Source organism: Streptomyces sp. NPDC054932, assembly GCF_053610205.1.
This window is the reverse complement of the sequence record NZ_JBSGXU010000004.1, coordinates 1-113751: the sequence shown is the minus strand read 5'-3', so window position 1 is coordinate 113751 and position 113751 is coordinate 1. Positions and strand designations below refer to the sequence as shown.

Annotated in this window: 84 protein-coding genes; 42 read left to right on the top strand and 42 right to left on the bottom strand. The window is 72.7% G+C overall.

Features of this window, described 5'->3' with window-relative positions; translation table 11 throughout:
* Window positions 1-96: 96 nt before the first annotated feature.
* From ACWGE1_RS02300 to ACWGE1_RS02275, 6 genes are all read right to left on the bottom strand, one after another.
* Window positions 97-435, bottom strand: coding sequence for a hypothetical protein (locus tag ACWGE1_RS02300; RefSeq protein WP_453418670.1), 339 nt, complete (start codon window positions 433-435; stop codon window positions 97-99).
* 176 nt (window positions 436-611) lie between these two features.
* Complete coding sequence (locus tag ACWGE1_RS02295; protein ID WP_453418669.1) at window positions 612-2492, bottom strand: serine/threonine-protein kinase; 1881 nt, start codon at window positions 2490-2492, stop codon at window positions 612-614.
* A gap of 157 nt (window positions 2493-2649) precedes the next feature.
* On the bottom strand, window positions 2650-3027 hold the full coding sequence (locus tag ACWGE1_RS02290) for an FKBP-type peptidyl-prolyl cis-trans isomerase (RefSeq protein ID WP_453418668.1): 378 nt from the start codon (window positions 3025-3027) through the stop codon (window positions 2650-2652).
* 127 nt (window positions 3028-3154) lie between these two features.
* Window positions 3155-5014, bottom strand: a complete 1860-nt coding sequence (locus ACWGE1_RS02285; RefSeq protein ID WP_453418667.1) for a peroxidase family protein — start codon at window positions 5012-5014, stop codon at window positions 3155-3157.
* Between the two features lie 27 nt (window positions 5015-5041).
* A complete protein-coding gene (locus ACWGE1_RS02280) occupies window positions 5042-6979 on the bottom strand; it encodes a GMC family oxidoreductase (RefSeq protein WP_453418666.1) in 1938 nt (645 codons plus the stop codon).
* Window positions 6976-7374: a hypothetical protein gene (locus ACWGE1_RS02275; RefSeq protein WP_453418665.1), complete on the bottom strand. Its 399-nt coding sequence runs from the start codon at window positions 7372-7374 to the stop codon at window positions 6976-6978. The genes ACWGE1_RS02280 and ACWGE1_RS02275 overlap by 4 nt, the downstream gene beginning before the upstream one ends.
* A gap of 428 nt (window positions 7375-7802) precedes the next feature.
* Between ACWGE1_RS02275 and ACWGE1_RS02270 the strand changes: the two genes are divergently transcribed.
* Entirely contained in the window at window positions 7803-9188 is a 1386-nt protein-coding gene (locus ACWGE1_RS02270; protein WP_453418664.1) for a DUF5685 family protein, read from the top strand.
* A 447-nt stretch (window positions 9189-9635) separates the two neighbouring features.
* Entirely contained in the window at window positions 9636-11138 is a 1503-nt protein-coding gene (locus ACWGE1_RS02265; RefSeq protein ID WP_453418663.1) for a DHA2 family efflux MFS transporter permease subunit, read from the top strand.
* Window positions 11139-11267: 129 nt separating this feature from the next.
* On the opposite strand, the gene ACWGE1_RS02260 is transcribed toward ACWGE1_RS02265, so the two are convergent.
* The gene (locus ACWGE1_RS02260; RefSeq protein WP_453418662.1) at window positions 11268-12212 is read right to left on the bottom strand and encodes a glycoside hydrolase family 16 protein; all 945 of its coding nucleotides are present in this window, start codon (window positions 12210-12212) and stop codon (window positions 11268-11270) included.
* Between the two features lie 285 nt (window positions 12213-12497).
* Window positions 12498-13073 carry a hypothetical protein gene (locus ACWGE1_RS02255; RefSeq protein WP_453418661.1) on the bottom strand — a complete coding sequence of 192 codons (576 nt, stop codon included), beginning with the start codon at window positions 13071-13073 and terminating at the stop codon, window positions 12498-12500.
* A gap of 62 nt (window positions 13074-13135) precedes the next feature.
* Here ACWGE1_RS02255 and ACWGE1_RS02250 point away from each other — a divergent pair, with 62 nt between their 5' ends.
* Window positions 13136-15223: a bifunctional polysaccharide deacetylase/glycosyltransferase family 2 protein gene (locus ACWGE1_RS02250; RefSeq protein ID WP_453418675.1), complete on the top strand. Its 2088-nt coding sequence runs from the start codon at window positions 13136-13138 to the stop codon at window positions 15221-15223.
* A gap of 2 nt (window positions 15224-15225) precedes the next feature.
* Window positions 15226-16488, top strand: coding sequence for an acyltransferase family protein (locus ACWGE1_RS02245; RefSeq protein WP_453418660.1), 1263 nt, complete (start codon window positions 15226-15228; stop codon window positions 16486-16488).
* A gap of 279 nt (window positions 16489-16767) precedes the next feature.
* Here the strand turns inward: ACWGE1_RS02245 and ACWGE1_RS02240 are convergent, their stop codons facing one another.
* Together ACWGE1_RS02240 and ACWGE1_RS02235 are read right to left on the bottom strand one after the other, a co-directional pair.
* A complete protein-coding gene (locus ACWGE1_RS02240) occupies window positions 16768-17886 on the bottom strand; it encodes a fatty acid desaturase family protein (protein ID WP_453418659.1) in 1119 nt (372 codons plus the stop codon).
* 7 nt (window positions 17887-17893) lie between these two features.
* Window positions 17894-18949 (bottom strand): ferredoxin reductase, encoded by a 1056-nt coding sequence (locus ACWGE1_RS02235; RefSeq protein ID WP_453418658.1) that lies wholly within the window; start codon window positions 18947-18949, stop codon window positions 17894-17896.
* 86 nt (window positions 18950-19035) lie between these two features.
* Here ACWGE1_RS02235 and ACWGE1_RS02230 point away from each other — a divergent pair, with 86 nt between their 5' ends.
* Complete coding sequence (locus ACWGE1_RS02230; protein ID WP_453418657.1) at window positions 19036-20175, top strand: helix-turn-helix domain-containing protein; 1140 nt, start codon at window positions 19036-19038, stop codon at window positions 20173-20175.
* A gap of 129 nt (window positions 20176-20304) precedes the next feature.
* Here ACWGE1_RS02230 and exaC read toward each other — a convergent pair whose 3' ends face one another.
* From exaC to ACWGE1_RS02210, 4 genes are all read right to left on the bottom strand, one after another.
* Window positions 20305-21828 carry an acetaldehyde dehydrogenase ExaC gene (exaC, locus tag ACWGE1_RS02225; protein ID WP_453418656.1) on the bottom strand — a complete coding sequence of 508 codons (1524 nt, stop codon included), beginning with the start codon at window positions 21826-21828 and terminating at the stop codon, window positions 20305-20307.
* Between the two features lie 54 nt (window positions 21829-21882).
* A complete protein-coding gene (locus ACWGE1_RS02220) occupies window positions 21883-23187 on the bottom strand; it encodes a GAF domain-containing protein (protein WP_453418655.1) in 1305 nt (434 codons plus the stop codon).
* 119 nt (window positions 23188-23306) lie between these two features.
* A complete protein-coding gene (locus ACWGE1_RS02215; protein WP_453418654.1) occupies window positions 23307-24572 on the bottom strand; it encodes an SWIM zinc finger family protein in 1266 nt (421 codons plus the stop codon).
* Window positions 24569-27619, bottom strand: coding sequence for a DEAD/DEAH box helicase (locus tag ACWGE1_RS02210; protein ID WP_453418653.1), 3051 nt, complete (start codon window positions 27617-27619; stop codon window positions 24569-24571). Before ACWGE1_RS02210 ends, ACWGE1_RS02215 begins: the two co-directional genes overlap by 4 nt.
* A gap of 180 nt (window positions 27620-27799) precedes the next feature.
* On the opposite strand from ACWGE1_RS02210, the gene ACWGE1_RS02205 reads away from it, so the two are divergent.
* Window positions 27800-27982, top strand: a complete 183-nt coding sequence (locus tag ACWGE1_RS02205; protein ID WP_453418652.1) for a hypothetical protein — start codon at window positions 27800-27802, stop codon at window positions 27980-27982.
* A gap of 139 nt (window positions 27983-28121) precedes the next feature.
* On the opposite strand, the gene ACWGE1_RS02200 is transcribed toward ACWGE1_RS02205, so the two are convergent.
* Both ACWGE1_RS02200 and ACWGE1_RS02195 read right to left on the bottom strand, forming a co-directional pair.
* On the bottom strand, window positions 28122-29120 hold the full coding sequence (locus ACWGE1_RS02200; RefSeq protein WP_453418651.1) for a polyprenyl synthetase family protein: 999 nt from the start codon (window positions 29118-29120) through the stop codon (window positions 28122-28124).
* Window positions 29121-29367: 247 nt separating this feature from the next.
* Complete coding sequence (locus tag ACWGE1_RS02195) at window positions 29368-30147, bottom strand: hypothetical protein (RefSeq protein WP_453418650.1); 780 nt, start codon at window positions 30145-30147, stop codon at window positions 29368-29370.
* A gap of 135 nt (window positions 30148-30282) precedes the next feature.
* Here ACWGE1_RS02195 and ACWGE1_RS02190 point away from each other — a divergent pair, with 135 nt between their 5' ends.
* Window positions 30283-31197: an oxygenase MpaB family protein gene (locus ACWGE1_RS02190; protein ID WP_453418649.1), complete on the top strand. Its 915-nt coding sequence runs from the start codon at window positions 30283-30285 to the stop codon at window positions 31195-31197.
* 51 nt (window positions 31198-31248) lie between these two features.
* Here ACWGE1_RS02190 and ACWGE1_RS02185 read toward each other — a convergent pair whose 3' ends face one another.
* Window positions 31249-31848: a class I SAM-dependent methyltransferase gene (locus tag ACWGE1_RS02185; RefSeq protein ID WP_453418648.1), complete on the bottom strand. Its 600-nt coding sequence runs from the start codon at window positions 31846-31848 to the stop codon at window positions 31249-31251.
* Window positions 31849-32025: 177 nt separating this feature from the next.
* On the opposite strand from ACWGE1_RS02185, the gene ACWGE1_RS02180 reads away from it, so the two are divergent.
* The 5 genes from ACWGE1_RS02180 (at window position 32026) to ACWGE1_RS02160 (ending at window position 37069) form a co-directional block, all read left to right on the top strand.
* A complete protein-coding gene (locus ACWGE1_RS02180) occupies window positions 32026-32805 on the top strand; it encodes an MHYT domain-containing protein (protein ID WP_453418674.1) in 780 nt (259 codons plus the stop codon).
* Window positions 32806-32929: 124 nt separating this feature from the next.
* Window positions 32930-35578 (top strand): sensor histidine kinase, encoded by a 2649-nt coding sequence (locus ACWGE1_RS02175; protein ID WP_453418647.1) that lies wholly within the window; start codon window positions 32930-32932, stop codon window positions 35576-35578.
* The gene (locus ACWGE1_RS02170; RefSeq protein WP_453418646.1) at window positions 35578-36021 is read left to right on the top strand and encodes a roadblock/LC7 domain-containing protein; all 444 of its coding nucleotides are present in this window, start codon (window positions 35578-35580) and stop codon (window positions 36019-36021) included. Before ACWGE1_RS02175 ends, ACWGE1_RS02170 begins: the two co-directional genes overlap by 1 nt.
* Window positions 36022-36038: 17 nt before the next feature.
* Window positions 36039-36419 (top strand): DUF742 domain-containing protein, encoded by a 381-nt coding sequence (locus tag ACWGE1_RS02165; RefSeq protein WP_453418645.1) that lies wholly within the window; start codon window positions 36039-36041, stop codon window positions 36417-36419.
* Window positions 36419-37069: a GTP-binding protein gene (locus tag ACWGE1_RS02160; RefSeq protein WP_453418644.1), complete on the top strand. Its 651-nt coding sequence runs from the start codon at window positions 36419-36421 to the stop codon at window positions 37067-37069. Before ACWGE1_RS02165 ends, ACWGE1_RS02160 begins: the two co-directional genes overlap by 1 nt.
* A 23-nt stretch (window positions 37070-37092) precedes the next feature.
* Here the strand turns inward: ACWGE1_RS02160 and ACWGE1_RS02155 are convergent, their stop codons facing one another.
* A complete protein-coding gene (locus ACWGE1_RS02155; RefSeq protein ID WP_453418643.1) occupies window positions 37093-37530 on the bottom strand; it encodes a PPOX class F420-dependent oxidoreductase in 438 nt (145 codons plus the stop codon).
* A gap of 106 nt (window positions 37531-37636) precedes the next feature.
* On the opposite strand from ACWGE1_RS02155, the gene ACWGE1_RS02150 reads away from it, so the two are divergent.
* Entirely contained in the window at window positions 37637-38035 is a 399-nt protein-coding gene (locus tag ACWGE1_RS02150; protein ID WP_030384197.1) for a roadblock/LC7 domain-containing protein, read from the top strand.
* Window positions 38036-38173: 138 nt separating this feature from the next.
* The gene (locus tag ACWGE1_RS02145; protein WP_453418642.1) at window positions 38174-38986 is read left to right on the top strand and encodes a DUF6397 family protein; all 813 of its coding nucleotides are present in this window, start codon (window positions 38174-38176) and stop codon (window positions 38984-38986) included.
* Here the strand turns inward: ACWGE1_RS02145 and ACWGE1_RS02140 are convergent.
* From ACWGE1_RS02140 to ACWGE1_RS02130, 3 genes are all read right to left on the bottom strand, one after another.
* Window positions 38950-39351, bottom strand: coding sequence for a YchJ family protein (locus ACWGE1_RS02140; protein WP_453418641.1), 402 nt, complete (start codon window positions 39349-39351; stop codon window positions 38950-38952). The two genes, ACWGE1_RS02145 and ACWGE1_RS02140, sit on opposite strands and share 37 nt — an antisense overlap.
* Before the next feature lie 8 nt (window positions 39352-39359).
* Window positions 39360-40301: an acyl-CoA thioesterase gene (locus ACWGE1_RS02135; RefSeq protein ID WP_453418640.1), complete on the bottom strand. Its 942-nt coding sequence runs from the start codon at window positions 40299-40301 to the stop codon at window positions 39360-39362.
* 61 nt (window positions 40302-40362) lie between these two features.
* Window positions 40363-42885 carry a DEAD/DEAH box helicase gene (locus ACWGE1_RS02130; RefSeq protein ID WP_453418639.1) on the bottom strand — a complete coding sequence of 841 codons (2523 nt, stop codon included), beginning with the start codon at window positions 42883-42885 and terminating at the stop codon, window positions 40363-40365.
* Between the two features lie 144 nt (window positions 42886-43029).
* Between ACWGE1_RS02130 and ACWGE1_RS02125 the strand changes: the two genes are divergently transcribed.
* Together ACWGE1_RS02125 and ACWGE1_RS02120 are read left to right on the top strand one after the other, a co-directional pair.
* Window positions 43030-43821 (top strand): metal-dependent hydrolase, encoded by a 792-nt coding sequence (locus ACWGE1_RS02125; protein WP_453418638.1) that lies wholly within the window; start codon window positions 43030-43032, stop codon window positions 43819-43821.
* A gap of 142 nt (window positions 43822-43963) precedes the next feature.
* Window positions 43964-45109 (top strand): hypothetical protein, encoded by a 1146-nt coding sequence (locus ACWGE1_RS02120; RefSeq protein ID WP_453418637.1) that lies wholly within the window; start codon window positions 43964-43966, stop codon window positions 45107-45109.
* A 118-nt stretch (window positions 45110-45227) separates the two neighbouring features.
* Here the strand turns inward: ACWGE1_RS02120 and ACWGE1_RS02115 are convergent, their stop codons facing one another.
* The 4 genes from ACWGE1_RS02115 to ACWGE1_RS02100 form a co-directional block, all read right to left on the bottom strand.
* Window positions 45228-47009 (bottom strand): ABC transporter ATP-binding protein, encoded by a 1782-nt coding sequence (locus tag ACWGE1_RS02115; protein ID WP_453418636.1) that lies wholly within the window; start codon window positions 47007-47009, stop codon window positions 45228-45230.
* Window positions 47006-48901: an ABC transporter ATP-binding protein gene (locus tag ACWGE1_RS02110; RefSeq protein WP_453418635.1), complete on the bottom strand. Its 1896-nt coding sequence runs from the start codon at window positions 48899-48901 to the stop codon at window positions 47006-47008. Before ACWGE1_RS02110 ends, ACWGE1_RS02115 begins: the two co-directional genes overlap by 4 nt.
* A 160-nt stretch (window positions 48902-49061) precedes the next feature.
* Entirely contained in the window at window positions 49062-51998 is a 2937-nt protein-coding gene (locus tag ACWGE1_RS02105; protein WP_453418634.1) for an FAD-binding and (Fe-S)-binding domain-containing protein, read from the bottom strand.
* 41 nt (window positions 51999-52039) lie between these two features.
* On the bottom strand, window positions 52040-52492 hold the full coding sequence (locus ACWGE1_RS02100; protein WP_453418633.1) for a MarR family winged helix-turn-helix transcriptional regulator: 453 nt from the start codon (window positions 52490-52492) through the stop codon (window positions 52040-52042).
* Between the two features lie 132 nt (window positions 52493-52624).
* Here ACWGE1_RS02100 and ACWGE1_RS02095 point away from each other — a divergent pair, with 132 nt between their 5' ends.
* The 3 genes from ACWGE1_RS02095 to ACWGE1_RS02085 all read left to right on the top strand — a co-directional run bounded on the left by ACWGE1_RS02095 (window position 52625) and on the right by ACWGE1_RS02085 (window position 56422).
* Window positions 52625-54487 (top strand): ABC transporter ATP-binding protein, encoded by a 1863-nt coding sequence (locus ACWGE1_RS02095; RefSeq protein ID WP_453418632.1) that lies wholly within the window; start codon window positions 52625-52627, stop codon window positions 54485-54487.
* Window positions 54488-54550: 63 nt separating this feature from the next.
* Complete coding sequence (gene mltG / locus ACWGE1_RS02090) at window positions 54551-55414, top strand: endolytic transglycosylase MltG (protein ID WP_453418631.1); 864 nt, start codon at window positions 54551-54553, stop codon at window positions 55412-55414.
* Between the two features lie 189 nt (window positions 55415-55603).
* Window positions 55604-56422, top strand: a complete 819-nt coding sequence (locus ACWGE1_RS02085; RefSeq protein ID WP_453418630.1) for a hypothetical protein — start codon at window positions 55604-55606, stop codon at window positions 56420-56422.
* 16 nt (window positions 56423-56438) lie between these two features.
* Here the strand turns inward: ACWGE1_RS02085 and ACWGE1_RS02080 are convergent, their stop codons facing one another.
* The 5 genes from ACWGE1_RS02080 to ACWGE1_RS02060 all read right to left on the bottom strand — a co-directional run bounded on the left by ACWGE1_RS02080 (window position 56439) and on the right by ACWGE1_RS02060 (window position 61286).
* Window positions 56439-57554: an FAD-dependent oxidoreductase gene (locus ACWGE1_RS02080; RefSeq protein WP_453418629.1), complete on the bottom strand. Its 1116-nt coding sequence runs from the start codon at window positions 57552-57554 to the stop codon at window positions 56439-56441.
* A gap of 120 nt (window positions 57555-57674) precedes the next feature.
* On the bottom strand, window positions 57675-59057 hold the full coding sequence (locus ACWGE1_RS02075; protein ID WP_453418628.1) for a cytochrome P450: 1383 nt from the start codon (window positions 59055-59057) through the stop codon (window positions 57675-57677).
* Window positions 59058-59239: 182 nt separating this feature from the next.
* Window positions 59240-59959, bottom strand: coding sequence for an HAD family hydrolase (locus ACWGE1_RS02070; protein ID WP_453418627.1), 720 nt, complete (start codon window positions 59957-59959; stop codon window positions 59240-59242).
* 45 nt (window positions 59960-60004) lie between these two features.
* Window positions 60005-60484: an Lrp/AsnC family transcriptional regulator gene (locus ACWGE1_RS02065; protein WP_453418626.1), complete on the bottom strand. Its 480-nt coding sequence runs from the start codon at window positions 60482-60484 to the stop codon at window positions 60005-60007.
* 25 nt (window positions 60485-60509) lie between these two features.
* Entirely contained in the window at window positions 60510-61286 is a 777-nt protein-coding gene (locus ACWGE1_RS02060; RefSeq protein WP_453418625.1) for a YoaK family protein, read from the bottom strand.
* Window positions 61287-61338: 52 nt separating this feature from the next.
* Between ACWGE1_RS02060 and ACWGE1_RS02055 the strand changes: the two genes are divergently transcribed.
* The 3 genes from ACWGE1_RS02055 to ACWGE1_RS02045 are packed head-to-tail and all read left to right on the top strand — an operon-like array spanning window position 61339 to window position 63930.
* Window positions 61339-61932, top strand: coding sequence for a histidine phosphatase family protein (locus ACWGE1_RS02055; protein WP_453418624.1), 594 nt, complete (start codon window positions 61339-61341; stop codon window positions 61930-61932).
* 51 nt (window positions 61933-61983) lie between these two features.
* Window positions 61984-63492, top strand: coding sequence for an APC family permease (locus ACWGE1_RS02050; protein WP_453418623.1), 1509 nt, complete (start codon window positions 61984-61986; stop codon window positions 63490-63492).
* A 9-nt stretch (window positions 63493-63501) separates the two neighbouring features.
* Window positions 63502-63930, top strand: coding sequence for a universal stress protein (locus ACWGE1_RS02045; RefSeq protein WP_453418622.1), 429 nt, complete (start codon window positions 63502-63504; stop codon window positions 63928-63930).
* 121 nt (window positions 63931-64051) lie between these two features.
* Here ACWGE1_RS02045 and ACWGE1_RS02040 read toward each other — a convergent pair whose 3' ends face one another.
* The 3 genes from ACWGE1_RS02040 to ACWGE1_RS02030 all read right to left on the bottom strand — a co-directional run bounded on the left by ACWGE1_RS02040 (window position 64052) and on the right by ACWGE1_RS02030 (window position 67628).
* Window positions 64052-65332: a cation:proton antiporter domain-containing protein gene (locus tag ACWGE1_RS02040; RefSeq protein WP_453418621.1), complete on the bottom strand. Its 1281-nt coding sequence runs from the start codon at window positions 65330-65332 to the stop codon at window positions 64052-64054.
* Window positions 65319-65939, bottom strand: coding sequence for a flavin reductase family protein (locus ACWGE1_RS02035; protein WP_453418620.1), 621 nt, complete (start codon window positions 65937-65939; stop codon window positions 65319-65321). The genes ACWGE1_RS02040 and ACWGE1_RS02035 overlap by 14 nt, the downstream gene beginning before the upstream one ends.
* Before the next feature lie 84 nt (window positions 65940-66023).
* A complete protein-coding gene (locus ACWGE1_RS02030; RefSeq protein WP_453418619.1) occupies window positions 66024-67628 on the bottom strand; it encodes a tryptophan halogenase family protein in 1605 nt (534 codons plus the stop codon).
* A 174-nt stretch (window positions 67629-67802) separates the two neighbouring features.
* On the opposite strand from ACWGE1_RS02030, the gene ACWGE1_RS02025 reads away from it, so the two are divergent.
* From ACWGE1_RS02025 to ACWGE1_RS01955, 15 genes are all read left to right on the top strand, one after another.
* On the top strand, window positions 67803-68804 hold the full coding sequence (locus ACWGE1_RS02025) for an AfsR/SARP family transcriptional regulator (RefSeq protein ID WP_453418618.1): 1002 nt from the start codon (window positions 67803-67805) through the stop codon (window positions 68802-68804).
* Between the two features lie 133 nt (window positions 68805-68937).
* Complete coding sequence (locus tag ACWGE1_RS02020; RefSeq protein WP_453418673.1) at window positions 68938-70449, top strand: aldehyde dehydrogenase family protein; 1512 nt, start codon at window positions 68938-68940, stop codon at window positions 70447-70449.
* Window positions 70446-72350, top strand: a complete 1905-nt coding sequence (locus ACWGE1_RS02015) for a non-ribosomal peptide synthetase (RefSeq protein WP_453418617.1) — start codon at window positions 70446-70448, stop codon at window positions 72348-72350. Before ACWGE1_RS02020 ends, ACWGE1_RS02015 begins: the two co-directional genes overlap by 4 nt.
* Window positions 72351-72353: 3 nt before the next feature.
* Window positions 72354-73115 carry a thioesterase II family protein gene (locus ACWGE1_RS02010; RefSeq protein WP_453418616.1) on the top strand — a complete coding sequence of 254 codons (762 nt, stop codon included), beginning with the start codon at window positions 72354-72356 and terminating at the stop codon, window positions 73113-73115.
* Window positions 73084-73335, top strand: a complete 252-nt coding sequence (locus ACWGE1_RS02005; RefSeq protein WP_453418672.1) for an MbtH family protein — start codon at window positions 73084-73086, stop codon at window positions 73333-73335. Before ACWGE1_RS02010 ends, ACWGE1_RS02005 begins: the two co-directional genes overlap by 32 nt.
* A gap of 1 nt (window position 73336) precedes the next feature.
* Complete coding sequence (locus tag ACWGE1_RS02000) at window positions 73337-74551, top strand: cytochrome P450 (protein WP_453418615.1); 1215 nt, start codon at window positions 73337-73339, stop codon at window positions 74549-74551.
* Window positions 74552-74566: 15 nt separating this feature from the next.
* Window positions 74567-78505: an amino acid adenylation domain-containing protein gene (locus ACWGE1_RS01995; RefSeq protein ID WP_453418614.1), complete on the top strand. Its 3939-nt coding sequence runs from the start codon at window positions 74567-74569 to the stop codon at window positions 78503-78505.
* Entirely contained in the window at window positions 78505-79149 is a 645-nt protein-coding gene (locus ACWGE1_RS01990) for a 4'-phosphopantetheinyl transferase family protein (RefSeq protein WP_453418613.1), read from the top strand. Before ACWGE1_RS01995 ends, ACWGE1_RS01990 begins: the two co-directional genes overlap by 1 nt.
* A 12-nt stretch (window positions 79150-79161) precedes the next feature.
* The gene (locus tag ACWGE1_RS01985; protein WP_453418612.1) at window positions 79162-80226 is read left to right on the top strand and encodes a winged helix DNA-binding domain-containing protein; all 1065 of its coding nucleotides are present in this window, start codon (window positions 79162-79164) and stop codon (window positions 80224-80226) included.
* Window positions 80227-80315: 89 nt separating this feature from the next.
* Complete coding sequence (locus tag ACWGE1_RS01980; RefSeq protein ID WP_453418611.1) at window positions 80316-81590, top strand: MFS transporter; 1275 nt, start codon at window positions 80316-80318, stop codon at window positions 81588-81590.
* A gap of 150 nt (window positions 81591-81740) precedes the next feature.
* On the top strand, window positions 81741-85823 hold the full coding sequence (locus tag ACWGE1_RS01975) for a non-ribosomal peptide synthetase (RefSeq protein WP_453418610.1): 4083 nt from the start codon (window positions 81741-81743) through the stop codon (window positions 85821-85823).
* The gene (locus ACWGE1_RS01970) at window positions 85816-89172 is read left to right on the top strand and encodes a non-ribosomal peptide synthetase (protein WP_453418609.1); all 3357 of its coding nucleotides are present in this window, start codon (window positions 85816-85818) and stop codon (window positions 89170-89172) included. The genes ACWGE1_RS01975 and ACWGE1_RS01970 overlap by 8 nt, the downstream gene beginning before the upstream one ends.
* Window positions 89172-90569, top strand: coding sequence for a condensation domain-containing protein (locus tag ACWGE1_RS01965; protein WP_453418608.1), 1398 nt, complete (start codon window positions 89172-89174; stop codon window positions 90567-90569). Before ACWGE1_RS01970 ends, ACWGE1_RS01965 begins: the two co-directional genes overlap by 1 nt.
* A 10-nt stretch (window positions 90570-90579) precedes the next feature.
* Window positions 90580-91770, top strand: a complete 1191-nt coding sequence (locus ACWGE1_RS01960; RefSeq protein ID WP_453418607.1) for an acyl-CoA dehydrogenase family protein — start codon at window positions 90580-90582, stop codon at window positions 91768-91770.
* Window positions 91767-92915 (top strand): acyl-CoA dehydrogenase family protein, encoded by a 1149-nt coding sequence (locus tag ACWGE1_RS01955; protein WP_453418606.1) that lies wholly within the window; start codon window positions 91767-91769, stop codon window positions 92913-92915. Before ACWGE1_RS01960 ends, ACWGE1_RS01955 begins: the two co-directional genes overlap by 4 nt.
* Before the next feature lie 66 nt (window positions 92916-92981).
* Here the strand turns inward: ACWGE1_RS01955 and ACWGE1_RS01950 are convergent, their stop codons facing one another.
* The 6 genes from ACWGE1_RS01950 to ACWGE1_RS01925 form a co-directional block, all read right to left on the bottom strand.
* The gene (locus tag ACWGE1_RS01950) at window positions 92982-93563 is read right to left on the bottom strand and encodes an N-acetyltransferase family protein (protein ID WP_453418605.1); all 582 of its coding nucleotides are present in this window, start codon (window positions 93561-93563) and stop codon (window positions 92982-92984) included.
* Between the two features lie 26 nt (window positions 93564-93589).
* Window positions 93590-94660, bottom strand: coding sequence for a threonine aldolase family protein (locus tag ACWGE1_RS01945; protein WP_453418604.1), 1071 nt, complete (start codon window positions 94658-94660; stop codon window positions 93590-93592).
* A complete protein-coding gene (locus tag ACWGE1_RS01940; protein WP_453418603.1) occupies window positions 94657-95346 on the bottom strand; it encodes a DUF2461 domain-containing protein in 690 nt (229 codons plus the stop codon). The genes ACWGE1_RS01945 and ACWGE1_RS01940 overlap by 4 nt, the downstream gene beginning before the upstream one ends.
* On the bottom strand, window positions 95343-96737 hold the full coding sequence (locus tag ACWGE1_RS01935; protein WP_453418602.1) for a serine hydroxymethyltransferase: 1395 nt from the start codon (window positions 96735-96737) through the stop codon (window positions 95343-95345). Before ACWGE1_RS01935 ends, ACWGE1_RS01940 begins: the two co-directional genes overlap by 4 nt.
* 54 nt (window positions 96738-96791) lie before the next feature.
* On the bottom strand, window positions 96792-100088 hold the full coding sequence (locus ACWGE1_RS01930; protein WP_453418601.1) for a non-ribosomal peptide synthetase: 3297 nt from the start codon (window positions 100086-100088) through the stop codon (window positions 96792-96794).
* Between the two features lie 91 nt (window positions 100089-100179).
* Window positions 100180-102039 carry a BTAD domain-containing putative transcriptional regulator gene (locus tag ACWGE1_RS01925; protein ID WP_453418600.1) on the bottom strand — a complete coding sequence of 620 codons (1860 nt, stop codon included), beginning with the start codon at window positions 102037-102039 and terminating at the stop codon, window positions 100180-100182.
* 212 nt (window positions 102040-102251) lie between these two features.
* On the opposite strand from ACWGE1_RS01925, the gene ACWGE1_RS01920 reads away from it, so the two are divergent.
* Window positions 102252-102473: a hypothetical protein gene (locus tag ACWGE1_RS01920; RefSeq protein ID WP_453418599.1), complete on the top strand. Its 222-nt coding sequence runs from the start codon at window positions 102252-102254 to the stop codon at window positions 102471-102473.
* Window positions 102474-102491: 18 nt separating this feature from the next.
* Here the strand turns inward: ACWGE1_RS01920 and ACWGE1_RS01915 are convergent, their stop codons facing one another.
* A complete protein-coding gene (locus ACWGE1_RS01915) occupies window positions 102492-105638 on the bottom strand; it encodes a BTAD domain-containing putative transcriptional regulator (protein WP_453418598.1) in 3147 nt (1048 codons plus the stop codon).
* 160 nt (window positions 105639-105798) lie between these two features.
* Window positions 105799-106269 (bottom strand): MarR family winged helix-turn-helix transcriptional regulator, encoded by a 471-nt coding sequence (locus ACWGE1_RS01910; protein WP_453418597.1) that lies wholly within the window; start codon window positions 106267-106269, stop codon window positions 105799-105801.
* Window positions 106270-106640: 371 nt separating this feature from the next.
* Between ACWGE1_RS01910 and ACWGE1_RS01905 the strand changes: the two genes are divergently transcribed.
* Window positions 106641-108134 carry an FUSC family protein gene (locus ACWGE1_RS01905; RefSeq protein WP_453418671.1) on the top strand — a complete coding sequence of 498 codons (1494 nt, stop codon included), beginning with the start codon at window positions 106641-106643 and terminating at the stop codon, window positions 108132-108134.
* On the opposite strand, the gene ACWGE1_RS01900 is transcribed toward ACWGE1_RS01905, so the two are convergent.
* Window positions 108124-110424 carry a HelD family protein gene (locus ACWGE1_RS01900; RefSeq protein ID WP_453418596.1) on the bottom strand — a complete coding sequence of 767 codons (2301 nt, stop codon included), beginning with the start codon at window positions 110422-110424 and terminating at the stop codon, window positions 108124-108126. The genes ACWGE1_RS01905 and ACWGE1_RS01900 overlap by 11 nt on opposite strands.
* Window positions 110425-110564: 140 nt before the next feature.
* On the opposite strand from ACWGE1_RS01900, the gene ACWGE1_RS01895 reads away from it, so the two are divergent.
* The 3 genes from ACWGE1_RS01895 (at window position 110565) to ACWGE1_RS01885 (ending at window position 113670) form a co-directional block, all read left to right on the top strand.
* Window positions 110565-111176 (top strand): GNAT family N-acetyltransferase, encoded by a 612-nt coding sequence (locus ACWGE1_RS01895; RefSeq protein WP_453418595.1) that lies wholly within the window; start codon window positions 110565-110567, stop codon window positions 111174-111176.
* 237 nt (window positions 111177-111413) lie between these two features.
* Complete coding sequence (locus ACWGE1_RS01890) at window positions 111414-112550, top strand: nitric oxide synthase oxygenase (RefSeq protein ID WP_453418594.1); 1137 nt, start codon at window positions 111414-111416, stop codon at window positions 112548-112550.
* A 55-nt stretch (window positions 112551-112605) separates the two neighbouring features.
* Entirely contained in the window at window positions 112606-113670 is a 1065-nt protein-coding gene (locus ACWGE1_RS01885; protein WP_453418593.1) for a lactonase family protein, read from the top strand.
* Window positions 113671-113751: the final 81 nt, after the last annotated feature.

The following is a 113751-nucleotide window of genomic DNA, read 5'->3' as shown; positions in this document are numbered from 1 at the left end:
TCCGTGCGGTGAGTTCCTAGACAGCTCCCACCACACCGGAGGTCTTCGCCATGTTCAAGACCCGCCGAGTGTCAACAACGCTCGTGATCAATACACCTAGGCCGACCTGCGGCGCAGGGCCCGGCGGACCCCGTACAGGACGACGAGCAGCACGATGACCACGACCAGGACGATCAAGAGCTTCTTGAACAGGCCGCCGCTCTTCTTCTTGCTCTTCTTCTTGCCCTTCTTGTTCCCGGTGGTGGCCCGGACCTGGGACGACATCGGCGCCTGGAGACCGGTTGCCGCGTCGGCGCCGGCGAGGAGGGCGCCCTGCGGCAGCGCCGCGGCGGCGGGAGCCTGCCGGGCGGCCGGAGCGGCCGCCGAGGCGGTTGCCGCGGGACCCAGTAGCAGCCCGGCGAGCACGAAGAGCGGGACGATTGCCGCCGCGACCATCGGGCGCTTCTTCGGATTGCTGTTCGTTGTCACTGTCTCCCCTGTTCTCCCCTGCCCGGGCCTGGCCCGGTGGGATCCGGAAGGCCGGGGCTTGAAAGCATCGTCGACGAGTTCGACCGCCCCTGCAAGGAGATGGGCGGCGCAACGTCATCGAGTGCGCGAGCGACGGGCCGTGCCTAGTTCTTCGCCGCGGCCTCGGCGTTGCGCCAGACCGTCAGGTCGACGGTGATGAAGGCGGTCTCGTTCTTCCCGCCCGACCTGCCGCGGAAGGTCGCCAGCGTGATGTGGCCGGCCTTGCTCAGCACGCAGACCTGTGACCCGTCCGTGAGCTGGTCGAGGCCGATCTTCTCGGTGAAGCGGGTCACGGCCCGGCAGGTCTCCAGGGAGCCCTTCTCGGAGTTGTTCAGCAGGACGAGCTTGCCGTTCGTGGTACCGAACTTCTCGTCCCCGAACAGGGTGTCCCGGTAGAAGAAGAGGTCGGCGTGCCCGTAGAGCACCCCGGCGCCGGTCGGCTCCTCGGCCGGGCGCGGCGGATTGTCGGCGAACATCAGCTGGTGGTTCTGGGGCACGTCGATGCCCTGGTACGAGACAGGCTGCGGGTCGGGCCGCTTCTGCGAGGCACTGCCGCCGTCCGACGCCTTGTCGGCCCCGCCCCCGCCCTTGCCGGAGCCGTCCGGCAGCAGGGACCCGATGACCGCGAGCCCGATGACCGCCGCCGCTACCGCCCCGATGACGATCAGCCCCGTCCGCCTGGGGCGCGGCGGAGCGGGCGGACCGGTGACGAAGCCCTGGGCGTGGAACGGCGGCGGCGTGGCGTGGCCCGGGGGGTACGTGGGCTGCGCGTATTGGGGTTGGCCGTACTGCGGCTGGGTGTGCTGCGGCTGTGGGTACGGAGCCTGCGCGTACGGGGGCGGCGTCGGGTGACCCGGCGGCACCGCCCCCGGAGCCCCCGGCGCCGGAGCTGTCTGCGTCGGCGCGGCGGCCACACCGGTCGGCGTGAACCCGGGCGCGGCGGCGGGTACCGCGGGCGCACCCGGGGCCGGGGACTGCGGCGAGACCTCGGTCGGAGTCGGAGTCGGGCTCGGAGCCGGCGTCGGCGTGGGAGTCGGCGCGGCCGTCGGAGGCTGCGGCGGCGGGGTGGGCGCCGGCGCGGGCAGCTGCAGCCGCTCGGTGATGGAACCGGCGACGGTCTGCGGCAACCAGTCCTCGCCCTGGCGCAGCGGGACCTCCGAGGCCGCGTTGCACAGCTCGATGACCTCGGTCAGCGACGGGCGGTCGGCCGGATCGCGGCTGAGGCAGCGGGTCACCACCGGCCGCAACTCCTCCGGCAGGGCGCTGAGGTCGGGGTCCTCGTGCACGATCCGGTAGAGCACCGCGTGCGAAGGCCCGTCGCCGAAGACGGAGGCCCCGATCGCGGTGAAGGCCGCGATCTGCCCGAGGGCGAAGACATCGGTGGCCGGGGTGACCGTGCCGGCCGAGGCCTGTTCCGGCGCCATGAACGCCGGGGTCCCGACGCTAACGCCGGTACTGGTCAGAGCGGTGGAGTCGGCGGCCCGGGCGATGCCGAAGTCGATGACGCGCGGGCCGTCGGCGGCGAGCAGCACGTTGGCGGGCTTCAGGTCCCGGTGGACGATGCCCGCACCGTGGATGACGTGCAGCGCCTCGGCGACCCCGACGGTCAACAGCAGCACGCTGCGCACCGGCAGCGCGCCGTGCCGGGCCACGGCGTGGGCGAGCGAGGGGCCCGGTACGTAGGCCGTGGCCAGCCAGGGCTGGGCGCCCTCGGTGTCCGAGTCGATGACCGGTGCGGTGTAGAGCCCCTGGACCCGCTCCGCGGCCCGCACCTCCTGCTGGAAGCGCCGCCGGAACTCGGGGTCCTCGCTGAACTCGGGCCGGATCACCTTGATGGCGATGGGCCGGCCGCCCGGCGTGTAGGAGAGGTAGACCTTGCCCATGCCGCCCGCGCCCAGCACGGCCGCCAGGCGGTAGCCGCCCACGACGGCCGGGTCGTCCGCCTTGAGCGGCTGGAAGAAGTCGGCGGAAGGTGCGCTGCCCATGGGATCCATCTCTGATTGCGGCGATTCAGCACCTGCCGGCGCCCCGAGGTCAACCGAGAGGGTACCCAATGCCCGGACCACCCCCACCCCGGACCACCGCGCCGGCTTCGGCAGTTGGTGGATCGGGCGTGGCATCGGGGCGTGGCCGAGGTTCTCTTCAGACCACGGAGAGCAGGTCCACCACGAAGACGAGCGTGGAACCCGGCGGGATCAACGGCGAGGGGGACTGCTTGCCGTAGCCGAGGCGCGGGGGAACGATGATCTCGCGCCGACCGCCGACCTTCATCCCCCTGAGTCCCCGGTCCCAGCCCTTGATGACCCTGCCGCCACCCACGGCGAACTTGAACGGCTCGCCCCGGTCCCAGGAGGCGTCGAACTCCACTCCGGACTCGAAGGTGACCCCGACGTAGTGAACCCGGACAACCCTGCCCGGCTTCGCCTCGGGCCCGTCCCCGACGACGAGGTCACGGATGGTCAGCTCCTGGGGAGCTTCACCCCCCGGAAGTTCGATCTCGGGCTTCGTCAGTTCGTTCATCGCTGCCTCATTGCTCTGCGCCTGAATCCCTCGTACGGACCGGCCGGGCGCATGGTGACTCCATGCAGTGGGTGATCACGTTACCGAGAACGCCGACCGTGCTGGGACCTGCGTGCGTGACCGCCCGTCAGGAATGGGTACTGCCGCGGGCGGTGTGCCAGGGCACGAAGGCGTTCTTCAGCCCCGCGAGAGCCGTGCGCAGCTCCGGGTAGTGGCGCAGCAGAACGGTGACCATGCTGTTGTCGTCGATCCAGGCCATGCCGGCCTTCGAGTACACCTCGGGTGTGTAGTAGTCGGTGAAGAAGCGGTCGCTGTTCAGTCGGCGCGAGGCCATCAGGATGAAGATGCGAAAGGCCGTGTCGCTGAAGGCGAATCCGGTCGGAAGCTTCTCCGCGTACATCCCGACCGTCAGGTCGACCTTTTCGATGTCGTCGTCGTAGAGCCGCTTGATCTCCTCCGCCCACACCGGGTTGTCCGTGAGGTCCTCGAAGCTCGCCGCGGGCTTCAGCCGCAGCAGCCGCCGGAACTCGTTGTAGCGGGGGACGCCCAGCTCCCGGTTGCGCAGGATGTCCGTGGCGGCGAGGTCCTGCCGCTGGCCGTCGGGGCGCTCGAAGTCCTGGAGGAACTTGGGGAAGTTGTGCAGGGTCACCAGTCCCGGGTGGAGGGTGCCGAAGCTGTAGAGCAGGTTGGCCATCCCCTTGGTCTTCAGCACGTTGAGCGCCTCGGGCCCGGCGATGTCGCGGAAGGTGCAGTCGCCGAGGGTGGAGTCGTCGGTGACGGAGCGCAGGTGCCAGTCGTCGCGGACGAGCGGGTGCATGCGGTAGACGGCCACGAATTCCTCGGTGAGGGAGTAGGGGATGCCGTAGTGGTCCGCCTTGCTGCCGGGGATGCCGCTGACGGTCTCGCTCTCCGCGATCCGGCCGAAGAGGTTGTGGGCGCGCTCGCCGGCGAGGCCCCACCAGTTGGACCGCAGGGCCTTGACGGTGGTGGGGTGGCTGATGACGGCCGGCGTCCACTCCACCGTATGGATCTTGGCGAGGAGCGCGGCGTTGACGAGCCGGGCCCGCTGGAACAGCTCCTCGTCGTCCCAGGACGGGTAGGCCGCGTGCAGGTGGTCACAGATCGCGTTGTGCTCCTGGGCGAACAGATTCTGCATCATGACGAGACCCAGCCAGAAGCCGGGAACGCGCGAGGGATCGCGAGAGGGGTCGGACGGGAGCGGGGCCGGATCGGCGTCGAAGAGGTGCAGTTTGCCCGTCCGGCCGGTGCGCACCTGGAGCTGTTCCGCCTCGCTCGTCCCGTAGATCTGGGAGGCGTCCCACCAGTGGGACGAGACGTTGACGTGCGTATCTGGAGTCCCGGCGGGCGACTGGGGATCCCGGGTCGGGTCGTCCGGTGTCCGCATGATCCGCATCGGGCGTTCCGGCCACGGATCGTCGTCCATGAGGGGTACTTCCCAGGGCCGTTCCGTGGGACTGGTTCCGTGACTGAACCAGTCGCGGACCATGAACTGCAGCCAGGCGGCGACCAGGGAGTTGACCGACTCGGCCGGGATCAGCTCGTCGCGGGTGAGCAGGGTGCGGCTCACCTCGCGCGGGTTCGGCCGCGACAGAACGCTCTCGGGCGTGGCCGGGGCGATCCTGTCCAGCGGGATGTTCCGGCCGAAGCGGGTCCCCGCCATGCCCATTCGCGGATCGTCGAGGTCGTTGTGGCTGCCGTCGGCCGTTCGGTTGACCCGGTGGCTCTCGGAGGGCGGCGCAGGGTCCGGAAGGTCGACGGAGGGCAGCCGAGAGGTGTCGTGGAGGTTCTTCTGGCGGAGTTTGACCCGCAGCCCGAAAAGGACCAGCAGGCCGGGCGTGACCGGTAGGTTGTTCCAACCGTTGCGCCGGTCGACGAACTCGGCGATGCGGGTGATGATCCGCCAGGGTGGCGATGAGCGGTATCCAGAGCTGGATCGCCGGGGGACGGAGCGTCGTTGGGTGCTCATCGTGGTGCTCCTAGGATTGGTTCCCGGTCAGGTCGGGTGTCGCGATGCGGCCACTGCGGTTCGCCTGCGCGACGCATCGCGGAGGATCACGTCGCTCGCCTTCTCGCTGATCATGTAGATCGGAACGGCGATGAAGAAGCCGGGAATTCGGGGGAAGACCGAGGCGTCGACGATCCGCAGGCGGTCCACACCGCGTACCCGGAAGCGGCTGTCCACGACGGCCGAGGGATCGTCGGCCCGCCCCATCCTGCAACTGCAGGACGCGTGATGGCCCCACGCCTCGTCCTGTACGAAGCGGCGGACGCTCTCGGGGTCGCCGACCTCCTCGCCGGGCCACAGCTCCTCGCGTATCACGGAGGCGGCACTGCGGTTCATGCTGCGGACGAACTCCACGGCGGAGGCCATTGCGTCGAGGTCCCGGGCCTCCTCGTCCGTGCCCTCGGCGAAGTAGTGGAAGTTCACCAGCGGGGTGTCCCGGGGGTCGGCGGAGCGCAGCCGCACCCGGCCGTTGGTGTTGTGGGTCCGGCTCTTGAGAATGGCCCACGTGAAGCGGTCCCGGTGGCGCGTCAGGTCGCGTGAGTAGCCGGGGTAGTAGCCGCGGAAGTCGAAGGGGCCGCCGAAGATGAACAGGTCGGGGGCGTCCAGCGACGGGCGGGACTTCCGGGTGATGCCGACGACCGCGCCGTTGGTCGTGTACGGGCCCTCGCCGAGCTGCCAGGCTCGGTAGCAGCGGTCCGGCTCGGCTCCGGGCTCCGGGGCGTGAAAGGCACAGTCCTTGATGGCCTGGGACTCGCGGTCCAGCTGGCTCACCACGCCGATCTCGTACCGGTCCTGCAGGTTCGCGCCCACGCCCTGGAGCGGGACGCGTACGGGAATGCCGTGCCGTTCCAGCTCCTCACGCGGCCCGATGCCCGAAAGCATCAGCAGCTGAGGAGTGTTGAAGGCCCCTGCAGCCAGGACCACCTCACGGGTGGCGAGCGCCCTGCGCGGGACCGGCAGCGCGAGACCGTCGTGGGCGCCGGGGTCGGCCCGGTAGGCGTGCGGCCGGTCCACGTAGTCGACGCCGGTCGCCACCCCGTCGTCCAGCACGACCCGTGTCACCAGTGCGTTCGTCCGGACGACCAGGTTGTCGGGGTGGCTGCGCCGTACTGCCCGTACGCGTTCGCGGGCGGCGCTGCGCCGCCCGTCGGCCGCGGATACGGGGATCTGCCACAGCCCCTGCAGGCCCTCGGTCTGCACGCGCCAGTCATTGGGGTCGACGAAGGATCCGAGCCCCTCCAGAGGGGAGAGCGGTCGGCCGATGAAATCGGCGAGCGTGTCGTGTGCGGCGGACAGGATGACGGTCAACAACTGCTTGTCCCCGATGATCAGTTCGGGGTCGGCGAGGCCGGTCGGCAGCCAGCCGTCGAACCCGTGCCGCGAGTCGTTGCGGTACCGGGCGGCGGCGAAGGGGAGAAGCTCCAGCAGGGCGGCCAGCAGCCGATTTCCGGGGGGCTTCTTGGGCCGGGGGCGGTACGTACAGCGCTCGAGCCGCTCGAAGTACCAGCGCATGGAAGTGCTGCCCCATGATACGTCGCCGGTCTCCCGCGCGATTTCGTCCCAGTCGCGGTTGAACGGATAGACGGTGATCAGCGCGTGATGCGCGGTGCAGCCACCGACCGTCCCGGCCCGCGGATAGAGGATGCCCTTGCTCGGCACGAGCTTGCTGTCGCGCCGGTGTTGCTGTTCGTCCGCGTAATGCCGTACGAAGTAGTCCCAGCGCTGGGCGGGGTCCTCGGAGGCATCGGCGTGGAAGGCGGGCACCAGGTAGTTGTCGTTGTCCTCGGCACCGCCCGCGTCGAGCAGTAGGACGCGCATGCCCGCGGCGGCGAGGTTGGCCGCAAGCGGTGCACCGCCGGCGCCCGCTCCGACGACGATGTAGTCGAAGTCCGTCTCGGCCGGCGGGTCACCGGACTCCGGGGTCACTTCCCTTTCCTCTTGCCGAAGTCGGCCGCACTGGCGGCCAGCGTGGTATTGACGGCCGAAATGAGCGTGGTCAGGACGGCGGTGCGGGGCGGCAACTGGCCGCGGATGCCGAGCAGGGCGGCTGTCGCGGTGTCACTTCCATGGATCAGGACGCCCTCGCGAAGGTCTTCCCGGAGCCGCTCGCCGCGGTTGGTGAGCAGGTCGAGACCGAGCAGGATCGTACGGATCCCGAAGAGCCGGAAAGCGTAGACGGCGGCCGGACTGAGGTCACGGTCGGGGTCGAGGCGCCGGATGAGCAGGGCGGGCACCAGCAGGCCGGTGACGCCGTTGAAGAGCCGGATTCCGGCCAGCGCGTAGACCGAGGCCGGACGGCGGGCAGCGTGTTGCTTAGCCATGCTGTCTCCCTGGAGTGCAGCGGCTTCTGCGGCCACATCTGGCCCCCCGGGCATGCAAATGAAACTACCCCAAAACCACACTAGAGGGATGGCCGTGCGCTTGCACCTCGGGGCCGGTACGGGGGTGCGAACTCGCGCACGCCAGATGTACGGCTCCCCCGGGCGGGTGCCGCCGAGCAGAGGTGACCGTTCGCCGACCGGGCGGTGTGGCAGCCGATCGCCGACCACCGCGACTTCAGCCCCGGCCGATCGAGGAGACGCTCCGGCTCGCCGCCCGCCAGGGATCGGAAGGAACCATCTAGGATGTCGGCCGCGTGTTGATGTCACGTGCGGTTGACGTTGCCCCGTCGTGGCTCATGTGCAGTCTTGCGTCCGTGATCCGTCCGACGGGAGGCGTCCGGGTAGCTTTTCTACGGGGGAGAACTTCGGTGTTCGGAATCATCAGGCCATGCCGTCATCGCCTGGGCGAGGGCTTGCGTACCGAGTGGATGGCGCATCTGTGCGGGCTGTGCCTGGCTTTGCGCAGCGAGTACGGACAGTTCGCGAGGGTGGCCACGAACTACGATGGCCTGATCGTCTCCGTGCTGACCGAAGCGCAGTCGGAGCGTACCGGGGACTGGCGGCGGGGTGCCGGTCCGTGCCCGCTGCGCGGGATGCGGTCGGCGGACGTGGCGCAGGGTGAGGGTGCGCGGCTGGCGGCGACGGTGTCGCTGGTGCTGGCCGCGGCGAAGATACGTGACCATGTGGCGGACGGCGACGGCCTGGTGGGGCGCCGCCCGGTGGCGCTGGCGGCCCGCCGGATCGCCCACGGCTGGGACCGTGCGGGCGCCGCGGGCGGCGAACGGCTCGGCTTCGACACCGCCGTGCTGATCGGGGCGGTCGAGCGCCAGCCGGAGGTCGAGCGGTCGACCGGCCCCGGTGGCTCGCTGCTGACGGTCACGGAGCCCACGGAGACGGCGACCGCAGCCGCCTTCGCGTACACCGCGGTGCTCACGGATCGCCCGGGCAACGCCGAACCGCTGGCGGAAGCCGGCCGTCTGTTCGGTCGGCTGGCGCATCTGCTGGACGCGGTGGAGGACCGGGCCGCGGACGAGGCGTCAGGTGCGTGGAACCCGATCGCGGTGACCGGCGCGGACCTCGCCGAGGTGCGCCGACTCTGCGACGACGCCGTCCATGGGATCCGGCTCGCCCTGTCCGACGCCGTGTTCGTCGACGGACGGCTGGTACAGGCACTTCTGGGCGGCGAGTTGGAGCGCGCCGTCGATCGTGTCTTCGACCCTGGGCACCGTCACCATCAGCACCGCCCCCAGGCGCGCGGCCTGCGCATGCTGCCCTGGCTTGGACGCCGTACGGAGACGGAAGCACCCTCGGGGACCGGTACCGATACCGGCACGGCCTGCGGCGTCGGGGCGCTTGCGGGCGCGGCCCCCGAGGGCGGGGCGATGGCGTCGAGCCGGCCGCCGGAGGGGCAGTGCCGGCGGTGCCGCGAGTGGCGCCGGGTGTGCGCCGATTGCCGGTTGTGCTTCAGCTGCTGCCGCTGCAGCGTCGATGACGGCGAGCCCGCGCAGTTCGGCGAGGGCAACGGCAATGGCAACGGCGGCTCGAGCCGGGACGGTTCCGGGAGTGACGGCTGGTTCGGCGGCCAGGGCGGCGGCAACTCGGGTGGCTCCTCCGGCGGTTCGGGCGGCGGTCATGGGTCCGGTGGCTCTGGCGGTTCGGGCGGCGGATCCGGCGGCGGTTCCGGTGACGGCTGCGGTGGCGGTGGCGGTGGCTGCTGCAATCCGTGCAAGTGCTGCTGTGACTGCTGCGACTGAACGACGGATGAGCCCGGTTCCCCGCGCGGCGGTGAACCGGGTGCCGAACCTCTCGTCGCCGTGCGTCGACGGCGGCGTACGCCGCCGGCTGTACCGCCCACACCCGTGCGCCCGGTCCCGATGAGGCTTCCAGCGGTTGGTGGTGAACGGGGTCTTTGCGGCTCCGTCGGCACCTCGGCGATCACCGGCTCTCTCGGCCGCGGACAGCGGGAAGGCCCCGGCAGGCGTCGGGAAGGACGGGTGCGCCTGCTGTCCGTCGTCCTGGAGCTCGGCGCCGACCGGCCTGCTGCAGAAGCCATGTCTTGGCCGTTCCGGGTCGGCAAAATGGTTTGAGCCCGGGCGGCGGCACCGACAGGATCGGAGAACACCGATGAGTTCTTCCCGGCGCCGCGGTCTGTCAGTGCGACCTGCCCACATGCGGAGGACACTCAGATGACGGAAGGCACCATGCCCGCGCCACACGAAACGCCAACCCTCTCGCCCGCCCGCGTCACCGCCGTGCTGCGCATTCTCGTGCTGTCCACGTTCGTCGTCCTCCTCAACGAGACGATCATGGTCAACGCGATCCCGCGGCTCATGCGCGATTTCGAGGTCACCGCGGCAGCCGCAGGGTGGCTGTCCACGGCCTTCATGCTCACCATGGCTGTCGTCATCCCGGTGACGGGGTGGTTCCTCCAGCGGGTGACGACGCGTACCGCCTTCGGCCTCGCCATGGCGCTGTTCCTCGCCGGCACGGCTCTGGCCGCGGCCGCGCCCGCCTTCCCCGTACTGCTGGCCGCCCGCGTCATCCAGGCCAGCGGCACCGCCGTCATGATGCCGCTGCTCATGACGACGCTGATGACCCTCGTGCCCCCGCACGACCGCGGCCGTGTCATGGGCAACATCACCCTCGTCATCTCCGTCGCACCCGCCCTCGGCCCCGCCTTCTCCGGTGTGCTGCTGCAGCTGGGGTCATGGCGCCTGCTGTTCCTGGCCGTGCTTCCCATCGCCGGAGGTATGGCCGTATTCGGTCGGCGCAAACTGGTCAACATCGGTGAGCCGCAGGCGGCCCCCATCGACTGGATGTCCGTGCCCCTGGCGGCCGCAGGTTTCGGCGCCCTGGTCTACGGACTGAGCGGGCTCGGCGCCGGGAACGCGGCCCAGGCCCCCGTGCCCCCGGAGGTCATCACCCCGGTTGGGGCCGTGCTCGTAGGACTGTTCGTATGGCGACAACTGGCACTGCAGCGTTCCTCCACCCCGCTGCTGGACCTGCGTGCGCTGACGTTTCGTCATTTCTCCGTGGCGCTGGGCCTGATGTGCCTGTCGTTCATGGCCCTCATGGGTACGTTCATCCTGCTGCCGATCTACCTGCAGGAGGTGTGCGGCCTGACCTCATTGCAGACCGGGCTGCTCCTCATCCCCGGCGGCCTGACCATGGGCCTGCTCGGACCGCAGGTCGGCAAGCTCTACGACCGGCTCGGCGCACCACGCCTGGTCGTACCCGGAGCCGGACTCACAGCGCTTTGCCTCGCGCTGTTCGCCCTCACGGACGAACAGACCTCGCCGTGGCTGGTGCTCGCCCTCCACGTGGCCCTGAGTGCGGGCATGGCGTTCGTCTTCACCCCCGTCTTCACCTCCGGCCTGTCCGTACTGCCGCCGCACCTCTACCCCCACGGCTCCGCCATCCTGGGCTCGCTCCAACAGGTCGCGGCCGCCGCCGGCACCGCCCTGGTCATCAGCGTCATGTCGGGACACGCCGCCACGGCAGCAGCCGAGGGCGCCGACGCCACCGGCGCCCTCGCCACGGGCATCCAGTGGGGATTCGGCATCGGCGCCGTGCTCGGCGCCCTGGCCGTGCTGGTCGCGTTGCTGATCCGCACCCCGCCCGCTCCGCAACAGCCTGCTGCGTCGGAGGTCCAGGGCGAAGACGACGGCACCACAACGAACAAAACGGCCCACACCCCCACCTGACTCCCTACGGAGAGGACGAGCAGGGCAGGGGCCGGGAGTTGTTCGTCCAGCGGGACGGCGGCGAAGGTCTCGGGCGGGCGGCCCCGGCGCCAGTGTGGGGGGGAAGGGCCGCCAAAGTCCTGACTGGGGTCAGGACTTCGGCACAGTGTTGATGTAATTGGTGCCGCCACTGTAGAAGCCGTCCACCGTTTTCTGGACCTCCGCCTGGGAAACAGCTTCACCGGCCTTGTAGTAGAACCAGTTGACCTTCATGTCCCATGTGCGCGGACCGCCGGTGAAGGGAAGGTCGATGAACCAGTTGCTGAAATGGATGTCCATCTTCTCGCGCGGGACGTACTTGCCGGAGCTGGTGAAAAGCTCCTTGCCGTCCAGGGAATAGGTGACCTTTCCGTTCACGGCGGTGATCATCATGATGTGCCAACCCTCGAGGCGCTGCTTGAACGTGCGGCTGACCCGGTCCGGCGGATCGGCCTTGTGCCAGCTGACGTTGTCGAGTCGCGAACCCACCGAACCCCAGCCGCCGTTCGGCAGGTACTCGTGATCGAGTTCGCTGTAGTTCGCCGAGGATTCCGAGGAGGAAATCGGAAAGAAGGTCTGGACGACGTGGTCGCCGTTGCGACCGCTCGAGGGCCTGTCGCTGAGGTGGACCCGAGCGGCATAGGTCCCCGTGAAGAGGGGGGTGCCGGTGCTCTGCACCTCGACCTGCCTGGTGCCCTGCTTGGTGCCGTCGGTGGAAGCCTGCAGCTGCAGGACCCTGCCCCCCTGGGCGGTGATGTCGGAGGGGAAGGCGGCGCCGGCGCTGGACCAGGTGTCCTTGATCCCCGGGCTGCCCGCGCCGTCACGGACCTCCCAGCCGTTGGCGGTCAGCGCAGGGTCGTCGGAGCCGCTGTAGTGGAAGTTGTCGAACAGGGTTCCCGGAGGTCCGGACGGGGTCGGCGAGGCGCTGGGGGCGCCGGCATCGGCATCCCCGCCGGATGCGGGGCCGCCGGAGCACGCCGCGAGTACGCACATAAGGGCGGGGAGCGTGAGCACGGTCCACACGTGGCGACGAGAGGTGCGGCGGGGCTGGCTCACACGGGCTCCTTCGGGCGTAGGGGCGGTACCTGGACACGCCCTTTTTACGTGAAGATCAAATGACTGATCACACGAGGGGGCATCTTAGTGCCGACTCGGAGGGTGTCCCGCAAGCGATTGATCAGTACCCGGAGATTCTGCGTCTCGCTTACTGATCGGTATGCCCAATTGGCATTTCGATCCGATTACGACACCTGAGCAGATCGCACCAAATGCATACATCGGGCCAAATTCGCTTCAGGCCGGTGCACTAGCGTTCGTCCTGCTGTCCTGCTGTCCTGCGGTCTACCTGCCCTGCGCCGAAAGGCGTCGCAAGGTGCGCGCAATCATCAATTCCATCGACCGCTGACCCGCGCGCCGGGCGGAGCCTGACATGTCTGAGTCAAATATTCGGGAATCCGATCCCGCGCCGGTATTCGTCGACCAGTCGGGTCTGCGCGGTCGTCTGCTGCGGGGCTTCGGCTGGCCGGTCTCGGTGGTCGGCGCGGTCCTGGCGGTCGCCATGGGCAGCAGTCTGATCGGGGTGCAGGCGGACGCCCCGGCGATGGGCATACCGGTGCAGCCCTCACGGCCGGCCGCCCCGTCGCCCACACCCGTCCCGTCGCTGTCGCCCGGCCGGGCGTCCCCGGCGTCCCCGTCGTCCGCGCCCCGGACGGCCACGCGCTCTGCGGCACCGCTGGCGAAGGCCTCGGCCACCACACCGAAGACGATGGCCACCACATCGAAGGCCTCGGCCACCACACCGAGGAACGCGGCGACCGCATCGAAGACCGCGACCCCCGTGCCGCGCGGGCCGGCGTCCTCCGGCCGACCGGCCAAGCACCCCTGATCGTCCGCACCACCCATCTCCAGGAGCGTCATTGTCCCGCCACCAGCGCCGCCGGCAGTCCCTGCTGAGGCCGCGCCGACTGGCCGCGCCGCCGCTGCGCTTCTTCATGCCGCTGTCCCTGCTGGCCTGCCTGCTCGCGCTCCTCGTCCTGCGCGGCCTCGCCACCAACGAGGCGTTCCACGATTCCCGGATCGCGATCTCGGTCGACAAGACGACCGTGCCGGGCAACCTGCTCAAGGGCGGTCCGATCATCGACGCGCGGGGCAGCAAGAACGAGCATCCCGTGAGCTACCGCATCCCGGACCGCACCGCGGTCCTGAGCTTCGACGACGGTCCCTCGCCCGAGTGGACCCCGAAGATCCTGGAGGTGCTCGCGGCCCGCAACGTCCGTGCGGACTTCTTCGTGACCGGCGCCATGACCACGCGCAACCCGGAGCTGATCCGGCAGATCGTCGCGGGCGGCCACGAAGTCGGCGTGCACACCTTCACCCACCCCGATCTGGTGTACCAGTCCCACGCCAGGATCAGCTGGGAGCTGGCGCAGACGCAGCTGGCGCTGGCCGGCGTCGCGGGCGTCCACTCCGCGTTGTTCCGCCCGCCCTACTCCTCCGACGCCACCGCGATGGACGACTGGAACTATCCGGTGATCAAGTACGTGGGCGCGCGCGGCTACCTCACCGCGTTCATCGACCGCGACACCGACGACTGGAAGCGCCCCGGCGTGGACGCGATCGTCAACGCGGCGATGCCGGCCAAGCCCGGGGCGGGCGCACTGATCCTGCTGCACGACGCGGGTGGTGACCGTACCCAGACCATCGCCGCGCTCGTACAGATCATCGACAAGCTGCAGGCCCAGGGCTACCGCTTCACCACCATCTCCGAGGCACTCGGCGCCTCCAGCGCAACCGTGCCGGTGCACGGTTTCCAGCTGTGGGCCGGCAAGGGATTCATCTGGGCCACCCAGTTCGCCGTGCACACGCTGCCGGTGCTGGTCGCGCTGCTGGCCCTCGTCGGCTTCCTCAACTTCGGCCGGTTCGCGCTGATGCTCGTTCTCGCACCGATCCACGCCCGCCGCTCCAAGCGGCGGGACGCCTGGGGACCGCCGGTCACCGAGCCGGTCACCGTACTGGTCCCGGCCTACAACGAGCGCGAGTGCATAGCCAATACCCTCAACTCCCTGGCCGCCTGCGACCATCCGATCGAGGTGATCGTCATCGACGACGGCTCGACGGACGGCACCGCGGACATCGTCGAGGCGATGGGCCTGCCGTTCGTACGGCTGATCCGCAAGGTCAACGGCGGCAAGTCCAGCGCGCTCAACACCGGTATCGCGGCAGCCTCGTACGACATCGTCGTGATGATGGACGGCGACACGGTCTTCGAGCCGTCCACCGTGCGTGAGCTGGTCCAGCCCTTCGGCGACCCGGCGATCGGCGCGGTCGCGGGCAACGCCAAGGTCGGCAACCGCGACAGCCTGATCGGTGCCTGGCAGCACATCGAGTACGTCCTCGGCCACAACCTGGACCGCCGGATGTACGACATGCTGGGCGTCATCCCGACCATCCCCGGCGCCGTCGGCGCGTTCCGCAAGGAGGCCCTGCGGCGGGTCGGCGGGATGAGCGACGACACCCTCGCCGAGGACACCGACATCACCATCGCGGTGCTCTGCGACGGCTGGCGGATCGTCTACGCCGAGCACGCCCGCGCCTGGACCGAGGCTCCCGCCACCCTCCAGCAGCTCTGGTCCCAGCGGTACCGCTGGAGCTACGGCAGCATGCAGGCGATGTGGAAGCACCGCGGCGCGGTGACCTCCCGCGGCCCGGCCGGACGGTTCGGCCGACTCGGGCTGCCGCTCGTCGTGCTGTTCGGAGTGGTCGCGCCGCTGCTGGCGCCGCTGGTCGACCTGTTCCTGCTGTACGGCGTGCTGTTCGGGGACGCCCCGATCACCCTCACCAGCTGGGGCGGCTTCATTCTGCTCCAGGCCGCACTGTCCTGGTACGCCTTCCGGCTCGACGGTGAGAAGCCCTGGCATCTGATCAGCCTGCCGATCCAGCAACTGGTCTACCGCCAGCTGATGTACATCGTCCTGCTGCAGTCCGCGATCACGGCGATGACCGGAGGCCGGCTGCGGTGGCAGAAGCTCCGGCGCACCGGCGAGGTCGCTGTACCCGTGGAGGCCTGACCGTGACCGCATCCGTCGACCTCGGGCGCACCCACGACACCGTCCGGCTGAGGGTCCCCGCCGTGCTGCGACAGGAGCAGGCGCAGGAGCAGGCGCAGGAGCCGGAGGCGCCGTCCCGGCGCAAGGGCGGCCGGGACCGCTATCTCGACCTGCTGCGCGCGCTGGCCCTGGGCCGCGTGGTGCTCTACCACAACTTCGGCTGGTTCTGGCTGCCCCTCGTCTTCCCGTCGATGGGCGTGATGTTCGCGCTGGCCGGCTCGCTGATGGCCCGCTCGCTCAGCCGTCCCGCTTCCGGTGTGATCCGCGGCCGACTGCGCCGGCTGCTGCCGCCGATGTGGCTGTTCGGCGCCGTCATGATCGCCCTCCAGATCCTCGCCAGCTGGGGCCCCCTCTCCGAGGGCCACCCCACCTGGTGGTGGTCCAAGCTGGCCTTCTGGATCCTGCCGCTGAGCACCCCGCCGTACGCGGACGAGCTGTCCGGCTTCCAGCTCGTGGAACACACCTGGGCCGCGCAGATCATCGTCCCGCTCTGGTACCTCCGGGCCTACCTCTGGTACGTCCTGCTCTCGCCGCTGATGCTCCGGGCACTGCGACGCTTTCCGCTGGTGACGCTGTCCGCTCCGCTGGCGACGGTGATCGTCATGAACGCGTTCTTCGTCGACCAGGAGTTCGTCTACGGCCGGGTCTGGGAGACCGCCAACGACTTCGCCACCTTCGGGGCCTGCTGGATCCTCGGCATGGCCCACCAGGAGGGGCTGCTCAAGAAGATCCCGCAGTACGTACTCCCGTCCGTCGCACCGCTGATCATGGTGGCCGGCTTCTGGTACCTGCAGACCCGTCCGGTCGATCCGACCGTGGCGACCGACATCGAGTCCTGGCCGATCGCCCAGGCACTGTGGTCCTTCGGTTTCGTCGCCATCCTGCTCCACATCAGCCCGTCCTGGGAGCAGTGGCCCAGACGGCTGGAACGCTGGAACGGCCTGGTCGGCCTGCTCAACGCACGCGCCGTCAGCGTCTACCTCTGGCACCAGGTCGCCCTGGTGGCCGCCATCCCGCTGATCGACCCGCTCTGGAGCGTCCCCTTCGTCTACGCGAACTTCCAGTGGCTGCTGAGCAGCCAGTGGTTCACGCTGCTGGTGGCGATCCCGCTGCTCGGCCTGCTGGTGCTGACCTTCGGTTGGGCCGAGGACCTGGCCGCCAAACGCTCGCCACGGCTCTTCCCGTACCCGCGCCGCCGGCGCGGCAGGCGCCGGGCCGCCGACTAGGCCGTCTCTTTCGGATCCTGCCGGGCCCGCGCCGCCCGGCACCGGACGCCGCGGGCCCGACGGACAAGATCCGATCGCCGACACGTGGAGCGACACCGAGGATGCCGGGATGAGGCTCGGTGATCGGAGCGGAGCGGGGGAGGGAGCCGATGTGGCTTCCGACGACGCTCAGAAGAACCCGAGCTTCTTCGGGGAGTACGAGACGAGGAGGTTCTTCGTCCGCTGGTGGTACAGCACCTGCACCCATGCTGACCAGGCAAAACGACACCGGATCTTGATTCAGGCAGCGACGAGCTCCTGCTCGCGGTCCGGCGTTTTGACCTTGGGCTTCTTGTTCGGCAGCGAGAGCCGGAAGACCTTGTGCCACGCGGAGAACACCTGCTTGGGCAGGGGCCCGGTGACGTACTCCAGCTCGTACTTCTCGAACAGCGCGCGCACCTTCACCGCGACCTCGGCGTACCGGTTGCTCGGCAGGTCCGGGAACAGGTGGTGCTCGATCTGGTGCGACAGGTTGCCGGTCATGAAGTGCATGGCCCTGCTGCCGCTGATGTTCGCCGAGCCCATCATCTGGCGCAGGTACCACTGGCCGCGCGTCTCGCCCTTGATCGACCGGCGCTCGAAGACCTGCACGCCCTCGGGGAAGTGCCCGCACATGATCACCGAGTGGGACCAGATGTTGCGGACCAGGTTCGCGGTGAACGTGGCGGCGAGCGTGGTGAGGAACGACGGGCCCGACAGCAGGGGGTGGATCACGTAGTCCTTGAGCACCTGCTTGCGGATCTTGCGGCCCACGGCCTTGGCCCGCGCGCGGAACTCCGGGTCCTTGCGGCGGCGCTTGTGCAGGTTCTTGCCGAGCTCCAGGTCGTACGCTGCGATGCCGTACTCGAAGAAGCAGGCGTTGATGAAGTTCCACAGCGGCTGGCCGAGGTGGAACGGGTGCCACTTCTGGTCCTCGTCGACGCGCATGATGCCGTAGCCGAGGTCGTTGTCCTTGCCGATCACGTTGGTGTACGTGTGGTGCAGCTCGTTGTGCGAGTGCTTCCACTGGTCGGCCGGCGAGACGTGATCCCACTCCCAGGTGGTGGAGTGGATCTTCGGGTCTCGCATCCAGTCCCACTGGCCGTGCAGGATGTTGTGGCCGATCTCCATGTTGTCCATGATCTTCGCCACGGACAGACCGGCGGTGCCGATCAGCCATGCGGGCGGGAAGAACGAGAACAGCAGCACGCCCCTGCTGACCAGCTCGAGCGTGCGCTGCGCCGAGATGACCTTCCGGATGTAGGCGGCGTCCTTCTCGCCGCGGCCGGCGATCACCTCGTCGCGGATCGCGTCCAGCTCGCGGCCGAGCTCCTCGATCTGCTCCGCAGTGAGGTGGGCGGTGGGGTCGATGGCGGTCAAGGTGCTCCTACCGTTCGATGTCGCAGGGGCCCGCCGCGGCGGACACACAGGTCTGGATGAGGACGCCCGGCTCGGCCTCGGTGATCTCGCCGGTGCGCAGGTCGCGAACGGCGCCCGCCTTGAGCGGCGTGACGCAGCCGAAGCAGATGCCCATGCGGCAGCCGGACGGCATGAGCACGCCGGCCTCCTCGCCGATGTCCAACAACGGCGTGGCGCCGTCCGCGTCGACGGTCCTGCCGGTGGCGCTGAACGTGACCTCGCCGCCGTCACCGGCGACGACGATGCCGGCGCGGAAGCGTTCGGTGTGCAGCCGCTCTTCGACGCCGTGTTCGCTCCAGAACTCGTCGGCGGCGTCGAGCAGGCCCGCGGGCCCGCAGGCCCAGGTCTCGCGCTCGGCCCAGTCGGGTACCAGTTCGTCGAGACGGGCGATGTCGAGCACGCCGTCCGTGTCGGTGTGCACCTCGGTGAGCCGCAGCTTCTTGTCCGCGACCAGGTCGTGCAGTTCGTTGCGGAAGATCACGTCTTGCGGCTGTGGCGCGCAATGGACCATGACGACGTCGTCGAACTCGATGTCGCGCAGCATGCCCATCACGGGCGTGATGCCGCTGCCGGCCGTCAGGTAGAGCACCTTGGCGGGCTTGGCCTGCGGCAGTACGAAGTCACCGGTCGGCTGGTCGAGCTGGACCAGCGTGCCGGGCTTCGCCCTGCGGACCAGGTGGTTGCTGACCTTGCCGTCCGGGATCGCCTTCACGGTGATCGTGACGCGGCCGTCCTGGCGGTTCGTCGGCGAGGTGATGGAGTAGGCGCGCCACAGGCGCCTCCCGTCGACGTCGACCCCGATCCGCACGTACTGACCGGCCCTGTGACCGCGCCAGCCCCTTCCCGGCCTGATCACGATGGTCGCGGCGTCAGCCGTCTCGGGGTGCACGGCCTCGATGCGCCCACGCAGGTCAGCGCCCGCACGCAGCGGGCTGACCAGGTCGAGGTAGTCCGACGGCAGCAGCGGCGTCGTGATCATCTCCAGCAGTTTCCACGCCCCACTGCGGAGGGTTGTACTCGTCATGACCCCAGCTTGATGCGCCTCAGGGCGTAAAGTCCTGACCGCAAGACGTAAATTTGGTCAGCTGGATTGTTCGCAGGGAATAAAAAATGAGCCATCCAATCCGGAGGGTCACCGAACTGGTCCTGGAGCAGGCGACGGTCACCGCCATCCGGGCCGGGCTGAGGACCACCGCCGACGAGGTCGTCCAGGCGATCATCGACGAGGTCCCTCCCTACGCCAACGCCCTTTCGGGCCGCATGGGCGTCACCATCCGCCGAGCGGTCCGCACCGCCCTGGGGCACTACCTGGACCTCGCGAGCGGGACCGCCACAGGCGGCGACGCCGGTGACGCGGCCTACGAGCTGGGCCGCGGCGAGGTGCGCGACGGGCGCTCGATGGACGCCCTGCTCAGCGCCTACCGCGTCGGCGCCCGCGTGGCCTGGCGATGCCTGGCGGCGGGTGCCGTACCCGCAGGTCTGCCCGCCGCCGAGGTCGCCAAGTTCGCCGAGCTGACCTTCGCCTACATCGACGAGCTCTCCGCCGCGAGCGCCGCGGGCCACGCCGACGAACTGGCTGCCCGGGGCCGGGACCATGAGCGCCACCTGGAACACCTGGCCCGCGACCTCCTCGCCGGCGCGAGCCCGGACGTGCTGCTGGCCTCTGTTCAACGGGCCGGGTGGCAGCCTCCGGTTTCGCTGACCGCCGTCCTGCTGCCCGCCGCCCAGGCCCGGCCTGCCTACCGCGCGCTCGACCCGAGCACCCTCGTCCTCGACGATCTGCCGGACGCCTTCGGCGTGCTGCTCGTCCCCGATGCCGACCGGTCGCATCTCTTGCGGCAGCTGACCGACCGCACCGCCGTGGTCGGCCCGGCCCGGCCATGGACCCGTGCGTCCGCCTCGTACGCACGAGCCGCACGCGCGCGTTCCCTCTCCTCCGATATCCGCGACACCGAGGACCACCTGCCCGAGCTGGTGCTGAGCGCCGACGCGGACGCGTTCGCGGACCTGCGGGCCCGAGCCCTCGCACCGTTGCGGACCTTGCCTGTCGCGACCGCACGGCGGCTGGAGGAGACGTTGCGGGCTTGGCTGCTTCACCACGGCAGGCGGGACGAGGTTGCGGCGGCGTTGTTCGTCCATCCTCAGACCGTCCGGTACCGGATGTCGCAGCTGCGGCAGCTGTTTCCGGATCTCGCATCGCCACACCGGGTCCTCGAGCTGACGCTGGCGGTCGGTCTTCGGGTCGGCTGACGCGTACCTCGACCGTGGGAGAGGGGCTGGGTAACCGGGAGGAACAGAAGAGTTGACGCCCGTGTCGAGCGGGTCGAGCCGACGGCGCCTGGCGGGCGAAAGCCCAGGTCAGGCGCCGTCTTTCAGGCTCTAGAAGAAGCCGAGCCTCTTGGGGGAGTAGGAGACCAGGAGGTTTTTCGTCTGCTGGTAGTGCTCCAGCATCATCTTGTGGGTCTCGCGGCCGATGCCCGACTGCTTGTATCCGCCGAAAGCGGCATGCGCCGGATACGCGTGGTAGCAGTTCGTCCACACCCGGCCCGCCTGGATCGCACGCCCCGCCCGGTAGGCCGTGTTGATGTCCCGGGTCCAGACCCCCGCGCCCAGGCCGTACGCCGTGTCGTTCGCGATGCGTACGGCGTCGTCGAAGTCCTGGAAGGAGGTCACGGACACCACCGGCCCGAATATCTCCTCCTGGAAGATCCGCATGCGGTTGTCGCCCTCGAAGACGGTCGGCGCGACGTAGAAGCCGCCCGCGAGGTCGCCCTCCAGCTCCTGCCGCTCGCCGCCCGTGAGGACCTTCGCACCCTCCCGCCGGCCGATCTCCACGTACGCCAGGACCTTCTTCAGCTGCTCCTCGGAGGCCTGCGCCCCGATCATCGTGTCCGTGTCCAACGGGTGCCCCGGCACGATCAGTTCCGTGCGGGCCACCGCCGCCTCCAGGAACTCCCCGTACCGGCCGTGCTCGATCAGGGCGCGCGACGGGCTCGTGCACACCTCGCCCTGGTTGAGGGCGAACATGGTGAAGCCCTCCAGGGCCTTGTCGCGCAGGTCGTCGTCCGTCGACCAGATGTCGTCGAAGAAGAGGTTCGGGCTCTTCCCGCCGAGTTCCAGGGTGACCGGCTTCAGGTGCTCGGCCGCGTACTGCATGATCAGCCGCCCGGTGGCGGTCTCCCCGGTGAAGGCGATCTTCGCCACCCGCGGGCTGGACGCGAGCGGCTTGCCCGCCTCCTCCCCGAAGCCGTTGACGATGTTGACCACGCCCGGGGGCAGCAGGTCCGCCACCAGGCTCAGCCAGTAGTGCACCGACGCCGGGGTCTGCTCGGCGGGCTTCAGCACCACCGTGTTCCCGGCCGCCAGCGCGGGAGCCAGCTTCCACACCGCCATCAGGATCGGGAAGTTCCACGGGATGATCTGCCCGACCACGCCCAGCGGTTCGTGGAAGTGGTAGGCGACGGTGTCGTCGTCGAGCTGGCTGAGTGCGCCCTCCTGCGCGCGCAGGGCGCCCGCGAAGTACCGGAACTGGTCGATCGCCAGGGGCAGGTCCGCCGCCAGGGTCTCCCGTACCGGCTTGCCGTTCTCCCAGGTCTCCGCGACCGCGAGGGCCTCCAGGTTCTGCTCCATCCGGTCCGCGATGCGCAGCAGGACCGACGACCGCTCGGTGACCGAGGTGCGCGCCCATGCGGGCGCCGCCGCGTGGGCCGCGTCCAGCGCCCGCTCCACGTCCTCGGCGGTGCCCCGCGCGACCTCCGTGAAGACCCGGCCGTTGACGGGGGAGGGGTTCTCGAAGTACCGGCCGCGGGCGGGCGGGACGTACTCGCCGCCGATGAAGTGGTCGTAGCGGGACGCGTACGACATGAGCGCCCCCTCGGTACCGGGCGCAGCGTATCGGGCCATGATGTCCTCCCCTTGCCGGGCGCCGGCCGCCGTCGGACAGCGCTCGGACGGAGGCTAGGAGCGAGCAGGTTGCGGATACGTTGCACGCCTCCCGCGAGGGTCCGGGTGCGCGCCGAGCTCACGGTCCAGGGCGTGTACGCGGGCCAGTGCGGCCGGCCGGCGCTCCGGCGGCAGCGCCGCCGCCAGTGCCCGCCACGCCTGCGGGTCGTCGGCGCCCCACGGGCTGCACACCCAGTCGGTGAGCAGCCCGGCGTCGGCGCGCGCGATCACCGCGGCCCGCGCCTGGTCCTCGATCCGGCGGCGCAGCCGGACGATGCCGGGCGCGGTGGAGGCCGGCAGCAGGGGCCCCGGGTAGTGGTGCAGGGCCGCGGACACGGCCCCGCCGGCCAACTGCCGGGTCAGGGCGGTGAAGTCCGCGTCCAGCGGAGCGGCCGTACGGTACGGGCGCGACAGCGGCGCCGACGGCCCCAGCAGAGCGCGCAGCCGGGAGATCTCGGCGCGCAACGTGACCGGTGACACCGACTCGTCCTCGTACAGGGCGATCGCCAGCTCCTGGCCCGACAGGCCCTCGGGGCGGTGCGCGAGCAGCGCCATGATCTCGCTGTGCCGACGTCCCAGCCGGACCTTGCGGCCGGCGGTGACGAGCAGGGCCTCGTCCCGGCCGAGAGCGGCAAGGGTGTCCCCGGCGGCCGGCGGGACCGGTTCGAGCAGGGTCAACCGGTCCTCCGCCGCCCGGGCCACGGCCTGCACGAAGGCAAGGGAGTGCGGATGGGCGAGGCCGTCGCCGCCGGTGATGTCCACCGCGCCCAGCAGCCTGCCCGTCCGTGGATCCCGCACCGGAGCCGCAGCGCAGGTCCACGGGTGCACCCGGCGGCTGAAGTGCTCGGCCCCGAAGACCTGCACGGGCTCTCCCGTCGCGACCGCCGTCCCGGGGGCGTTGGTCCCCATCGCCGCCTCCGCCCAGCGCGAACCCGGGACGAAGCCGAGGCCCTCGGCCCGGCGCAGGGTGCCCGGTTCGCCCTCCACCCACAGCAGGCTGCCCCGAGCGTCGCACACCGCCAGCAGATGCGCCCCGTGGGCGGCGAACGCCCCGACGAGATCCCGGAACAGCGGCATCACCCGGGCCAGCGGGTGCTCCTCGCGGTACGACCGCAGCTCGGCCTCCGTGAGTTCCACCCGGGGTGCGCACTCCGGGCTCAGCCGGGCTCGCGCGCACCGCCGCCAGGACCGCGCGATGACCGCCCGGACCGGGTCCTCGACCCGCCCGTCCCGGGTGAAAGCGGCATGGGCACGCCGCAGTTCGCGCGTGCGCGCGGCCGGATCGGCACCGCCCGGCAGCGCCACCGACGGATCGCCCATCACACCCTCCCGTGGTACCGCGGTACGGAGCGCCCCCATCGTCGTCCCGCCGTCGGGTCCGGGCAAGCGGTACGTCGGCCAGGGCGCCCGCGGTACATCGGCCCCCGCGGGCCGAAACCTCACCGGGCGGGATCGGCCTCCAGCGCCGAGCCCGGGTCCGGGGCCGAGGGGCCCGACGGGATCCACCGCCCCGCCTCGCGGCGGTACGGCCACCAGCGCCCCTCCCGGCCCAGCCGGAGCTGGCGGTCGGTGCCCGCCTGCGTCCAGCGGGCGCGGACCCGGCGGAGCACCGGCGGCTCCTCGTCCGCCCAGGCCGCGGCCAGGGCCGCGCGGGCGCGGGCCAGCGTGGTCCGGTCGGGCGTCCAGTCGTCCTCCAGCGCCGCGAGGCCCGGGGCCGCGCCGAAGCCCCAGGCGCGTACGGCCAGTTCCATGTCGGCCCGGCTGCGCCCGGTAGCCGCCGCCAGGCGGGACCCGACCCGGAAGTCACCGGCCTCGGCGGTGAGTCGTACAGCGTCTTCGGCGACCGTGAGCGGGGCCGTCGGGGCGCGACCGGCGTGGCCCGGAGCCAGTGCCTCCGCAAGTCGCCGGCAGGCCTCGGCCGCGGCCGCCTGCGCCAGGAACTCCACCGCGTCCACGTCGAGGTGCGGCTCCGGGTCGGCCTCGGTGTCCAGCGTCGGCGGCTGGCCCGGAGCGTCCGGCAGTCCCGGTGGCGGGGGCAGCGGCGGCCGGACGGATCCCGCCGCGAAGACCTCCGCAGCCAAGACCCCCTCGTCGGAGGGCGCCCGCGGCGCCTCCGCCTCGGCCTCCGCCGTGCTCCGCTCCTCCAGTTCGTCCACCAGCTCCCGCTCGCCCCGGCCCCGCAGCAGGAGCAGCACGAAGGGATCCTGATCCAGCAGCCGGGCCACCTGGTAGCAGAGCGCGGCCGTGTGCGCGCAGTGGTCCCACTCGCCGCAGTCGCAGCGCGGATCGAGGTCCCCTATGCCGGGCAGCAGTTCCACCCCGGCGGCCTGCGCGTCCTCGGCCAGCTCCGGCGGGACCTCACGGTCCAGCAGCGCCGCGATGTGCCCCGCCTCGGCGGCGGCCAGACCCAGCAGACGGTCCCATTGCGCCTCCGTGAACTCCTGCACCAGCACGTCCGTCCGGTGCGCCGTCCCGTCCGGGTCGCGCACCACCGCGGTGAGCCCGCCGGGACGCACCGAGACCGCGCCGACCGCGCCCGAGCGGGCGTACCGGCGGCCCTGTTTGACCTGCGTCCCGTCGAGCGCGCTGTCCTCCAGGGCGCGCAGCCAGGAATGACCCCACCAGGTGCGGGCGAAGCCGCGGCCGGGGGTGGGCGGCAGGGCCGGGAAGGTCTTCTCGTACGGGTCTCGGTCCCGGGTGTTCATCGCTCACTCCCCGCGCGCGTGGGGCGCAGCGCCACGAGTTCGGCCAGTTCGGCATCGGTCAGTTCGGTCAGCGCGCTCTCGCCGCCCGCGAGGACGGCGTCGGCGAGGGCGCGTTTGCGTTCCAGGAGCTGTGCGATCCGGTCCTCGACGGTGCCCTCGGCGATGATCCGGTGCACCTGCACGGGCTGGGTCTGGCCGATGCGGTAGGCGCGGTCGGTGGCCTGTTCCTCGACGGCCGGGTTCCACCAGCGGTCGAAGTGGATGACGTGCCCGGCGCGGGTGAGGTTCAGCCCGGTGCCGGCCGCCTTCAGGGACAGCAGGAAGACGGGCACCTCACCCGCCTGGAAACGGTCGACGAGCTCCTCGCGGCGCGGCACCGGGGTCCCGCCGTGCAGCAGCTGCGAGGCGATGCCGCGCCCGGCGAGGTGCTTCTCCAGGATCCTGGCCATCGCCACGTACTGGGTGAAGACCAGGGCCGAGCCGCCCTCGGCCAGGATCGTGTCGAGGAGTTCGTCGAGGAGCTCCAGCTTTCCGGAGCGGGCGCCACCGGTCTCCTTGGCACCGGGTTCCCTGGCGCCGGTTTCCTTGGCACCGGGTTCTGCCGGGCCGTGCTCCCGCAGGTAGTGGGCGGGGTGGTTGCAGATCTGTTTGAGGGAGGTCAGCAGCTTGACCACCAGACCGCGCCGCTCCATGCCGTCCGCCTCCGAGATCGCGGCGAGGGTCTCGCGCACGACGGCTTCGTAGAGCGAGGTCTGTTCGCGGCTGAGCGTGACGGTGTGGTCGGTCTCGGTCTTGGGCGGCAGCTCGGGCGCGATGCCGGGGTCGGACTTCTTGCGGCGCAGCAGGAACGGCCGTACGAGCGCCCCCAGCCGGGCGGCGGCCTGGGGGTCGCGGCCGCTCTCGACGGGTTCGGCGTAGCGGGAGCGGAAGGTGCCGAGCCGGCCCAGGATCCCTGGCGTGGTCCAGTCGAGGACGGCCCACAGCTCGGAAAGGTCGTTCTCCACGGGAGTGCCGGTCAGGGCCACGCGGGCGGGGGCCGGGATGGTGCGCAGGGCCCTGGCGGTGGAGGATCGCGGGTTCTTGACGTGCTGGGCCTCGTCGGCCACCACCATGCCCCAGCCGGTGGCGGCGAGTTCGGGCGCATCCAGGCGCATGGTGCCGTAGGTGGTGAGGACGAATCCTCCGGCGAGCCCCGCGAGGCTGCGGCCCGGTCCGTGGAAACGGCGCACGGGGGTGCCGGGGGCGAACTTCTCGATCTCCCGCTGCCAGTTGCCCAGCAGCGAGGCCGGGCACACCACCAGGGTGGGCCCGGCGGTACCGGGGTGCTCGGGCCGGTTGCGATGCAGGTGCAGGGCGATGAGCGTCACGGTCTTGCCCAGGCCCATGTCGTCGGCGAGGCAGGCACCGAGGCCGAGAGAGGTCATCCGGGCCAGCCAGCGCAGGCCGCGCAGCTGGTAGTCGCGCAGGGTGGCCCGCAACTCCGGCGGTGCGCCGAGCGCGTCGGCCTCCTCCGGGTCGGCGGTGAGGCGCGCCCGCAGTCCTTCCAGCGGACCGGTGGCCGCTACGTCGACCCGCTTGCCGTCGATCTCGGCCGAACCGGTGAGTACGGCGGCCAGCGCGTCCACCGACGCGATCTTGCGGTCCTGGCGGGCGCGGGCCCGGCGGGCCTCGGCCGGATCGACCAGGACCCACTGGTCGCGCAGCCGGACCAGGGGGCGCTTCGCCTCGGCGAGGCGGTCGAGTTCGGCGCGGGTGAGATCGCCCTGGTCGCCGACGGCGTGGCGCCAGCTGAAGGAGAGCAGGGCGCCGGGGGAGAGCAGGCCGGACGGGAGGGCGCCTTCGGCCGTGTCGGTGGCGCGGGCGGTGTCGCGGGAGCCGAGGACGGCGCGGGCGCTCAGGTCGCGCAGGAGCCCGCGCGGCCAGTGCACCTGGACCCCGTCGGCGGCCAGGGCGGCGGCGGCTTCGCCGAGCAGCTCAGTGACCTCCTCGTCGGCGAGCTCGACGGAGCCCGGGACGGCCGCGCCCAGCAGCGGGGCGAGCGGGTTCCACAGCCGGGCGGCGCGGCGCAGGGCGCGCAGGGCGTCCATCCGGGCGCCGGGCGGGAAGGCGGCCGCCGCGGCCCCGGATCCGGCCCACACGTCGGCGGCGTCGGCGACGAGGGCGGTGTCGGCCAGACTGTGCATCTGGAGGACGGCGCGGAAGGCGGGAGCGGCTTCGGAGGCCGCGTCGGAGGCCGCGTCGAGGTCCCGCTCCGCGGCCCGGTCGAGGGCGCCGTCGAGCTCGATCCGCAGGGAGATCCGTACTCCGGCGTCATGGCCGGCGGCCACTTCGGCGGCCCAGTCGCGCAGCTCGGGGTGCAGGCGCGGCGGGCGGGCGGCGAAGGCGGGCCCGCCCGCGGCGGCGGGGGCGGCGGGCGAGCGGGGGAGGGTGTCGGCGACGGCGTCGAGGAAGGCCCGCAGCAGCGGCTCCGGCGCGGGCAGCCGGGGCGGCCCGTCGGTGTCCAGCGGTACGCAGTGGGCGGCGGGCGGCATGGCGGCGGCCAGCTCCCGGACCTCGTCGAGGTCGGCCTCCTCCAGCGGCCCGATCCGCCAGGCGTCGTGACCGGCGGGGCTCAGGCCGGGCAGGAGCTGCCCGCGCGCGGCGAAGCGCAGGGCGAGCAGCGCGGCGGCGCCCCAGAACGCCGTGGCGGGGCCGGCATCGGCGGTGCCGGTGTCGGCGTCGGTGGCCTCGGACACGGCGGCCCGGGCGCGGGTGAGCAGGGGCAGGGCCTCGTCCACGGACAGAACGAGCGCGATCACGGTGGACCGGCGCAGGCCGGGGGTGATGACGGTGAGTTCCTCGAAACCGCCGGTGCCGGTGCCGGTGCCCGTGTTCGTGCCGGTGCCGGAGCGGTCGCCGGAGCGGTTGTCGGAGCGGACGTCGGTGTCGATGGCGGCGGAGGGGGTCTTGCCGTCGGCCTGCCACAGGGCGATTCGGCCGTTGCGGGCCGGGTCGGCGGGAAGAAAGACAGCGGAGTGGTGGATGAGGCCGGAGATCTCGGAGAGCACGCATTCCTCAAACTTGACTACCGGGTACGGGGCGGCCGAGAGTACCCCACCGAGGGGCCCGGCGGCGGGGGCCGGGCCGTGACCCGGGTCACTTCGAAGGCCGTTCGGGTGCCGGGGAACGCGCGGTCGCGACGGCACGTTGAGGGGGTAGTGGTCGACGGCAGAAGGAGGTGTCCGCGGATGTCCACGAGCGGAAAGGTCGCGGTTGCCGGAGTCGTGGCAGCCATCGTGTTGTTCTGGACGGTGGGGTTCTGGGCGGGGCTGCTGGTCCTGATCGGCGTGCCGACCGCCGCCTACCTCCTGCTGGATTCCTCCCAGCGGCGTCGCCTGCGGGGGATGTCCAGGAAGCAGATCGGCCGCTGACAGCGGCGCGGGCGCAGGTCCTGTCCGGGCTCCGGCTTCGGTGCGGAGCCCGGCAGGCATGGCCGTGGGGCGGGAGTGCCGGGCGCGCCGGCTCAGCGGGGGTGGCGCGCGGGAGGTGTGGCCCGCCCGGGCGGCCGGGTCAGGCGGCCCCGCTCACGACGGCGGGTGCCAGGTCCGCCTCGAGCAGCATCTGGGACGCGTGGTCCACGAGGTGCCGGAGCACCGGCAAGTAGGTCTCGTCGCCGCCCAGTTCGTCCAGGATGCGGTACCCCTCGGCGCGGAAGGCGTCGATGTCGGCGCGGTACCGGTCGAGGGCGGTGGGTGTCCGCAGCAGGCCCGCCAGTTCCGATCTGGCTTGATGTGAGCGCCCTGCGGCGGCGGACAGGTTCAGGATGTGCTCCCTGGCCACGGGCGAGGCGTCCTCGATGACCGAGGCCAGCAGGTAGGTCACCGTGCCGTTGAGAAGGTCCTCGTCACGGCCGGACAAGATGTCTTCCTGGTCATTGAAAATCTGCCACAGGATACCGAAGACGTAGCCGAATTCCCGCCACAACTCGATCTTCGCGGCCGTTGTTCCCGAGAGTATTGCGGCCATTGCGGTGATCATTCCGAACGGTGCGCCGGACTTGCCGCGATACGTCTCGACCACCGATTTCCGCGAGGCGCTGCACATGTCCCCGCGCATGTCGTCGATCTGGCCGTCGACGCCTATGATCCAGCCGTTCAGGATCTCGGTTATCAGTGCGCTGCGCGCCGACTCCGGGAGATCTTGCTCCAGAAGGATCTGAATGGGCAGTGCGTTTCCCGTGATGACGGACGCGAGCAGTGCTTCGTTCTCGGTGAGCTCACCGGAGATGGAGGCGCCGTTGGCGTCCGCCAGGTCGTCGAGATAGCAGGCCGAGGTCCACCACAGCAGGTGGACGGCGGACAGCGGAATGGCCGGCCTCGGATTCCCGGTCTCTATGGCGTGCGCGAGCAGCGGCAGCACCGAGAGGGGATGTCTCAGTTTGCGGTGGTCCAAGAGCTTGGCCACCGAGTTCCTGGTCGTGCTCGCCAGTGGGCCGATCCGCTCCAGTGCGGTTTCGATCTCCGCGTCGATTTCCTGTGCGACTTCCCGGTGCAGGTCCAGGTAGGACATGGAATTCAAGAATGGCCTCCGTCGTGGAATGAGCCGCGAGGGTGTGGTGCGCACCCTTTGAGCCGCGTGACTGGCCGATTCGATCATTCCGGAGGGAGGGGATCCAGAGCGATTTTCAGTCCCATTGGCCGGTTCCGTTCGACCTGGGGGGCCGGAACGGTCGGCGCCCGGAATGCGGACGCCGCCGTAACCGCTCAGCGCCGGTCGCGGATCGAGGCCGGCGCCCCCTGCGGTCCGCCGCTCGAGCTCACGACGGACGGACCGCGATGCGGTCCAGTTCGGCCAGCAAGTGCGGCAGGTCCGGATCCCCCTCGTGGGGGACGGTGAGCACCTCGCTCGGTGCCTCGTCCAGCAGGACGAAGGCAGCCTCGCCGGTGCGGGCGACCAGCGACCAGCCCGGCCCGTCGACCCGCAGCGTCCGGGCCCCCTCGCCGGCGAACGAGGACCGTACCCGGCCGGGCGGAGGCGGGGTCTTCGTGTACTCCACGGCCTGCTCCAGCGCCCGCACCAGCCCGGGGTGCGCGGCGGCCGCCGCCCCGCCGTCCGCGGCCACGCGCTCGCGCCAGTCCGTCCACTCGCGCGCGATCTGGTCCGCGCCCATCCGCCGCTGCACCGGGCCCCACGCCTCCGCCGAGGGCGGCGCCAGTGGCACCCGCCCCGTACCGTCCGCGCCCTGCTCCGGATCGTGCGGCTCCGGGATTCCCGACGCGGCCACCGACAGCTCCATCGGCCAGCCCGCCAGCGAGACCACGATCGTCCGCTCGTCTGGGGACAGGTCGTACTCCATCCCGCAGTCCCAGGAGGCGATGGCCGTGGCGACGAGCGAGACGTCGTCCACGACGACCGTCCAGCGCGCGCCCTCCTCGTCCTGGCCGAGCACCAGCCCGTACCCGTCCCCGCCCGGTGCCACCCCCAGCAGGGAGCAGGCCTCGGGGAAGTCGTCACCCAGGATGCCGGGGAACTGTGCCGGGGTCAGCAGCACGGCGGTCAGCACATACAGCGAGCCGCCACCCTCGTCGTCGGACACCTGGCCTCCTGGTAGCTCTCTCGTCGGCGCACCTTAACCAGCGGGTAACCCGCCCGTCGAGAGCTTGCGGGCCTCGATTTCCAAGGCCGCTACCTGCACGTAGAGTTGGGGACCCGCCACAGAAAGGGACACCCGGTGCAGCGTTACGACCGGCTGAGGGAGATCCTCCGTCTCGACCCCGACAAGGATTTCCTGGCCATCTACCGGCTCACCGCCACCTATGAGTTCCCCTGGGACTTCACCCGGGCCCTGGAACTCGCCCTGTTCCGGACATATGCCGTCCCGAGCATCGGTGGCCTGCTGGCCGAGACGGCCGAGTTCACCGACCGGACCCAGAAGCGCTACGACGACACCGCACTGCTCCTGGACGCGGTCGTCGAGCACGGCTTCGACAGCGACACCGCGCGTACCGCGATCCGCCGTGTCAACCAGATGCACCGCAGCTACGACATTTCGAACGAGGACATGCGCTATGTCCTGTGCACCTTCGTGGTGATTCCGGCGCGCTGGCTGGACGCCTACGGCTGGCGTCCGCTGACCCACCACGAACGCCGGGCCTGCGCGAACTACTACGCCACCCTCGGCCGACACCTGGGCATTACCGACATCCCGGGCTCGTACGAGGAGTTCGAAGCCACTCTGGAGGCATACGAGGAGGCCCACTTCGGCTGGGACGAAGGTGCCCGCAGGGTCGCCGACTCCACTCTCGACCTCATGGCCTCCTGGTATCCCGCGCCGGTCGCCCCCGCGGTGCGGCGCGCCAGTCTCGCCCTGCTCGACGAGTCGCTGCTGGACGCCTTCCGGTACGCGTCCCCGCGCCCCCCGGTCCGGCGGCTGGTCCAGGGTGCCCTGTGGCTGCGCGGCCGCGCGGTACGGCTGCTGCCCCCGCGCCGGGCCCCGCACTACGCCCGCCAGAACCCGGAGATCAAGGGCTACCCGGACGGCTATGACGTGGGTGAGCTCGGCACGTTCCCCGTGCCCGGCTCGGGTGGCTGCCCCGTCCCGCATCCCCGCCGGCCCGCCGGGGCCGAGGCCCAGCCTCCGGCCTGATCCCGGGCACCTCCGCGGGCCCCGGGTGCGGGGCCGACGTACGGGCTCGTGTCACGGGTGGCGTACGGCCAGCACCAGGAACCGGTCGTCCTCGTCGGCGTACGAGGTCATGTCCCAGCCCGAACCGGTCAGCAGCGGGCCGAGGTTGTGCTCGGCCCGCAGGTCCTGCGGGGTCAGCTCGCGGCCGTGGCGCGCGGCGAGTGCCGCTCGCCCGATCGGGTGGAAGAGCGCGAGCCGGCCGCCGGGGCGGACCACCCGGGCGAGTTCGCGCAGATTCGCCTCCGGGTCGGGCAGGTGGGCGATGAGTCCGGCGGCGAACACCGCGTCGAGCGATTCGTCGCGCAGCGGCAGCCGGGCCACGTCGGCGAGCAGCAGGGTGCCCTCGGCGTCCCGCCCGGCCTGCCGCGCGGCGGCCAGCATCTGCGGGGTGAGGTCCGCGCCGAGCACCGTCCCGCCGGGTCCGACCGCCGCCCGCAGGGGGGTCATGGCCCGTCCGGTGCCGCAACCCGCGTCGAGCACGCGGTCACCGGGCCGCAGTCCGAATTCGGCCACGGCGGTGGCGAAGGCGGGCCCGTCCCCGGGGAATTTCCGGTCCCAGCCGGCCGCGCGCGCCCCGAAGAACTCCTGCACGTGTGTCTGGTCTTCGCTCATGCGCCCATGATCCCCCACGGGCGCACGCCCGCGTGCCTGCGGACGGTGTACAAGCTGGTACGTGGTGTGATCGGAGATGAACGTAGCTCTGTCATATTCCAGCAGTTCCAGCTGCTTTCGAAATGCGCCCCCTGTTCGCGCCCTCACCCGGACTAGCGTCCCGTGGCCATGGGACACCTGGGACATCTGGACCACGCCGCGTACGGCTGGCTGACACCCGTGCTGTCGTACGTGATGGCATCGATCGGCGCCGCCCTCGGGCTGCGCTGCACCGTCCGCGCGCTCGCCGCGACCGGATCCTCTCGCCGCAACTGGCTCCTCACCGCGGCCTCCGCCATCGGCACCGGCATCTGGACCATGCACTTCGTCGCGATGCTCGGCTTCGAGGTCTCGGGCACCGAGATCCACTACAACGTGCCGCTGACGATCCTCAGCCTGCTCGTCGCCGTGCTCGTCGTCGGCGCCGGCGTCTTCGCCGTCGGCTACGGAAAGGAGCGCGGCCGCTCCCTCGTACTGGGAGGCCTCACCACCGGACTCGGCGTCGCCAGCATGCACTACCTGGGCATGGCGGCCCTGCGGCTGCACGGAGAGGTCTCCTACGATCCGCTCACCGTCGGACTCTCCGTCGCCATCGCCGTGATCGCGGCGACCGCGGCCCTGTGGGCCGCGCTCAACATCAAGTCACCGGTGGCGGTCGCCGTCGCCTCGCTCGTCATGGGCGCCGCCGTCAGCAGCATGCACTACACGGGGATGATGGCCGTCGCCGTCAGCGTCAGCCCCTCGGACACGGCCCTGCCCGGCGCCACCGCCATGCAGTTCATCTTCCCGCTCGCCGTCGGACTGGGCTCCTACCTGTTCATCACCGCCGCCTTCGTCGCCCTCTCTCCCACGGTGGACGAACGGGCCGCCTCCGCCTCCGCCCGGCACCTCGGGGAGAACACCGTGACCGTCCACTGAGCCGGGCGACCCGCGGCGTCGCACCGCCGCGGCTCGCCCGCCCCCACGCCCCCCTCCACAGCCCGCCCCCCACAGCACCGTGTACCGCACCGAACCGTAGGCACCGCCCCGGAACGAGGAGCCCATGCGAACACCCCGCAGAAAACCGGAAGCAGCGGCGCCGCGGCTGCCCGCGCCCCCGGCCCGCGGCCGCCGGGCCCACGCCGGGCCGCCGGCCGAGGAACCGGCCGAGCACCGGACCCACCCGCCCCACCCGGCCGCCGCGCGCGAGGGCGGACGCCGGGTGCGGCTGCGGCTGCGCCCCGCCACCGTCCGAGCGAAGATCGTCTCGCTGCTGATGGTCCCGGTCGTCTCCCTCCTCGCCCTCTGGGCCTTCGCCACCGTCAACACGGCCCAGGACATGGCCCGCCTCAGCCGCGTCCACCAGGTCGACGCCGAGATACGCACCCCCGTCGGCGCCGCCGTCGCCGAGCTCCAGGCCGAACGGCGCGCCGCCGTCCGTCTCCTCGCCGACCCCGCCGCCGACCCCGGCGCCCTCGACCAGCAGGCCCGCCGCACCGACACCGCCGTCCGGCTGCTGCGACTCGGCGACCGCCACACCGTCGCCGACTCCGGTGACTACCGCTCCGACATCGTGGTGCGGCTGGAGGCCTTCGTCGCCGCCGCCGAGGGCCTGGAATCGTCCCGCAAGGACATCACCGCCCGCCGCGCCACCCCCGAGGCGGCCTACGCGATCTACACCCGCGTGGTCGACGCCGCCTTCGCCGTGGGCGGCTCCCTGACCGGCGGGGAGCAGGCAGAACTCGGCCCCGACGCCCGGGTCCTGCTCGAATTCGCCCGTGCCGCGGAACTGCTGTCCCGGGAGGATGCGCTGCTCGGCCTCCCGGGCCCGCGTACAGCCGAAACGCTTCGGCAGCTGACCGGCGCCATCGAGTCCCGGCGCGCGCTCACCGACTCCGCGGCCCGCGACCTCCCCGCCGCCCAGCAGGACGCCTGGCAGGCCGCGGCCAAGAGCGCCGCCTACGCCGACCTCACCGGCGCCGAGGACCGGGCGCTGGCCGCCGGCACCGCCAAGGAGAGCCGCGGGGCTCCCGCCGGATGGGAGGCCGCCCACAACAGCATCGCCTCCTCGATGCAGGAGATCGAGGCGGCCGCGCACGCCGCGGCCGCCGACCGGGGCGATCCGTTCGCCGAGGGGGCCATCAGCCCGGCGGGGGCCGCCGTACTGCTGGGCCTGGCGGCCGTCGCCGCCTCCCTCGTCATCTCGGTCCGGATCGGCCGGGTCCTGGTCGTCGAACTCGTCTCGCTGCGCAACACCGCCCTGGAGATCGCCCACCGCAAACTGCCGCGGGCGATGGAACGGCTGCGGGCCGGCGAGGAGATCGACGTCGCCGCCGAGACCCCGCCCGGGCCGCCGGCCGAGGACGAGATCACGCAGGTCGGCGAGGCACTCGGCACCGTTCACAGGGCCGCGCTCAGCGCCGCCGTCGAGCGGGCGGAACTCGCCAGCGGGGTCTCCGGCGTCTTCGTCAACCTGGCCCGCCGCAGCCAGGTCCTCGTGCACAAGCAGCTCACCCTGCTCGACTCGATGGAGCGGCGGGCCGACGACCCGAACGAGCTCGGCGACCTCTTCCGTCTCGACCACCTGACCACCCGGATGCGCCGGCACGCGGAGAGCCTGATCATCCTGTCGGGTGCCGCCCCGGGGCGGGCCTGGCGGATGCCGGTCCCGCTCACGAACGTCGTGCGGGCCGCCGTCTCCGAGATCGAGGACTACCCGCGGATCGAGGTCCGCCAGCTCGCCGAGGCCGCCGTGGTCGGGGGCGCCGTCGCCGACCTCACCCACCTCCTCGCCGAACTCATCGAGAACGCCGCCCAGTTCTCCCCGCCGCACACCAAGGTCCGGGTCAGCGGCGAACCCGTCGGCACCGGCTACGTCCTGGAGGTCGAGGACCGCGGACTCGGCATGGGCCGCGAACCCCTGGGCGAGGCCAACCGGCGCATCGAGCAGTCGGAGTCCCTCGACCTCTTCGACAGCGACCGGCTCGGGCTCTTCGTGGTCAGCCGGCTCTCGGCCCGCCACGGTGTGAAGGTGCACCTGCGCACCTCGCCCTACGGCGGCACCACCGCGGTGGTGCTCCTGCCGAACTCCATTCTCCAGGGCGCGATCACGGTCGGCGCCCCCGCGCAGGCCCCCGCCCCCGCGCAGGCCCCCGCCCCCGCGCAGGCCCCCGCCTCCGCCACGGCCCCCGAATCCGGCCCGGCGGCCCGTCCGGGACGGTCGGCGCAGGCTCCGGCCCCGTCCGCGGCACCGAAGGCGGCCGGCAGGGCCGCAGCGCCCACCCCCGTGAGCGTGGTGCGCGAGGACCCGCGCGGCGTCCGGGCTCCGGCTCCGGCCCAGGCCAAGGCCCCGTCCCCGTCCCCGTCCCCGGAACGGGAGTCGGAGCCGGTTCCCGGGCGCGAGGAGCAGCCCCCGGCCCCGGTGGCGTCGCTGCGGCCGCGTTCTTCCGGCGGCCCGGTCACCCGTACCCAGGCGGCCGCGCCGCCCCCCGCCTCGGTGACGGAACTGCCGCGCCGGGTCCGCCAGGCCAGCCTCGTCCCGCAGCTCCGGGAGGCCCCCGCCCCCGAGGCCCCGGCCGCTTCCCGCCTCCCCGAGGAGCCGCCGGGCCGCAGCCCCGAGCAGGCCCGGGACCGGATGGCGGCCTACCGGGCCGGCTGGGTCCGCGGCGCCCGGGAGAACTCCCCACACGCAGGCAGCGAAGGAGAAGTGTGATGATCGAACACCAGAGAATCGACCTCGACGGGGTCCGCAGGTCCGGTGAACTGGACTGGCTGCTCGACGACCTGGTGCACCGGGTCCGTGAGGTCCGGCACGCCGTGGTCCTCTCCAACGACGGTCTGGCGGTCGGTGCCTCCAGTGCGCTCAGCCGGGAGGACGCCGAGCACCTGGCGGCCGTGGCCTCCGGATTCCACAGCCTGGCCAAAGGAGCGGGCCGGCACTTCCGCGCCGGGAGCGTGCGCCAGACGATGGTCGAGATGGACGAGGGCTTCCTCGTCGTCGCAGCCGCCGGCGACGGCTCCTGCCTGGCCGTGCTCAGCGCCGCCAACGCCGACATCGGCCTGATCGCCTACGAGATGGCGCGGCTGGTGAAGCGGGTCGGCGAGCACCTCTACACCCCGCCCCGGTTCGCGGCGCGCCCGCCGGCCGCCGGCTGAGGGCGGCGGTCCGGCACATGAACGGCCAGTGGTACGACGCCGAAGCGGGCCCGCTCGTCCGTCCGTACGCCATGACCGGCGGGCGTACCAAGCCGGGACCCCACGGCGTCCGCTTCGACCTGATCGCGCTGGTCGCGGTCGACCCGTCGGGCACGGACGAGGCGGCCGAGTCCCTGCTGGGCCCCGAACACCGGGCACTGCTCGGACTCTGCCGGTCCGAGACGCAGTCGGTGGCCGAACTCGCCGCGGACGCCGACCTGCCCGTGGGGGTGGTGCGGGTGCTCCTCGGGGACCTGCTGGAGGGCGGACACGTCAAGGTCAGCAGGCCGGTACCGCCCGCACAACTGCCGGACGAGCGGATTCTGCGTGAAGTCATCGAGGGATTGCGAGCGCTGTAATGGGACTGCACGACGACGGACCGGCCCCGGACGTGGATCCCGGTCCGGAGGAGGACACCGAACTGGCCGCGCTCGCGCTGAAGATCCTGGTGGCGGGAGGCTTCGGGGTGGGCAAGACCACGCTGGTGGGCGCGGTGAGCGAGATCCGGCCGCTGCGGACGGAGGAACTGCTGAGCGAGGCCGGTGAACTGGTCGACGACACGGGCGGCGTCGACCAGAAGACGACCACGACGGTGGCGATGGACTTCGGCCGGATCACCATCCGGTCCGGGTTGTCCCTGTACCTCTTCGGCACCCCGGGACAGGACCGGTTCTGGTTCCTGTGGGACGAGCTGTCGCAGGGCGCCCTGGGTGCGGTGGTCCTCGCCGACACGCGGCGGCTGGAGGACTGCTTTCCCGCGGTGGACTATTTCGAGCACCGCCGCATCCCCTTCGTGGTGGCCGTCAACTGCTTCACGGACGCCCGGCGGTACGGGGCGCACGACGTGTCGCGGGCACTGGACCTGGACCAGGGGACGCCGGTGGTGCTGTGTGACGCGAGGGACCGGGACTCGGGGAAGGAAGTGCTGATCAGACTGGTCGAGTACGCCGGGCGGGTGCACACCGCCCGGCTGCTGGACTCGGTGGAGCCGCAGGCCGATTCCGTGTGAACCGGCCCGGTCGGCGGGCTCGGTCAGTCCGCGATGCCGGCGAGGGCGATCACCCTGTCGATCGGGACCCTCACGAGGAGTTCGGTCGGAACGGCGTTGCGCCGGCCGAAGGCCTCGCCCTGCTCCTCGCCCATGTAGCGGGCGCCGATCCGGGTTGCCCAGGTGAGCAGTTCGTCCGCGCCGTCGCCGTACCCGGTGATCTCGGCGCGGCCCTGGAGGACGACGAAGGAGAAGGGGGGCCGGTCGTCGTCCACGCAGAGCGCGACCCGGCCGTCGCGGGCCAGGTTGCGCCCCTTGACCGTGTCCTTTCCCGTGTTGAAAACGAAGGAATCGCCGTCGAGTACGAACCAGATGGGAGCGATGTGCGGGCTTCCGTCCTCGCGGACCGTGGAGAGCTTTCCGGTGCGGGTGGAATGGGAGACGAATGCCCGCCATTCCTCTTGAGTCATCTTCTTCGCCATGGGGACATCCTCCTTGCCCGAAAGGCGCTGGTGGGGAAGGCTTGCGGCACGAGTACGAGGGGTGGGGCGCGGCCATGTGGCCGACGTCAACGGGGAGGGGCCGGGAATGGCACTGGACAAGCAACTGGACTGGCTGCTGGACGACCTGACGCGCAGGGTCCAGCAGGTGCGGCACGCGGTGGTGCTGTCCAATGACGGCCTGGTCACGGGGGCGAGCGCGGGGCTGGCGCGGGAGGACGCGGAACACCTGGCGGCCGTTGCGGCCGGCCTGCAGAGCCTTGCCAAGGGGTCCGGCCGGCATTTTCGGGCCGGTGAGGTGCGGCAGACGATGGTCGAGTACGACGAGGGCGTGCTCTTCGTGATGGCGGCGGGTGCGGGCAGCAGCCTGTGCGTGCTGAGCGCCGCCGAGGCGGACATCGGGCAGGTCGCGTACGAGATGACGCTGCTGGTCAACCGGGTGGGCGAGCACCTGGGAGTCGCGGAACGGCGCATCACCGGCGGCTGAGTTTGCACCGGCCGAGTGGGGCTGGCCGTGGCCGGTCGGCGCGCCGCCCGGAAGGTTGTCCACAGGCATCGCCGACTGTCATAGCGCTGAGTTACGGTCTTCACACAGAGTAATCACTGCTCGTGGGGGAGGACCGTGATGATGCAGATGGGGACCGCACTGTGCGAGGACGTGGCCGGCGGCGCCGGGGACGCGTTGGTGGGCGGCGTCCAGGCCGCCGGTGAACTGGGGCTGAGCCGGAGCGAGTTCGCCAGGGCCGTTCAGCTGGGGATCGTACGGGCCGGACCGCGGACGCTCGGCGGGTCCACGCGCTACGCGCGCGCCGAGCTGGACCGGGTCCGGGCGGAGGCGGGCGCGCCGGACGCGCTGCGCGAGCGGGTCGAGACGGTGGCCGGGGCGCAGGCCGCGGCCGGGGCGATGGGCGTCGGCCCGAGCAGGTTCACGCGGCTCGCGCGCTGCGGGCACGTGACCCCGGTCGGCTACCGGGTCAACCGGTACCGGGCCGTGGTGTGGCTCTATCTGACCGTGGAGCTAAGGGGGTTCGCCGCGCGGGAGCCGGGACTGCTGCGCGGGACCGCGCCCCCGGCGGACCGGGAGCTGATGGCGGCCAGGGCGGATCTGCGCCCGCGCAAGTGGCGCGGGCGGCATGTCGGGCTGCTGCTGAGACGAACCGCCGACCCCTGGGAGCGTGCCGCCGTACTGGCCTCCGTACTCCCGGAGGACGAGCTGCGGGACGCCGTCCCCGACCCGGCGGAGCGGATCGTCCTGGCCGCCCTCGCCCCGCCCCCGCCGTACGGGCACCCGCAGATTCCGGCGGCCGCCGCGGTGGCGCTGCGGTTACTGAAGGCGGGGCCGCCGGATGAGGTCCGCTGGTACCGCAGCAGCCTGGACTTCGCGCTGACGGGGGCGCGGGGTCAGTCGAATTCGACGGGGGAGAGGGGGCCGACGTAGACCCAGGCCCCGGCCTCGCGGGAGAAGCTGCTGTGCTCGTGCAGCGAGCCGGTGTGCCGGCCCTCGCGGTAGTGGGCGCGGAACTCCACCGAGCCCTCCGTTTCGAACATCCCGCCGCGTTCGGTGGCGAGGATCTCCAGCCGCTCCCAGCGCTGTTCGGGATCCAGGTCGAGGTGGGCGGGGCGGGTGGAGGGGTGCCAGGAGCGCAGCAGGTAGGCGGTGTCGCCGACGGCGAAGGCGCTGAACCGGGAGCGCATCAGCCGCTCGGCGGTGGGCGCCGCCCCGGCGCCGGAGTGGAAGCGGCCGCAGCACTCCGGGTAGGTGGCGGGCAGCCCGCAGGGGCAGGGGACGGCGGGGGTGGGCATGGGTGTGCTCAGTTCTCCGGGGCGGGTTCGGACGGTCGGGCGGTCTCGGGCTGCCGGTCCGGCTGCTCCGGCCGGGACGGCTTGGCGGAGTACGGGCGGAAGAGGCCCTCCTGGACCACGGACACCAGCAGCCTGCCCTCCAGGTCGTAGATACGGCCCCGGGCCAGGCCCCGGCCGCCGTGCGCGATGGGCGACTCCTGGTCGTAGAGGAACCACTCGTCCGCCCGGAAGGGCCGGTGGAACCACATGGCGTGGTCCAGCGAGGCCATGTCGAAACCGCGCATGCCCCACAGGGGTTCCACCGGGATGCGCACAGCATCGAGGAGGGTCATGTCACTGGCGTAGGTGAGGGCGCAGGTGTGGACGAGCGGGTCGTCGCCCAGCGGGCCGACGGCGCGCATCCACACCGCGCTGCGGGGGTCGGATCCCTTGAGCTCCTCGGGAGTCCAGCGGAGCCGGTTGACGTAGCGGATGTCGAAGGGCTGGCGGCGGGCCATCCGCTCCAGCGCCTCCGGCAGCGCCCCGAGGTGCTCGCGGATCTCGTCCGCGACCTTCGGGAGCGTGTCCGGATGGGGTACGTGGTGAGGAGGCAGCTGGTGCTCGATACCGCCCTCCTCCGGATGATGGAAGGAGGCGGTGAGATTGAAGATCGTCTTGCCCTGCTGGACCGCGGTGACCCGGCGCGTGGTGAAGGACCGCCCGTCCCGCACCCGTTCCACCTGGTACACGATCGGTACCCCGGGGATGCCGGGGCGCAGGAAGTACGCGTGCAGCGAGTGGACCGGGCGGTCGCTCTCGAGGGTGCGCCCCGCCGCCACCAGCGCCTGGCCGGCGACCTGGCCGCCGAAGACGCGCTGGAGGGACTCCTGCGGGCTGGCGCCGCGGAAGATATTGACCTCGATCTGCTCCAGGTCGAGCAGATCGACCAGTCTCTCGGCGGGGTTCGTCATCAGAGGATCTCCACTGTCGGGTCCGGCGGGCCGGGCGGGTACGGCGGCATGGGGCGGACGGTCAGAGCACTCCGAGCTCGCCGACCGAGGTGACCCGGATGACGGCCCGGCCCTCCTCGTCGGAAGCGGCCAGGTCGACCTCGGCGCTGATGCCCCAGCCATGGTCCCCGTTGGGGTCGGCGAAGGTCTGGCGGACGCGCCACAGGCCGTGCGCCGTGTCCTCCTCGATCTGCAGCAGCTTCGGGCCGCGTGCGTCGGGGCCCGTGCCGAGGTCGTCGTACTCGTCCCAGTACCCGTCCATGGCCTCGCCCCAGGCGTCGGCGTCCCAGCCGGACTCGGAGTCCAGCTCGCCCAGCACGTTGACGTGGTCGAGGGCGGCCAGCTCCACCCGGCGGAACATGGCGTTGCGGACCAGGACACGGAAGGCGCGCGAGTTCGCGGTGACCGGCTTGACCTGGTCGGCCTTCTCCTGGGCCTGCTCCGCCGTCTCCACCTCCGGGTTCGCCAGCTGCTCCCACTCGTCCAGCAGGCTGGAGTCGACCTGGCGGACCAGCTCGCCGAGCCAGGCGATCAGGTCCTCGAGGTCCTCGGACTTGAGGTCGTCGGGGATGGTGTGGTCCAGCGCCTTGAACGCACTCGCCAGGTAGCGCAGCACGATGCCCTCGGTGCGGGCCAGCTCGTAGAAGGAGGTGAACTCGGTGAAGGTCATCGCGCGTTCGTACATGTCGCGGATGATCGACTTCGGGGAGACCGGGTGGTCGCGGACCCACGGGTGGCTCTTGGCGTACACGTCGTAGGCGTGGGAGAGCAGCTCTTCGAGCGGCTTGGGATAGGTGACGTCCTGGAGCCGCTCCATCCGCTCCTCGTACTCGATCCCGTCGGCCTTCATCTGTCCGACCTGGATGCCGCGTTCCTTGTTCTGCTGGGCGGCGAGGATCTGGCGCGGGTCGTCCAGCGTGGACTCCACCACGGACACCATGTCCAGCGCGTAGGAGGGGGATTCCGGGTCCAGCAGGTCGAAGGAGGCCAGGGCGAAGGTGGACAGCGGCTGGTTGAGCGCGAAGTCCTGCTGGAGGTCGACGGTGAGCCGGATCGTGCGGCCCTCCGCGTCCGGGGTGTCGAGCTTCTCGACCACACCGCCGTCCAGCAGCGAGCGGTAGATCGCGATGGCCCGGCGGATGTGCCGCAGCTGGGCCTTGCGGGGCTCGTGGTTGTCCTCCAGGAGGTGGCGCATCGCCTGGAAGGCATCGCCCGGCCGGGCGATGACCGACAGCAGCATGATGTTGGTGACCTTGAAGCGCGAGGTCAGCGCTTCCGGGTCGGCGGCGATGAGCTTCTCGAAGGTGGTGTCCGACCAGGCGACGAAGCCCTCGGGAGCCTTCTTGCGCACCACCTTGCGGCGCTTCTTCGGGTCGTCGCCCGCCTTCGCGAGCGCCTTCTCGTTCTCGATCACATGCTCGGGCGCCTGTGCGACCACATAGCCCGCGGTGTCGAAGCCGGCCCGGCCGGCACGACCCGCGATCTGGTGGAACTCCCGGGCGCGCAGCGTGCGGACCCGGTTGCCGTCGTACTTGGTGAGCGCAGTGAACAGCACCGTGCGGATCGGGACGTTGACGCCGACCCCGAGGGTGTCCGTACCGCAGATGACCTTCAGCAGACCGGCCTGGGCGAGCTTCTCGACCAGGCGGCGGTACTTGGGCAGCATGCCGGCGTGGTGCACACCGATGCCGTGCCGGACGTAGCGGGAGAGGTTCTGGCCGAACTTGGTGGTGAAGCGGAAGTTGCCGATGAGGTCGGCGATCTTGTCCTTCTCCTCGCGCGTGCACATGTTGATGCTCATGAGCGACTGCGCCCGCTCGACCGCCTGGGCCTGGGTGAAGTGCACGATGTAGACCGGCGCCTGCCGGGTCTCCAGCAGCTCGGTGATCGTGTCGGTGATCGGCGTGGTCACGTACTCGTACGAGAGCGGGACGGGCCGGGTCGCGGAGCGGACCACCGAGGTGGGCCGGCCGGTGCGCCGGGTCAGGTCCTCCTCGAACCGCTTCATGTCGCCGAGGGTCGCCGACATCAGGACGAACTGTGCCTGCGGCAGCTCCAGCAGCGGGATCTGCCAGGCCCAGCCGCGGTCCGGCTCGGCATAGAAGTGGAACTCGTCCATCACGACCTGGCCGATGTCGGCGTGCTTGCCGTCGCGCAGGGCGATGGAGGCCAGCACCTCGGCGGTGCAGCAGATCACCGGGGCGTCCGCGTTCACGGAGGCGTCGCCGGTCAGCATGCCGACGTTCTCGGTGCCGAAGAGCTTGCACAGGTCGAAGAACTTCTCCGACACCAGCGCCTTGATCGGGGCGGTGTAGAAGGTGACCTTGTCCTGGGCCAGGGCCGTGAAGTGCGCGCCGGCCGCGACCAGGCTCTTGCCGGAGCCGGTCGGGGTGGAAAGGATCACGTTCGCCCCGGAGACGACCTCGATCAGCGCCTCCTCCTGAGCCGGGTACAGGGTGATGCCCTGGTCCTCCGCCCACGAGGAGAAAGCCTCGAAGAGGGCGTCGGGGTCGGCGTTCGGCGGGAGCTGATCAATGAGGGTCACACCCCCCATCTTGCCTGGCTTCCCCCCGGATCAGGGAACCGGCGGACGGGACGAAGATCACCGACGGTACGCTGTGCCGTCGATGCGGCCCGAACGAAACAGTCAACCGGGCCCGACCACACACCAGCGGGGCGGGAAACGACCATGATGGGTCCGGCGCACTCACTGTCCGGGGCAGCGGCCTGGCTGGGGGTGGGCGCGGCCACCGCGGCCGCCGGACACCCCATGCCCTGGCCGGTCCTCGTCGTCGGCGCGCTGATCTGCGCCGGGGCGGCCCTCGCCCCCGACCTCGATCACAAGTCGGCGACCATCTCGCGCGCCTTCGGTCCGCTCTCCAAGGGCCTGTGCGAGGTGGTCGACAAGATCTCCTACGCCGTCTACAAGGGCACCCGGTCCAAGAAGGACGCCCGCCGCACCGGCGGCCACCGCACCCTGACGCACACCTGGCTCTGGGCCGTCCTGATCGGCGGCGGCGCCTCCGTGCTCGCCGTCACCGCCGACCGCTGGGGCGTGCTCGCCCTGCTCTTCGTGCACCTGGTGCTGGCGGTCGAAGGGCTGCTGTGGCGGGCGGCCCGGATGTCCAGCGACGTCCTGGTCTGGCTGCTCGGTGCGACCAGCGCCTGGATCCTGGCCGGGGTCCTCGACCAGCCCGGCAACGGTGCGAACTGGCTGTTCACCGATCCGGGCCAGGAGTACCTCTGGCTCGGCCTGCCGATCGTGCTCGGGGCCCTGGTCCACGACATCGGCGACGCGCTCACCGTCTCCGGGTGCCCGGTGCTGTGGCCGCTGCCGATCGGGGGCAAGCGCTGGTACCCGATCGGCCCGCCGAAGGCGATGCGTTTCCGGGCCGGCAGCTGGGTGGAGCTCAAGGTCCTCATGCCGGTCTTCATCCTGCTGGGAGGCTTCGGCGGCGCCTCCGCCCTCGGCTTCATCTGAAGGCCGGCCGGGGCGCCGCGTCCGAGGCCGTCTGTTCAGGTCCTCCCCGGGCGGTCATGATGTGGGCCGACGAGCCGTCAGTGCCGTCGGCTCGCGCCGGGACCCGGGGGGATCCATGCGCAGGAGAAGCAGAAGCATCCGTATGACGCTGGCGGGGGCGGTGCTCGCCTCGCTCACCCTCGTCCTACCGGCCGAGGCCGCCTCGGCGGATCCCGGCGGCGCGCCGGACACGGGACCGCACTGCAGGCCGTCCGTCCGGATCCTGGAGTCACTGCCGGGGGAGGACCCCTACCCGAACCCGTGGCTGCACCGCACCCAGGTCAACGACATCGGTTCGGCCGGACTGTCGGTCGGCGTCTCCCGCGACCTGCCGGCCTACTGGATCGGCACCAGGGTGTTCGCCGTACCGCTGCCCGCCGGGACCACCGGCGGACGGGTGGAGGCCGTCAACCGGTCCGGCCTGATGGTCGGCACGCTGACCACCCCGATCTGGACCGAAACCCTGGCCTTCAGTTACCGGCCGGGGGCGCGCCGCGTCACGCTGCTGCCCTTCGGACACACCGCGAGCGACGTCAACGACCGCGGACACATCGTCGGCACCCGCTACGACGACGATCCGGGAGTGACCACCGGCCTCGAATGGGCCGGCGGCAGGATCCACCGGAAGCTCTTCGTGCCGCCCGGCTACCGGCTCGACTGGGTGACCGGCATCAACAACGCCGGTCAGGTCATCGGGTCCGGCTTCGGGCCCTCGGCCGGCGACGACGGCCACCGCACCAGCCCCGGACTGCTCTGGGCCGCCGGCGTGGACGCCGGGCCCACCGTGCTGCAGCCCGTCGGCGACCTGAGCCACCAGTACCGGCCGCAGGACATCGACGGCTCGGGCCGGGTCGTCGGCACCTACGCCACCTCTTCGCCGACATGGCAGGACCAGCCCGCCGTCTGGGTCGCCCCCTACGAGTCGGTCGCCCACGCGCCCCGGCTGCCGGCCGCCGAGCGCGGCACCTTCGAGGGCATCAGCCCGAGCACGAACGTCTCGGTGGGCATCGCCAGCCAGTTCCTGCACGCGTGGCCGCCGCCGCCGGACCATCCGCAGGAGCGGGCCCAGTACTGGACCGGCGAGGGCCCCGTGCGCGCCCTTCCCGCACTCGCCCCGAACGCCTTCACCACCGCCTACACCGTCACCGACGACGACCGGGTCGGCGGCGCCGCGGAGGACGCCGCGGGTGACACCCACCCGGTCATCTGGACCTGCGCCCGCAAGCAGGCCTTCGTCCCGGCCGGCTGACCGCACAGAGGGACAGAGGGACAGAGGGACAGCGGTACCGGACGGCGGAGGGCGGCGGGCGGGACCAGTCCCATCCACCGCCCTCCGCCCCACGCTCCCGTCGTCCGGTGCTCCCGGATCAGCCGTGCCAGGACCGCCACAGGGCCGCGTACGCCCCGTCGGCCGCGACCAGCTCGTCGTGCGAGCCGAGTTCGCTGATCCGGCCGCCCTCGACCACCGCGATCACATCCGCGTCGTGCGCGGTGTGCAGCCGGTGGGCGATGGCGATGACCGTACGGCCGTCCAGCACCCGGGCCAGCGAGCGCTCCAAGTGCCGTGCCGCGCGCGGGTCCAGCAGCGAGGTCGCCTCGTCGAGCACCAGCGTGTGCGGGTCCGCCAGCACCAGCCGGGCCAGCGCGATCTGCTGCGCCTGTGCCGGGGTCAGCGCCGTGCCGCCGGAACCGACCGCGGTGTCCAGACCGGCCTCCAGGGCCCGTGCCCAGCCGTCGGCGTCCACCGCGCCCAGCGCCGCCCACAACTCGGCGTCCCCGGCGCCCGTCCGCGCGAGGCGGAGATTGTCCCGCAGGGTACCCACGAACACGTGGTGCTCCTGGTTGACCAGCGCCACGTGCTCGCGCACCCGCTCCGCGGGCATCCGGGACAGCCGCGCCCCACCGAGGGTGACCTCGCCGGTCCGCGGCGCATAGATGCCCGCGAGCAGCCGTCCCAGGGTGGACTTGCCCGCGCCCGAGGGCCCGACCAGCGCCATCCGGGTGCCCGGGGGCACGGACATCGACACCTGGTGCAGGACGTCCACGCCCTCCCGGTAACCGAAGTGGACCTCCTGCGCCCGTACGTCCCGGCCCTCGGGCGCCACCTTCGCGTCCCCCGCGTCCGGTTCGATCTCCCTTACGCCCACCAGGCGGCCGAGCGAGACCTGGGCGACCTGCAGTTCGTCGTACCAGCGCAGGATCAGACCGATCGGATCGACCAGCATCTGCGCCAGCAGCGCTCCCGTGGTCAGCTGCCCGGCCGACATCCAGCCCTGCAGCACGCAGAATCCGCCGATCAGCAGCACCGAGCCGAGGATCGTCACGAAGGTGACGTTGATGACGGGGAAGAGGACCGTCCGCAGGAACAATGTGTACCGTTCCCACGCGACCCACTGCGAGATCCGGCGCTCCGACAGCGCGATCCGCTCCGGCCCGAGGCGGTGCGCCTCGATCGTGCGGCCCGCGTCCACCGTCTCGGTGAGCACGGCCGAGACCGCCGCGTAGCCGGCCGCCTCCGAGCGGTACGCCGACGGGGCCCGCCGGAAGTACCAGCGGCAGCCGATCACCAGCACCGGCAGCGCCACCAGCGCGGCCAGTGCCAGCGGCGGCGCGGTCACCGCGAGCGCCCCGAAGAGCAGACCCGCCCACACCACACCGATGGCCAGCTGCGGCACGGCCTCGCGCATGGCGTTCGCCAGCCGGTCGATGTCGGTGGTGATCCGCGACAGCAGGTCACCGGTACCGGCCCGCTCCAGCACGCCCGGCGGCAGACCCACCGACCGCACCAGGAAGTCCTCGCGCAGATCGGCCAGCATCTCCTCGCCCAGCATCGCCCCGCGCAGCCGGACCAGCCGGACGAAGAACGTCTGGACCGCCAGCGCCAGCGCGAACAGCAGCGCCACGCGCCCCAGATGCAGCTCGCGCGCCCCCGCCGACAGATCGTCCACGATCCGCCCCAGCAGGTACGGGCCGACCATGGAGGCGATCACCGCGGCCGCGTTGACGCTCACCAGCACCACGAAGGCCCGCCGGTGGCGCCGGAACAGGCCGCGCACATAGCCCCGTACGGTCGCCGACGTGCCCACGGGCAGGGTCGCGGCCGACTCGGGGGCCGCCGGATCGTACTCCGGCGGCGCCACGCCGATCATGCGGATTCCTCGATCTCTGTGAGTACTTCTTCCAGCTCTGTCAGTTCCAGCCCGGCGAGCCGCTGCTCCTCATCGGTCTCACGGGTGACGACCGCCCGGTAGCGGGGCTCGCCGTGCAGCAGTTCGCGGTGGGTACCGACCGCCGCGACCGTTCCCCCGTCGATGAGCACGACCCGGTCCGCGCGGTCCAGCAACAGCGGCGAGGAGGCCAGGACCACCGTGGTCCGCCCGGCGCGCAGGGCCGAGATCCCGTCCGCGATCCGCGCCTCGGTGTGCGAGTCGACCGCGGAGGTGGGCTCGTCGAGCACGAGCACCTCCGGGTCGGTGACCAGGGACCGTGCCAGCGCGAGACGCTGTCGCTGGCCGCCCGACAGGGACCGGCCGCGCTCGGTGATCCGGGCGTCCATCGGGTCCTCGACCCCGTCCGGCGCCGACTGCAGCAGCGCGTCCAGGACGTCCGCGCACTGGGCCGCGCCCAGAGCGGCACCGGACTCGACGGCTCCGGAAGCCGGTACGTCGAACAGCTCCCGCAGGGTCCCGGACAGCAGCACCGGATCCTTGTCCTGTACGAGGACCAACGTGCGCGCGGTGTCCAGTTCGAGCTCGTCCAGCGCGACTCCGCCGAGGAGCACGGACGGCGCGCCGCCCGCCGCGTCGACGGTCACGTCCGCCTCCACCTCCGCCTCCGCCTCCGCGTTGGCATCCGCCCCCGGATTCCCGTCCATGGGATGGCCGCCCAGGCGTTCGGCGAGCCGTCCCGCCAGGTCCGGGTCCCCGCAGACGACGGCGGTGAACCGGCCCGCGGGGGCCAGCAGCCCGGTCTGCGGGTCGTACAGGTCTCCGCCCGCGGCCGGTGCCTTCATCGGCTCGGTGCGCGCGGGACGCTCGGCGGCGTCCGATCGGGTCAGCGACAGCACCCGGGCGGCCCGCTTGGCGGAGGGGCGCGAGAAGGAGTACGCCATGGCGATCTCCTCGAAGTGCCGCAGCGGGTACAGGAGCGTGGCCACCGCGCTGAAGGCGGCGACGAGCTCACCCACGGCGATGCGTCCCTCCGAGACGAGCGTGGCGCCGTACCAGACCACCGTGATCATCAGCGCGCCCGGGAGCACCACCTGGATCGCGGCGATCAGCGCCCACATCCGGGCACTGCGCACGGCGGCCCTGCGGACCTCCTGGGATGCCTCCCGGTAGCGGCCGAGGAACAGCTCCTCACCGCCGATGCCGCGCAGTACGCGCAGGCCCGCGACGGTGTCGGAGGCCAGCTCGGTCGCCTTGCCCGCCTTCTCCCGCTGGATGTCGGCGCGCTTGGTGGCGCGCGGCAGCAGCGGCAGCGAGGCCAGGGCGATCAGCGGTACGCCGACGGCCACGACCACACCGAGCTCGGGAGCGAAGAACAGCAGGCCGACGCAGACGAGGACGACGGAGAAGACGGCCGCGAGGAAGCGGGAGACCGCCTCGACGAACCATCCGATCTTCTCCACGTCTCCCGTGGACACCGCGACCACTTCGCCCGCCGCGACCCGGCGGGTGAGGGCGGAGCCCAGCTCGGCCGTCTTGCGCGCGAGGAGCTGCTGCACGCGCGCGGCGGCCGTGATCCAGTTGGTGACGGCCGTGCGGTGCAGCATGGCGTCGCCGACCGAGATGGCGACGCCGATGGCCAGGAGCAGGGCGCCGACCAGCAGCAGGCGGTCCGGCTCGCGGTCGACGACCGCGTCGACGCCCAGCCCCACGGCGTACGGCAGTCCGGCGACGCCGGAGAAGTGCAGCATCCCCCAGCACAGGCTCTTCAGCTGTCCGCCGAGTTGACCGCGCCCCAACCAGAGCAGGAACCGGGGGCCGGAACGAGCGTCGGGTACCCCTGGATCCGGATACGGAAGATCGCTGATCTGCATGACGCCCCATGACTGGTCGAGTGGTTCAAACCGTGCAAGGTTCGCCTTCCGGTCCGGCACCGGGCAATCGATTTTCCGTGGACGGCCACCTGCGGCCAGCAGGTTTACGGCGCGGGAGGCCGGCGTGGCACCTGGTCAGGGGGGTCGCACGCCCCGGCGCTCACGGGCGGGTGGCGTGCTCCAGTTCGAGCAGGGCCGAATAGTAACTGCGCCCCGTCGCCCGGTCCATGCCCACCTCGCACATCCGGTTCGCCGACAGGTGCGCGTCGAAGGCCCGCGCGGTCACCTCCGCCGCCTCGCGCGCCGTCGCGGAGGCCGTCAGCTCCGGGTGCAGCATGCCCCGGTCGCCCGCGAAGGCGCAGCAGCCCGCGTCGTCGGGGACCACCACCTCCTCGGCGCAGGCCTCCGCAACCGTCCGCAGCCGGTCCTCGTCGCCCAAGTGCCGCATCGAGCAGGTGGGATGGAGCACGGCCGAGCCCACCGTGCGCCGGACCTCCAGCCGCGGCAGCAGCTCCTCGGCGGCCCACACGATCGAGTCGAGGACCCGCAGCTCCGCGTGGAGGGCCCGGTTCTCCGGGGTGAGGTAGGGGACCACCTCGCGCGCGATGCCGAGGGTGCAGGAGGAGGCGTCGACGACCAGGGGCAGCCTGCCGCCGGCCGTCCAGCCCCAGGCCGCCTCGACGATCCGGTTGGCCATCACCCGGGTGCCGGCCTCGTAGCCCTTGGAGTGCCAGATCGTCGCGCAGCAGGTGCCGCCGACGTCCCGGGGGATCCATACGGGCTTACCGGCGCGCTCCGACACGGCCACCACGGCCTCCGGCAGGGAGGGGCCGGGCCGGCCCTCCGGATCCCCGAAGATCCGGTTGACGCAGGCCGGGTAGTACACGGCCGCGGCGCCCACCCGCCGGGTCTCGGGCAGGTGCCGCTCTGCGGCGCCGGGGAGCTGCGCCAGCCACTGCGGAACCAGGTCCGGACGTACGGCCCTGCGCGCGGCCCCGGTCACCGCCTCCAGCAGCCGGTCCCCGACCCGGGAGGGGACCAGGTCGGCGGCGGCCACGGCCAGCCGGGCGGCGGACTCGGCGCCCGAGAAACGCCGTGCGGCCAGCGCGGCGGCGGCCTCCCCGCGCGGGCTGTGCCGGCGGTGGCGGAACTCCTTCATCAGTGCCCCGGTGTCGATGCCGACCGGGCAGGCGAGCCTGCAGGTCGAGTCGGCGGCGCAGGTGTCCACCGCGTCGTAGCCGTAGGAGGCGAGCAGGCCGTCCAGCACGGGGGAGCCCGGCTGCTGGCGCATCATCTCGCGGCGCAGCACGATCCGCTGGCGCGGAGTGGTCGTCAGGTCCTCGCTGGGGCAGGTCGGTTCGCAGAAGCCGCACTCGATGCACGGGTCGGCCACCGCCTCCACCTGCGGAATGGTCTTCAGGCCGCGCAGATGGGCCCGCGGGTCACGGTCGAGGAGGATGCGCGGGGCGAGCACCCCGTCCGGGTCGACGAGCCGCTTGGTGCGCCACATCAGCGCCGCGGCCGCGGGGCCCCATTCCAGTTCCAGGAAGGGGGCCATGTTGCGGCCCGTGGAGTGCTCGGCCTTCAGGGAACCGTCGAAGCGCTCCACGGTGAGCCGGCAGAAGGCTTCCATGAAGGCCCCGTAGCGCTCGACGTCGGCGGGATCGGCGGCGTCGAAGGCGAGCATGAAGTGCAGGTTGCCGTGGGCCGCGTGACCGGCGACGGCCGCGTCGAAGCCGTGCTCCGCCTGGAGCGCGAGGAGCGCCTGGCAGGCTTCGGCCAGCCGGGACGGCGGCACCGCGAAGTCCTCGGTGATCAAGGTGGTGCCCCGGGCGCGGGCCCCGCCGACGGCGGTGACGAAGGCCCTGCGGGCCTGCCAGTAGCCGCCCACGGTCTTCGGGTCGCTGGTGAAGGCGTTGGTGACCGAGGCCACCGGGGCGACCAGGCCGAGTCCGTCGAGGACCCGGGCGGCCCGGCGCGCGCAGGCGTCCCGGCCGGCCCGGTCCGGCGCCCGGAACTCCACGAGCAGGGCCGCGGTCTCCCGGGGCAGGTCCGCCCAGTCGGCGGGCACCCCCGCGACCCTGACCGAGGCGCGCAGGGTGTTGCCGTCCATCAGCTCGACGGCGATGGCGCCCGCCTCGTTGAAGAGGGGGACGGCCGCGGCCGCCGCGGGCAGCGAGGGGAAGAACAGCAGGGCGGAGCAGAGCTCGCGCTCCAGCGGGAGGGTGTCGAAGACGACCTCGGAGATGAAGCCGAGGGTGCCCTCCGAACCGACCATGAGTCCCCGCAGGATCTCGACGGGGGTGTTGCCGTCCAAGTAGGCGTCGAGGCGGTAGCCGTTGGTGTTCTTGATCTCGTACTTGGCGCGGATCCGGGCGACCAGCGCGGGGTCGGCCTCGATCTCCCGCTTGATCGCCATCAGCCCGTGGCACAGGGCGGGTTCGGCGCGCGCCAGTTCCTCGTCGGCCAGCGGGTCGGCGGTGTCCACGACGGTGCCGCCGGGCAGGACGAAGGTGAGGGAGGAGAGCGTGCGGTAGGAGTTGCGCGTGGTGCCCGCGGTCATGCCGGACGCGTTGTTGGCGACGACCCCGCCGAGGGTGCAGGCGATCGCGCTGGCCGGGTCCGGGCCCAGGATCCGGCCGTGCCGGGCGAGGGTCGCGTTCGCCCGGGCCACGGTGGTGCCGGGCCGGATCCGGGCCCGGCGGCCCTCCTCCAGCACCTCGATCCCGGCCCAGTGACGGCGTACGTCGACCAGGATGTCCTCGCCCTGCGCCTGGCCGTTGAGCGAGGTCCCGGCGGCGCGGAAGACGACCTCGCGCTGTCGGCCGTGGGCGTACGAGAGCACCGCGGACACGTCGTCGATGTCCTCGGCGATCACCACGACCTGGGGCACGAAGCGGTAGGGGGAGGCGTCCGAGGCGTAGCGGACCAGGTCGGAGACCTTCCACAGCACCTTCTCCGGGCCGAGCAGCTCGGCCAGCTCGCTGCGCAGCGGCTCCGGCGTGCCTCCGGCCCGGTGCCCGGGTACCCGGTCGGGGGCGGGGCCGCTGATGCTGCGCGGGCGCAGGGCCCCCGGCTTCGGTTCCAGCAGCGGCATGTGCGACCCCTCGCGTCGTCGAGGCCCACGGGTGGCCTACTTCAGCAGGTGCGCTCCGCCGGGGCGTCCGACAGGGCGTTCAGCAGACCGCCGAGCACGTCGCGCTGGTCGGCGGTCAACGGAGCCAGGATCTCCTCCGCCGCGTCGGTTCGCGCGTTGCGCAGACGGCGCAGCGTGGCGCGGCCGGTGTCGGTGAGTTCGATCCTGATGACGCGGCGGTTCGCGGGATCGGGTGCGCGACGTACGCAGGCGGCCGCTTCCAGGCCGTCCACGAGCGTGGTCACCGCGCGGGGGACGACTTCCAGGCGCGCGGCGAGATCCGCCATCCGGGGTGCCTGGTCGCCCTCGTAGTGCGAGACGAGGCGCAGCAAACGACCCTGGGCGGGAGTGATCCCGAGCGGCACCATGTGGCGCTTCTGGATCCGGTGGAGCCTGCGCGTGAGGCGCAGGAGCTGTTCGGCGAGGAGGCGATCGCTGTCGGAGGCGGAGCTCATGCGGGAACAATATCAGGATGCCGTTCATTGTGAGCATAGGTAACAATGACCTGTGCTCCAATGGCCCCGACCGTGCCGGAGGGGACTGCGCGAAGACCCCGACCCCGACTCCTGACCCCCGAGAGGGTGCCCATGCCTCACGACGAACCGAAGTGGATCCCATCGAAAGACCCCCTCGACCCCGCCCGCCCCGCCCCGGCGGAGCAGCCGAGGGAGCTGCGCCGCATCGTGGCGCTGTTCCGGCCCTACCGCGGCCGGCTCGCCGTCGTCGGCCTGCTGGTCGGCGCCTCCTCGCTGGTCGGCGTCGCCTCGCCGTTCATGCTCCGCGAGATACTCGACGTCGCGATCCCGCAGGGCCGCACCGGGCTGCTCAGCCTGCTCGCGCTCGGCATGATCCTCACCGCGATCGTCACCAGCGTCTTCGGCGTGCTCCAGACCCTGATCTCCACCACCGTCGGCCAGCGCGTCATGCACGACCTGCGCACGGCCGTCTACGCTCAGCTCCAGCGGATGCCGCTGGCCTTCTTCACGCGGACCCGCACGGGCGAGGTCCAGTCCCGCATCGCCAATGACATCGGCGGCATGCAGGCCACCGTCACCTCCACCGCGACCTCGCTCGTCTCGAACCTGACGGCCGTCGTCGCCTCCGTGGTCGCCATGCTCGCGCTCGACTGGCGGCTCACCCTCGTCTCGCTGCTCCTGCTCCCTGTCTTCGTGTGGATCAGCCGACGGGTCGGCCGCGAGCGCAAGAAGATCACCATGAAGCGGCAGAAGCAGATGGCCGCCATGGCTGCGACGGTCACCGAGTCGCTCTCGGTCAGCGGCATCCTCCTCGGCCGCACCATGGGCCGCTCCGAATCCCTCACCTCCGCCTTCGCCGCGGAGTCCGAGAAGCTCGTCGGCCTGGAAGTGCGCTCCAGCATGGCCGGGCGCTGGCGGATGTCCACCATCGGCATCGTGATGGCCGCGATGCCCGCCCTCATCTACTGGGCGGCCGGCATAGCCCTCCAGACGGGCGCCCCCTCGCTCTCCGTCGGCACCCTCGTCGCCTTCGTCACCCTCCAGCAGGGCCTGTTCCGGCCCGCCGTGAGCCTGCTGTCGACCGGTGTGCAGATACAGACCTCACTCGCGCTGTTCGCCCGCATCTTCGAGTACCTCGACCTGCCCGTGGACATCACCGAGCGCACGGACGCGGTGCGTCTGGACCGCGCCAAGGGCGAGGTCACCCTGGAGGACGTGCACTTCGCGTACGACGCCAAGAACGGTCCGACCCTCTCGGGGATCGACATCACCGTCCCGGCCGGTGGCTCCCTCGCCGTGGTCGGCCCGACCGGCTCCGGCAAGAGCACGCTCAGCTATCTGGTGCCCCGGCTCTACGACGTCACCGGCGGCCGGGTCGCCCTCGACGGGGTGGACGTGCGCGACCTCGACTTCGACTCGCTGGCCCGCTCGATCGGCGTGGTCTCCCAGGAGACCTACCTCTTCCACGCCTCGGTCGCCGACAACCTGCGCTTCGCCAAACCGGACGCCACCGACGAGGAGATCACCGAGGCGGCCCGCGCGGCCCAGATCCACGACCACATCGCCTCCCTGCCCGACGGGTACGACACCCTGGTGGGTGAACGCGGCTACCGGTTCTCCGGGGGTGAGAAACAGCGCCTGGCCATCGCGCGCACCATCCTGCGGGACCCGCCGGTGCTGATCCTCGACGAGGCCACCAGCGCCCTGGACACCCGCACCGAGCACGCCGTCCAGCAGGCGATCGACAACCTCTCCGCGGGTCGCACCACCATCACCATCGCGCACCGCCTGTCCACCGTCCGCGATGCCGACCAGATCGTGGTCCTGGACGCCGGGCGCATTGCCGAGCGGGGCACCCACGAGGAGCTGCTGAAGTCGGACGGACGGTACGCCGCCCTGGTCCGCAGGGACCGGGACGCCGCGCTGGCGCCCGAGCCGCCCGAGGGAGCCCAGCTCGCTCCGGTGAATGTGTGACCGTATGACCGGCGCACGGGTCGGATGTCGGAAATGTGGCGAATCGCGGGTTAGCGTTCCTGCATGCGTCATGAGTACCGGCCGCCGCAGCGCCGTTCCCGGCTGACCCGCCGGGGCCGGCTGGCGCTCTTCCTCGGCACGCTGATCGCGATCGGGGCGGCCGTCCTGATCCCCATACTGCGCGGTGGCGAATTGCCGGAAACGCCACGCCGGCTGCTGATCCCCGAGGGGTGGCGGGCCCCGCAGGTGTACGCCGCGGTCGACCGCGAGCTGAGGCTCCCGCCGGGTTCCACGAAGGCGGCGGTGGCCACCGCCGGGCTGGCACTGCCCGCCGAGGCCAAGGGCAATCCCGAGGGCTACCTCTTCCCGGCGGCGTATCCGGTGACCTCGAAGTCCACCCCGGCCACGCTCCTCACGCACATGGTGCGGACGGCGAACGAGAAGCTCGCCACCCGGGCCGTCGCCGAGGGCGGCAAGGCCCACGGGATGACCCCGTACCAGACGGCCACCCTGGCCAGCATCATCGAGGCGGAGGCCGAGGGTCGGGCCGACATGGGCAAGGTCGCACGGGTCGTGCACAACCGGCTGGCGAAGTCGATGCCGCTCCAGATGGACTCCACCGTCAACTACGCGCTGAACCGCATCACCGTGGACACCACGCTGAGCGACACCCGGATCGACAGCCCCTTCAACACGTACGAACGCCAGGGGCTGCCGCCCACTCCGATCGACAGCCCGGGACTGCAGGCCATGGCGGCCGCGGTCGCGCCGACCCCCGGGGACTGGCTGTTCTTCGTCACGGTCAAGCCGGGGGACACCCGCTTCTCGGCGACCTACGAGGAGCACAAGAAGCACGTGGCGGAGTTCAACCGGCTCCGCGCCCATGCGGGCTCCCGCGCAGGTCAGGGAGGCGCCACCGGGAAATGAGAGGCGCCGGGTCCGGAAGCGGCCCTACGATCGACCGCCTGCCGGACGCGTGCACCGAGGGGGCGAGCCGTGAAGTGGCCATGGAGAGCGAACGCGAGAGCGGAAGCGGAAGCAGGAGCGGGGGCGGGAGCCGGGGCGCAGTCGCCGCAGAGCGCACCCGCCGACGAGGTCCCGGACGCTCCACCGCCGGTGTCCGCCGCCGAGGCGGCCGCCGCGGCCGCCGAGCGGGCGGCACACCTGCGGATCGTCCAACGGTGGGGCCGCAGTGCGGCGGCATGGCACCAGTGGCTGAGCCGCTCCCCCGTCGGAGTCGACCTGCTGCACTGGTGGTTCGACGAGGCCGAGCTGACGGCTCTGGTCGGTGAGGACCGGTACGTGGAGCGGCTGGCCGAGCTGCTCTCGGAGGCGGCGCCGCGCGACATCGCGGCCATGGGGCTCGGCTGCAACCGGGACGTCGAGCGGGCCTGCCGCTTCGCCGGGGTCTGCAGTCTGGATCCCGTCGTGCCGCCGGGCGGAGAGATCTCCAGCTATCGCTTCGGAGAGGTGCCCGGGGCGTGCAGCGGCTTCATCGACTGCTGGTCCAAGCACGAGATCGAGGTGGACTTCACCGCCGGTGACCGCCACCGCTCGGTCCTGCTGTTCCGCGGAGGTCCGGACGAGGCACGGCTCTGGGTGGACGGGGTGCCGGTGGGGGAGGGCAGGTGGCTGGACAAGGGCGGCCGCTGGGAAGAGGAACGCTTCTTCGTCATCCGCATCGAGGGCCCGGAGGACCATCCCCGGCAGGGGCTCGGCCACATGGGCGCCCACCTCTACGCCATCGTCTCGCTCCTGGTCCATGACGCGGAGCGGCGCATCACGCACCTCTTCGTCCCGGACCCCACCGAGAACTGGACCGAGCCCGTCCTGGGCGTGCGGGACGGGACGGGTTACGTGTACGCCACCCCGGAGGCGCGTACGGCGGGCACCCCGGACCGGGAGTTCCCCGTCGATCCCGCCCCGGCCGGGTGAACCCCCGGCGGCCGGGTCAGGCCACGGGCGCGCCCGCCCGCTCGCGCGCGAGGAGCCGGCGGATCTCACGGACCGCGGCGCCGCCCGCGCGGTTGGCGCCGATGGTGGACGCCGACGGGCCGTAGCCGACCAGGTGGATCCGCTCGTCGCGCACGGCCCGGGTCCCCTCGACCCGGATGCCTCCGCCCGGCTCGCGCAGACGCAGCGGGGCCAGATGGTCGACGGCCGCGCGGAATCCGGTGGCCCACAGGATGACGTCCGCGTCCGCGCGGCTCCCTTCGGCCCAGACGACGCCCGTGGCGGTGATCCGGTCGAAGACGGGCCGCCGGTCGAGCACGCCCGAGGCCAGACCGGCCCGGACGGCTTCGTTCAGCGGGAGTCCCGTCACGCTGACCACGCTCTGCGGCGGCAGCCCCCGGCGCACCCGCTCGTCCACCAGCGCCACCGCGGCCCGGCCCTCGGCCTCGCCGAAGCTCCCGTCGCGGAAGACCGGTGGCCGCCGGGTCACCCAGACGGTCCCCGCCGCGACCTCGGAGATCTCCAGCAGGTGCTGCACCGCCGAGGTGCCGCCGCCCACGACGATCACCCGGGCGCCGGTGAAATCCTGCGGCCCCGGGTAGTTCGCTGTGTGCAGCTGGCGGCCGCGGAAGGTCTCCTGGCCCGGGTAGCGCGGCCAGAACGGCCGGTCCCAGGTCCCGGTGGCGTTGATCAGGGCCCGGGCGGACCAGACGCCGGCCGAGGTCTCCACGCGCAGCCGCCCCGCGTCCCCCTCGCGTACGGCGGAGACGTCCACGGGGCGCCGGACGCGCAGGTCGAAGTGGTCCTCGTAGGCGGTGAAGTACTCCCCGATCACCTGGGACGACGGCCGCAGCGGGTCGGCGCCCGTCAGCTCCATGCCCGGCAGGGCGTGCATGCCGTGCACCCTGCCGTAGGTGAGGGAAGGCCAGCGGAACTGCCAGGCGCCGCCCGGGCGGGGTGCGTGGTCCAGGACCACGTGGTCGAGCCCCGCCCGCGTCAGGTGGTAGGCGCTGGACAGGCCCGCCTGCCCGGCGCCGACGACCACCACGTCCACGTCGGCGACCGCACCCGCCGCATTTGCCGCATCCACCGGCACGTCCGTGCCCCGCGTCATGTTGTTCACGGTTCTACTAACTTGCGCTGGCTCCGGGATCTTCCCGGGCCCCGTCGCCCGCCGGCTCAGGGCGCGAGCAGCCCGCGGGCCGCTCGCGTCGGGCAGAGAAGCCCCGGAGGGTCAGCGGGGGACGCCCCGGTCGTGCGGTCCGGCGGGGCGCAGCGTCGCCAGGACCGGGCCGGTGGGCTGCAGGGTGAGCCCCGGGAAGACGCCGACCCGTTCGCTCCCGCTGTCCAGGTGGAACCGCTGGGCCAGCACGGCCAGTACCAGCGCGGCCTCCACGAGTGCGAACCGTGCGCCGAGGCAGGCCCGAGGGCCGCCGCCGAAGGGGAACCAGGCGTGTTCGGGCACCGGATGCGGGGCGTCCTCGTCCCACCGCTCGGGGCGGAAGGCCTCCGGGTCCGGGAACCAGCGGGCGTCCCGGTGCACGGACCAGGGGCTGGTCCACACCGAGGTCCCGGCCGGGACCGCCCGCCCGCCGAGCGTCGCTCCCTCCGTGGCCACGGCCGAGATCAGCCAGATCGGCGGATAGATCCGCAGGGCCTCCTTGACCACCTGCCGGGTCCAGGGCAGGAGCGCGTAGTCGTCGTACGTCGGCAGCCGTCCGCCGAGTACCCGGTCCAGCTCCTCGGTGAGCCGGGCCCGGGCCCCGGGTGCTCCCGACAGCAGCTGCCAGGCCCAGGTCAGGGTGGTCGAGGTGGTCTCGTGGCCGCCGATGTACAGGGTGATCGACTCGTCCCGCAGCTCCCTGCGGGAGAGCGGGCCGCCGTGTTCGTCGCGGGCCGCGAGCAGCCGGCTCAGCAGGTCGTCCCGCTCCGCGCCGGCGCTCGACGACGCCTCGTGCTCCCGTATGACGTGCTCGATCTCCCGGTCGAGCACCGCCACGGCCGCCCGCATCCGGCGGCGTCCGGGAGTGCGCACCCAGGGCGGCAGGAAGAGCGTCAGCCCCCGGAACTCCGCCCCCAGTTCCCGCTGGGCCGTGGCCATGGCCGCGCTGATGGGCGCCTCCCGGCCGGCGGCGTCGCTCCCGAACAGCGTGCGTACCGCGATCCGCTGGGTGAGCCCGGCCATCTCCCGGTGCACGTCGATCCGTTCGCCCGCACGCCAGCCGTCCGCCAGGGCGTCGGCGCACTCCACCATCGTGGCGGCGTACGAGCGCACCTGGCGCGGCCGTACGGCGGGCTGGACCAGTGCCCGTTTGCGCCGCCAGTCGTCCCCGGTGGCGACGACCACCCCGTTGCCCAGCAACTGGCGGAAGGCCCAGCCCAGTTCCGTCGGCCGGAAGGTGGACTCGACGGCTCCCAGCAGTTCGCCGGCGTGCTCGGGCCGGGAGACCAGGATGTTGCGCTGCGGGCCGAGCGCCCAGGGCACCCAGTCCCCGTAGTCGTCGCGCAGGGATTCGAAGAAGGCCAGCGGATCGCGGGCGAAGGCGGGCAGGTTGCCGAGCAGTGGCCACCGGCGCGGTCCGCCGCTGCGGGTGTCCGGGGGGAGGGTCGCGGTCACGCAGGCATGGTGCCAGCCGCCCCCGCGGGCCGCCAGAGAGCCGACAGGGTCTCCTCGGTGGGGTCGGGCCGGGCCGGGTCCGGGTGGTGTACCGGACGGGGGCCGCCGGCGCCGGTGGCCCGGCCCCGCGGGCGATTGCCGCCGTCGGGCGCGCCGGCGCGCAGCTCTTCCGCCCGGTGCCGTCAGTGGCGCGGTAGCCCTGCTCGGCCGCCCGGCCCGGCCCGAAGACCGAGATCCCCGCCCGTCAGCCAGTCGTACGCCGCGTCCGCGCTGAACTGCGGCTGTCCGCCCGGGAAGAGGAGGTCGGCGGAGGAGAAGGCCGGGTCCCCGGCGACGTCCGGTGCGTACGGGATCGCCATGCAGCGCATGCCCGCGGCGCGGGCGGCCCGCGCGCCCGGCGCCGCGTCCTCGACGACCACGCAGTCGGCGGGCACGGCGCCCAGCCGGCGGGCCGCCTCCAGGAACACGTCCGGAGCGGGCTTGCCGTGCGCGACCTCCTCGGCGGAGACCGCCGTGGTCAGCAGCGCGTCCAGTCCGGTGCCCGCCAGTACGGCGTCGATCGCCTCGAGCGAGGAGCCGGAGGCCACCGCCGTCGCCACGCCCTCGGTGCGCAGCCGCTCGACGAACATGCGCATCTGCGGGAAGACCTCGGTCCGGGTGCGGGCCAGCTCCAGATAGGTGGCGTTCTGCTCGGCGAGCAGCTGATCGACCGGCGCCGGGATCCCGTACCGGTCCCGCAGGATCTCCAGCGTCTCCCTCGTACCGATGCCGATGAAGCGGGAGTGCTGCTCCCAGGTGAAATCGGGGACGCCGTGCCGTTCCAGGGTGCGGCGCCCGGACTCGTAGTAGTTCGGCTCGCTGTCCACGAGGGTGCCGTCGAGATCGAATATGACGGAAATCATCCGCAGTGCCCGTCCTGCCGGTCGTGTCCTGTCTCGGTAATCCTGTCAGGGTTTAGCGGCATTCCGGCCCACGGATTCGACGAGCGGCAGCAGCCGGTGCGGCACCCGCTCGCGCAGGGCCACCTCCGTGCGCGTGCGGACCACGCCCGGGAGCTGGATCAGCCGCTGGATCACGTCCTCCAGGTGCCCGTTGTCCCGGGCCGCCACGCGGGTCAGCAGGTCCCCGCCGCCGGTGATCGAGAAGGCCTCGATGATCTCCGGTACGGCGGCCAGCGCGTCACCCACGTCGTCCAGGTGCCCCTGGGTGACCTCGATGTGCACGAAGGCCAGCACCGGGTGGCCCAGCGCGGCGGGGGAGAGCACCGGTCCGGTTCCGGTGATCACGCCCGTGCGCTCCAGCCGGTCCAGCCGTGCCTGCAGGGTGCCGCGCGCGACGCCGAGGATCCGGGCGTACTCCCGGACGCTGGTGCGCGGCTGCTCGATCAGCAGGCGCAGGATTCTGGTGTCGAGCTCGTCCACCGCCACGCCTCGACTGTACCAATGGCCCCGTTCACCCCGATCGTTCCCGGCCAGGTGCCGTCCCGGTGTGCAGCTGGGGCTGCCCCCGGTAGACCAGGCCCACCACCAGCACCGCGGCGGCGGTCGGCAGCAGCAGCCAGCCCACCATCCAGCCGGCCCGGACCAGCAGCGCTCCGAGGACCCCGCCGGCGAACATCGCGAGGACGGACAGGCCGCGCAGCGTCCAGCCGGCCGTCCCGTATCCGTAGATGGCGTCCCGCCCCATGGCCGAGCCGCCGAGGAAGGCGGTCATGGACCGGGTGACCAGCGTCGTCGGAACACCCGGCACGTTCGCCCGCATGATCGTCGTGTTGCGCAGGCCCATCGCCAGGGCCAGGACCGCCGTCACCGCCAGGTGCCGCGGGGTCGGCGAGCCGTACTGCGGCGCCAGCCCCCACGCGGCGGCCGCGGCCACCAGGATCAGTCCGGCCTCGACGATGAGGCCGATGACGAACCAGCGCCTCCCGCGGGCCTCCGACACGGCCTCCAGATGGGAGCCGCAGAACACACCGAGGACGAACGCGGCCAGCGAGATCCCGGCGGGCAGCGTCGGCAGGTCGCCTGCCCGGGCCGCACCGAAGGCCAGGAACAGCACGTTGCCGGTCTGCATCGCCGTGAAGACGGGCCCCAGCGCGAGCAGGCTCACCGCCTCGATCACCCCGGTCACCGCGGTCAGCGCGACCATCAGCGCCGGCATGTGCGGCGGGAGCTGCGAACCGGCCGCCCGCCCGGCCTCCCGCTTCTCGTCCATGACGTCCGACAGTGACACGCCCGGCGGGATCCCCCGCCGCCGACATGCCGGAAGGCATAGGGTCCGAAGGATGAGTGACCTGTTGCTGGTGAGGCACGGCGAGACCGCCTGGAGCGCGAACGGGCGGCACACGGGACGCACCGACATCCCGCTGACCGCCCCCGGGGTCGAGGAGGCCATCTCACTGGCCCCCTTCTTCCGGGACCGGCAGCCGGCCCTGGTGCTCACCAGCCCGCTGCGCCGGGCCGTCGCCACCGCCGAGCTCGCGGGACTCACCGGTGCGCACACCGACCCCGACCTGTACGAATGGGACTACGGCGGCTACGAGGGCGTCACCACCGCGGAGATCCGGCGGACCACGCCCGACTGGTCCCTGTGGACCCACGGCGTTCCGCCCGGCGACGCCGAGCACCCCGGCGAGAGCGCGGCCCAGGTGGGTGCCCGCGCGGACCGCGCCCTCGCCCGCGTCGCCCCCGTGCTCCGTGCGGACGAGGGGAACGTGGTGCTCGTCGCCCACGGCCACTTCCTGCGCGTCCTCACCGCCCGCTACCTGCGCCTGGAGCCCGAGCACGGCCGGCTGTTCCTGCTGCGCACCGGCACCGTCAGCGTGCTCTCCACGGAGCACGGCCTCCCGGTGATCGCCGGCTGGAACACCCGCCCCTGACCCCGGGTTCCTCGCCTCGCGCGGCGGTGCCGTCTGCGTGACCATTCGTACATGAGTCAAGACGGTGCGGGGGACGGACCCGGGGCGCCCACCCAGGAGGTGGGGCTCAAAGCCAACGCGATCGGGTTCCTCGACGCGCTCGTCATCGGCCTGAACTCCACCTCGCCGGCCTACTCCCTGGCCGCCGTGCTCGGGCCGATCGTCGCCCTGGTAGGGATCTACGCGCCGGGCGTGATGCTGGCCTCCTTCGTTCCCATGCTGCTCATCGCCGCCGCCTTCTACTACCTCAACAAGGTCGACCAGGACTGCGGGACGACCTTCTCGTGGGTGACCCGGGCCATGGGCCCCTGGGCGGGCTGGCTCGGCGGCTGGGCGATCGCCATGACGGGCGTGCTGGTCATCGGCTCGCTGGCGGACGTCGCCGTCAACTTCGGGCTGCTCGCCGTGGGACTCGACGACTGGGCCGCCAACGCCTGGATCCGGCAGGGCCTCACCGTCGCGGTGATCCTGGCGATGACCGCGATCTGCGTCATCGGCACCGAACTCTCGGCACACCTCCAGGACATCCTCATCCTCGCCCAGGTCTTCTTCCTGCTGGCCTTCGCGGTGGTCGCCATCTACCGCATCTACGCGGGCACCAGCACCCTGGAGGAGATCGAGCCGAGCATCAGCTGGCTCAACCCCTTCGGCGCCGGCGGCGCCGCCCTCACCGGCGGACTGCTGCTCGGCGTGTTCATGTACTGGGGCTGGGAGTCCGCGGTCAACCTCACCGAGGAGGTCGAGAACTCCGCCACGGCGCCCGGCAGGGCCGGAATCTGGTCGACGGTCATCCTCCTGGTGACCTACCTGTCCGTGTGCTTCGCGGTCGTCGGCTACGCGGGCACCACGTTCCTCGCCGAGAACGCGGCCGAGGAGGAGGCCATCTTCGCCGTGCTCGCCCATGAGGTCATGGGCGGCTGGGACTGGGTGGTGCTTCTCGCCGTCTGCACCTCCGCGCTGGCCTCCACCCAGACGACGATCATCCCCGCCTCCCGTACCGCCCTGTCCATGGCCCGCCGGCACGCGCTGCCGCCCCACCTCGCGCACATTCACCCGAGGTTCCGCACCCCGGACGTGAGCACGTGGTGGGTGGCCGGGATCGCCATCGGCTGGTACCTCGTCGTCAACCAGATCAGCGAGAACGCGCTCCTGGACTCCCTCACCGCGCTCTCCCTGCTCATCGCCTTCTACTACGCCCTCACCGGCCTCGCCTGCGCCGTCTACTACCGCCGCCACCTGAGGGAGAGCCCGCACAACCTCCTGCTCATCGGCGTCGGCCCGGTGGTCGGCGCCGGCCTGCTGATCTGGCTGCTGATCGAGTCGATCGGCGACATGTCGAACCCGGAGAACTCGGCGAGCGGCGTCTCCTGGTTCGGACTCGGCCCGCCGCTCGTCATCGGGATCGCCATCGCCCTCGTCGGCGTGCTCGTCATGTGCTTCTGGCGGGTACGGGACGGCCGGTTCTGGCAGGAGCGCCGCGGAGTGGTCGACCCGGCCCTCGTCCACACCCGCAAGCGCTGAGGAGTCCCGATGTCCGTGGTCCTCGGATACGACGAATCACCCGGCGCCGCGCGGGCCCTGCAGGTCGCGCTGGAGGTGGCCACCGCCTTCGGCGAACCCCTCGTCCTCGTCTACGGGGCGGCCGCCCCGGGCCCCACCGGCGAGGAGTCCCGCGCCCACCGGGAAGCCGTCCGCCAGGCGGGCCGTACCGCCCTCGCGCACGCCGTCCAGGAGGCCGACGCCGCCGGGGTGCCCTCGACGGTCGAGGTGGCCGACGAGAAGCCGGCCCAGGCACTGCTGGACGCCGCCGAACGGCACGGCGCCCGGGTCATCATCGTCGGCAGCTGGGGCGACAGCCCGATGCGGGGCGCCCTGCTCGGATCCACCCCGCACAAGCTCCTGCACCTCTCGTCGGTCCCGGTGCTGTGCGTACCGACCGAGCGCGCGCCCGGACGCTGAGGGCCCGCGGCAGCCGATGGCCGCGGGCAGCCGAAGGCTCTCGGCGCCGGGCCGGAGGGTGCCCGCACAGCCGTCGTGGGCCGCGCCTCGGCTCGGACACCCGTCCGGTCCCGGCCGGCCGTCAGGGGCCGGAGAGGACGTTCTCGGGCTCGGCCTTCGCCGGGGCCCGGTGCCCGACCTCCTTCCCGGCGCGGAGCCCGGTCAGGGCCGGGCTGGTGATCGCCGTCGTCACCAGGGCCATCAGCACCAGCATGGTGAACAGCTGGGGCCCGATGACGCCGAGTTCCAGACCGACGTTGAGCACCACCAGCTCGGTGAGCCCCCGGCAGTTCATCAGGGCGCCGATCGACAGGGACTCCCGCCAGGATCTTCGGCACAGGCGCGCCGCGGCCGCCGCGCCGCCCCATTTGCCGAGGAAGGCGACGCCGAGGACGGCGGCCGTCCAGAGCCACAGCTCCGGCGACGCCGTCAGCCCCCCGATGTCGGTGCGCAGCCCGGTGTGCACGAAGAACAGCGGCAGCAGCACCGGCACGGTGAACGCGCGCAGCCGGGCCGCCGAGGCCTCGATGCGCTGCCCGGTGCGCGGGGTGATCACCCCGAAGAGGAACGCCCCGAACAGCGCGTGCACCCCGATCCGGTCGGTGGCCAGCGCGGACACGCTCAGCCCGCTGAAGAGCGCGACCAGCACCGCCGCGTCACCGGCCCGGTCGGCGCGGGCCGCCCAGCGCGCCAGCAGCGGCCGTACCGCGTAGAGCATCACCAGGGTGAAGCCCACGGCGAGCCCGGCGGTGGTCAGCGCCTCCATCGGGAACCCTGCCGATGCGAGGGCCACCACGAGCGCCAGCAGGCACCAGGCGACGACGTCGTCCACGGCCGCGCAGGCCATGGCGAGGGCGCCGAGCCTGGTCCCGTACAGGCCCCGGTCGATGAGGATCCGGGCCAGCACGGGGAAGGCGGTGATGCTCATGGCCACGGCGATGAACAGGGTGAACGGCAGCCGGCCCACCCCGTCCGGCGCGAACCCGTCGTACATCGCCAGCGCAAGTACCGAGCCCAGGACCAGCGGCAGCAGCATCCCGGCCTGGCTCACGGCCACCGCGACGCGGGTGTGACCGCGCAGGCTCTTGAGGTCCAGCTCCAGCCCGACCAGGAACATGAAGGCGAGCAGCCCGAGCTGCCCGAGCACCGAGGTGTACGGCAGCACGGACGCCGGGAAGAGCCAGTGCTGCGCCTGCGGCCAGAGCCAGCCCAGCAGCGAGGGGCCCAGCAGGATTCCGGTGGCGATCTCGCCGACCACCGGGGGCTGGCCGAACCGGCGGAAGACGGCCGCTCCCGCCTGGCAGGCGAGGATGACCACCGGTACGGCGATCAGGAGCGAGGACAGCGGGTCAGCCGACGACACGGGTGCCTCCCTCGGTCGTGGCCGGGCGCAGCGCGGCGGGCGGCGCGGCGTGCGCGGCCGGCTGCGGGGCGGCGGCCGCCGCGGACCACGGGGCGTAGCGCCGCAGCCCGTACAGCAGCGGCTGCCGGTCGTCCCGTACGGTCACCCGGCGGACCTCGGCGAACACGGCCGTGTGGTCCCCGAAGCCGGCGGTTCTGACCACGGCGCAGTCCGCGACGGCGTGCGCGTCCGCCGTCAGATGCGGTCCCCCCGCCCCCAGCGGCAGCCGCCACTCGACGCGTTCGAAGCGGTCGGGCGCCCCGGAGGCGAACAGGTCCGAGATGCCCCGGGCGCGCTCGTGCAGCAGGTTGACGGCGAAGTGGCCCTCGGCGAGCAGTACCGCGAGGGTCGGGCTGGCCGCCCGTATGCACACCACGAGCGTCGCCGGTTCGAGGGCGACACTCGCGAGGGAGGTGCAGGTCAGCCCGTGCGGCACGGAATCGGAATCCAGTGTGGTGACGACGGACACCCCGGTGGGGAAGGCGGCCATGAACGGACGGAGGTCCGCCGGCCGGCTCCCGGCCGACTCGTCCGGTGCGGTGGGGTGGGGCACGGAGCGGTGGGGCATGTCTGACTCCTGAGGTGGCTGAAGCAACTGCGGCCCGGCAGCCGGCGGGTGAGCCGTGCTGCCGGGCCGTGGGAGCGGTGGGCCTTACGCGCCGCCGTGCAGCTGGCGCAGGTAGTCGTAGGCGGTGGGCAGGGTCTCCAGCAGGTTCTGCTGCTGGCGCTTGACGGATTCGAAGAGGGGTTCGGCACCGGCCACCGAGTCCGGCCGGTGCGCGAGGGAGGGCAGCGGGGCGTCCGGCTCCAGGCCGAGGCCCGCGAAGATGCAGTAGTAGCTGCCGTTGGTCCAGAAGTTGCGGAACTCGGCCTCGAAGTTGCCGTAGTACGTCGACTCGTCGGTGATCGGCGAGTTGATGGGCAGGCCGGCCTTGTAGGCGGAGATCTTCTGCTGGATGTTGTCGGGGAGGGTCAGCTTCTTGTTGGCCTGCCAGAACGGCGTGTCGTTGCGCGGCGCGTAGAAGAAGTGCGCCTGGATGAAGTCGCGGGTGTCGTCGAACATCACCTCGATCTCGTGGTTGAAGCTGTTGATCAGGCCGTCGTTGAAGGTCCTGTCCGGGAAGTGCTTGGCCAGCTGGTAGATCGCGGCGGTGATGAAGTAGATGCCCGTCGACTCCAACGGCTCCAGGAAGCAGGAGGACAGGCCGATACTGACGACATTCTTCACCCACGCCCGGCGGTTGCGGCCGACGCGGAAACGGATGTGATTGAACTTCGTCACCTCGGGGTCCAGGCCCCACATGTCCGCGAACTCGCGGGTGGCGGTGTCCTGGTCGGTGAACCTGCTGGAGTACACGTAGCCGGTGCCGAAGCGCCCCAGCATGGGGATCTTCCAGGCCCAGCCGGACGACATGGCGATCGCCGAGGTGTACGGCTCCACGCCGCCCGCCTCGTCGTCGTGCGGGACGGCCGTCGCCACCGCGCTGTCGCACAGCAGGTGGTCGCTCATGTCGATGAAGGGCTCCTCCATCGCCTGGTTGATCAGCAGACCGCGGAAGCCCGAGCAGTCCACGAACAGGTCCGCGTCCAGGGCCAGTCCGCCCTTGGTGTGCAGCGTGGTCACGTAGCCGCGGGAGTCCTGCTCCACCCGCACCATCTCGTCCTGGACGTGGTTGACACCCTGCTTCTCGGTGGCGAAACGGCGCAGGAAGTCGGCCACGAGCTGGGCGTCGAAGTGCCAGGCGTACCGGGTGGCCGGCCGGCCGTCGAGCCAGCGCGGGGCCTTCATCGCGTCCATCACCGGGGGCTCGCGGAAGCAGGCGTAGTCGAACGGCTCGGTGGTGCGGCCCTCGTACTTGCGCTTGAACCAGTAGTGCGACAGCGGCGTCTGGTCGTAGTCCGGAAGCAGCCCGAACGGGTGGTAGAAGTGGTCCGGCCCGCCGCCCGGCAGCTCACGCGCCGTCGACTCGCCCTGCCCGTCGGTCCGCCAGTTCACGAAGCGCACGGCCATCTTGAAGCTCGCGTTGCACTCCCGCATCCACTCGTCCTCGGCGATGCCCAGGTAGTCGAAGAAGGAGCGCTGCAGATTGGGCACGGTGGCCTCGCCGACGCCGATGCGCGGGATCGTCGGCGCTTCGAGCACGGTGATGTCGACCGTTCCCTGCAGCGCCTTTCCGAGGTATGCGGCCGTCATCCAGCCGGCCGTGCCGCCGCCCAGGATGACGACCTTCTGAAGCCGGGTGTCGCTGCTGGTCATGAAACAGCCCTCATTTCGGATTCGGCGGTTCGGGTGGTCGTGCTCATCAGTGTCGAAAGCCGCCCTATCACCGCTCTACAAGGCTGCGATCCAGCCGTTGTAGGGCCCTTGTAGACCCCCCGGACACACTCCTCGCAGGCAGAGCGGCAGGCTGAAAACCACCGGGAGGACGCGATGACCACCGCAGCGAACGGGACGGCGGGGCCGGCGGTACGGGTCCGCTTCCTGGGAGACTTCGAGCTGACCGTCAACGGCGCCCCCGTCCAGCGCTGGCGGGCCGGCAAGGCCCGTGGCCTGTTCCAGTACCTGGTGGTCCACCGCGGCCAGATGCTCACCCGCGACCGGCTCTACGCATCCCTGTGGCCCGGCGCCGACGCCGCCGCGGGCAGCTCCCTGAAGGTCGCCGCCCACGCACTGCGCCGGGTGCTCGACGCCCACCCCGACCGGCCCGGCGACTCCGGGATCCGGCTGGTCTACCGCGACTTCGGCTACGTCCTGCACATCACCGGGCTGTGGTCCGACCTCGACCGCTTCCAGGAACTGGTGCACACCGGCCTGCGGGCCGCCGCGGCCGGCGACGCCCCGCTCGCCCGCACCCGGCTGCGGGCGGCGCTCGGCCTGTACGGCGGCGAGTTCCTGCGCGGCGAGAGCGCCGACTGGGTCGTCGAACAGCGCGAGTACCTCCGGGCGCTCGCCCTGCGGGCCCTGGGAGTGCTGCGCGCCGACGCCGAGGCCCGCGAGGACTTCGTGGAGCTGATCGAGGTCTGCAGGCGCACCCTGGAGATCGACCGCCACCACGAGGAGACCTACCGCGCGCTGATGGCCGCACACGGCCGGCGCGGTGAACTCGCCTGCGTACGGCGCTGGTACGAGCTGTGCGCCCGCCGGATGCGCGACGAGCTGGCCGTGGCACCCGGCCCCGAGACCCAGCGGCTGCTGAGCACCCTGATCCCGGCCGCGGCGCGCGCCAGGGCCTCTGCCGCCCCCGCCTCCGCGGCCGGCGCGCCGCCCGCCACCGTGCGGGCGCTGCGGCCCGCCGCCCGCCGGGTCGCCGGGACCCCCGCCTGGAGCCCGGACGCCCGTACGACCGCCCTGGCCCGCCCCGTGCGGCGGGCCAGGCTCGACAACCGGGCAGCGGCCGCCCTGGCCCGCACGGCCGACCAGGCGACCGCGTGACGTGACATCGACCCAGCTGTTCAGCGAGCCCGCGATTCCGTGACCGAGTGAGGACCCCACCGTGACCGTGCTGACCGTGCCCACCGGGCCGCAGGACTCCAGACCGTCCGCGGCCGAGCCCAACGCGGCCGCCCTGCCGCCCCGTTACACCGACCAGTGGATCGGCGGCGCCTGGGTCGCCTCCGACACCGACGGCCGTCTGGTCGTCACCGACCCCGCCACCGAGCGCGCCCTGGCCACCGTGCCCGCGGGCACCGCCCGGGACGCCGACCTCGCCGCGCGCGCCGCCGCGGCCGCGTTCCCGCGCTGGGCCGCCACCCCGCTGCGCGAACGCACCGCACTGCTGCGCCGGGTTCTCGAAGCCATGGAGGTCCGGGCCGACCGCTTCGCCGCGACCATCACCGCCGAGGTCGGAGCGCCCGCCCGGATGGCCCGCCAGACCCACGTCGGACTCTCCCTCGGCATGGCGGCGCACTGCGTCGAGACCGCCGCCTCCTACACCTTCGAGGAGCGCGTCGGCCATTCGCTCGTCGTGCGCGAGCCCGCCGGCGTGGCCGCGTGCATCACCCCGTGGAACACCCCGCTGCTGCTCACCGTGCAGAAGATCCTCCCGGCGCTGGCGGCCGGCTGCACCGTCGTGCACAAGCCGAGCGAGATCACCCCGCTGCACGCCCGGCTGCTCGCCGAGGCCATCGCCGAAGCCGATCTGCCGCCCGGCGTCTTCAACATGGTCGTCGGCACCGGCGCCGCCGTCGGCACCGCCCTCGTCACCCACCCGCTGATCGACGTGGTCTCCCTGACCGGTTCCACCCGGGCCGGCCGCGAGGTCTCCGCGCTCGGCGCCGACAGCGTCAAGCGCGTCCACCTCGAACTCGGCGGGAAGAACGCCAGTCTCGTCCTCGACGACGCCGACCTGGCCGCGTCCGTGGCCGCCACGGTCGACCAGATGCTCTTCAACACCGGTCAGACCTGCCTGCAGTGGAGCCGGCTGCTGGTGCCCCGGGACCGCCAGGACGAGGCCGTGGAGCTCGCCGGCGCGGCCATGGACGGGTACGTGACCGGCGATCCGCGCGATCCGGCGACCGACCTCGGCCCGCTGGTGTCCGCCGCCGCCCACGCCCGCGTCACCGGCCACATCCGGCGCGGCATCGACGAGGGCGGCGCCCGACTGGTCCGCGGCGGCCCCGACCGGCCTGCGGGCCTGGACACCGGCTACTACGTCCGGCCGACCGTCTTCGCCGACGTGGACCCGCTGAGCACGATCGGGCAGGAGGAGATCTTCGGGCCGGTGCTCTCGGTCATCCCCTACGACGACGAGGAGCAGGCGGTCCGGATCGTCAACGGCACCCGCTACGGGCTGCACGGCGCGGTCTGGTCCGGCGACGGCGCCCGCGCCGAGCGGATGGCGCGCCGCTTCCGCTCCGGCCTGGTCGACGTGAACGGCGGCCAGTTCAACCCGGCCGCGCCCTTCGGCGGCTTCAAGCAGTCCGGGATCGGGCGCGAGTGCGGCACGGCCGGACTGGAGGCCTTCCTGGAGACCAAGTCGATGCAGCTCCCACAGGGCACGGGGGGCCAGGTGGTCGGTCCGCGCCTGCGGGCCACCGCGGCCGCCCGCCCCGCGGACACCGAGAGGAACGACGGATGACCGACCGGCACGCCGAGTCCGCCGGGGCCACCGCCCCGGACGCACCGGCCGACGACGCACCGCCCCGCGCGGCCCGGTCCGAACCGGACCCCGCCGCACCGGCGGACGGCGCGCTCCCGCCGCTGTTCGCCCGCCTGGAACGCTGGACGCGCGAACAGCCGGAGGAGACCGCCGTCAAGGCCTTCGACGGCACCCTCACCTACGCGGCGCTCACCGCCCGCACCGCCCGGTACGCCACCGCGCTCGCCGGGGCCGGAGCCGGCCCGGAGACCGCCGTCGGACTGCTGCTCGGCCGGTCCCGGGAGAGCGTGCCCGCCCTGCTCGCCGTCTGGAGCCTCGGTGCGACCGCCGTCCCCCTGGACCCCGCGCACCCCGTCGAGCGCCTCGGCCGCGTCCTGCGCGACGCCGGGGCCGCCGTCCTGGTCGCCCCCGAGGTGCCCACCGGGCTGGAGCCGGGCGGGATCTCCCTGCTGGCCCCCGCCGACGTCCGACGCAGGGTCCCAGGGCCGCTCGCGGTGACCGTACCCGCCCCAGACAGCTGCTCGTACCTCATCTACACCTCCGGAACCACCGGCCGCCCCAAGGGGGTCGAGGTCACCTACCGGGGCCTGGACACCTTCGTCGACGCCCTCGGCGGACTCGGCCTGCCGCCCGGCGGCCTCGGCCTCAACGCCGTCTCGCCCGCCTTCGACGGCTGGCTCTGGTGCACCCTGCTCTACCTGACGCACGGCCAGGGAGTGGCCCTCACCGACCTCTCCCTGGACGGGCTGCGACAGGCCGCCGCCGAGGGCCGCGAGCCGCTGCCCGGCGGCCTGCGCACCGTGTCCCTCACCCCGTCGCTGCTCGCCGCCCACGGCGCAGGGCTCGACTCCGCCGAGGTGGTCGTGGTCGCCGGGGAGGCGTGCCCGGCGGCCCTGGCGGAGCGGTTCGCCCGCAGCCGGCGGCTGCTCAACGTGTACGGGCCCACGGAGGTGACCATCGCCGCGACCTGGGCCGACACCCGACGGGGGGACGACGTGACCACCATCGGACAACCGCTGCCCGGCTACCGGGCGTACGTCCTGGACGAGGAGCTGCGCCCGGTTCCCGCCGGTACCGAGGGCGAGCTCCACCTCGGCGGCCCCGCCGTCGCGCGCGGCTACCGGGGCCGTCCCGGCCTCACCGCGAGCCGCTTCCTGCCCGACCCCTTCCAGGGCGGCGGCACGCGCATGTACCGCACCGGCGACATGGTGGTCCGCCGGCCGAGTGGCGAACTGGAGTACCGGGGCCGCCGCGACGACCAGGTGAAGATCCGCGGCCACCGGATCGAACTGGGCGAGGTGGAGCGGATCGCCGCCGAACTCCCCGAGGTCGTCGCCGCGGCCTGCTGCCCGCTCTCCTCGGGCCAGACCCTCGGCCTCGCCGTGGTCGCGGCCCCCGGCGCGGACCCGGCCGGACTCGCCGCCCTGGTCGTGGAGCGCTGCCGCAAGCAGCTGCCCGCTGCGGCGGTGCCGAGTACGGTCCGGGTGCTCGACCGGATCCCGACCCTGAGCACCGGAAAGGCCGACCGCGAGGCGCTGGCCCGGGCCCTGGCCGCGCCGGAGCGGGCGCCCGACGCGCAGCCGGCGGCACCGGGCGCCGGCCCGACCACGAGCGAGCGCATCGTGATGGCCGTCTGGGCCGACGTCCTCGCCACCGCGATTCCCGGCCCCGACGCCGACTTCTTCGATCTGGGCGGCCACTCCCTGGCCGCCGCCCGCACGGTGTCGGAGCTGCGCCGCATCACCGGACTGCGCGTCGGCCTCGGCGCGCTGCTGGCCGAGCCGACGGCCGCGCACCTCGCTGCGGAACTCGACCGGCTCGCCGCCGAGCGGGAGGCGTCCGCCGCCGGCCAGGCCGAAGACACCGCCGAAGGGGCCTGAGCCATGGGCGCCTGGATCTCCACCTGGACGAACGACCCGGCGGACCGGGCCCTGCCCGTCCTGCTCTGCCTGCCCCCCGCCGGGGCCGGCTGCCAACAGTTCCGCTCCTGGCAGCCCGCGCTGGCGGGCACCGCCCAGGTGTACGGCGTACAGCTGCCGGGCCGGGAGAACCGCTGGCGGGACCCGATGCCGGACACCTTCGACGAGGCCGTGGAGGCCATCGCCGGGGAACTGCGGGACATCGTCGCCGACGGCCGGCCGCTGGTGGTCTTCGGCCACAGTTTCGGCGGCCTCCTCGGCTACGAGGTCGCCCGTCGGGTCGCCCCCCGGGCCCTGGTGGTCAGCGGCTGCCGGGCCCCCGGTCACTGGGACGGCGCCGGCCGCGGCATCGTCGACGACGGCGAGGAGCTGGACAAGCTCTTCGACACGGCCGACCTCGACCCCGGGCTGCTCGACGAGGACACCCGCGCCCTGATGGTCTCGATGCTCCGCAAGGACGCGGAACTGTCCCTGAGCTACGTCCACAAGCCGGGCGTACGCCTCGGGACGCCCGTCCACGCCTGGGGTGCCGACGGCGACGAGACCGTCAGCCCACAGGACCTGGACGGCTGGGCCGCGATCACCGCCGCCGCCTTCACGCGGCACACCACCACGGGCGGCCACCACGCCGTACTGCGCCGCCCGCAGCCCGTACTGGACCACCTCACCGCCCTGCTGCGGGGCGCGGGCGCCGATACCCCCGCCTCCACCACGACCGGCGCCTGACCGACTGCCCGCCCACACCCGCCCGAGTCCGGAGGACACCGTGCCCACCACCCACCAGGTTCTCGTGAACCACGAGGGGCAGTACGCGCTGTACCCCGCCACACGCGAGACACCCGACGGCTGGACGCCGGCCGGGTTCGACGGCACCGAGGACGAGTGCGCGGGCTTCGTCGACGCCCAATGGCCCGACACCCGCCCGCTCAGCCTGCGAGGAGCCTGAGATGGAGATCGACCTGCTCGACCCGGGCCCCTTCGGCCGCAACGACTTCTGGCCCGCCTTCACCTGGCTGCGCGCCAACTCGCCCGTCCACTGGCACCCCGAGCCGGGCAGCGACGACGGCGGCTTCTGGGTGCTGAGCCGGCACCGCGACATCAGAGAGGTCTATGCCGACAGCGACACCTTCAGCTCGGCGCGCGGGATGCGCCTCGGCAGCGACCCGGCGGCCGTCGCCGCCGTCGCCCAGCGCATGCTCATCGTCTCCGACGTCCCCCACCACACCCGCCTCAAGCGGGCCCTCCACCAGGCATTCGGCCCGCAGCAGATGCCGCGCCTGGAGGCGATGGTCGACAAGGTGGTCGGCGAGCTGGTGACCGAGGCCGCCGAACGCGACGAACTGGACTTCATCGACCTCGCCAAGCAGCTGCCCAACCGGGTCGTCTGCGCCATGATGGGCATCCCGCGCGCCGACTGGGCCTGGATCGGGGCCCTGACCACCGACGCCTTCGACTCCCCGGACGACGAGGTGCGCACCAACGCGCACTCGGAGATCTTCCTCTACTTCATCGAGCTGCTCGCCGAGCGCCGGGTCCGCCCCGGCGACGACCTGGTCAGCCAGATCGCCCACGACACCCTCGTCGACGAGGGCGACGGCACCGAACGGCCGCTCAGCGACCACGAGATCGTCTTCAACCTCAACGGGGTGCTCTCCGGGGCCAACGAGACCACCCGCTACTCGGCGGCCGGCGCAGTCCACATGTTCGCCGAACACCCCGACCAGTGGCGGCTGCTGCGCGGCCTCGGCCCCGGCGGTATCGCCCCGGCGGTCGAGGAGATCCTGCGCTGGACCACCCCCGGCGTGCACGCCCTGCGCACCGCCGTCCGCGACACCGAGATCAACGGGATCCCGGTGGCCGAGGGCGCCCGGGTGACGCTGTGGAACGTCTCGGCCAACCGCGACGAGGCCGTCTTCGCCGACCCGCACACCTTCCGGGTCGACCGCCGGCCCAACCGGCACGTCGCCTTCGGACACGGCCGCCACCTGTGCCTCGGTGCCCGGCTCGCCCGCTTCGAACTCGGCTCCCTGCTCACCGAGATGCTCGGCGTGCTCGACGGCTTCGAGCCGGCCGGCCCCGTCACCTTCAACTCCTCCAACTTCACCTGGGGGATCAACAGTCTCCCCGTGCGGCTGCTGCGCAGCCGAGCCTTCGCGAAGTAAGAAAGGGCCCGCACTGTGACCACCGCACTCGTCGACTTCAACCGTTCGGACGCCGCCTTCCCCGCCACGGGATACCCGGAGCTCCTCGCCGAACAGGCCGCCCGCACCCCCCGGGCCACCGCCCTCGCGCAGGGCGACCGCAGCTGGACCTACGCCGAACTGGAGGCCGCCACCAACCGGCTGGCGCACGCGCTGATCGCCCGCGGAGCCGCCGCCGGGAGCCGGATCGGGCTCTGCTACCCGCGCAGCGCCGAATACGTCATCGGCTCCCTCGCGATCCTCAAGACGGGCGCTGCGATCGTCGCCCTCGACCCGGTCAACCCCGACGACCGGCTCGCGGCCATGATCGCGGACGCCGCCCCGCTGCTGGTCCTCACCCCGGCCGACCTCGGCCGCCGGATACCCGAGGACGTCCCCCGGGCCGAGGTCGCCACGGCCGGGCAGGGCCTGCCGGACACCGCGCCCGCCGTCGTGACCGGCCCGGACACCGTCAGCCACCTCATCTACACCTCCGGCTCCACCGGCACCCCCAAGGCCGTCCTGGAGCGGCACGGGGCGCTCACCAACCTCGTGCACTGGACCACCCGGGCCTACGGGGTCCGGCCCGGCGACCGGGCCTCCTGGATGTCCACGCCCGGCTTCGCCGTCCAGATCATGGAGTGGCTCGCCTACCTGCCCGCCGGCGCGGCGATCCACATCCCCGAGGCCGGGCAGGCGCAGACCCCCGAGCAGATCCGCGACTGGCTCGTCGGCGAGGGCATCACCCACACCATGCTGGTGGCCGCCCTGGCCGAGCCCGCGTGGGGCCTTGCCTGGCCCGCCGACACCGCGCTGAGGATCCTGGTGACCACGGCCGAGCGCGTCCACAGCTGGCCGCCCGTCGACACCCCCTTCCGGGTCGTGATGACCTACGGCACCACCGAGACCACCAACGTCCTGTCCTGCCTCGACCTCGGCGCCGGCACCGACTTCACCAGCCAGGCCACCTCCGAGGAGGTCCGTGCCACCCGGCAGGTCCCGGTCGGCGTGCCCATCGCCAACCTCCGCGTCCACCTCCTGGATGAGGACGGCCGCCCGGTGCCCGAGGGCGAGGTCGGCCGCCTCCACGTCTCCGGCGCCGGGGTCGCGGCCGGCTACCACGGCCGCCCCGAGCTCACCGCCGCGAAGTTCCACCCCAACTTCCTCGCCGACGACCCGCACCCGGTGCTGTACGACACCGGCGACCTCGCCCGCCGCCGCCCGGACGGCGCGGTGGAGCTCCTCGGCCGGTCCGACTCCCAGGTGAAGATCCGCGGCTTCCGCGTGGAGCTCGGCGAGGTCGAGACCCACATCGCCCGCCTGGAAGACATCGCCGAGGCCGTCGTCGTCACCCAGGAGCGCGGCCCGGGCGACAAGCGGCTCATCGCCTACGTGTCCCCGGCCGGCGCGGCCGACCCGGACCCGGCCGCGGTGCGCGCCGAGGTCGCCCGGACCCTGCCGTACTACATGGTCCCCGCCACCGTCGTCGTCCTGCCCGTGCTCCCGCGCCTGCCCAACGGCAAGGTCGACCGGCGCAGCCTGCCCGAGCCCCCGGAGGGCCGCGACGGGGTCGGCGCCGGCTACGAGGCACCCCGCAACGAGGTCGAGGACGGGCTCGGCCGGCTGTGGGCCGAGGCGTTCCGCACCGACGGCATCGGCATCCACGACAACTTCTTCGAGCTGGGCGGGCATTCGCTGCTGGCCTTCCAGCTGATCGACGAGATCCGCCGCCGCTACAGCGTCGAGCTCAGCCTCTCCGACCTGTCCACCTGCCCGACCGTCGCCGAGCTCGCCACCCTCGTCACCACCGAACGCACGGGCGGCCGCGGCTCGTTCGGCGGACTTCCCGCGATCGTCCCGGACCCCGCCGCGCGCTTCGAGCCCTTTCCGCTCACCGAGAGCCAGCAGGCGCTGTGGATCGGCCGCGGCGGGCTCGTCGAACTCGGCAACGTCGGCTGCCACGGCTACTTCGAGTGGGAGAGCGAGCAGCTCGACGTGCCGCGCTTCGAGGGCGCCTGGCGCCGGCTCGTCGAACGCCACGACGCCCTGCGCACCCGGGTCCTGCCCGACGGCACCCAGCAGGTCCTCGAGGAGATCCCGGCGTACGAGATCCCCGTCACCGATTTCGGCGGCCTCGACGAGGCGTCCCGGCAGGCCGAGCTGGCCGCGCTGCGCGAGCGGCTGTCCCATCAGGTCCTCGACGCCGACGCCTGGCCACTGTTCGACGTACGGATCAGCCTGCTCGGCGGCGGCCGGGCCCGCATCCACCTCTCGCTGGACTTCCTCGTCGCCGACGCCTGGAGCTACTTCCAGGTCCTCGTCCCGGACCTCGTCACCTACTACGTGGAACCGGGAGCCGAACTCGCCCCGCTGGAGCTGACCTTCCGCGACTACGTCCTCGCCGTCGGGAACTCGCTGCGCGACAGCGAGCTCTACCGCCGCTCCGAGTGGTACTGGCGCGACCGCCTCGCCACCCTCCCGCCCGCGCCCGAGCTGCCCGAGCGCCCGGCCGACGCCCCCGAGCTGCCGGTCCGCTTCGAACGCCGCAGCCACGTCGTCTCCCCGGAGCTGTGGACCCGGATCCAGGAGCGGGCGCACGCCCGCGAGGTCACCCCCTCCGGGGTGCTGGCCGCGGCCTACGCCGAGATCCTCGGCAGGGCCGCCGGACAGGCCCGGTTCACCATCAACTTCCCGCTGTTCAACCGCCTCCCGCTGCACCCGCAGGTCAACTCGCTGCTCGCGGACACCACGACCACCCTGCTGCTGGCCGTCGAGCAGACGGAGAGCACCTTCGCCGGACGGGCCCAGGCCGTCCAGCGCCGACTCTGGGCCGACCTGGAACACCGCTACTTCAGCGGGGTCCAGGTGCTGCGCGAGCTGACCAAGCTGCGCGGCTCCCTCGCCCCGGCCATGCCCGTGGTGATGACCAGCCTGGCAGGCCACCCGCCGCAGTACGAGGAGACCGAGCTGGGCGCCCCGGTCTACGGCATCTCCCAGACCCCGCAGGTCTCCCTCGACTTCCAGGTCTTCGAGAAGCCCGACGGCCTCACCTTCAACTGGGACTTCCTGCCCGCCGTCCACCCCGACGGACTCATCGACTCGATGTTCGAGGAGTTCACCTCCCTGCTGGAGGCCCTCGGTGAGGACGAGGTCTGGGAGCGCCACTCCCCGCCGCCCGGTGACGAGAGCGAGGCCCCCGGCCAGGCGGAGGAGCGCGACACCGGCGACGCCTGGGAGCGGTACTGGGCCGGGATCCGGCGCACCGGGCGCGGCGGCGACGTCATCTGGGACGCCGACAGCGGCGAGGAGTTCCACTGGCTGCTCGGGCAGGCGCAGCGCCACTTCAACAGCGGCCTGCCGGTCATCGACCTGGGCTGCGGCAACGGCCGCTACAGCCGCGAACTCGCCCCGCACTACCCCTCGGTCATCGGCGTCGACGTATCGGCCAGCGCCGTCGAGCACGCCAGGCGCGAGGCCGAGGGCGTGGCGAACGTCGACTACCTCGCGATCGACATGACCGACGCCGACCAGGCGGCCGTCCTGGGGGAGGGGCCGTACAACATCTTCGTCCGCGGCGTCTTCCACGTCCTGGACGGTGAGGCCCGGGCCCGGCTCGCCGCCGTCGCCGACCGCCTGCTGGGGGACGAGGGCACGCTGATCGTCCACGAGCCCGACTACTCCAGCAACTCCTTCGGCTACCTCGGCTTCGTCGGCGGCAAGCGGGGCCGCGCCGAGGACCTGGTCGGCCCGCTGGAGGCGGCCGGCGTACGGCACTCGCACCGCTTCACCCGACCCGAACTGGCCGAGGCGTTCGGCGCGGACGCCTGGGAGGTCGTGGAGGACGAGGCGATCGAGCTGCACGCGATCGACCCCCGGTCGGACTCGGACGCTCTGCGGCTGCCCGGCTACTACGCGGTGCTGCGCCGCAGGCGCTGATGGCCGGTCTCGCACTGGCCGGGCCGACCGGAGCGGTGCTGGCCGCGGCCGGGGACGTACGGGAGCTGCTGACCCGTACCGAACTGGACCGGGCCGGCGCCCTCCGGTCGGCCGGCGACCGGGACGACTTCCTGGCCGCGCACGCACTGGTCCGGCTCTGCGCCGGGCGGCTCCTCGGCCGCCCGGCGCAGGGCCTCACCGTCGTTCAGAGCTGCGGGAGCTGCGACCGGCCGCACGGCAGGCCGCGACTGGTCGAGGCGCCCGGCACGGGCGTCAGCCTCGCCCACACCCGGGGCTGGGTCGCGGCCGCTGCGGCCCGCGGCCCCGTAGGTGTGGACGTGGAGGCGGTCGACGGCCGCCCGCCGGACCTGCGGGTGGCCGGGGCCGTCTGCAGCGAGAAGGAACTGGCCGCCGTACGGGCGGACGACGATCCGCAGCGCGCCTTCCTGCGCCAGTGGGTACGAAAGGAGTCCCTGGTCAAGGTCGGGGTGGCCACGCTCGACGAGCCGGCCCGCCTCGACCTTCCCGTGTACGGGCAGGAGCCGCCCCGCTGGCGGGGCTGGCAACTGCTGGACTGGGGAGGTGAACGGGCCGTCGGATGCGTGGCGGCCCGCGAGGAGATGCGGCTGCGGCTGCTCGGCTGAAAGACTGGACACGTGGAACGACGTACGACCGACCGGCTGCTCAGGGCGCGCGCACAGGCGATCGGGGGCGAGGTCCGGGAGGAATCGGTCGCCGCCGTCCTCGACCGGGTGCTGGCCGTGCAGGCCCAGGACCTGCCCGCGGCGGAGCTCGGGCTCCGGGTGCGGGCCCGCGGACTGACCCAGGAGGCGGTGCGCCGGGCCACCGACACCGAACGCACCGCCGTCCGCGGCTGGTTCATGCGCGGCACCCTCCAGCTGGTGCCGGCCGCGGACGCCCGGTGGCTGCTGGCCCTCTTCGGCCCCGTCCACCTCGCGCTCGCCGCCCGGCGCCTGCGCGAACTCGGCCTCGACGAATCCCTGTGCACGCGCTCCGAGCGCCTCATCACCGAAGCGATCGACGGCGAGGGTCCGTTGACGCGCGCCGAGCTCACCGACCGGCTCACCACCCTCGGGGTGGAGCCGAAGGGGCAGTCCGCCTTCCACCTGATCCGCCGCGCCGCCCTGGCCGGCCGCATCTGCCACGGACCGCAGCGGGACGGCGAGGCCACCTTCGTCCTCCTCGACGACTGGCTGCCCGCCACCGGCCCCCTGCCCTTCGCCGGAGCGGCAGCCGAACGGGAACTCGCGCGCCGCTACCGCTCGGCGTACGGACCCTCCGACGCCCTGGACTTCGTCCACTGGTCGGGTCTGAAGACCACCACGGGCAGGAACGCCTGGGCCTCCCTGCGGGACACCAGACCCGGACCCCTTCCCACCACCCCCGGCGAACCCGACGTCCGCCTGCTGCCGGCCTACGACAACTACCTGGTCGGCTACCGCAACCGAGACCTGTCGGTGCCCGCGGAACACGAACGCCGGGTGTGGCCCGGCGGCGGGCAGATCCGGGCCACCGTGCTGGTCGACGGGCTGGCCGTCGGCACCTGGTCGGGAGGCCGCCGCGGCGCGCCGGTGAAGGTCGAGCCCTTCCCCGGGACCGAGCCCCACACCCCCGCCGTGGCCGCCGGAATCGCCCGCGAGAGCGCCGACATCGCACGCTTCTCCAGCGGAACTCATCGCATGTCTACAAGCGGTCTATAGTCCCGGAATTCATAACCGGTCGCTAACTCCCGGCCCATAGCGTCAGTGCCGTCCGACAATTCCGTACCCAATCAGAAAAGGGCGTCGACATGGCACTCGGTCGGCATTCCGATTTCAATCGCCTGTGGTTCGGGCAGACCGTCAGCAACTTCGGCGACAAGATCTCCCTCCTCGCACTCCCGACCCTCGCGGTCGTGGTCCTGGACGGCGGAGCCCTGGAGGTCGGCGTACTGGGCGCGCTGCGCTTCCTCCCCTTCCTGCTGCTCGCCCCGATCGCCGGGCTGGTGGCCGACCGGGTCTCGCGGCGCACCGTGATGATCGTCGCCGACCTCGGCCGCTTCCTGGCCCTCGGCACGATTCCGCTCGCATTCGCCCTCGACTCCGTCAGCATGACGCACATCTACATCGTGGCCGGTATCACCGGCTGCCTCACCACCTTCTTCGAGGTCTCGTACCAGTCCTGGCTGCCCCAGCTCATCGGCACCGAGAACCTCATCGAGGGCAATACCAAACTGCAGATCAGCCGGAGCGTCGCGGAAGCGGTCGGGGCCGGCGCCGGCGGCGCCCTCATCCAGCTGCTCGGCGCCGCACGCGCCATCACCGCGGACGCCTTCACCTTCCTCGTCTCGCTGATCGCCCTCCTCGTCATCCGTCACCGGGACGTGCGCGAGCGGACCGAGGAGCGCAAGGCATCCGCCAAGGCGGAGATGAAGGAGGGCATGAAGACCCTCTTCGGCAACCCGGTCCTGCGCGGCCTGTTCACCGCCAACGTCGTGGTCAACCTCGGTGCCGCGATGGGTGACGCCCTGCTGATCGTCTACGCGTACAAGGTGCTGGACCTGAGCCCCGGCCAGGTCGGCGTCGCCTTCGCCGTCATGTCGGTCTTCGTGATCGTCGGTGCGGTGCTCTCCGAGGTGGTCTCCAAGAGCCTCTCCGTGGGCCGCCTCCTGGTGATCACCGCCGTCGTGCTCGGCGCCGGCTACATCCTGGTCCCGACGGGCGGCGCGGTCGGCGGCTTCGTCGGACTGATCGTGGTCCAGGCCGTCATCGGCTTCGTCTCCCCGATGTTCGACATCCACGTCCTCAGCCTCGTGCAGGGTGTCACCCCGAACGAGCAGATGGGCCGTGTCAGCGGCACCGCGCTCTCCGCGGTCTACGGCGCCCTGTCCCTCGGCTACTTCGCGGGCGGCGCGCTCGGCGAGGGGATCGGCCTGACCGGCGGCCTCGCGGTGGCCGGCGCCGTGACCATTGTCGGAGGCCTGACCCTGCTGGGCGGTCCGGTGGCCAAGATCAAGGAAATGCCCGCCGGCGACAACGCCGAGGAGGGATCTCCGGCCGCGGACGAGGCCAAAATCACCGCCTGATCGGCGCCCCCGGGGGTGTGGGAGTGGGTGCCGGCCGAACGGCACCCACTCCACACTGCGCCCCGCACCCCGTCCGCACCCCCGCACACCGGCACGTCCGCGCAGCCGTACATCCGCACGCCCACTCCCGAAGACGCACGGAGGCTCAAGGTGAGCGAGTCCCTCGCCGAACGCATAGCCGCACTGCCGAAGTCCCGCCGGGCCCTGTTCCAGGCCCTGACCGGCCGAGGCGGCGGGCGCGCCGCCGTACGCGAGGACCCCGAGCCGGCACCCCGCGACCCCGCCGACCCGCCCGTGCTCTCCTTCGCGCAGCGCCGGCTCTGGTTCATCGACCAGCTCCAGCCCGGCAGCCCCGCCTACAACGTGCCGGTGGCCACCCGCATCCGCGGCCCGCTCGACGTCCCCGCCCTGCACGCGGCCCTCCAGGACATCGTGGACCGCCACGAGGTCCTGCGCACCGTCTACACCTACCGGGAGGGCGCCACCGAGGCCGTGCCCCGCGTGGTCGACGGCTACCGGCTGCCCCTCCCGCTCACCGAACTGCCCGGCGAGGAGGCGGTCCGGCCGTTCTACGACGCCGACGCGGGCGCCCCCTTCGACCTGGCGGGCGCCGTTCCGCTGCGGGCCCGGCTGGGCCGGATCGGCGAGGAGGACCACGTCCTCGTCCTCAACCTGCACCACATCGTCACCGACGGCTGGTCCATGCGGGTCCTCTACACCGAACTGGAGCGCGCCTACGCCGCCCGCACCGGGGCGCCCGCCGAAGCGGCGGCCCCGCTCGCCCTCCAGTACGCCGACTTCGCGGCCTGGCAGCGCCGCCGCGTCAGTGGAGACCGGCTGGAGGACCTCACCTCCTTCTGGCGGGAGGAGCTCGGCGGCGCCACCCCCGTGGACCTGCCCACCGACCGGCCCCGGCCGCCCGTCTTCGGGCACGCCGGAGCCTCCCGCTACATCGACCTCCCGCCCCGGCTCATCGCCCGGCTGCGGGAGTTCGGCAAGTCCGAGGGCGCCACCCTCTACATGACGATGCTGGCCGGCTTCGCCGCCACCCTGCGCCGCTGGACCGGCCAGGAGGACATCATCGTCGGCACTTCCGTCTCCGGCCGCGACCACCCGGCCTTCGGCGAGCTCATCGGCTTCTTCGTCAACACCCTGCCGCTGCGCATCAGAACCGGCGGCGACCCCGGCTTCGCCGAACTGGTCCGGGCCACCCGCCACACCACGCTCCAGGCGTACGCGCACCAGGAACTGCCCTTCGACCTCATCGTCGACGCCCTCGGACTGCCCCGCGACCCGAGCCGGCCGCCGCTCACCTCCGTGATGTTCCTCCTCGACGAGACCCCTGACACCGCCCCGGGCCTCGCGGGCGTCGCCACCGAGCCCATCGACTTCTCCTCGCACGCGACCAAGTACGACCTCATGATCAGCGTCCACGACACCGGCACCGCGGTCCGCGCCCTCGTCGAGTACCCCACCGCCCTGTTCGACGCAGCGACCGTGGACCGGCTCCTCGGCCACTTCCTCACCACCCTCGAAGGGGCGCTCGACCGCCCGGACGCCCCGCTGTCCGCCCTGCCGCTGCTCACCGACGCCGAACGCCGCGCCGCCCTCGACGACTGGAACGCCACCCGCGCCCCCTTCCCCCAGGACGCCTGCCTGCACGAGCTGTTCGAGCAGCACGCCGACCGGCGGCCCGACGCGCCCGCCGTGATCCTCGGCGGACTCGGCGGCTGGAACATCACCTACCGGGAGCTGGAGGAGCGCGCCAACCGGCTCGCGCACCGGCTCGCCCGGGCCGGCGCGGGCCCCGACCGGACCGTCGCCCTGTGCCTGCGCCGGGGCCCCGGACTGGTCACCGCGATCCTCGCCGTCCTCAAGGCCGGCGCGGCCTACGTACCCCTCGACCCGGACTACCCCGCCGAGCGCCTGGCGCTGCTCCTGCGGGACTCCGCACCGCCCATCGTCGTCTCCGACGCGGAGCTGATCGGCCGGCTGCCCGTCCCCGCCGGCACCGCGCAGGTGCTGCTCGACACCGACCGGGCCGAGCTCGCCGAGCTGCCCGCGACCCGGCCGGCCGTCCCCGTCACCTCCCGGGACCTGGCCTACGTCATCTTCACCTCGGGCTCCACCGGAACCCCCAAGGGCATCGCCCTGGAACACCGCGGCGTCGTCAACAACATCCTGGACCTCAACCGCTCGTACGGCATCGGGCCCGCGGACCGCGTGCTCGCCCTGTCCTCGCCCAGCTTCGACATGAGCGTCTACGAAACCCTCGGCATCCTGGCCGCGGGCGGCACGCTCGTCCTGCCCGACCCGGCCGCCGCCAAGGACCCGGCGCACTGGGCCGACCTCGTCGAGCGGCACGGCGTCACCGTCTGGAACTCCGCCCCCGCCCTCCTCGGCCTCCTCGTCGACCAGCTCGAACACGCCGGCGGGCCCGAACTGCCCGCGCTGCGCACCGCGTTCCTCGGCGGCGACTGGATCCCCGTCACCCAGCCCGACCGGATCCGCGCCTTCGCCCCCGGCCTGTCCTTCGTGGCGCTCGGCGGGGCGACCGAGGCCTCCATCCACTCGGTGGAGTTCCCCGTCGGCCGGGTCGATCCGCAGTGGACGAAGCTCCCGTACGGGCGGCCCATGGCCAACCAGCTCACCTACATCCTCGACCCGAACGACCGCCTCGTCCCCGTCGGCGTGCCCGGCGAACTCCACCTCGGCGGCGTCGGACTGGCCCGCGGCTACCTGAACCGACCCGAACTCACCGAGGAGAAGTTCGTCCACGTCGAACTGGAGCCCGGCCGCACCGAACGCCTCTACCGCACCGGCGACCTGGCCCGCTACGGCGCCGACGGCACCATCGAACTCCTCGGCCGCACCGACTTCCGGATCAAGCTCAACGGGCTCCGCATCGAACCGGGCGAGGTGGAGAGCGCGCTGCGCGACCGACCCGGGGTCCGCGAGGCCGTCGTGGCCGCCCGCACCGCCGCCGGCTCCGACCGGCTGATCGGCTACGTGGTGCCCGAGCAGGACGCCGACCTGGACACCGCGGCCCTGCGCACCGCGCTCGCCGCCGTCCTGCCCCCACACTGCGTGCCCGCCGAACTGGTCCTGCTGGAGCGGCTGCCGCTGAGCCCCAACGGCAAGGTGGACCGGGGTGCGCTGCCCGACCCGCGCCCCGGCGGCCCCGTGCCGGGCCGCACCGCCACCGCACCCGCGGACGGGGACCCCGTCGCCCTGCGGATCGCCGCCGTCTGGGCCGAGGTGCTCGGCACCGCGGACGTGGCGCCCGACGACGACTTCTTCGCCCTCGGCGGGGACTCCTTCGCCGCCGTGCGTGCGGTCCGCGCCGTCGCCACCGCCCTGCCGGACGGCGGAGCCTGCGCCCTGCGCGTCGTCGACCTGTTCAGCAACCCGACCCCGGCCGGGCTCGCCGCCCGGACGGCAGAACTCGCCGCAGCGGGCACGCAGGGCCACCGGCTGCTGCACCGGCTCACCCCCGAACGCCCCGCCGGCACCACCTCCCTCACCCTCGTCTGCTTCCCGCACGGCGGCGGCGACGCCATCGCCTACCAGCCGCTCGCGGCCCAGCTCCCGCCGCACATCGAGCTCCTGGCCGTCTCCCCGCCCGGACACGACCCGCTGCGCCCCGGCCCGATGCTCCCGGTCCCCGAGTTCGCGGAACTCGCGGCCGGGGAGATCGCCCGCGCCGTGCAGGGCCCGTACGCGGTCTACGGCCACTGCGCCGGAGTGGTCACCGCGCTGGAGACCACCCACGTGCTCGAGCGGATGGGGCAGCGCCCGATCGCCCTGGACCTCGCCGCGGCCCTCCCCGAGGAGGACCCCGAGTACGCCCTGGAGATGGAACGGGTCTCCGGTGACGACGACCTCGTCGCCTACCTGACCACCATGGACGGCTTCGACGGCGTCCTCGACGACAGCGACCTCACCGCGGTCCTGCGGATGGTCCGCCACGACATGACCGAGGCCGCCCGCTTCTTCGCCCGCACCCCGGGCGGCTACGACCGGCCCCTGGCCACCCCCCTCACCTGCATCATCGGCGACGCCGACGACGCGACCGAGGGCTACGAGAACGGCCACCGCGCCTGGGGCCGGTACGCGGCCGACGTGCGGCTCGCCGTGATCCCCGGGGGCCGCCACTACTTCGCCAAGCACCTGCCCGACCGGCTCGCCGCTCTCCTCGCCGACCTGCACCGCAACGGAGGAAACCATGTCTGATCTCGCCGAACGGCTCGGCCGCCTGCCCCAGGGACAGCGCTCCCGGCTGCTGGGACGCATGCGCAACCAGATGACGGCCGGCGTGGGCCGCCGCATCGAACTGGGGCGCGCCGATCACGGCCCGCGCTCCCGCTCCTCCTTCCAGCAGGAGCAGATGTGGTTCGTCGACAAACTCGGCGCCGGCAAGGCCCGCAACAACATAGCGCTGGCCATAGGCCTGGGCGGCCCCCTCGACCGGGCCGCCCTGCACGAGGCGCTCAACGCCGTCGTCGCCCGCCACCAGGTGCTCCACAGCAAACTCGTCGAGATCGACGGCGTCCCCTGGCAGGAGCCCGTCCCCTCCTTCGTGCTCGGAGTGCAGAGCACCGACCTGTCGGGCAGCGAGGACGCGGACCGCGAACTCGCCGAACTCACCGCCACCTGCGCGGCCGCCCCCTTCGACCTGGCCGCCGCCCCGCCCGTCCGCGCCCACCTGGTACGGCTCGCCCCGGAACGGCACGTCCTGCTGTGGGTCGTCCACCACATCGCCTGGGACCCGGGCTCGACGCGGATCTTCACCGAGGAGCTGACCTCCAACTACGCGGCGGCCGCCGCGGGCAGGCGCCCCGAAGCCCCCCGGCTCGCCGTCGAGTACGCCGACTTCGCGGCCTGGCAGCGGGCCAAGCTGGAGAACGACGAGCACGGCCGGGCGCTCGCGGGCAAATGGCGCCAGATCCTGGCCGGCGCCGTGGCCACCGAGGTGCTGCCCGACCACCCGCGCGGCCCGGAGACCCGCGGCGACGGGCGCGGTCTGAAACTGACGCTGGACCAGAAGCTGCTGGACCGGCTGACCGAGCTCGCCGACGCCAACAGCACCACCGTCTTCACCACCCTGCTCGCCGCGTTCAACGCGCTGCTGCGGCACTGGACCCGCACCGAGGACGTCGTCGTCGGCACGGCCAGCGCCTCCCGGCCGCACCCCGACCTGGAGCAGGTCATCGGCTGCTTCGTCCAGATGATCACCCTGCGGACCGAGGTCACCGACCGGCTCACCTTCCGCGAGCTGGTCACCCGTACCGCCGCCTCCGTCATGGACTCCTTCACCAACAGCGAGCTGCCCTTCGAGCAGGTGGTCGAGGCCGTCCGCCCGGTGCGCGACCCGCTGCGGCACCCGCTCTTCCAGATCGAATTCACCTCGCTCGGCCGCTGGGGCACCCACCGGGCCGAGGCCGCGGACGTCGAGTTCACCATGGACCAGCTGCACGACGGCGCGGCCAAGTTCGACATGAGCTTCCTCGTCGGCGAGAACGACGGCCTGGAACTCTCCCTCGAATACAACACCTCCCTCTACCGGCACGGCACGGCCAGTGCCCTGCTCGCCGCCTTCCGCCAGGTCCTGGAGCAGGTCGCCGAGAACCCCGACCTCCAGGTCGGTGACATCAGCCTGGTCGAGGAGCCGGCCGCGTCCCGGCACGCCCGCGAGCTGTCCCGCGGCGGCCCGGTCGACGAGGCCGCCTGGACCACCACCCTGGACCGCGCGTTCCGGGAGCGCGCCACCATCCACCCCGACGCAGTCGCCGTCCGCCACGGCTCCACCCGGCTCGACTACGCGGCACTCGACCGCTGGTCCGAGGCCATCGCCCACCGGCTGCGCGACCGCGGCGTCCGGCACGGCGATCCCGTCGCGGTGTGCGTGGCCCGCGGCCCGGCCGCCGTGGCCGGAGTGCTCGGCGTGCTCAAGGCGGGGGCCCACTACATCCCGGTCGACCCGGCCGCCCCGGCCGAGCGGACCCGTACCGTCCTGTCCGACGCCAAGGTCCGGCACGCCCTCGTCGACGAATCCGCGCAGCTGCCCGTCCCGCTGGAGCTGGTGACCACCGGAACGGCGGCCCCCGTCCGGGAGGTTCCCTCCCTCGCGCCGACCTCCACCCCCGGCGACCTGGCCTACGTCCTCTACACCTCGGGCAGCAGCGGAACCCCCAAGGGGGTCATGATCGAGCACCGCTCGGTCACCCACTTCTCCCGGACCATCGCCAAGGCGTACGAGATCCGGGCCGAGGACCGGGTCCTGCAGTTCGCCCCGCTCACCTTCGACGTCTCCGTCTTCGAGATCTTCACCACGCTGCTGGCCGGCGGTTCGCTCGTCATCGCCACCGACGACGAGCGCCGCGACCCGGCCCTGCTCCAGAGGCGGATGCGCGAGGACGCGGTCACCGTCGCCGAACTCCCGCCCGCGCTCCTGCCACTGCTCGACCAGGCCGCTCTGCCCGACCTGCGTCTGGTCTCGGTGGGCGGCGAGGCATTCCCCGGCCGGCTCGTCGCCGAATGGACCGCGGGGGAGCGCCGGTTCGTCAATGGATACGGCCCCACCGAGGCGACCGTCGCCGTCACGCTGATGGACTGCACCGGCAGCTACGACCGCAACCCGCCGATCGGCCGCCCCATGCCGGGCCACCAGGCCTTCGTCCTCGACGAGCGGCTGCGCCCGGTCCCGCCCGGGGTGCCCGGCGAACTGTGCGTAGCCGGCCCCGGCGTGGCCCGCGGCTACCTGGGCCGCCCCGACCTCACCGCCGACCGCTTCGCCGACAACCCCTACGCGGACGGCCCCGAGACCGAGCGCCTCTACCGCACCGGCGACCTGGTCCGCTGGCTGCCCGGCGGCAACCTGGACTTCCTCGGCCGCACCGACCGCCAGCTCAAGGTGCGCGGCCACCGCATCGAGCCGGGCGAGGTCGAGGCCGTACTGACCGGGCACCCCTCGGTCCAGCAGGCCGTCGTGGTCGCCCAGCCCGCTGCGGGGGGCGAGCGGATGCTGGCCGCCTACGTCACCGTCGAGCAGGTGGGCTCGTACGCCTCCGAGGTCGCCGACGCCGAGGGCCTGCGCGCCTACGCGGCCGGCCGGCTGCCCGGCTACATGGTCCCGGTCGTCGTCGTCCTGGACGAGCTGCCGCTGACCCCGCACGGCAAGGTCGACACCGCCGCCCTGCCGCAGCCCACCGAACTGTCGGCGCAGGGCGGCACCCCGCCGCGCGACGCCGTCGAGGAGCAGATCTGCCGGGACATCCTCACCCCGCTCCTGGAATGGCAGAACCCGGACGTGGAGGGGGACTTCTTCGCCCTGGGCGGCAGCTCCCTGCAGGCCACCATCGTGGTCTCCCGGGTCCGCGCCCTCTTCGGCATCGACATCGCCCTCGCCGACTTCTTCGGCCGCCCGACCGTCTCCGGACTGGCCGAGCTGGTCCGCACCGCCAAGGCCGAGGCCGCCGGCGAACAGGACCGGCTGCTCGCGGTCTTCGAGCAGATCGAGAACATGAGCGACGAAGAGGCCGCCGCCCTCCTCGGCTCCCTCCAGCACCCGGACGGCCCCTGATGGCCGATCAGGCCGGCTTCGAAGGAGCGCTCGCCGCGCTCCCCGAGGCGAAGCGCGAACTCGCCCGGCTGATGCTGGCCGCCCGGCAGCCCGTACCCGCCCACCCGGTCCCGCGCTCCGGCGCGGGGCCGGTCCCGCCCACCGCGCTCCAGTACCGGCTGTGGCGCCGCGAGCGCACCCACCCCGCCGTCGCCACCGGCTCGCACGCACTGCGGCTGACCGGCCCGCTCGACCCCGAGCGGCTCGCCCTCGCCCTCACCGGGGTGCTGCGCCGCCACGAGGCGCTGCGCACCCGGCTCACCGTCCCCACCGGCGGCCGGCCCCGGCTGCAGGTGGACGAGGAACCGGTTCTGCGGCTCACCCGGTCCGACCTCTCGGGCTTCACCCCGCAGGCCGCGGCCGAACGCGTCGCCCTGCAGATCACCGAGAGCGCCTCCACCGTCCTGGACCTGGAGAGCGGCCGCACCAGTGCCTTCCGGCTGCTGCGGCTCGCCCCCGACGAGCACGTCCTGATCCTCGCCTCCCACCTCGCGGTCTTCGACGGCTGGTCCTCCGGGGTCTTCCTCGCGGACCTGGCCGCCGGCTACCGCGCGGGGCCCGCGGGCCCGGCCCCGCCCGAACTCCAGCTCCCCGACCACGCCGACTGGCAGCACCGCTGGCTCGCCGGCCCCGACGGCGCCGCCGAACTCGCCCGCCGCCGGGCCGTGTTCGCCGCCGACCCGCCCGCCCCCCGGGCACCCGGCGGGTTCGAACGCGGCCACGTGCCGGTGCACCTCGCCCGCGGGCCGGTCGGGGCCGGGCTGGAGCTGGGCGCGGCCGAGGGGGCCACCCCGTTCATGACGCTGCTCGCCGCGCTGGCCGTGGTACTGGCCCGCAGGCAGGGCCGTACCTCGCTGGTGATCGGCACCCCGGCGGCCGGCCGCTTCGCCGGAGCGCTCGAGGGGGCCGTCGGACAGTTCACCACCGTGGTACCGATCCGGCTCGACCTCGCGGGCGGCCCCACCTTCCGGGAACTGCTGCACCGCACCCGCGCCGCGGTGGCCGACGCGCTGGCCCACCAACGCCTGCCCGTGGACGTGCTGTTCGGCGACGGGACACCCCCGCCGTACAACGTCCTGTTCGCCCTCCACAACTATCCGGCCGTCCCGCTGGACCTGCCCGGCATCGAGGTCGGCCAGCTGCCCGGGCCGCCCGCCCGGCACCTGGAGCTGTACAGCCCCGACCCGGTTGCCGCCCTCGCCTGCATCGGCCTCGTGGAACGGGACGGCGAGATCGGCGGCACCGCCGAGTACAACCGCCACGCGGCCACGCCCGAGGACGTGCGAGGGCTGCTCACCGGAATCGAGGACGTGCTGGACCGGGCCGCCGCCGCGCCCGCATCCCCGCTCACCACTTAGGGAGTTGCCCGTGCTCACCACCGAGTTCTACCGTGCGCCCGCGGACTGCGGGCTGCTGCGGAGCGGAGCCGACGTGCCCCGCACCCCCATGCGGGCCCTGCGCGAGGACATCCACGACATCCTGGTCTCCGCCCCCGTGGCCGAGGCCCGGCGTACCCGCGACCCGCGGCCCATCCACCGGGCCCTGGGCGAACGGGGCCTCCTGGCCCCCCAGTGGCCCGAGGAGTACGGCGGCCGCGGCATCAGCCAGGTCGCGGCCGCCGTACTGGTCGAGGAACTGGCCATGCACGACGTGCCCGATCTGCTGCACACCCTCACTGTGCAGATCGTCGGATCCACCCTGCTCAATGTCGCGAGTCCCGCGATGAAGGCCCGGCACCTGCCGGGCTTCGCGGCCGGCACCGCCTTCGGCTGCGTGCTGTTCAGCGAACCCCAGGCTGGCTCCGACCTCAACATCCTCTCCACCCGCGCCGTGTCCGACGGCAAGGGCGGCTACAAGCTGTACGGAACCAAGGTCCACTCGCTCTTCGCCCGGCTCGCCGACTACGGCCTGTGCCTGGCCCGTGGCGAGGACGACGCCTTCAGCCTCTTCCTGGTCCCCCTGGCCCAGGAGGGCGTCACCATCCGGCAGATCCCCGGCATGGGCGACGACGCCTTCCACGAGGTCACCCTCGACGGCGTGGCCGTGACCGCCGACGACGTGGTCGGCGAGACCGGCCAGGGCTGGGCGATCGTCGTCAAGACGCTCGCCTTCGAGCGCACCGGCCTCGACTACTACGTCAAGGCGCTGCGCTGGTACCGGGCCGCCGTGGAGCGGCTGGAGGGCCACACCGACCGGCTGGAGGCCGGCCAGCACGACCAGATCGGCCTGGCCAAGCTCAACGCCCGGCTGCTCGCGGCGGGCACCCTGGTCCGCCGCGTCCTCACCCGCCTCGACCGGGGCGAGCTCAACGAGGACGAGGCCGCCGCCGCCAAGTGGTACACCACCGAGCTCGCCGCGGAAGTGGCCTGGTGGGCCGCGGAACTCGATGGCGACCGCAGCATGACCCTCGACGACCCCGAGGTCGACGGGGTGGCACACCCACTCGATTCTGCGTTGCGCGAAGCCCCGGGAATGCGGATATCGGGCGGCACCGCGGAAATGATGCTGGAGACGCTGGCCCGGCTGCGTCTCGACTCAGGGGCGGAGGTACGGCCGTGACGTCACAGGCGGTAGGCGGGAACGGCACGGGCGGCCGGGGCACGGCGGACGCGCCCGAGCGGTGGCGGGAGCGGGAGGACGAGGACTCCCTCTTCCGGCAGCTCAGGCTCACCGTGCGCCAGGGGCTGGAGGTCGACGGGGACACCCCCGCCGGCGCCTGGGAGGCGCTGACCCAGGTGGGTGCCTGGGAGTTCGCCCTTCCCATCGGCCACGACGGCCTCGACCTGGGCCAGGCGGTCGTCGCCATGGTCTGCGAGGAGGCGGGCAGCGCGATGCAGCCCGTCCCGCTGGCCGACACCCTCCTCGCCCTGGACCTGATCTCCGGCCTCGGTCCGCTCGCCCCCGAGGCCGCCGACAGCCTCCTGGACCGGGTACGGACCGGGGACCTGCAGCTCGCCGTGCCGGGCAGGCTCCCCGATCCGCGGGGCACCGTACCGCCGGGCATCACCTGGAAACCGGACGGGGACACCGGCGCCGTCGTGCTCACCGGCACTGGCGGCCCCTTCGCCGCCGGCGTCGGCCCGGGCGCCCTGCTGGTCCTGGCGAGCGGCCCCGACGGCCCGTGCGTGGCGCTCGTGGACCTGCCCACGGAGGGCGTGGAGGTACGCCCGCTGCGCGACCACGGCGGGGGAGCCGTCGCCAGTGCCGTCTTCGACGGGACCCGGCTGCCGGCCGGGGCGGTGCTGCTGCGCGGCCTCGCCGCCGAGCACGCCCTCGCCCGGGTGGGGCTGCGCGCCGCCGTCCACCAGGCCTCGCTGCTGGCCGGGATCACGGCGGCCGCCCTGACCGCGGTCGTCTCCCGGATCCGGGGCCGCCAGCAGTTCGGCCAGGCCCTGGTCAAGCACCAGGGACCCAGGCTGCGCGTGGCCGGCCTGCTGGCCCGCCTCGACGCCGTGCGCTGGGCCGTGGGCGACGCCGCCCGGGACCTCGACGAGGACCGGCTCACCCCGGGGGAGGCTGCCGGGCTGATCGCCCTGACGGCGGAGACCACCCTCGACGTGACACGTGACGCGGTCCATCTGCACGGAGCCTCGGGGCTGGTGCGGGACGGCCTGGTGGCGGGCTGCTACCGGCGTGCCGCCTGGGAGGCCATGCGCTGCGGGCGCCCGGCCCAGCTCTGGGACACCGCGGCGCACACGCCCTGACCGGCGCCGCACGAGGGAAGGGGCCCCCGCACCGCGGGAGCCCCTTCTGCGCTGCGGACGGGACCGTCAGACCAGGTCGCGGCGCATGACCCAGCGGTGGCGCTTGTCGCTCTTGGCCTCGGTGCGGTGGACCCGGCGGAAGCCGGCCCGCTCGAACATGTCCATCGTCCCGACGTAGGCGAGGGTCGGGTTCACCCGGCCGCCCTCCGGATCCACCGGATACCCCTCGACGGCGGGCGCACCGTGATCACGCGCGTGTGCGACGGCGCCCTTCAGCAGGCCCGAGGCGACTCCCTTGCCGCGGAACTCCTTGCGCACGACGAAGCAGGTCACCGACCACACGGGCAGATCGTCCACCGGTGTGATCGTCTTCGACGAGGTCAGCCGGTCGAGCTGGCGGCGCGGCGCCACGTTGCACCAGCCCGCCACCTCGCCGTCCAGGAACCCCAGGACCCCGGGCGGCGGATCGGCCTTGTCCATGAGGCCGCGCAGGTGCTCGCCGCGCTCGTCGGCGGTGAGCCGCCCGTAGTCGCCCGTGGACAGCCGCCATGCCATGCACCAGCACGTGTGGGCGCTCTTCCTGGGCTGGAGCACCTGCTGGATGTCGTCCCACAGATCCGCCGTGGCGGGCCGTACTTCTAAGCTCATGCTGCTACTTCGCTCTCTTCCGCTGCTTACAGATGTCCCGCGGGCGCGGTGTTCCGCACCCCGGTGACGACATCGGTCATCACGGCGGCCAGCACCTCGAGGGCGCGCCGGCACGCCTTCTGTCCCACGTCCAGATGAGTGACCAGCCGGACCGTCCTCGGGCCGGGCGCGGTCACCAGTACTCCTTCCTGTGCGGCCCGTGCGACGACCTCGTCGGCGCGGGCGACCTCGACGATGACGATGTTGGTCTCCGGCGGGCGCACGGTGAAACCCGCGTCCGCGAGGCCCGCCGCCAGCAGCCCTGCGTTGGCGTGGTCCTCGGCGATCCGCTCCACGTGGTGGTCCAGGGCGTACAGTCCCGCAGCCGCCAGGATGCCCGACTGCCGCATGCCGCCGCCCAGACCGTGCCGCAACTTCCGTGCCCGCGGGCGCAGTTCGTCCGCCAGCAGGAGGACCGACCCGACGGGCGCGCCGAGCCCCTTCGACAGGCACACGGACAGCGTGTCGGCCGTCCGCCCGTACGCCTGGGCCGAAGTGCCCGTCGCGGCCATCGCGTTCCAGATCCGGGCCCCGTCCATGTGCACCGCCAGGCCCATGCCGGCCGTCAGTTCCCGTACGGCGCGCAGCGTACGGAGCGGGTGGACCGTACCGCCGGCCCGGGTGTGGGTCTGCTCCACCTCCACCGCACGGGTACCGAGCGTGTACGGGTTCCCCCGCCGGACCACCCCGGCCAGCAGGGGCGCGGTGATCACCCCGCGCTCCGCCGTGACCGTGCGCGTCTGGATCCCGCCGTAGCGGGCCGGGGAGGCCTCCTCGTGAGCCAGGACGTGCGCCTCGGCATCGCACACCAGCTCCTCGCCGGGACCGACGAGGAGCTGGAGGGCGATCTGGTTGGCCATCACCCCGGACGGGGTGAACAGGGCCCCGGAGAAGCCGAACAGCCCGGCGAGCCGGTCCTCCAGCGCATGGACGGTCGGATCCTCCCCGAACAGGTCGTCGCCGACCTCCGCGGCGGCCATCGCGGCCCGCATCCCGGGGCCCGGCCGGGTCACCGTGTCGCTGCGCAGATCGGCGGTCTCGAAACTTCCGGTGGTCATGACGGTACGTCAACTCCTTGCTCGCGGGGCTGTGGGGTGAGTTCGCGGGCCGCCATCCAGTCCAGCAGGGGACGCACCAGCTGCCAGGTCTCCCGCACCAGTTCCCCGGCGCGCGCCGTGTGCAGGCCCGCGTCCGGCCCGAAGCGGCGTCCCGCGTCGATCTTGCGGTGACGCAGCAGTCCCAGCCGCGGGTGGTCCGCGGGGACCCCCCGCGGCCGGGACCTGAGCCGGTCGCCGCCCAGGGTGAACCCCTGCTCCTCCAGCCGGCCCGCGATCGCGGCCAGTTCCGCGCCGCCGCCCTCCTGCTCGACGGCGGCGCGGTACCGGGCGACCTCGGCCCCGGCGTAGGGGTACCAGCGGCCGGAGGCGTACAGGCCGTGCCGGTCCAGGTGCACCCACAGGCCCAGACAGGGCAGCAGGTCCAGATGGGCGCCCTGGTAGGTCTTGTACGGGGACTTGTCACGGGACATCCGGGTGTCCCGGACCGGGCCGAGCACCTGCACCCCGCCCGGCCCGGTCGACTCCGCGAAATGCGCGGTCAGTTCGGCGGCCAGCTCGTCCATCGGCGCACGTACGTCGCGCTCGTACCGCTCGCGGTGGCGCAGTCGCCACGCCTCCTTGTCGTTGTCGGCCGCGAGGTCCTCGTACAGGCGCAGCGCCGAGGGCGGGAAGCCGCTGAAGGTCACGGCAGATACCCCGGAAGGGGGTGGGCGGCGCACAGTGCGGAGACCCGCGTCCGCACCCGGTGGCGCAGCGCGTCCGGCACGGTGCCGCCGTGCGCGCGCAGCGCCGTGAGGACGTCGGCGACCAGGTCGGCGCACTCGGCGGCCACCGTCCGGTCCATGCCGCGCGCGGCGAGCGTGTTGGTGCCGAGCCGCAGTCCGCCGGTCACCCGGACCGGTGTGGTGTCGCCGGGGACCCGGTTGCGGTTGACGACGATCCCGCAGGCCTCCAGGGCCTGCTCGGCGACGTCCCCGGTGACCCCGCTGCCGCGCAGGTCGAGCAGCACCATATGGGTGTCCGTACCGCCGGTGACCAGCCGCAAACCCCGGTCCGAGAGGCGTTCGGCGATCGCCTGCGCGCCGTCGGCGAGGCGCTTGGCGAGCTCGGCGAAGTCGGGGCTCGCCACGAAGTCCAGGGCGCGCGCCTTGGCCGCCACCGACGCCAGGTCGGGGGTGCCCTGGGTGAAGGGGAACACGGCGCGGCGCAGGGTCGCGGCCAGACTGCCGCGCTCCGGTCCGGCCCTGCGCGCGTCCCGGCCGAGCAGGATCAGCCCGCCGCGCGGACCGTACAGCTGCTTGTAGGTGCTGGTGGTCGTCACGTGGGCGTGGTCGACGGGGCTCTGGTGGAGGCCGGCCGCGACCAGTCCCGCGATGTGCGAGATGTCGGCCAGGAGATAGGCGTTGGCCTCGTCCGCGATCTCCCGGAAGCGGGCGAAGTCGATGCTGCGGGGGTACGCGCTCGCCCCGCAGACGATCAGCTTCGGGCGGTGCTCCAGGGCCAGCTCGCGGATCTGGTCGTAGTCGAGCAGCCCGTCCGGTGTCACCCGGTAGCCGTGGGCGCGGTAGTACCGGCCGGTCACCGAGGCGGGGGAGCCGTGGGTGAGGTGGCCGCCGCAGTCCAGGTCCAGCCCGAGCAGGCTGTCGCCCGGACTCAGCAGCGCCGTGATCACGGCGAGGTTGGCGGAGGAGCCGGAGTGCGGCTGCACGATCGCGTCCTCGGCCCCGAACGCAGCGCACGCCCGGTCGATCGCGAGGCGCTCGATCTCGTCCGCGACACCGCAGCCGGCGTGGTAGCGGTTCCCGGGGAAGCCCTCGGCGGTCAGGTTGCCGAGCGCGCTGCCCCCGCAGGCCAGGACGGAGGGATCCGCGACGCTGGAGGCGGCGACCATCATCAGGGTGTCGCGCTGGCGCGCCGACTCCCGGGCCAGCAGGTCGTACAGGGCGCCGTCGCGCTCTCTGAGCCGCGCCGCGGCGTGACCGGCGAAATCGACCAGGTCGGGGTCGGGGTCCGCGTGGGGGCCGGGCGCCGCGGGCAGCTCCGGCTCGGTGACCGGCGCGGGCAGGGTGAGACTCATGACTGTCCCCTCTCGGAATCGTCCGTGATGACCGTGCTGTGCCGAACGGTGTCCTCAGTCGTTCGCATCGGCCGTGTCCGCCCCGTCCGCCTCTTCGGCCCCGTCGGCCTCCAGCTCGCCGAAGGCATCCGCCGCGGCGACCGCCTCCGCGCCGTGCTCCGGATCGGCGGAGATCCGCTCGGCCAGTTCGGAGATCAGCGGGTTCTGGAACACGGTCCTGACGGGCACCGGCACCCCCAGCAGCTCCTTGAGCAGGCCGGCCAGCCGGGTACCGCTCAGCGAATCGCCGCCCAGGCTGAAGAAGTTGTCGCCGGGCGCCACCCCGTCCAGGCCGAGGATGTCGGCGACCGCCGCGCACAGCACCAGCTCCAGCGCACTGCCCGGCTCGTCGTCGGCGTCCCGTACGGCCGCCTCGTCGGCGGACTGCTGCTTCCCGGCGGAGGAGGCCAGCAGCAGCCGGTCGACCTTGCCGTTGCGGGTCAGCGGCAGCTCCGTCAGCACGGTGAGCGCGGCCGGCACCATGTAGCCCGGGAGCTGCGCGGCGAGCCGCTCCAGCACCGGCCCGGCCGCCTCCGCGTCGGCCACGACGAAGGCGTGCAGCCGCCGCACCCCGTGGGCACTGGCCGGGGCCACCACCACGGCCGCCTCGACCTCCGGGTCCTGGCGCAGCACGGACTCGATCTCGCCGAGCTCGATCCGGTGGCCCTGGATCTTCACCTGGAAGTCGTCCCGGCCCAGGATCTCGATGCTGCCGTCCGGCAGGTAGCGGCCCAGGTCACCGGTCAGGTAGGCACGTTCGCCGCTCTCCGGTAGGTGCACGAAGCGGTTCGCGGTGCGCTCCGCGTCGTTCCAGTAGCCGAGCGCGAGCCCGACGTCGCTGGCCACGGCCATCTCCCCGGCCACCCCGAGCGGGCGTTCGTAGCCGGCCCCGTCGACGATGTAGTAGCGCTGGTTGGTGATGGGCCTGCCGTACGGGATGCTCGTCCAGGACGGATCGACCTCGCCGATCGGCTGGAAGAGCGACCAGCAGATCGTCTCGGTCGGACCGCCCGAACCCACCACCTGGATACGGGGGCTCTGCGCCCGCAGCCGGTCCGGAAGGGTCAGCGGGATCCAGTCGCCGGAGAGCACCGACAGCCGCAGGGACTCCAGCGGCCGGCCGCCGCCGCGGCGCTCGCGCACCTCGGCCTCGCCGACGAGCAGTTCCATCAGGACGGGTACCGAGTTCCACAGGGTGACCTGCTCGGCCTGCACCAGATCGGCCCAGACGTCGGGCTCGGCGTGCTCGAACGGCGGCGGCAGCACCACGGTCCCGCCCTGCGTCAGCACCCCGAAGACGTCGTAGATCGAGGCGTCGAAGTGGAGACCGGAGATGGCCAGCAGCCGGTCCCGGGCACCGACCTCGAAGCGGTCGGCGACGTCACGGATCAGGTTGACCACACCGATGTGGTCGACCATCACGCCCTTGGGCTCACCCGTCGAACCCGAGGTGAAGATCGTGTACGCGAGGTCCGCCGGGGTCTGCGCGGTCCCGGGCCGGGTGTCGGCGCCGGACTCGAAGTCCTTGTCCACCCGGTAGCGCCGGGCCGTCGGGGGCCAGCTGATCCGGGAGTCCAGGCGGGACTGGGTGAGGATCCGGTCCACCTTGGCCTCGGTGAGCAGCCGGCGCAGCCGCTCCGGCGGCACGGACGGGTCCAGCGGCAGGTAGGCGGCGCCGGAGGCGAGGATCCCGTACACCGCGGCGTACTGCTCCCAGCCCTTCTCCATCACGACCGCGACCAGCTCGCCGGGGGCCGCCCCGTGGTCCCGCAGCGTGTGCCCGATCCGCCAGGCGTACGAGGCCAGTTCGGCGTAGCTCAGCCGTCGCCCGGAGGCGTCCACGACGGCCTCGGCGTCGGGCGTGCGCCCGGCCTGCCGTGCGAACAGCTCGTGCAGGGTGGTGTACGGGATCTGCCCGGCGGTGTCGTTGACCCGGCGGCGCAGCGTCCGTTCGGGCGCCGGGATCAGGTCGAAGCGCCGGGTGCGCAGGCTTTCCGGGTCCTGCGTGAGCCGGTCCAGGAGATCCACGTACGCGCCGAAGGCGGCGTCGATGAACCCGGGCGCGAACGCCCCCTCGGCGAAGTCCCAGATGACGCGCAGCTCACCGGCCAGTTCGCGCAGCTGTACGTCGAGCGAGACCTGCGGGGTCTGCGAGATCGAGTACACCTCCCGGCCCAGGTCAGTGACGGGCCTGCGCACCGGGTAGTCGAGCAGGCTGGTGACGACGACCGGCATGCCGGCCTGCGCGCCCACCCCGTGCAGCCGGGTCAGTTCGCGCAGCACTCGGACGCCGTTGAAGGCGCCGTGCTCCGTGTCGCGGGCGAGCTGGTCGCGCAGGGCGTGCGCCCGGTCCAGGAAGGTCGCGCCCGAGCCGTCGGCGGCGAGCATCACGGCGTTGGTGAAGTCACCGAGCACGCCGGTGATGTCCGGGTGCACCGCGGGGCGCTGGAAGACCGGGTAGTTGATGGTGAAGTCGGACTCCTCCGCCCAGCACCGGACCACCTCGGCGAAGGCGGCGGTGAGCAGGACCGAGGGGGTCAGCCCCGCCTCGTGCGCCCGCGCCGAGAAGCGCTGCCAGTTGGTGGGGGACAGGCGGTGCTCGCGCCGGTCGAAGCGCACCTCGGGCCCGCCGCCGGCGGAGCCGCCCGTGGGCAGCGAGGGGGCCGGGGGCAGGGTGGGCACCCGCTCCACCCAGTAGTCGCGGGCGGTGCGGAAGGCCTCGGTGTGCGGCAGGGCGTCGGCGCGCCAGCGGGCGTACTCGGCGAAGCCGATACCGGGCTCCGGGAGTTCGGCGTCCGGGTTCTCGTAGTAGTCGACCAGCTCGGGGAAGAGCACCTGGAAGGCGCTGGAGGCGTCCAGCACCTGGAGGTCGATCCCGAGGTGGACCCGGCCGGGGTTCCCCGGGCCGCCCAGCCGGATGATCCGCAGGTCGAACAGCGGCCAGCTGCCCACCGGGAAGACCACGTGGCTCATCTCGTCCCGCAGCCCGGCGAGCCGCTCCCGCGAGGCGTCGGCGGACAGCTCGCGCAGGTCCACGACCGGTATGTCGAAGGGCAGCGGATCGGACGGCACCCACTGGGTGCCGTCGGTGCGGCCGATCGCGCGGAGCATGTCGTGACGGGCGACGACCTTGCGCCAGGCGGCGGCGAGACGCTCGGGATCGAGGTCCGCGCGCTCCCATTCGAAGTATCCGTAGCAGCCGATACCACCCAGTTCGACTGCCTCACCTCGCCCGATCATCAGTGCCTGTTGCGTCTCGGTCATCGGGAAGGACGCGGCACTGTCCGCGCGAGCGGGCAGGAGCTCGGTCATGGTCCAACTCCATTCGGTGTTACGGGCCGGTGGCTTGTGCGTGCCTGGCGTCGATACGGGCCGGAGCGCCCTGCTGTGGGGCAGGGCGAGGCTAGGGGCGGTGAGTTAGCCGCCGGTTATGTCCCGGCCGGCCGGCGGGCCCGCGGCCGGGCACGGGCCCCTCGTCCAGGGAGAGCGCGAAGAGCCGTACGAGCGGGTGGAACAGGTAGCAGGGCTGGCCCCACTCGTCCGCGCCGCTGACCTCCAGCAGGGCCGCGTCGGCGAGCGCCTCCAGCAGCCGCTCGGCCTCGGCTTCCGGCAGGCTCAGCGACAGCGCCGCCTCCGCGGCGGGGAAGGGCTGCGGGCCGAGCGCGGCCAGCGCCGGGAACGCCGTCCGTACCTCGGGGTCCAGCGCCCGCCAGGACGGCAGCAGCGAGGTGTGGACGTCCAGGTCGCCCGAGTGCAGCTCGCGCAGCCTGGTGACGGGGTCGGCCAGCCTGCGGGCGAGCCGGTCCGGGGTGGAGTGCGGACGGGCGGCGATCCGGGTGCCCACGATCCGCAGGGCGAGGGGCAGACCGGCGCAGTGCTCGACGATCGAGGACGCCGCACCGGGCGCGGCGGCCACCCGGGCGGGACCGGCTGCGGCCGAGAGCAGCTCCAGCGAGTCCCGGGGCGCCAGCGGGGCGAGGGCCACGGTGTGCGCCCCGGCCACGGTGGGCAGGGCCGTGCGCCCGGTGACCAGGACCGCCGGCTCCGGGGTGTTGGGCAGCAGCGGCCCCAGCTGGGCGGCCCCGGAGGCGTTGTCCAGCACGATCAGCAGCTGCCTGCCCCGGGTCCGCTCCCGGTAGAGACGGACCAGCTGGTCCTGGTCATCCGTGGCCGGTACGTCGTCCATCGGGCCCAGCGCGCGCAGCAGTCGGCGCAGCACCCGGGTGGGGTGCCGGGGAGTGCCGTCGGGGGCGCGCAGGTCGGCGTACAACTGCCCGTCGGGGAAGTGCCGCTGGCAGCGGTGGGCCGCGTGGACGGCCAGGGCGGTCTTGCCGAGCCCGGCCATACCGGTGACCAGGACCCGGCGCGGCCGCCCGGCACTCTGGCCGTCGGGAGCGAGCGCACGGCACAGCAGCTCCAGTTCGGGCTCCCGGCCGGTGAAATCGACGGTGTCGGGGGGCAGCATGGCCGGGGCCCCGGCCGGGCGGCCGGAGGCGTCCCGCCGGGGGCCGGTCAGCACGGCGGGCGCGGAGCACGGCTGCCGGTCGAGCGTGCCCTCCAGCAGCGCGCGGTAGGTCGACCGGAGTTCCTCGCCGGGGTTCACGCCCAGCTCGTCGGCGAGCACCGCGCGGCCGTGGTGGTAGAGGTGGATGGCGTCCGCCTGCCGCCCGGACCGGCACAGGGCGGTCATCAGCTGGCACCGGATGCGCTCGCGCAGCGGGAACTCGGCGACGAGACCGGTGAGCTCACCGGTGATCTGCTCGTGCCGGCCCAGGGCGAGGTCCGCGGCGATGCGGTGCTCCAGGGTCACGGCCCGGGCCTCCGTCAGCCGCGGCGCCTCGGCGTCCGCGAGGTATTCCGTGGCGTTGGCGAAGGGCAGCCCGTTCCACCGTGCCAGGGCGCCGCGCAGCAGCTCACCGGCCTTTTCGAAGTCCTCCGCGATCAATGCCTCGCGGCCGCCGACCGCCAGCTTCTCGAATTCTGTCAGATCGAAGGTCGCATTACCGATGCTCATGGCATATCCGGGCGGCCTACGATCGATCAGAACATCGTCGCCGAGAATCTTGCGCAGGCGGGAAACATAGGTGTAGAGCTGTGCGCTGACGGTGGCCGGCGGAGCCCAGCCCCACAGCAGCCGGCACAGCCGTTCGTCGGAGATCACCTCTTCACGCGCCACGAGGAGCGCCGCGAGCACGGTGTGCAGCTTCGCCCCGGAGAACGCGACCCGGCGGCCGTCCCGCCGTACCTCGACTGGCCCGAGCACTCGGAATTCCATGTACCGCCCCATCCGTGATTCATGGAGAAGAATCTCTGAACGAAGCTAGAGGAGTGCGCTGTCTCCTCGTTATCGTGGCGATTTCGAGGGCGGCCGGGGTCACGAAATCGATGGAACACAGAAGAAAAAGGAGGCGTCCCTACTGTTCCATTCATGCCGCAGCGAGCGGCAGTGATGATCCACCGAGAGGGGATTCCCAGATGCGCAGCACGCGGACGGTGAAGACGGCGAACACGACGGCGGCGGCCTGCCTGGTCGTTCTTGCGGGAGTGTTCGTGGGTACGGGGGGAGCGTCGGACGTCCTGGCGGAGACGAGGACCACCACGCTGGCGGACGACGACATGCCCTGGGGCGTCGTCAAGCCGCTGGTCCCCCCGCACCACGGCTCCGCCGGCAAGAACGGCGACATGCCCTGGGGCTGACCGCCGCCCCGACGGGCCTCAGGCCGTCTCCTCCGGGGGCGTCAGCAACAGGGTCAACTCCGCCGCGGTGAAGGAACGATGCGCCGCTCCACCGGCGTCCGCACCGCCCGGCCCGCCGCCCTTGCCCGACGCGCCCGACCCGCCCGACCCGCCCGACCCGGTCGCACTGCCCGGACCGCCCGCACCGCCCGCACCACCTGCGTCACCCGGCCCGTTCCCACCGCCCGGCCCTCCCGCCGCGCCCTGGACCGCCGCCAGCAGCCGGGCCGCCTGCGCCCGCCAGGGCTGCGCACCGACCTCCCCGAAGGCGGCCCGTGCCCGCCGGAACCGATCCGCCGCCTCCGCCAGGTGGCCGCCGATCGCCTCCACGCATCCGAGGTCGGTCTCCACACGGGCGTACAGGAATCGATCCGCCAGCTCATCCGTGATCTCCAGGGCCTGCTGCAGCGTCCCTCCCGCCGCCGTCAGCAGGCCCTGGCTCCACTGTGTCTGGCCCAGTCCCCGCAGCGCGTGCGCCTCCCCGACCCGGTCGCCCTCGCCACGGGTCAGCCGCAGCACCGCGCCGAACGCCTCCGCCGCCTCGCCCAGGTCTCCCGCACGCAGCCGCACCTCGGCCAGCCGGTACACGCTCTGGGCCTCGGCCCGCACCGATCCGGTGCGCCGGCTCAGCGCCACCGCCTCCTCGGCGAGCGGCAGAGCGCCGCCCACGTTGCCCCGGTCCAGCTCGATCTGCGCCTGGAAGCCCAGCAGATGGGCCTCGTTCCCGATGTCGCCGGAGGCGTGGAAGCCGCCGAGGGCCGCCTTGCAGAACTCCAGGGCCCGCTCCCAGTCCCCCTGGAACCGCGCGCACATGGCCAGGTTCCGCTGGGCCAGCGCCGCCCCGCCCACGTCCCCGGTGTTGCGCAGCAACCGCAGCGCGGCCATGTTCCAGCCCTCGGCCTGCTCGTACCGCCGCTGGTAGATCGCCAGCGACCCCAGCAGCCGCAGCATCGTCGCCTCGCCCGGCTCGTCACCGGCGCGCCGGGCCGAGGCCAGCGCCTGCTCGGCGCAGCGCTGCCAGTCCTCCAGGTAGTTCTTCGTCTCGAAGTGCGGTACCGCGCTCTCGGTCAGCGTCCACGCGTACCGGCCCCGGCCGGTCTCCGCCGCATGGGCCACCAGGTCCGCCACCGCCGTGCGCTCCGACTCGAACCAGTCCATCGGGGCGGCCAGCAGCTCGTCGGCCAGCTCCGGCAGGAAGCGGGGGGCGGGTGCGGGCGTGCGGCCCACCGGGAACTCGCGCCCGTCGATCCGCCGGTGCGCCTCCTCGGCCAGCCAGGCCCAGGCCGCGAAGGCCCGGTCCAGTGCGGCGTCGGTCTCCCCCTCCGGCTCGTCCGACTCCGCGCGCTCGCGGGCGAACAGCCGCAGCAGGTCCTGGAACCGGTAGCGGGCGGTCCGTCCCGGTTCCGTATCGGCGACCTCCAGCAGCTGCGCGTCGACCAGGTGGTCGATCAGCTCCTCCGCGTGCCACACGTCGGTGTCCAGTACGGCCGCTCCCGCCCAGGCGGCGAAGTCCGCCGTGCGCAGCAGTCCGAGCCTGCGGTACATCCGGGCCGTCTCCGGCGGCAGATCCCGGTAGGTGAGCCGGAAGCCGGCGCGCACCCCGCCCTCGCCGGGGCTCAGCACATCGAGGCGGGAGCGGTGGTCGCGCAGCCGCGCCACCAGGCTCCGTACGCTCAGATTGGGTTTGGCCGCCAGCCGCGCGCCCGCGATCCGCAGCGCGAGCGGAAGGCAGTCGCACAGGGCGCCGAGCTGTTCCACCGCCACCGGGTCGCTGCCGAACCGGTCGGCCCCGGCGAGTTTGATCAGCAGGGCCGTCGCCTCGGTCGGCTCCAGCATCCGCAGCCGGATGGTCAGCGCGGTGTAGTCCCCGGTCAGATCACCCAGGCTCTCCCGGCTGGTGGCCAGCACCACGCTGCGTCCGCCACCCGGGAGCAGGGGTCTGAGCTGGTGGAAGGAGCGTACGTTGTCCAGGACGATCAGCGTCTTGCGGGTGCTGAGCAGGCTCCGGAACAGCGAGGCCCGCTCGTCGGGGTCCGGGGGGATCTGGGGTGCGCCGATCCCGAGGGCGCGCAGGAACCGGTCGAGCACGGCGGCGGGGGACACCGGCGCGTGCTCCTCGTCGTAGCCGCGCAGATCGGCGAAGAGCTGGCCGTCCGGGAACTGGTCGGCGACCTGGCTCGCCCAGTGCACCGCCAGTGCGGTCTTGCCCACCCCGCCCACGCCGACGATGGTCGCCAGCGCCGGGGTGTGCGGGTTGTAGGGCTCCTTCAGGAGCCGGTCCAGGGAGGTCATCTCCCGCTGCCGGCCGGTGAACGCCATGACGTCGGCGGGCAGTTGGGCGGGGATGGTGTTCAGGGCCGCCGGCGCCGGGGCCGCCACGGCGGGGGGCCGGGTCAGTTCGGGGGAGTCGCGCAGGATCAGGTCGTGCAGCTGCCGCAGCCCGGGACCCGGTTCGATCCCCAGCTGCTCGGTGAGTAACCGGCGGCCCTGCAGGAACACCTCGAGGGCCTCGGCCCGCTGCCCCGACCGGTACAGGGCCAGCATCAGGTGTTCACGGCACTGCTCGCGCAGGGGGTGCCGGGCCACCAGCTCGGTGAGCTCACCGGTGAGCGCGCGGTGCCGGCCCAGCTGGAGCATCAGCCCGGCGCGTTCCTCCATCAGCGCGAGCCGCATCTGCTCCAGCCTGGTGGTCTCCGCCTCCAGCCGCGACCCGGACGGCTCGTCGAGCGCGGAGCCGCGCCAGATGCTCAGGGCCTCCTCGAACTGCGTGCAGGCCTCCTCGGTCCGTCCGTGCCGGGCGGCGTCCCGCCCCTGCTCGGCCCGCTCCATGAACTCCTGGACGTCGATCCGGTGCTCGCCCTTGGCCAGCAGATAGCCCGGGGGAGAGGTGATCAGCAGATCGGTCACCCCGGCCTGTTTGAAGGTCTTGCGCAGGGTGGCCACACAGATGGCGATCTGGTTGCGCGCCGTCGCGGGGGGAGATTCCGGCCAGACGGCGTCCACCAGGGTGTCGACCGACACGATCCGGTCGGCGTAGAGCACCAGCATGGACAGGACCGTGGCCTGGCGGCGGCCGTTGATGCGCAGTGGACCCTCATCGGTCTGGACGACCAGCGGCCCCAGCACTCTGAAGACAAACCGATTCAAAAGGTCCCCCGGCCTTGAAACCCCGCGTCAGGCGCGAACGGTACCGCAAAGAGCATTCCTCGGTGCAGTCAACTCTTGGGAAAAACACGGTCAGTTTCAGGCCAGCTTGTCCGTATAGCGGTGGACACGTGTAGGGGCTTCACGCAGAGTCGTCGGACCCGATCGACGACAACGCGCCGGACAGACCCCGCAGCACCTCGGCCGTGCGCCGTACCTCGTCCTCGCCGCCGAGGCTCTCGCACAACTGCCGGGCCAGCTCGGCGAGACAGGAGTCGATCTCCCGTTTCGCGGCGACGCCCTGCTCGGTGGCGGTGAGCAGCTTGGCCCGCCTGTGCGCCGGATTGTCCAGATAGATCGCGAGGCCCTGCCGCACCAGCAGGTCCGCTATGCGCTGCACGCTCTGCCGGGTGGTCCCCACCCGCCGGGCGACGGCCGACACGGAAAGTGACTCGTCCGTCACCGTGCTGAGGATCTGCCAACGTGCGGCGCTGAGCCCGGAGGTGAGCGCGAGCCGGTCGAGCGCCGCGGTGAACCGTCCGTTCAGCCGGAAGACCGTCACGGCGGCCCGGCTGAACGCCTCGGCCTCGCCGGACTCCGCCGTGCGCGTCAACGTCGGTCCCCTTCCGTACGTCCCGCGGGTCGCTGCACGATAACAGCGCGTGGTCACGCCGACGAGGGTCGGCGAGGGCGGGCGCCGGGGCCGGTGCGCCGGGGTGGTCCGTTGGCAGTCTCATGGCCGACAAACCCGCTCACAGGCTGTACCAATGGCCCAGTCTATGAGGGTCGGGTTGAGCCAGCGGGCCCCCAGGTGCTTATCTGTGGGTTATCCATGTACTTTCGGCGCCGCGCAGCGCCGGACGGCAACGAGGCCGGTTCCGGAGCGCGGCGCCTTCGCCGTGCCCGTCCGCCGCCCACCACCCCCGGGCGGCGCCGGGCCGGCGCGCAGCACTGCAAGGGGGGCGGCACACCGCCGTGAAGAGGATGTTCGTGGCTCCGGACCCGGGGCGTATGAGACTCAGGAACTCGGCCCGCGCGGTCATCGGCGTCGCCGCCGCCGTCGCCCTCGCCGAAGTGTGCGGTCTCTCCCTGACCGCCTCCATCACCGGCGGACTGGCGGCCCTGCTCGCCCTCTTCACCGTGCTCGACGCGAACGTCCGGGCCCAGCGCCTGACCACCGCCCTGCTGCCCCTCGCCGGATATCCCGTCCTGGCCCTGGCCACCACCCTGCACGGGATCCCGCTCGCCCGCGACGCCGCCTTCCTCGCCGTCGTGTTCGCCGGGGTGTACGCCCGCCGCTTCGGCCCGCGCGGACACGCCCTCGGGATCTTCGCCTTCATGATGTTCTTCGTCACCCAGTTCCTGCACGCCGTGCCCGGGCAGCTGCCCGAGCTGTACGCCGCGGTCGGGCTGGCGCTCCTGGCCTCCGGAGCCGTGCGCTTCCTCCTGTGGCCCATCGAGCGGCGCACCCCGCCCCCCGCGGCCCCGCCCGGCCTGCCCGGAACCGGGCTCGCGCGGCCCACCACCCGGCAGGCCTTCCAGGCCACCGCCGCCTGCGCCTTCGCGCTCGGCATCGGCCAGGCGCTCTCCGACGACCGCTGGTACTGGGCCGTCGGCACCTCCTGGTGGATCTTCGTGAACACCGCCTCCCGCGGCGAGACCCTCGTACGGGGCTTCCGCCGCGTCCTCGGCACCGTGATCGGCATCGCCGCCGGGCTGCTGATCGCCGTACCGCTGCACGGCGCGGCGGTGCCCACGGCCGCACTGGTCGCCGTATGCGTCTTCGGGATCTTCTACACGGCCGCGCCCTCGTACTCGTGGATGATGTTCTTCGTCACCGTCATGGCCGGCCTGCTCTACGGCCTCCTCGGCGTCCTGCACCCCGGGCTCCTGCTCCTGCGCTTCCAGGAGACCGCGATCGGCGCGATCGGCGCCGCCCTCGCCGTCGTGATCATCCTCCCGGTCACCACCCACGCCGCCAACGACGCCTGGATCCAGCGCGCCCTGCACTGCGTGCGCGCCTCCACCGCGGCCGCCCTGGAGCGGCTCGCGGGCGACCCGGACGCCGACCCCGCCCCGCACGCCGCCGAACTCGAGCTGCTGCTCGGCCGGGTACGGATGGCGCTCGCACCGCTCGTGCACCCGCTGAGCCCGCTGCGCGCCCGCAAGGCCCGCGCCCGGCAGGTGCTCGCCCTGCTCGACGACTGCGCCCGCGACGTGCGCGGGCTGGTCGCGGTCGCCGCGGACCCACAGGCTTCGCACGACGCCCGGCTGGCCGCCGCCTGCTGGCGCGTGGAGGCGGCGGTCGAGGCACTGACCGCCCCGCACGGCACCCACGGGCCCGCCGCGGCGCCGCACCCCCGGCCCGCCGCCGCGGAACCGGCCCTCGCCCACCTCCACGGCCTGGAGCACACTCTCGTGGCCCTCGCGACGCCGCTGCGCACCGACCCCCGGGCGCCGCTCGTCATCAGCGCCTGAGCAGCCCGCCCCGGGGTCCCTGCGCCAGTCCCGTCGGCAGCCGGCCGGGGGTGTGCACCACCCCGAGGGCCTGGGTGGCCCGGGTCAGAGCCACGTACAGGTCGCTCGGCCGGAGCTCGCAGGGCTCCACCACGATCACCGTGTCGAACTCCAGCCCCTTGGCCTGGCGCGGGTCCAGCAGGACCACCTCCCGGGTCAGATCCGGATCCGCGCCCTCCCGCACCCCCGGCAGCACGGCCGCCAGCGCCGCATGCCGCGCCCGGGGCGCGATCACCGCGAGCCGCCCCTCGGCCGGCAGCTCCCGCTCCACGGCCTCCCGGGTCGCCCCCGTCAGGTCACCGGCCGCCAGCGCCCACGGCCGCACGCCCGTGGTCCGCACCGACCGCGGCGGTTCGAAGCCGGGATCGCGCTCGCGCAGTACGCCCGCCGCGACCTCCATGATCTCGGCCGGCGTGCGGTAGTTCACCCCGAGCCGGACCAGCTCCCAGCGCTCGCCCACGTACGGCGAGAGGATCCCCTCCCACGAGCCGCAGCCCGCCTCGTCGGCGGTCTGCGCCGGATCGCCGACCAGGGTCATCGACCGGGTCGGGCAGCGTCGCATCAGCAGCCGCCACGCCATCGCGGACAGCTCCTGCGCCTCGTCCACGATGACGTGCCCGAAGGCCCAGGTGCGGTCGGCCGCGGCCCGCTCGGCGGTGCTGCGGTGGTCGGCCTCCTCGTGGCGCTCGGCCATCCGCTCCGCGTCGATGATGTCGTGGGCCGCGAGGTACTCGCTCTCCTCGTCCTCGAACTCGTACGACTGAGAGCCCTCGGACAGGTCCAGCACCCCCTGCGCGTAGGCGATGCGCCGCTGCCGGTCCCGCTCCTCGGCGGCCCGCCGGGCACTGTCGTCATCACCGAGCAGCTCGGCCGCCTCGTCCAGCAGCGGCACGTCGGCCGGGGTCCAGTCCGGCCGGGCCGAGGGCGCGCGCCGGATCAGGTCCGCCTCGTGCGCGGGCAGGTGCGTCGGGTCCGCCAGGAAGTCGGCGATCAGCTGCTCGGGGGTCAGGGAGGGCCACAGCGAGTCGATCGCCGCATGCACGGCGGAGCTCGTCGCGATCTCCTTGCCGAGCTGGACGACGTCGTCCGGGCCGAGCAGGTTCGGCCCGCCGTACGGATCGGCGCCCAGCCGGTCGGCGAGCTGCGCGGTGAGCGCGTCGATGACCGGGAAGGCGAAGGAGGGGCGCGCCTGGTTGTGGGGCAGCCCGGTGGCCCGGGCCCGGTCCCGCGCCCCGTACGCCATGGTGCGGTCCAGCAGCAGGGTTCCGTACTCCTCGTGGTCGATCTCCAGCGCCGGCTCGGGCACCGTGTCGTACTCCTCCCCGGTGTCCGCCGGTACCGTCTCCGGCAGGCGCTGCCGGTCGGCCACCACCCGGGCCAGCACCTCCGCCATCGCGGCCCGGCCCTTCACCTCGGCGGCCCCGGGGCGGTCGGTGCCGGTGGCGTGCACACCGGGGAAGAGCTCGCCCGGGGTGGCCAGCAGCACGCCCGTCTCGCCGAGCGCCGGCAGCACCCCGCCGATGTAGCCCAGGAAGGCCGGGCCCGGACCGACGATCAGCACCCCGCGCTTGGCGAGCAGCTCCCGGTGGGCGTACAGCAGGTACGCGGCGCGGTGCAGGGCGACCGCGGTCTTGCCGGTTCCGGGACCGCCCTCGACGACCAGCACCCCGCGGTGGGTGGAGCGGATGATCCGGTCCTGCTCGGCCTGGATCGTGCGGACGATGTCGTGCATCCGGCCGGTCCGGGCGGCGTCGAGCGCGGCGAGCAGCACGGCGTCCGCGTCGGCGCCCTCGTGCCCGGTGCGCTCCGCGTCGGTCAGATCGAGGATCTCGTCGTGCAGGGCGGTGACCACGCGTCCCCGGCTGGTGATGTGGCGGCGCCGACGCAGCCCCATGGGGGTGTGGCCGGTGGCGAGGTAGAAGGGGCGGGCCACCTCCGCCCGCCAGTCCAGGACCAGCGGCGTGCGCTCCGCGTCGTCGGCCCGGATTCCGAGCCGGCCGATGTGGTGGTCGCGGCCGTCGGAGAACTCCAGACGGCCGAAACAGAGACCGTTCTCGCCCGCATTCAGGGCGGAAAGCAGACCGGACTGCTCGGCGACCAGGGTATCCCGCTCCAGCCGCGCCTGAAACCCGGTCCCGACATCGCGCAGCGCCCCTTCGACCGCCTGTTCGGCCTGGTCACGCAGGCCGTCGAGACGCAGATAGAGCGCGGTGACGAATTGCTGCTCTTTCCGGAATTCCTCGGTTGACAATTGCACTCCTGCCGCGATACGGTGTCCTCGTAATCTTCTTCGTGGCTTCGCTCCGGTGAAGTCGCGAACCATTGAATATACGCTCCTCCATCCCTCGGCAGCCAATTCGGCCTGGGGATTTTTTGCGTACGGTGGATCTCATGACCACCGCACACGGCTCGGCCGACGCCGATGAAATCGTTTATCGCCCCGCCCGTCCCGAGGACGCGGGTGCCATCGAGGCCCTGGACAGCTCATTCGTCACCGCCACGGTCTTCGAGGTGAGCACCCCGGGCCCGGGCGCCGACGCCGGCTTCGGCTTCCTGCTGCGCGAGGTTCCGGTGGACCCGCCCGTGCACAAGGCGTTCCCGCCGGAGGAGCACGACGAGCAGGGTCTGGGCCTGGGCCTCGGCGGCGGGAAGGACTCGGACGGGGACGCGCGGACCTTCGTCGCCCTCGACGGCGACCTGTTGTGCGGGTTCGCCGCCGTCGGCTACGCCGCCTGGAACCGGCGGCTGACCATCGAGGACATCGAGGTCTCGCCCGGCCACCGGGGCCGCGGCATCGGCCGTGCGCTGATGGAGTGCGCGGACCGGTTCGCCCGCGAACGGGGCGCGGAGCACCTGTGGTTGGAGGTCAGCTCGGTCAACGCCCCCGCCGTGCACGCCTACCGGCGGATGGGATTCACCTTCTGCGGCCTCGACACCTCCCTGTACGGCGGCACGCCCGCCGCGGGTGAGCTGGCGCTCTACATGAGCCGCCCCTGCCGCTGATCCGGCCCGGGTGGTGCGCCCCGCCGCCCGGCACGCGGCCAACTCCCGGAATGCGCCGGATTTTACGCCCCTGCACCCCGTCCCGCAGCGGAATCCGTGAGGATCACTCGGAAGAGTGTTCCGTGCCCGGCAGCCGCACGGCGCTGACCTGCGACAGGTACAACGGGTCAACGTTTCTTGCACATTCATCCGGCATGTACAGGGTGGATCTGTTCGGACAGGGGGTAACGGCCCGGAATGGAAATTCTTCAACAGCGCTCCACCACCGCTCAGGTGTGGGAAGCGGCCGAGGAGTTCATCCGACTCTTCCACCGGGAGAACGCGGATGCCGGAGATCCGCGCGCCCGGCTCGCCGCCGTGAGGGCCGAGCTCGCCGAGACCGGCAGTTATGTGCACACCCCCGCGGAACTGGTCCACGGGGCCCGAGTGGCCTGGCGCAACAGCAACCGCTGCATAGGCCGGCTCTACTGGAACTCGCTGCGGGTCCGCGACCGCCGCGGGCTCACCGACGCCGACGACATCGCCGCCGAGTGCTTCGACCACCTGCGCGAGGCGACGAACGGGGGCCGCGTCAGACCCACGATCACGGTCTTCGCCCCGGACACCCCGGACCGTCCCGGCCCGCTGATCTGGAGCGAGCAGCTGGTCAGGTACGCGGGCTACGGCGACCACCCCTCGATAACCGTCGGCGACGCCCGCAACGCCCCGCTCACCGGGGCGCTGCTACGGCTCGGCTGGTCCGGCGGCGCCGGCACCCCCTTCGACCTCCTCCCGCTGGTGGTCCAGGGCGTCGACGACAAGCCCCGGTGGTTCGACACCCCCGCGGACGCCGTCCTGGAAGTGCCCATCGACCACCCCGAGGGCGACGGCTGGGCGGACTGGGGCCTGCGCTGGCACGCCGTACCCGCCATCTCCAACATGTGCCTGGAGATCGGCGGCATCCACTACCCGGCCGCTCCCTTCAACGGCTGGTACATGGGCACCGAGATCGGCGCTCGCAACCTCGCCGACACCGACCGCTACAACCTCCTGCCGGCCGTCGCCCGCCGCCTCGGTCTCGACACCTCCAGCGACCGCTCCCTCTGGAAGGACCGCGCGCTCGTCGAGCTGAACCGGGCCGTCCTGCACTCCTTCGACCGTGCGGGGGTCACCATCGCCGACCACCACACCGAGTCCCGGCGCTTCCTGTCCCACATGGAACGGGAGGAGCGCAAGGGCCGTGAGGTGGGCGCGGACTGGTCCTGGATCGTGCCGCCGATCTCCGGTTCCGCGACCCCGGTCTTCCACCGCACCTACGAGGACCGCAGCAGCAGCACCGCCTACGTCCACCACCCCGGCGCGCAGGAGCGGGCCCAGGGGCGGGATTTGGTCTAGACCTTCTGTTACCGTCGGCTCCGGACGGATCCGGGAGCGGTGAGAGGGGCTTGCAGTGGGTGGCGCGGACAGCAGGGACCGGAGCGGCGAACCCCGGGCCCACATCGGCTCGTTCACCTCGGCGGGGGGCCGCGGTGTCACCACCGCGGCCGTGGACCCGAAGACCGGGGTGCTGACCCCGCTCTCGGTCACCGCCGCCGAGGACCCCTCGTACCTCGCCCTCGACCGCTCCACCGGTGTGCTCTACGCGGTGAACGAGACCGAGCGGGGAACGGTCGCCGCCTTCCGGCCGACCGCTCAGGGTCTCGCCCCCCTCGGCGCGGCGGTCCGCGTCGGGGGCTCCGGGCCCACCCACCTCAGCGTGGCCGGGCGCAGACTGCTGACCGCCAACTACACCTCCGGCAGCGTGAGCAGCCTCCCGCTCGCCCCCGACGGCAGCCCGGGCGGGCCCGCCCACGTCCTGCCGCACCGGGGCTCGGGCCCCGACGCCGACCGGCAGGAGGGCCCGCACGCCCATCAGGTGCTGCCCGACCCGACCGGCCGCTGGGCGCTGAGCGTGGACCTCGGCACCGACTCGGTACGGGTCTGCGCGCTCGACCCGGCCACCGGGGCCCTGCGGGTGCACGCCGAGACCGCGCTGCGCGCCGGGACCGGTCCCCGCCACCTCACCTTCCATCCGGAGGGCGCGGTGGCCTACGTACTGCACGAGCTGGAGCCGCAGGTGACCGTCTGCCGCTGGAACGGGGCGTCCGGGCGACTGGAACCGGTCGGCGAGGTTCCGGTGGCCTCCGCGGGCGCCTCAGGGGCCGTACGGGCCTACCCCTCGGCGATCGTCGCCTCGCCCGACGGGCGGTTCGTCTGGGCGGCCGTCCGCGGCGCCGACACCCTCGTCACCCTCTCCCTCGCCGACGGGCCCGCGCGGCCGCGGCTCACCGGCACCGTGGACTGCGGGGGAGCCTGGCCGCGCGATCTCGCCGTCGACCCCTCGGGCACCCGGCTGTACGCGGCCAACGAACGCTCGGGGGACGTCACCTGGTTCGACGTGGACCCGCTGACCGGGCAGCCGCACCGGGCCGGCTCGCTGGCCGTGCCCGCGGCCAGCTGCGTGGTCCTCGGCTGACGCGCGCACGCGGCGGCGGGCGGGACGCACGGGAGGCGCGCCACGGGAAAGGGCCCCCGTCGGCCACGGGGAGACCGTGGC

Bases quoted from the DNA above. Each gene is read 5' to 3' on its own strand.
- ACWGE1_RS01920 (WP_453418599.1), top strand. From the start codon at position 102,252: ATGCGCAGCACGCGGACGGTGAAGACGGCGAACACGACGGCGGCGGCC.
- ACWGE1_RS02275 (WP_453418665.1), bottom strand. From the start codon at position 7,374: ATGGCTAAGCAACACGCTGCCCGCCGTCCGGCCTCGGTCTACGCGCTG.
- ACWGE1_RS02165 (WP_453418645.1), top strand. From the start codon at position 36,039: ATGAACGGCCAGTGGTACGACGCCGAAGCGGGCCCGCTCGTCCGTCCG.
- ACWGE1_RS01980 (WP_453418611.1), top strand. From the start codon at position 80,316: ATGGCACTCGGTCGGCATTCCGATTTCAATCGCCTGTGGTTCGGGCAG.
- ACWGE1_RS02025 (WP_453418618.1), top strand. From the start codon at position 67,803: ATGACCACCGCAGCGAACGGGACGGCGGGGCCGGCGGTACGGGTCCGC.
- ACWGE1_RS01950 (WP_453418605.1), bottom strand. From the start codon at position 93,563: ATGAGCTTAGAAGTACGGCCCGCCACGGCGGATCTGTGGGACGACATC.
- ACWGE1_RS02110 (WP_453418635.1), bottom strand. From the start codon at position 48,901: ATGCAGATCAGCGATCTTCCGTATCCGGATCCAGGGGTACCCGACGCT.
- exaC (WP_453418656.1), bottom strand. From the start codon at position 21,828: ATGGCCCGATACGCTGCGCCCGGTACCGAGGGGGCGCTCATGTCGTAC.
- ACWGE1_RS02285 (WP_453418667.1), bottom strand. From the start codon at position 5,014: ATGAGCACCCAACGACGCTCCGTCCCCCGGCGATCCAGCTCTGGATAC.
- ACWGE1_RS02300 (WP_453418670.1), bottom strand. From the start codon at position 435: ATGGTCGCGGCGGCAATCGTCCCGCTCTTCGTGCTCGCCGGGCTGCTA.
- ACWGE1_RS01945 (WP_453418604.1), bottom strand. From the start codon at position 94,660: ATGACCACCGGAAGTTTCGAGACCGCCGATCTGCGCAGCGACACGGTG.
- ACWGE1_RS02170 (WP_453418646.1), top strand. From the start codon at position 35,578: ATGATCGAACACCAGAGAATCGACCTCGACGGGGTCCGCAGGTCCGGT.
- ACWGE1_RS02105 (WP_453418634.1), bottom strand. From the start codon at position 51,998: ATGCCGCTGCTGGAACCGAAGCCGGGGGCCCTGCGCCCGCGCAGCATC.
- ACWGE1_RS02215 (WP_453418654.1), bottom strand. From the start codon at position 24,572: ATGAACACCCGGGACCGAGACCCGTACGAGAAGACCTTCCCGGCCCTG.
- ACWGE1_RS02265 (WP_453418663.1), top strand. From the start codon at position 9,636: ATGCCCGCGCCACACGAAACGCCAACCCTCTCGCCCGCCCGCGTCACC.
- ACWGE1_RS02155 (WP_453418643.1), bottom strand. From the start codon at position 37,530: ATGGCGAAGAAGATGACTCAAGAGGAATGGCGGGCATTCGTCTCCCAT.
- ACWGE1_RS02125 (WP_453418638.1), top strand. From the start codon at position 43,030: ATGATGGGTCCGGCGCACTCACTGTCCGGGGCAGCGGCCTGGCTGGGG.
- ACWGE1_RS02100 (WP_453418633.1), bottom strand. From the start codon at position 52,492: ATGAGCTCCGCCTCCGACAGCGATCGCCTCCTCGCCGAACAGCTCCTG.
- ACWGE1_RS02120 (WP_453418637.1), top strand. From the start codon at position 43,964: ATGACGCTGGCGGGGGCGGTGCTCGCCTCGCTCACCCTCGTCCTACCG.
- ACWGE1_RS02045 (WP_453418622.1), top strand. From the start codon at position 63,502: ATGTCCGTGGTCCTCGGATACGACGAATCACCCGGCGCCGCGCGGGCC.
- ACWGE1_RS02200 (WP_453418651.1), bottom strand. From the start codon at position 29,120: ATGTCCTACCTGGACCTGCACCGGGAAGTCGCACAGGAAATCGACGCG.
- ACWGE1_RS01905 (WP_453418671.1), top strand. From the start codon at position 106,641: ATGTTCGTGGCTCCGGACCCGGGGCGTATGAGACTCAGGAACTCGGCC.
- ACWGE1_RS02255 (WP_453418661.1), bottom strand. From the start codon at position 13,073: ATGACGCTCCTGGAGATGGGTGGTGCGGACGATCAGGGGTGCTTGGCC.
- ACWGE1_RS01990 (WP_453418613.1), top strand. From the start codon at position 78,505: ATGGCCGGTCTCGCACTGGCCGGGCCGACCGGAGCGGTGCTGGCCGCG.
- ACWGE1_RS01970 (WP_453418609.1), top strand. From the start codon at position 85,816: ATGTCTGATCTCGCCGAACGGCTCGGCCGCCTGCCCCAGGGACAGCGC.
- ACWGE1_RS02115 (WP_453418636.1), bottom strand. From the start codon at position 47,009: ATGATCGGCGTGGCGCCGCCGGAGTACGATCCGGCGGCCCCCGAGTCG.
- ACWGE1_RS02160 (WP_453418644.1), top strand. From the start codon at position 36,419: ATGGGACTGCACGACGACGGACCGGCCCCGGACGTGGATCCCGGTCCG.
- ACWGE1_RS02290 (WP_453418668.1), bottom strand. From the start codon at position 3,027: ATGAACGAACTGACGAAGCCCGAGATCGAACTTCCGGGGGGTGAAGCT.
- ACWGE1_RS02150 (WP_030384197.1), top strand. From the start codon at position 37,637: ATGGCACTGGACAAGCAACTGGACTGGCTGCTGGACGACCTGACGCGC.
- ACWGE1_RS02095 (WP_453418632.1), top strand. From the start codon at position 52,625: ATGCCTCACGACGAACCGAAGTGGATCCCATCGAAAGACCCCCTCGAC.
- ACWGE1_RS02000 (WP_453418615.1), top strand. From the start codon at position 73,337: ATGGAGATCGACCTGCTCGACCCGGGCCCCTTCGGCCGCAACGACTTC.
- ACWGE1_RS02295 (WP_453418669.1), bottom strand. From the start codon at position 2,492: ATGGGCAGCGCACCTTCCGCCGACTTCTTCCAGCCGCTCAAGGCGGAC.
- ACWGE1_RS01930 (WP_453418601.1), bottom strand. From the start codon at position 100,088: ATGACCGAGCTCCTGCCCGCTCGCGCGGACAGTGCCGCGTCCTTCCCG.
- ACWGE1_RS01890 (WP_453418594.1), top strand. From the start codon at position 111,414: ATGGAAATTCTTCAACAGCGCTCCACCACCGCTCAGGTGTGGGAAGCG.
- mltG (WP_453418631.1), top strand. From the start codon at position 54,551: ATGCGTCATGAGTACCGGCCGCCGCAGCGCCGTTCCCGGCTGACCCGC.
- ACWGE1_RS02140 (WP_453418641.1), bottom strand. From the start codon at position 39,351: ATGCCCACCCCCGCCGTCCCCTGCCCCTGCGGGCTGCCCGCCACCTAC.
- ACWGE1_RS02050 (WP_453418623.1), top strand. From the start codon at position 61,984: ATGAGTCAAGACGGTGCGGGGGACGGACCCGGGGCGCCCACCCAGGAG.
- ACWGE1_RS02220 (WP_453418655.1), bottom strand. From the start codon at position 23,187: ATGGGCGATCCGTCGGTGGCGCTGCCGGGCGGTGCCGATCCGGCCGCG.
- ACWGE1_RS02145 (WP_453418642.1), top strand. From the start codon at position 38,174: ATGATGCAGATGGGGACCGCACTGTGCGAGGACGTGGCCGGCGGCGCC.
- ACWGE1_RS02205 (WP_453418652.1), top strand. From the start codon at position 27,800: ATGTCCACGAGCGGAAAGGTCGCGGTTGCCGGAGTCGTGGCAGCCATC.
- ACWGE1_RS02135 (WP_453418640.1), bottom strand. From the start codon at position 40,301: ATGACGAACCCCGCCGAGAGACTGGTCGATCTGCTCGACCTGGAGCAG.
- ACWGE1_RS02035 (WP_453418620.1), bottom strand. From the start codon at position 65,939: ATGCCCCACCGCTCCGTGCCCCACCCCACCGCACCGGACGAGTCGGCC.
- ACWGE1_RS02175 (WP_453418647.1), top strand. From the start codon at position 32,930: ATGCGAACACCCCGCAGAAAACCGGAAGCAGCGGCGCCGCGGCTGCCC.
- ACWGE1_RS02230 (WP_453418657.1), top strand. From the start codon at position 19,036: ATGAGCCATCCAATCCGGAGGGTCACCGAACTGGTCCTGGAGCAGGCG.
- ACWGE1_RS01895 (WP_453418595.1), top strand. From the start codon at position 110,565: ATGACCACCGCACACGGCTCGGCCGACGCCGATGAAATCGTTTATCGC.
- ACWGE1_RS02080 (WP_453418629.1), bottom strand. From the start codon at position 57,554: ATGACGCGGGGCACGGACGTGCCGGTGGATGCGGCAAATGCGGCGGGT.
- ACWGE1_RS02055 (WP_453418624.1), top strand. From the start codon at position 61,339: ATGAGTGACCTGTTGCTGGTGAGGCACGGCGAGACCGCCTGGAGCGCG.
- ACWGE1_RS02015 (WP_453418617.1), top strand. From the start codon at position 70,446: ATGACCGACCGGCACGCCGAGTCCGCCGGGGCCACCGCCCCGGACGCA.
- ACWGE1_RS02030 (WP_453418619.1), bottom strand. From the start codon at position 67,628: ATGACCAGCAGCGACACCCGGCTTCAGAAGGTCGTCATCCTGGGCGGC.
- ACWGE1_RS02235 (WP_453418658.1), bottom strand. From the start codon at position 18,949: ATGACGAGTACAACCCTCCGCAGTGGGGCGTGGAAACTGCTGGAGATG.
- ACWGE1_RS02185 (WP_453418648.1), bottom strand. From the start codon at position 31,848: ATGAGCGAAGACCAGACACACGTGCAGGAGTTCTTCGGGGCGCGCGCG.
- ACWGE1_RS01965 (WP_453418608.1), top strand. From the start codon at position 89,172: ATGGCCGATCAGGCCGGCTTCGAAGGAGCGCTCGCCGCGCTCCCCGAG.
- ACWGE1_RS02010 (WP_453418616.1), top strand. From the start codon at position 72,354: ATGGGCGCCTGGATCTCCACCTGGACGAACGACCCGGCGGACCGGGCC.
- ACWGE1_RS01935 (WP_453418602.1), bottom strand. From the start codon at position 96,737: ATGAGTCTCACCCTGCCCGCGCCGGTCACCGAGCCGGAGCTGCCCGCG.
- ACWGE1_RS02070 (WP_453418627.1), bottom strand. From the start codon at position 59,959: ATGATTTCCGTCATATTCGATCTCGACGGCACCCTCGTGGACAGCGAG.